At 44.4% G+C, this 109761-nt stretch carries 92 protein-coding genes and 2 pseudogenes; 45 read left to right on the top strand and 49 right to left on the bottom strand.

Translation table 11 applies throughout. The features are described 5' to 3' along the window. Nucleotides 1–157: 157 nt before the first annotated feature. Nucleotides 158–889, bottom strand: coding sequence for a Sir2 family NAD+-dependent deacetylase (cobB, locus tag R7Q47_RS15365; protein ID WP_154204587.1), 732 nt, complete (start codon nucleotides 887–889; stop codon nucleotides 158–160). A gap of 118 nt (nucleotides 890–1007) precedes the next feature. Between cobB and R7Q47_RS15360 the strand changes: the two genes are divergently transcribed. Further along, entirely contained in the window at nucleotides 1008–1181 is a 174-nt protein-coding gene (locus R7Q47_RS15360; RefSeq protein WP_165401620.1) for a hypothetical protein, read from the top strand. A 32-nt stretch (nucleotides 1182–1213) separates the two neighbouring features. Here the strand turns inward: R7Q47_RS15360 and R7Q47_RS26905 are convergent. The 12 genes and pseudogenes from R7Q47_RS26905 to R7Q47_RS15295 form a co-directional block, all read right to left on the bottom strand. Then, a pseudogene (locus R7Q47_RS26905) lies at nucleotides 1214–2334 on the bottom strand (ammonium transporter). A 441-nt stretch (nucleotides 2335–2775) separates the two neighbouring features. Beyond that, nucleotides 2776–3675 (bottom strand): immunity 49 family protein, encoded by a 900-nt coding sequence (locus R7Q47_RS15345; protein WP_154204588.1) that lies wholly within the window; start codon nucleotides 3673–3675, stop codon nucleotides 2776–2778. Further along, complete coding sequence (locus tag R7Q47_RS15340) at nucleotides 3665–8062, bottom strand: RHS repeat-associated core domain-containing protein (protein WP_318089235.1); 4398 nt, start codon at nucleotides 8060–8062, stop codon at nucleotides 3665–3667. Before R7Q47_RS15340 ends, R7Q47_RS15345 begins: the two co-directional genes overlap by 11 nt. Before the next feature lie 423 nt (nucleotides 8063–8485). Continuing rightward, on the bottom strand, nucleotides 8486–8902 hold the full coding sequence (locus R7Q47_RS15335; protein WP_005377532.1) for a membrane protein: 417 nt from the start codon (nucleotides 8900–8902) through the stop codon (nucleotides 8486–8488). After that, nucleotides 8886–9938, bottom strand: a complete 1053-nt coding sequence (locus R7Q47_RS15330; RefSeq protein ID WP_318089234.1) for a formate dehydrogenase subunit gamma — start codon at nucleotides 9936–9938, stop codon at nucleotides 8886–8888. Before R7Q47_RS15330 ends, R7Q47_RS15335 begins: the two co-directional genes overlap by 17 nt. A 14-nt stretch (nucleotides 9939–9952) precedes the next feature. Beyond that, the gene (fdh3B, locus tag R7Q47_RS15325; RefSeq protein ID WP_005377536.1) at nucleotides 9953–10561 is read right to left on the bottom strand and encodes a formate dehydrogenase FDH3 subunit beta; all 609 of its coding nucleotides are present in this window, start codon (nucleotides 10559–10561) and stop codon (nucleotides 9953–9955) included. Between the two features lie 11 nt (nucleotides 10562–10572). Further along, on the bottom strand, nucleotides 10573–13428 hold the full coding sequence (locus R7Q47_RS15320; protein ID WP_318089233.1) for a formate dehydrogenase subunit alpha: 2856 nt from the start codon (nucleotides 13426–13428) through the stop codon (nucleotides 10573–10575). Between the two features lie 10 nt (nucleotides 13429–13438). Next, entirely contained in the window at nucleotides 13439–13639 is a 201-nt protein-coding gene (locus R7Q47_RS15315; protein ID WP_005377542.1) for a twin-arginine translocation signal domain-containing protein, read from the bottom strand. A 73-nt stretch (nucleotides 13640–13712) separates the two neighbouring features. Continuing rightward, the gene (locus R7Q47_RS15310; protein WP_017820684.1) at nucleotides 13713–14339 is read right to left on the bottom strand and encodes a molecular chaperone; all 627 of its coding nucleotides are present in this window, start codon (nucleotides 14337–14339) and stop codon (nucleotides 13713–13715) included. A 9-nt stretch (nucleotides 14340–14348) separates the two neighbouring features. Further along, on the bottom strand, nucleotides 14349–16010 hold the full coding sequence (locus R7Q47_RS15305; RefSeq protein WP_258483767.1) for a 4Fe-4S dicluster domain-containing protein: 1662 nt from the start codon (nucleotides 16008–16010) through the stop codon (nucleotides 14349–14351). Nucleotides 16011–16318: 308 nt separating this feature from the next. Next, a complete protein-coding gene (locus R7Q47_RS15300; RefSeq protein ID WP_258483768.1) occupies nucleotides 16319–16948 on the bottom strand; it encodes a DUF3306 domain-containing protein in 630 nt (209 codons plus the stop codon). Further along, on the bottom strand, nucleotides 16938–17402 hold the full coding sequence (locus R7Q47_RS15295) for a DUF3305 domain-containing protein (protein ID WP_017634910.1): 465 nt from the start codon (nucleotides 17400–17402) through the stop codon (nucleotides 16938–16940). Before R7Q47_RS15295 ends, R7Q47_RS15300 begins: the two co-directional genes overlap by 11 nt. Nucleotides 17403–17725: 323 nt before the next feature. Here R7Q47_RS15295 and R7Q47_RS15290 point away from each other — a divergent pair, with 323 nt between their 5' ends. Further along, nucleotides 17726–18550, top strand: coding sequence for a formate dehydrogenase accessory sulfurtransferase FdhD (locus R7Q47_RS15290; protein WP_017820681.1), 825 nt, complete (start codon nucleotides 17726–17728; stop codon nucleotides 18548–18550). Between the two features lie 240 nt (nucleotides 18551–18790). Here the strand turns inward: R7Q47_RS15290 and R7Q47_RS15285 are convergent, their stop codons facing one another. The 3 genes from R7Q47_RS15285 to R7Q47_RS15275 form a co-directional block, all read right to left on the bottom strand. Beyond that, nucleotides 18791–20383: an ABC-F family ATPase gene (locus R7Q47_RS15285; RefSeq protein ID WP_025766654.1), complete on the bottom strand. Its 1593-nt coding sequence runs from the start codon at nucleotides 20381–20383 to the stop codon at nucleotides 18791–18793. Between the two features lie 217 nt (nucleotides 20384–20600). Continuing rightward, entirely contained in the window at nucleotides 20601–22640 is a 2040-nt protein-coding gene (locus R7Q47_RS15280; RefSeq protein WP_318089232.1) for a cache domain-containing protein, read from the bottom strand. Beyond that, nucleotides 22630–24081 carry a sigma-54-dependent transcriptional regulator gene (locus tag R7Q47_RS15275; protein WP_064353911.1) on the bottom strand — a complete coding sequence of 484 codons (1452 nt, stop codon included), beginning with the start codon at nucleotides 24079–24081 and terminating at the stop codon, nucleotides 22630–22632. Before R7Q47_RS15275 ends, R7Q47_RS15280 begins: the two co-directional genes overlap by 11 nt. Nucleotides 24082–24415: 334 nt before the next feature. Here R7Q47_RS15275 and R7Q47_RS15270 point away from each other — a divergent pair, with 334 nt between their 5' ends. The 6 genes from R7Q47_RS15270 to R7Q47_RS15245 all read left to right on the top strand — a co-directional run bounded on the left by R7Q47_RS15270 (nucleotide 24416) and on the right by R7Q47_RS15245 (nucleotide 29390). Then, entirely contained in the window at nucleotides 24416–25234 is an 819-nt protein-coding gene (locus R7Q47_RS15270) for a substrate-binding domain-containing protein (RefSeq protein ID WP_005389522.1), read from the top strand. A 6-nt stretch (nucleotides 25235–25240) separates the two neighbouring features. Further along, entirely contained in the window at nucleotides 25241–25939 is a 699-nt protein-coding gene (locus tag R7Q47_RS15265) for an ABC transporter permease (RefSeq protein WP_005389524.1), read from the top strand. A gap of 50 nt (nucleotides 25940–25989) precedes the next feature. Next, nucleotides 25990–26709 carry an energy-coupling factor ABC transporter ATP-binding protein gene (locus tag R7Q47_RS15260; RefSeq protein ID WP_318089231.1) on the top strand — a complete coding sequence of 240 codons (720 nt, stop codon included), beginning with the start codon at nucleotides 25990–25992 and terminating at the stop codon, nucleotides 26707–26709. Next, nucleotides 26687–27274, top strand: coding sequence for a molybdenum cofactor guanylyltransferase MobA (mobA, locus tag R7Q47_RS15255; protein WP_005377572.1), 588 nt, complete (start codon nucleotides 26687–26689; stop codon nucleotides 27272–27274). The genes R7Q47_RS15260 and mobA overlap by 23 nt, the downstream gene beginning before the upstream one ends. Then, nucleotides 27271–29049, top strand: a complete 1779-nt coding sequence (locus tag R7Q47_RS15250) for a bifunctional molybdopterin-guanine dinucleotide biosynthesis adaptor protein MobB/molybdopterin molybdotransferase MoeA (protein ID WP_318089230.1) — start codon at nucleotides 27271–27273, stop codon at nucleotides 29047–29049. The genes mobA and R7Q47_RS15250 overlap by 4 nt, the downstream gene beginning before the upstream one ends. 74 nt (nucleotides 29050–29123) lie before the next feature. Continuing rightward, a complete protein-coding gene (locus tag R7Q47_RS15245) occupies nucleotides 29124–29390 on the top strand; it encodes a DUF2960 domain-containing protein (protein ID WP_005377584.1) in 267 nt (88 codons plus the stop codon). Between the two features lie 219 nt (nucleotides 29391–29609). Here the strand turns inward: R7Q47_RS15245 and nagK are convergent, their stop codons facing one another. Together nagK and R7Q47_RS15235 are read right to left on the bottom strand one after the other, a co-directional pair. After that, nucleotides 29610–30518, bottom strand: coding sequence for an N-acetylglucosamine kinase (nagK, locus tag R7Q47_RS15240; RefSeq protein ID WP_318089236.1), 909 nt, complete (start codon nucleotides 30516–30518; stop codon nucleotides 29610–29612). Nucleotides 30519–30691: 173 nt separating this feature from the next. Beyond that, a complete protein-coding gene (locus R7Q47_RS15235) occupies nucleotides 30692–31441 on the bottom strand; it encodes a tRNA-uridine aminocarboxypropyltransferase (protein WP_053350551.1) in 750 nt (249 codons plus the stop codon). Nucleotides 31442–31581: 140 nt separating this feature from the next. Between R7Q47_RS15235 and R7Q47_RS15230 the strand changes: the two genes are divergently transcribed. Beyond that, a complete protein-coding gene (locus R7Q47_RS15230; protein ID WP_213970438.1) occupies nucleotides 31582–32397 on the top strand; it encodes a sterol desaturase family protein in 816 nt (271 codons plus the stop codon). Nucleotides 32398–32500: 103 nt separating this feature from the next. Here the strand turns inward: R7Q47_RS15230 and R7Q47_RS15225 are convergent, their stop codons facing one another. The 5 genes from R7Q47_RS15225 to R7Q47_RS15205 form a co-directional block, all read right to left on the bottom strand. Next, the gene (locus R7Q47_RS15225; protein ID WP_005389537.1) at nucleotides 32501–32719 is read right to left on the bottom strand and encodes a hypothetical protein; all 219 of its coding nucleotides are present in this window, start codon (nucleotides 32717–32719) and stop codon (nucleotides 32501–32503) included. Between the two features lie 48 nt (nucleotides 32720–32767). After that, a complete protein-coding gene (locus R7Q47_RS15220; RefSeq protein WP_005377611.1) occupies nucleotides 32768–33148 on the bottom strand; it encodes a hypothetical protein in 381 nt (126 codons plus the stop codon). Between the two features lie 211 nt (nucleotides 33149–33359). Further along, complete coding sequence (locus R7Q47_RS15215; RefSeq protein ID WP_053307087.1) at nucleotides 33360–33773, bottom strand: NUDIX hydrolase; 414 nt, start codon at nucleotides 33771–33773, stop codon at nucleotides 33360–33362. Continuing rightward, complete coding sequence (locus R7Q47_RS15210) at nucleotides 33763–34182, bottom strand: NUDIX domain-containing protein (protein ID WP_213970439.1); 420 nt, start codon at nucleotides 34180–34182, stop codon at nucleotides 33763–33765. The genes R7Q47_RS15215 and R7Q47_RS15210 overlap by 11 nt, the downstream gene beginning before the upstream one ends. Before the next feature lie 207 nt (nucleotides 34183–34389). After that, nucleotides 34390–36408: a methyl-accepting chemotaxis protein gene (locus R7Q47_RS15205; RefSeq protein WP_213970440.1), complete on the bottom strand. Its 2019-nt coding sequence runs from the start codon at nucleotides 36406–36408 to the stop codon at nucleotides 34390–34392. A gap of 134 nt (nucleotides 36409–36542) precedes the next feature. Here R7Q47_RS15205 and R7Q47_RS15200 point away from each other — a divergent pair, with 134 nt between their 5' ends. Beyond that, the gene (locus tag R7Q47_RS15200) at nucleotides 36543–37037 is read left to right on the top strand and encodes an NlpC/P60 family protein (protein WP_213868751.1); all 495 of its coding nucleotides are present in this window, start codon (nucleotides 36543–36545) and stop codon (nucleotides 37035–37037) included. A gap of 45 nt (nucleotides 37038–37082) precedes the next feature. Here R7Q47_RS15200 and R7Q47_RS15195 read toward each other — a convergent pair whose 3' ends face one another. From R7Q47_RS15195 to R7Q47_RS15185, 3 genes are all read right to left on the bottom strand, one after another. After that, a complete protein-coding gene (locus R7Q47_RS15195) occupies nucleotides 37083–37427 on the bottom strand; it encodes a DUF3802 family protein (protein WP_005377620.1) in 345 nt (114 codons plus the stop codon). Nucleotides 37428–37617: 190 nt separating this feature from the next. Continuing rightward, a complete protein-coding gene (locus tag R7Q47_RS15190; RefSeq protein WP_025766666.1) occupies nucleotides 37618–38580 on the bottom strand; it encodes a GGDEF domain-containing protein in 963 nt (320 codons plus the stop codon). After that, nucleotides 38580–39554, bottom strand: a complete 975-nt coding sequence (locus R7Q47_RS15185; RefSeq protein WP_151514771.1) for a response regulator — start codon at nucleotides 39552–39554, stop codon at nucleotides 38580–38582. Before R7Q47_RS15185 ends, R7Q47_RS15190 begins: the two co-directional genes overlap by 1 nt. Before the next feature lie 224 nt (nucleotides 39555–39778). On the opposite strand from R7Q47_RS15185, the gene R7Q47_RS15180 reads away from it, so the two are divergent. Both R7Q47_RS15180 and R7Q47_RS15175 read left to right on the top strand, forming a co-directional pair. After that, nucleotides 39779–40645, top strand: coding sequence for a fructosamine kinase family protein (locus tag R7Q47_RS15180; RefSeq protein ID WP_005377623.1), 867 nt, complete (start codon nucleotides 39779–39781; stop codon nucleotides 40643–40645). A 253-nt stretch (nucleotides 40646–40898) separates the two neighbouring features. Next, entirely contained in the window at nucleotides 40899–41093 is a 195-nt protein-coding gene (locus R7Q47_RS15175; RefSeq protein ID WP_017634925.1) for a CPXCG motif-containing cysteine-rich protein, read from the top strand. A gap of 75 nt (nucleotides 41094–41168) precedes the next feature. Here the strand turns inward: R7Q47_RS15175 and R7Q47_RS15170 are convergent, their stop codons facing one another. Continuing rightward, nucleotides 41169–41780: a riboflavin synthase subunit alpha gene (locus R7Q47_RS15170; protein ID WP_205460947.1), complete on the bottom strand. Its 612-nt coding sequence runs from the start codon at nucleotides 41778–41780 to the stop codon at nucleotides 41169–41171. A 392-nt stretch (nucleotides 41781–42172) separates the two neighbouring features. Here R7Q47_RS15170 and R7Q47_RS15165 point away from each other — a divergent pair, with 392 nt between their 5' ends. Both R7Q47_RS15165 and R7Q47_RS15160 read left to right on the top strand, forming a co-directional pair. Next, complete coding sequence (locus R7Q47_RS15165; RefSeq protein ID WP_005377626.1) at nucleotides 42173–43543, top strand: MATE family efflux transporter; 1371 nt, start codon at nucleotides 42173–42175, stop codon at nucleotides 43541–43543. Nucleotides 43544–43678: 135 nt separating this feature from the next. Continuing rightward, a complete protein-coding gene (locus tag R7Q47_RS15160) occupies nucleotides 43679–44677 on the top strand; it encodes a DUF3080 domain-containing protein (protein ID WP_047102254.1) in 999 nt (332 codons plus the stop codon). Nucleotides 44678–44692: 15 nt separating this feature from the next. Here the strand turns inward: R7Q47_RS15160 and R7Q47_RS15155 are convergent, their stop codons facing one another. After that, nucleotides 44693–45538, bottom strand: a complete 846-nt coding sequence (locus R7Q47_RS15155; RefSeq protein ID WP_086046755.1) for a DNA ligase — start codon at nucleotides 45536–45538, stop codon at nucleotides 44693–44695. Nucleotides 45539–45960: 422 nt separating this feature from the next. Between R7Q47_RS15155 and R7Q47_RS15150 the strand changes: the two genes are divergently transcribed. The 16 genes from R7Q47_RS15150 to R7Q47_RS15075 all read left to right on the top strand — a co-directional run bounded on the left by R7Q47_RS15150 (nucleotide 45961) and on the right by R7Q47_RS15075 (nucleotide 64370). Continuing rightward, complete coding sequence (locus tag R7Q47_RS15150) at nucleotides 45961–46281, top strand: STAS domain-containing protein (RefSeq protein ID WP_017634929.1); 321 nt, start codon at nucleotides 45961–45963, stop codon at nucleotides 46279–46281. Nucleotides 46282–46307: 26 nt separating this feature from the next. Next, the gene (locus tag R7Q47_RS15145) at nucleotides 46308–47174 is read left to right on the top strand and encodes an OmpA family protein (protein ID WP_017820663.1); all 867 of its coding nucleotides are present in this window, start codon (nucleotides 46308–46310) and stop codon (nucleotides 47172–47174) included. Continuing rightward, nucleotides 47171–49273 carry an SLBB domain-containing protein gene (locus tag R7Q47_RS15140; RefSeq protein WP_017820662.1) on the top strand — a complete coding sequence of 701 codons (2103 nt, stop codon included), beginning with the start codon at nucleotides 47171–47173 and terminating at the stop codon, nucleotides 49271–49273. The genes R7Q47_RS15145 and R7Q47_RS15140 overlap by 4 nt, the downstream gene beginning before the upstream one ends. Further along, the gene (locus tag R7Q47_RS15135; protein WP_005377635.1) at nucleotides 49273–49959 is read left to right on the top strand and encodes an AAA family ATPase; all 687 of its coding nucleotides are present in this window, start codon (nucleotides 49273–49275) and stop codon (nucleotides 49957–49959) included. The genes R7Q47_RS15140 and R7Q47_RS15135 overlap by 1 nt, the downstream gene beginning before the upstream one ends. A gap of 11 nt (nucleotides 49960–49970) precedes the next feature. Further along, nucleotides 49971–50351 (top strand): Hpt domain-containing protein, encoded by a 381-nt coding sequence (locus R7Q47_RS15130; protein ID WP_005377636.1) that lies wholly within the window; start codon nucleotides 49971–49973, stop codon nucleotides 50349–50351. 308 nt (nucleotides 50352–50659) lie between these two features. Continuing rightward, the gene (locus tag R7Q47_RS15125; protein ID WP_031777249.1) at nucleotides 50660–52186 is read left to right on the top strand and encodes a sigma-54-dependent transcriptional regulator; all 1527 of its coding nucleotides are present in this window, start codon (nucleotides 50660–50662) and stop codon (nucleotides 52184–52186) included. Then, nucleotides 52161–53231 carry a glycosyltransferase family 4 protein gene (locus R7Q47_RS15120; protein WP_262592498.1) on the top strand — a complete coding sequence of 357 codons (1071 nt, stop codon included), beginning with the start codon at nucleotides 52161–52163 and terminating at the stop codon, nucleotides 53229–53231. Before R7Q47_RS15125 ends, R7Q47_RS15120 begins: the two co-directional genes overlap by 26 nt. Before the next feature lie 144 nt (nucleotides 53232–53375). After that, entirely contained in the window at nucleotides 53376–54560 is a 1185-nt protein-coding gene (locus tag R7Q47_RS15115) for a glycosyltransferase (RefSeq protein ID WP_213912421.1), read from the top strand. A gap of 11 nt (nucleotides 54561–54571) precedes the next feature. Further along, nucleotides 54572–55744 carry a glycosyltransferase gene (locus R7Q47_RS15110; RefSeq protein WP_137281979.1) on the top strand — a complete coding sequence of 391 codons (1173 nt, stop codon included), beginning with the start codon at nucleotides 54572–54574 and terminating at the stop codon, nucleotides 55742–55744. Then, entirely contained in the window at nucleotides 55737–57167 is a 1431-nt protein-coding gene (locus tag R7Q47_RS15105; protein WP_262592499.1) for a lipopolysaccharide biosynthesis protein, read from the top strand. Before R7Q47_RS15110 ends, R7Q47_RS15105 begins: the two co-directional genes overlap by 8 nt. Then, the gene (locus tag R7Q47_RS15100) at nucleotides 57164–58528 is read left to right on the top strand and encodes an O-antigen ligase family protein (RefSeq protein WP_005377645.1); all 1365 of its coding nucleotides are present in this window, start codon (nucleotides 57164–57166) and stop codon (nucleotides 58526–58528) included. Before R7Q47_RS15105 ends, R7Q47_RS15100 begins: the two co-directional genes overlap by 4 nt. Nucleotides 58529–58643: 115 nt before the next feature. Next, nucleotides 58644–59768, top strand: coding sequence for a glycosyltransferase (locus R7Q47_RS15095; RefSeq protein ID WP_033905252.1), 1125 nt, complete (start codon nucleotides 58644–58646; stop codon nucleotides 59766–59768). Further along, nucleotides 59765–61198 carry a GumC family protein gene (locus tag R7Q47_RS15090; RefSeq protein WP_005377649.1) on the top strand — a complete coding sequence of 478 codons (1434 nt, stop codon included), beginning with the start codon at nucleotides 59765–59767 and terminating at the stop codon, nucleotides 61196–61198. The genes R7Q47_RS15095 and R7Q47_RS15090 overlap by 4 nt, the downstream gene beginning before the upstream one ends. 221 nt (nucleotides 61199–61419) lie before the next feature. Next, the gene (locus R7Q47_RS15085; protein WP_053350562.1) at nucleotides 61420–62538 is read left to right on the top strand and encodes a glycosyltransferase; all 1119 of its coding nucleotides are present in this window, start codon (nucleotides 61420–61422) and stop codon (nucleotides 62536–62538) included. Then, on the top strand, nucleotides 62531–63721 hold the full coding sequence (locus R7Q47_RS15080; RefSeq protein ID WP_042522924.1) for a glycosyltransferase family 2 protein: 1191 nt from the start codon (nucleotides 62531–62533) through the stop codon (nucleotides 63719–63721). The genes R7Q47_RS15085 and R7Q47_RS15080 overlap by 8 nt, the downstream gene beginning before the upstream one ends. Before the next feature lie 10 nt (nucleotides 63722–63731). Further along, on the top strand, nucleotides 63732–64370 hold the full coding sequence (locus tag R7Q47_RS15075; protein ID WP_005377654.1) for a sugar transferase: 639 nt from the start codon (nucleotides 63732–63734) through the stop codon (nucleotides 64368–64370). A 19-nt stretch (nucleotides 64371–64389) separates the two neighbouring features. Here R7Q47_RS15075 and R7Q47_RS15070 read toward each other — a convergent pair whose 3' ends face one another. The 5 genes and pseudogenes from R7Q47_RS15070 to hrpA form a co-directional block, all read right to left on the bottom strand. Continuing rightward, nucleotides 64390–64779 carry an ATP-binding protein gene (locus R7Q47_RS15070; RefSeq protein ID WP_005377656.1) on the bottom strand — a complete coding sequence of 130 codons (390 nt, stop codon included), beginning with the start codon at nucleotides 64777–64779 and terminating at the stop codon, nucleotides 64390–64392. A gap of 126 nt (nucleotides 64780–64905) precedes the next feature. Beyond that, the gene (locus tag R7Q47_RS15065) at nucleotides 64906–66486 is read right to left on the bottom strand and encodes a BCCT family transporter (protein WP_005377659.1); all 1581 of its coding nucleotides are present in this window, start codon (nucleotides 66484–66486) and stop codon (nucleotides 64906–64908) included. Between the two features lie 305 nt (nucleotides 66487–66791). Next, nucleotides 66792–67055 (bottom strand): annotated as a pseudogene (locus R7Q47_RS15060) (porin family protein); the annotation flags it as partial. A 199-nt stretch (nucleotides 67056–67254) separates the two neighbouring features. Next, on the bottom strand, nucleotides 67255–67734 hold the full coding sequence (locus R7Q47_RS15055) for an outer membrane beta-barrel protein (RefSeq protein ID WP_021033871.1): 480 nt from the start codon (nucleotides 67732–67734) through the stop codon (nucleotides 67255–67257). A 182-nt stretch (nucleotides 67735–67916) separates the two neighbouring features. Next, a complete protein-coding gene (gene hrpA / locus R7Q47_RS15050) occupies nucleotides 67917–71903 on the bottom strand; it encodes an ATP-dependent RNA helicase HrpA (RefSeq protein WP_196358480.1) in 3987 nt (1328 codons plus the stop codon). A gap of 185 nt (nucleotides 71904–72088) precedes the next feature. On the opposite strand from hrpA, the gene R7Q47_RS15045 reads away from it, so the two are divergent. Then, on the top strand, nucleotides 72089–72673 hold the full coding sequence (locus tag R7Q47_RS15045; RefSeq protein ID WP_025766683.1) for an FMN-dependent NADH-azoreductase: 585 nt from the start codon (nucleotides 72089–72091) through the stop codon (nucleotides 72671–72673). A gap of 94 nt (nucleotides 72674–72767) precedes the next feature. Here the strand turns inward: R7Q47_RS15045 and R7Q47_RS15040 are convergent, their stop codons facing one another. Both R7Q47_RS15040 and R7Q47_RS15035 read right to left on the bottom strand, forming a co-directional pair. After that, nucleotides 72768–73055, bottom strand: coding sequence for a hypothetical protein (locus tag R7Q47_RS15040; RefSeq protein ID WP_005389458.1), 288 nt, complete (start codon nucleotides 73053–73055; stop codon nucleotides 72768–72770). 164 nt (nucleotides 73056–73219) lie between these two features. After that, nucleotides 73220–74524, bottom strand: a complete 1305-nt coding sequence (locus R7Q47_RS15035) for a MipA/OmpV family protein (protein ID WP_005389460.1) — start codon at nucleotides 74522–74524, stop codon at nucleotides 73220–73222. 235 nt (nucleotides 74525–74759) lie between these two features. On the opposite strand from R7Q47_RS15035, the gene R7Q47_RS15030 reads away from it, so the two are divergent. The 3 genes from R7Q47_RS15030 to R7Q47_RS15020 all read left to right on the top strand — a co-directional run bounded on the left by R7Q47_RS15030 (nucleotide 74760) and on the right by R7Q47_RS15020 (nucleotide 77690). Next, entirely contained in the window at nucleotides 74760–75110 is a 351-nt protein-coding gene (locus tag R7Q47_RS15030) for a hypothetical protein (protein ID WP_318089229.1), read from the top strand. A 9-nt stretch (nucleotides 75111–75119) separates the two neighbouring features. Then, nucleotides 75120–77060, top strand: coding sequence for an alkaline phosphatase D family protein (locus tag R7Q47_RS15025; RefSeq protein WP_017634943.1), 1941 nt, complete (start codon nucleotides 75120–75122; stop codon nucleotides 77058–77060). A gap of 189 nt (nucleotides 77061–77249) precedes the next feature. Then, on the top strand, nucleotides 77250–77690 hold the full coding sequence (locus R7Q47_RS15020) for a TerB family tellurite resistance protein (protein WP_017820644.1): 441 nt from the start codon (nucleotides 77250–77252) through the stop codon (nucleotides 77688–77690). Between the two features lie 249 nt (nucleotides 77691–77939). Here the strand turns inward: R7Q47_RS15020 and R7Q47_RS15015 are convergent, their stop codons facing one another. Continuing rightward, nucleotides 77940–78470 carry a 3'-5' exonuclease gene (locus tag R7Q47_RS15015; protein ID WP_137281971.1) on the bottom strand — a complete coding sequence of 177 codons (531 nt, stop codon included), beginning with the start codon at nucleotides 78468–78470 and terminating at the stop codon, nucleotides 77940–77942. 83 nt (nucleotides 78471–78553) lie between these two features. Continuing rightward, nucleotides 78554–80095, bottom strand: coding sequence for a sensor domain-containing diguanylate cyclase (locus tag R7Q47_RS15010; RefSeq protein WP_213970442.1), 1542 nt, complete (start codon nucleotides 80093–80095; stop codon nucleotides 78554–78556). A gap of 291 nt (nucleotides 80096–80386) precedes the next feature. Between R7Q47_RS15010 and R7Q47_RS15005 the strand changes: the two genes are divergently transcribed. Genes R7Q47_RS15005 through R7Q47_RS14995 form a run of 3 tightly spaced genes read left to right on the top strand, consistent with a single transcriptional unit; the run spans nucleotide 80387 to nucleotide 85864 of the window. Continuing rightward, on the top strand, nucleotides 80387–81019 hold the full coding sequence (locus R7Q47_RS15005; RefSeq protein ID WP_318089228.1) for a DUF2760 domain-containing protein: 633 nt from the start codon (nucleotides 80387–80389) through the stop codon (nucleotides 81017–81019). Further along, nucleotides 81019–82983, top strand: a complete 1965-nt coding sequence (locus R7Q47_RS15000; protein ID WP_318089227.1) for an Hsp70 family protein — start codon at nucleotides 81019–81021, stop codon at nucleotides 82981–82983. The genes R7Q47_RS15005 and R7Q47_RS15000 overlap by 1 nt, the downstream gene beginning before the upstream one ends. 55 nt (nucleotides 82984–83038) lie before the next feature. Continuing rightward, nucleotides 83039–85864, top strand: coding sequence for an Hsp70 family protein (locus tag R7Q47_RS14995; protein ID WP_318089226.1), 2826 nt, complete (start codon nucleotides 83039–83041; stop codon nucleotides 85862–85864). A gap of 85 nt (nucleotides 85865–85949) precedes the next feature. On the opposite strand, the gene R7Q47_RS14990 is transcribed toward R7Q47_RS14995, so the two are convergent. Then, a complete protein-coding gene (locus tag R7Q47_RS14990; protein WP_005377692.1) occupies nucleotides 85950–86144 on the bottom strand; it encodes a hypothetical protein in 195 nt (64 codons plus the stop codon). 86 nt (nucleotides 86145–86230) lie between these two features. Here R7Q47_RS14990 and R7Q47_RS14985 point away from each other — a divergent pair, with 86 nt between their 5' ends. Further along, nucleotides 86231–86917, top strand: a complete 687-nt coding sequence (locus R7Q47_RS14985) for a DNA-3-methyladenine glycosylase I (protein ID WP_005377694.1) — start codon at nucleotides 86231–86233, stop codon at nucleotides 86915–86917. Nucleotides 86918–87010: 93 nt separating this feature from the next. Here R7Q47_RS14985 and R7Q47_RS14980 read toward each other — a convergent pair whose 3' ends face one another. Together R7Q47_RS14980 and R7Q47_RS14975 are read right to left on the bottom strand one after the other, a co-directional pair. Then, on the bottom strand, nucleotides 87011–87988 hold the full coding sequence (locus R7Q47_RS14980) for a Gfo/Idh/MocA family protein (protein ID WP_239945461.1): 978 nt from the start codon (nucleotides 87986–87988) through the stop codon (nucleotides 87011–87013). Nucleotides 87989–87999: 11 nt separating this feature from the next. Further along, on the bottom strand, nucleotides 88000–88287 hold the full coding sequence (locus R7Q47_RS14975; protein ID WP_039842932.1) for a putative quinol monooxygenase: 288 nt from the start codon (nucleotides 88285–88287) through the stop codon (nucleotides 88000–88002). A gap of 103 nt (nucleotides 88288–88390) precedes the next feature. Between R7Q47_RS14975 and R7Q47_RS14970 the strand changes: the two genes are divergently transcribed. The 6 genes from R7Q47_RS14970 to R7Q47_RS14945 all read left to right on the top strand — a co-directional run bounded on the left by R7Q47_RS14970 (nucleotide 88391) and on the right by R7Q47_RS14945 (nucleotide 96321). Further along, entirely contained in the window at nucleotides 88391–89269 is an 879-nt protein-coding gene (locus R7Q47_RS14970) for a LysR family transcriptional regulator (protein WP_213874457.1), read from the top strand. 423 nt (nucleotides 89270–89692) lie between these two features. Further along, nucleotides 89693–91036, top strand: a complete 1344-nt coding sequence (locus R7Q47_RS14965; RefSeq protein WP_318089225.1) for a sodium/glutamate symporter — start codon at nucleotides 89693–89695, stop codon at nucleotides 91034–91036. Between the two features lie 204 nt (nucleotides 91037–91240). Further along, nucleotides 91241–91732: a type II secretion system protein gene (locus R7Q47_RS14960; RefSeq protein ID WP_005377704.1), complete on the top strand. Its 492-nt coding sequence runs from the start codon at nucleotides 91241–91243 to the stop codon at nucleotides 91730–91732. Nucleotides 91733–92003: 271 nt separating this feature from the next. Then, nucleotides 92004–93743, top strand: coding sequence for an ABC transporter transmembrane domain-containing protein (locus R7Q47_RS14955; protein WP_318089224.1), 1740 nt, complete (start codon nucleotides 92004–92006; stop codon nucleotides 93741–93743). Nucleotides 93744–93746: 3 nt separating this feature from the next. Then, complete coding sequence (locus tag R7Q47_RS14950) at nucleotides 93747–95522, top strand: ABC transporter transmembrane domain-containing protein (RefSeq protein ID WP_158156347.1); 1776 nt, start codon at nucleotides 93747–93749, stop codon at nucleotides 95520–95522. 250 nt (nucleotides 95523–95772) lie between these two features. Further along, nucleotides 95773–96321 carry a hypothetical protein gene (locus tag R7Q47_RS14945; RefSeq protein WP_005377712.1) on the top strand — a complete coding sequence of 183 codons (549 nt, stop codon included), beginning with the start codon at nucleotides 95773–95775 and terminating at the stop codon, nucleotides 96319–96321. Between the two features lie 42 nt (nucleotides 96322–96363). Here the strand turns inward: R7Q47_RS14945 and R7Q47_RS14940 are convergent, their stop codons facing one another. The 8 genes from R7Q47_RS14940 to R7Q47_RS14905 form a co-directional block, all read right to left on the bottom strand. After that, the gene (locus tag R7Q47_RS14940; RefSeq protein ID WP_213969907.1) at nucleotides 96364–98586 is read right to left on the bottom strand and encodes a TonB-dependent siderophore receptor; all 2223 of its coding nucleotides are present in this window, start codon (nucleotides 98584–98586) and stop codon (nucleotides 96364–96366) included. A 200-nt stretch (nucleotides 98587–98786) separates the two neighbouring features. Continuing rightward, a complete protein-coding gene (gene fhuB, locus R7Q47_RS14935; protein ID WP_170893809.1) occupies nucleotides 98787–100763 on the bottom strand; it encodes a Fe(3+)-hydroxamate ABC transporter permease FhuB in 1977 nt (658 codons plus the stop codon). Then, a complete protein-coding gene (locus tag R7Q47_RS14930; RefSeq protein ID WP_158156339.1) occupies nucleotides 100760–101644 on the bottom strand; it encodes an iron-siderophore ABC transporter substrate-binding protein in 885 nt (294 codons plus the stop codon). Before R7Q47_RS14930 ends, fhuB begins: the two co-directional genes overlap by 4 nt. A gap of 11 nt (nucleotides 101645–101655) precedes the next feature. Beyond that, entirely contained in the window at nucleotides 101656–102420 is a 765-nt protein-coding gene (locus R7Q47_RS14925) for an ABC transporter ATP-binding protein (RefSeq protein ID WP_005377721.1), read from the bottom strand. A 324-nt stretch (nucleotides 102421–102744) separates the two neighbouring features. Further along, nucleotides 102745–102963: a hypothetical protein gene (locus tag R7Q47_RS14920; RefSeq protein ID WP_005377723.1), complete on the bottom strand. Its 219-nt coding sequence runs from the start codon at nucleotides 102961–102963 to the stop codon at nucleotides 102745–102747. An 87-nt stretch (nucleotides 102964–103050) separates the two neighbouring features. Further along, nucleotides 103051–104175, bottom strand: a complete 1125-nt coding sequence (locus R7Q47_RS14915) for an HD-GYP domain-containing protein (RefSeq protein ID WP_193837396.1) — start codon at nucleotides 104173–104175, stop codon at nucleotides 103051–103053. Between the two features lie 274 nt (nucleotides 104176–104449). After that, nucleotides 104450–105655, bottom strand: coding sequence for an aromatic amino acid transport family protein (locus R7Q47_RS14910; RefSeq protein WP_033905238.1), 1206 nt, complete (start codon nucleotides 105653–105655; stop codon nucleotides 104450–104452). A gap of 161 nt (nucleotides 105656–105816) precedes the next feature. Then, the gene (locus tag R7Q47_RS14905; protein ID WP_262627561.1) at nucleotides 105817–107010 is read right to left on the bottom strand and encodes an iron-containing alcohol dehydrogenase; all 1194 of its coding nucleotides are present in this window, start codon (nucleotides 107008–107010) and stop codon (nucleotides 105817–105819) included. Between the two features lie 628 nt (nucleotides 107011–107638). On the opposite strand from R7Q47_RS14905, the gene R7Q47_RS14900 reads away from it, so the two are divergent. Next, nucleotides 107639–108904: an HD domain-containing phosphohydrolase gene (locus R7Q47_RS14900; protein WP_213893821.1), complete on the top strand. Its 1266-nt coding sequence runs from the start codon at nucleotides 107639–107641 to the stop codon at nucleotides 108902–108904. A 54-nt stretch (nucleotides 108905–108958) separates the two neighbouring features. Here R7Q47_RS14900 and R7Q47_RS14895 read toward each other — a convergent pair whose 3' ends face one another. Next, entirely contained in the window at nucleotides 108959–109561 is a 603-nt protein-coding gene (locus R7Q47_RS14895; RefSeq protein ID WP_005377733.1) for a 2OG-Fe(II) oxygenase, read from the bottom strand. Nucleotides 109562–109761 lie beyond the last annotated feature (200 nt).

The raw sequence follows: 109761 nt of genomic DNA, 5'->3' as shown, positions 1-109761 counted from the left end.
AGTTCTTTTAGTTGTTGATTTCATAACACTCTCCAATTTTGGGGGTGGAAAGTGTCAACCTTATTTAGGACGGCACATTTTAAAGATATGAAAAAGCGGCTCATGAGCCGCTTTTTTGTTCTTAATGACAAGACAAAAACTCTTCCTGTTGAAGTTATTACGCTCTTTCTTTTCCTTCTAGAGCCAGTATCTCGTCAACTAATTTTGGAACCTCAACGCTTGCTTTTCCGTAGCGTTTTTCCTCAAATTCACTTTCTACCGCACTAGGTTCTAGGTTAATTTCAATGGTATGTGCGCCGTGCATTTTTGCATCATGAACAAAACCTGCTGCGGGATACACAACGCCAGAAGTCCCAATAGAAATAAACAAATCTGCTTCTTCTAATGACGCGTAGATATCACCCATTCGCAGTGGCATTTCACCAAACCAAACAATATGTGGTCGCATTTGTGAAGGGATCTGACAACAGTGACAAAGCTCGCCGGTCTTAATGTCCTCATTGTGCTCTACTACTTGGTTAGATTCACTACAGCGGGCCTTGAGCAACTCACCATGCATGTGAATCACATTCTGACTGCCGCCTCTTTCGTGAAGGTTGTCTATATTTTGAGTGATGACCGTCACTTTACCTTCTAACTTAGCCTCTAAACGACCCAATGCTTCATGCGCTGCATTAGGCTTTATCGCATTATCTTGAAGTTTCTTGCGGCGTTGGTTGTAAAAATCTTGAACAAGGTCCGGATCGCGAGCAAACCCTTCAGGCGTTGCTACATCTTCGATACGGTGATTCTCCCATAGGCCATCTTGCGCACGAAATGTTTGAATACCAGATTCGGCCGAGATACCTGCACCAGTAAGTACTACAATATTTCTATAAGGGAAATTCATAACTCATCCTTGCTGTTTTTTCATTAGCTTAACACTGAAAGAATAGCAACAGTAGTAATATGGATTAGACCATAGTCGTAATGGTCACTATTAGAATTACAATTTAAGAGGAACAGCAATGAGACAAGTATCTCTAGCGTTTATATTGCTTATGACTTTGGCAGGCTGTCAACTTACCAATGTTGAAGGCGAAGTCGATGATGTAAAGGTAAGAGTCAGCACCAATGATGATGACCATCGAGGTAATGGTAATTTCTGTCCTCCTGGCCAAGCCAAGAAAGGCAATTGCTAAAAGAGCGGCTTTATGCCGCTCCCATATTGGCCTCAATCCTCGTTGGTCGAAGATATTTTATGAATGGCTAGGTCAGCGCCATTGAATTCGTCTTCTTCTGAAAGCCTCAGTCCCATACTGGTATTAATCGCACCATAGACTACAAGTGCACCAAGCACTGCGATGGAAAGGCCCAAAAGCGTTCCTAGAAGCTGAACGATAATGCTCACGCCACCTAGCCCACCCAATGCGCTTTGACCAAAAATCCCAGCGGCAATACCACCCCAAGCGCCACATACACCGTGTAAAGGCCAGACACCTAGCACATCATCAATCTTGGTTTTGTTTTGTAGGTGGGTAAAAAGATAAACAAATAGCACGCCAGCAATCGCACCTGTCACTAAAGCACCGATAGGATGCATTAAGTCTGAGCCCGCACATACAGCAACCAAGCCAGCTAGTGGGCCGTTATGAATAAAGCCAGGGTCATTCTTACCAGCCAACAGTGACGCGACAATGCCCCCGACCATTGCCATCAATGAGTTCATAGCCACCAAGCCACTTATGCCTGACACAGTTTGAGCTGACATGCGTTGAAGCCAAACCACCCCACACATAAGACCCAAGCTCCCAAAGCCAAAAACGGAATATTCGAAGGTGCAAAGTTGGTGTGCTTTCCTGCTCGAACTCTGCCTTTTCTCATGCCCAAAAACACGACGGCAACAAGCGCTATCCAGCCGCCAACACCATGCACAACGACTGAACCTGCAAAATCGTGGAAGCCATAACCAAAGGTATTTTCAAACCAAGCTTGAACACCAAAGTTTCCGTTCCAGATCATTCCCTCAAATAACGGGTATACGATGCCGACAGTGAAAAATGTTGCGATTAGAATCGGATAAAAACGAGCTCGCTCTGCGATACCACCTGAAACAATAGCGGGAATCGCTGCAGCGAAGGTCAGCAAGAAAAAGAACTTCACTAACTCGTAACCATTGCCTTGAGATAATGTCTCAGCATCAGCAAAGAAGGTGCCGCCATAAGCGACCCAGTATCCAATGAAAAAATACGCAATGGCGGAAATACCGAAATCGGCCAATATCTTAACTAAAGCATTAACTTGGTTCTTTTGGCGCACGGTTCCTACTTCAAGGAAAGCGAAACCAGCATGCATCAAAAAAACCATGATTGCGCCAAGTAGTAAGAAAAGTGTGTCGGAACTTTGCGTGAGAGTTTGTACAGCGCCGTGTACCTGATAGGCAGTTACACTCATTATGATTGTCTCCGTTGATCTGTAGCGCACTTATCCTGTGCATCAAAGTTAGGCTCATCACCAATTTGGTGAACTTAATTTATAGAGCGTCTAAGAGAGCAATTCTCATTCCATAATTTACATTTCTAACACATATGCTTTAATTTATTGTTTTGTATGAACTTTAATAAAATTACGTATTCTTGAAATGGTGTTTAACATGCTAATAAATGCACCAATATGGTTTTAGTGCACCAACATAATGCGCACTATATGGTTCAACAAACAGCAAACTCTCTACCATAAACGTAAAAGCCACCCCATGAGAGGTGGCTTATGTACGGAATTGCTAACTAAAGGGGTTTATCGAGTGATCTTTCCTGCTTTTACATCTTCTAGCCAACGTCCTTCGACGAGGTAGGGAGGAAGCCAACCAGTTTCAACAGATAAACGGTTACCTTTGTCATACCACATACATGCCATACCAAGCAGAGGGAAATTAATGAACGTGCGGATCCCTACTCTATCTGGTCCCAATTCTCTAAGATGATATTTCTCTTGAAACTGTAGGTTTTTAACGAGCACTTCCTCAAAATCATAACCAATGTTAGTAGTGAGCGCTGCGAAGGTTTCTAGGATCCCCATCGCAATTTCCAACGCCCAGTTATCCCCTTGAGCTACCGCTGCGTCCATTGCTGCGACGAGCTTATCAGGGTAGTCCGATGTGCGGTTATGGAACGACTGAATTACGTCTACTAGCATATAAGACAGCTCACCCGCTTTGGTAGAGCTCTTCTTCATTAGAAAAATGGGAAAGCTTGCCAATGCGTCTAAACTAGGTCTATCACGTACAATTGTCGATATAAAATACATATCAATCCATCTATTAGGATTTATGCACCCCGTTTCCAAAATACCTTCCCCGTCCCACTTTACTTCAGGATAGTCGAGGATCTTGATAGATAATTCATCATTGGGATGCGTAGCAAGCATATGATAACCAGCACTCATCAGCGAAGTTTCGTAAAGACGTAATGTACAAATTTGCTCGTCTTCATGAGAGGCTTGAAACCATGTGTACCAGCGAACCTGCTCAATGGCGAAATCACCAAGACTGACTAGGTTTTCACGCCTGATTTTAAGGCCTTCTTTTCTGTTATCTAAGACCCGGTTTATAAATTTTTTCCGATTCACAATGGCTTGTGTGTCAAGTTCAGGATTTGCTTTTCGCTCTAAAAATTTGACCGATTCTTTACTTTGCATTTTGACTTAATCCTTTTGAATCAATTTTAAACTCTGCCACTTCTAGTTTTACATCTGAGGCCTTACCACTTTCAGGGATATTCGCTTGAGTATGTATATATCGAATAGTTCTGCCGGATAAAGCGGCGTATTGAATTTCGTCGGCAGCTAATTTTTCAGTCGTTCCTTCCTTTTTTTCAGACATTAGGTTGGTGATTTCGGCAGTGTATTCCGTTGTCCCTTGCTGATATGCCATATTTCCAATTTTTCTGCTACCCAGCGGGCTGCTCCCTCCTTTGGCCTCAACAATTATAATTTCACCTGGTGGCGGCTCTTCCACCTCGTAAACCATATCAAAATCGCCCGGCTTCGAAATTGAGGTTCCAATATCTTTGGGATGAAGCAGCTTAGCGTTAGGACGTTTACTCCGGACAAAGTCATCCGCGGCCAACTCACCTATTTTTGCAGACTGTTGGTTAATATTGCCAATTTGAGCATTATATCCCTCTTCGCCAGTTCGAGCGTCCATTGCCTCTTGACGCTCTTTCAAGCATTCATCAATTTTTGCTTTGTTTTTTTCTGTTAGCTCATAATCACTCATATTGAGTTCTGAGTTTTCTTTATACTCTGCTTTATTCAGCACAAGATCTTCAGTAAAGATCGTGCAACCTTCTTCCCCGCCAACTTTCTCTGAGTCAAAAACATGCGCATTGACAAACTCCTCAATCCCAACAACATACTGCACTTCGTGTCTGGTGCCATCTGAGTGATTGATATGGCGATAAAAAGTAATCTCGTTCTTCTCGCAATCAATATGGTCTAAATCGTACTCATATCGGATATGATTTTTACCTTTTGGTTTTCGGATTTTGACTTGCGAGCGAACGCCACCTTCTCCGACGGATGATTCTTTTGCAGCTTCTAAAATCTGATCGCAAACCTCTTGGGGGACATCGCTTTGCGCCTGATACTCTGCCAACATTTGACCCAAGCGTTTTAGCCCTTCTTCACAAAGGAAACCTGTTGGGTCAATCCACTGGATAGGGTTGACTGCATATTGGTAATGATTAATACCACCAGCAATAGATATCGGATCTTGTTGGATAAAACGTCCTAGTTTAGGATCGTAATACCGAGCGAGGTTGTAATGTAAGCTGGTTTCTTGATCGAAGTACTGTCCTTGAAAACGCAGTGGATTTGCTACATTTTCAATATGTACATGAGCAAAGCCGTGAGCATCGTAGCTGGCACTCCATACAACATTCCCCTCGTAATCGATCAGTCGCTCTGGTTTACCAACTTGATCGCACTGGTACCAATAAATAACGTCATTTTCTAGCAGTGCCACTGGCGTGTAGGTTTCTGGTTGATATAGGTACCAACGGAAAGCACCTGAAGAGCGTTCACCAATTAAACGTTCACCTTCCCACAAGAACTCTGTAACGCCTTTTTGTGTAATTTTTTTCGTTCTGCGCCCTAATGCATCATATTCATATTGACTGATACCATCGTCGGTGTGAACTTCAATGAGCTGATTTAGCGCATCAAATACGCGAGTCTGAACGTGTCCTTGCCCCTCACGTTTTGTCTGGTTTCCTTGCGCGTCATATTTGAACCGTACATCATCGTGTACTTCAATACGATCAGCGAATACCTCTGAAGATGGCAAAGTAGGATTGCCAAAACTATCGTATTCAAACTTAGTCACTTCTCCGGAAGCATTGACTCGTTTAAGTTGCCCTAAGGCATCGTACTGATAGTGTGTTGCTCCTGCCGTATTATCAATGATTGATGAAATACGGTTTTGCGCATTGTAAACGTACTTTTTCTCTCTATCAGGCCAATGTTGTTCGACCAAACGACCAACACCATCATAAATGATGCGCTCATTAAAATGTGCCGTTTCAATTTGGGAAATTCGTCCCATTTCATCGTAATGAAATTTGATTTGAGGTAAATCTAGGTTTCCAAATCGAATCGCTGAAAAACGCCCATATCGATCATAAGAGAAGCTCAGCTCCGTATTATCTGGCAGTACCTGAGATACGCGTTGGCCAACTCTGTTAAACTCCTGCGCTATCTCAAACTGACCTTGAATTCGCTTTGTTAAATGCCCGAATGAAGAGTATTGGTATTGCAATGTTTGATGGCGATTGGATGCGAAAGTAAGTCGCCCACCAAGCGTATAATTGAAGTGGTTCTCTACAATACTGCGACCATTTCCAGCTTTGACGTGCTTGAGATAACCCGCAGCGTCATAGCGGTACAGCACGGTCCTATCGGCGACTTGCTTACGATGGATGCGCCCCATATCGTCATAATCAAATTGGCTGTGTAGATTATCAAACCCAACAGTTCCTGATAGCTGGCCTTCATCGTCATACAGGAATTCGAACTCTAAGCCGTCACTCCGAACTAATTTAGTCAGATTACGTTGTTGATCGTATTCGTAAGAAATATGGCTGCCATCGGGAAAGATGACTGCTTCTTGTTGCGCGAGTGCTCCCCATTGATACGAGGTAATGCCTGCTGGCGTTCGAATCTGAGCAACACGGCTGTGCTCATCGTAAGAATATTCTTCGCTATAACCGACTTTGTCTTCGTCGTTAAAATAACGAACTGATGTACGCCTGCCAAATTGATCATAAGCGAGTTGAGCAATACACCCATCGGGATAAGCAACGCCATTCACTAAATCTTCTTCATTGTAGCTGTAACGAAGTAATGTACCGTCTATTTCATTCGCGATAAGTCTTTGTTGTTCATCCCACCACCATTGACTTTTCTTACCATCTTCAGACTCTTTTTTGACGACTTGACCGTGTTTATCGTAATCATATTCCGTGACACAGCCGAACTGATCGGTATCCCAAACTCTTTGACCGAGGCTATTGTAGTAAGCCTTCTCGATATCCCCATCAGGTGAAACCGTTTTAACTAACTTACCTAAGCCGTCATAACCATATTGAATTTCTTTTCCAGAGGAATGAAACTTAGAGACTAATTGACCATGCTGATTATATTGATAATTGACCGTTGACTGATCAGGATAGATAGCTTGTGCTTTTCGTCCTAGTTCATCATATTGCCATCGCCAAGTTTTACCTGTGGGGCTTATTTTCTCGAGTAAGTTACCCTGCTCGTCATGCAAGAAAGACCATTGATGATCTAACGAGTCAGAATAAGAAGAATGATTTCCCTGATAATGGAAGCGATAGTCATAAATTCCTGCGTCCCCAACGTTTCTGATGCACTTCGCTTTTGCACCTTCGCCATCCCATTCAAAATAATGAGTAAAGCCAGTTGGTCGTACACGCTTAATAATTAAATGGCCGAGGTATTGATACTGTTCCTTTAGGCCCAAATGATTAGTTGCACTGACCAAATCATCGTGCTCATCATAGGTATAAGTTGCCAGAACTTTTTGGGACTTTGCATTAAGCAGTTCTACAAGGCGTCCTTGCTTATCATATTGACATTCAAGAACCGGACGCTTGTTATATGCGATCTCGATCAATCGATGGTTTCGAGAATACTGCAATTGAAACGTTGAAAACGTGCCATTTCTAACTTGTTTAGCTAGCCAACGATCATCTTTTTGCTCAAACCGATATTGATGCCCACTAGCGAGCGTTACAATCCGAGTTGTTGAGCTCAGGAAATAACAGCTCGCACCAGCGTATATCTGGTAACTTGTTGCTCCAATATCTACTGGCTCAAATTCTGTGATATCTGCCTTATCGTCAACAAACTCCCAAGCGATAACGTTGTCTTTCTCGTCCGTCTTCTCGCGTAATTCAAACTGAAATGCATGTCGCCAACCAAAGCCCATTCCATGATTTACATCCGACTGCGAAGAGCGGTAAGTACGCTGCCAAGTAGTACCTTGTTGTAGCTCGATATCATAGAGTTCGAGAATTTCTTCACCCGTCACAAGTGATACAGGATCACCGGCTTTCTCATGTTTTTCGCTGCTTTGTTGCTGAGGCTTGGCGGATGCGGCACTTCTGCCACTCTTTTTATTCGACTTCCCCTTTCCCTTCGATGGTTTTGTATTGACGGTATTTTGAGTCGGTGGAGGCGTAACCGCTGACGAGAGTGCGTAGTTTTCGCCGGTAGGTACAATTCGAGCGACATGCAAGTCACCGTTCACCAAAGCATTGGCAAACGTTGAATTATAGTGTTGGGAAGTAAGCTCACCGTCAGGTATGTTTGGCTTGAATTGACCAATCGCATAGAACAAGTCCTCGACAGAGCGAAGGTCAAGCTCACCAAAGCTCTCAAGAAACTCTATTGCCTCTTGTTTGGTCACGAATGTTTTAGGTTCGCCGCTAGTAAGTAACTGACCAGAGAAGTGATAACTTTCGCCAAAGCGATTCGTGATAGAAATGACGAATTGAGGGATCATAGCCGTAACGTGTTTGTCCTTTTCTTACCTTGCCGCATCATTTAATGCTCGTTTCGCTCTTTTTATTTGTGAGAGCAAGATGCCTTAATCAAACATCCTCCGATAGAGATTCCTCTGTATGCGTAGACTGAATGTATTGATGGCAATTTTCACGTATGCAACTCTTTGAGTTTCTGAGCGCAGCGTACTTTAACGGGACGATGAATCCTGAGTAAATGAACAATAGCGTGAGTGAGACTAATGTCTCATCGTGACGCGATTTTTTTACATGTTTCTTACTTAACTATGATTTTCTGCCCAGTTACGTAAATTCACTCAATAAGTTGCATCAAGTATCACCCCTGCGACTAAGTGCTTCATATTTGAGACAAAACAGCAACAAAAAAACCGCCTATTACGGCGGTTTTGCTTAAAGAATACTGATTAAAGGTTTGGACCTGTCGATGGTCTGTGTGGTTGGTTATTGAGCAGTTGCTGCATCCCTTGAAACATTCGCATAAACCACACCAAGATGGCTAATGCAGCAAACACCATCCCTACCCAAGGAATAAAGTAAGCAATGGTTTCAAGCAAAGTACTATGCAACCAATAATCACTCACGCCAACGAGTACACCGTTAGAAGTCGCGACGGTGACGATCAACACAACAAAAAACGTCAGGTAGAGAAAGAAGGTGCGAATTAAACCGTAGTAATGAGAAATCACTACGTCGCTGTCTTCTCCCTTATCTAATCGGTAACCCGCATAGATAATTGCGATAACGCCTGAGATCAGAAACGTAAACGGGGTCAGACAGCTCAGGATGTACGCAACCCAAATCCCGTTATGAGGTTTGTTCATTCGCTTTCGCTCCTTTTACTTCCGTTTGTCCCGTATCTGTTTCACCCATCGCTTCTTTGGACTTCACTTCCTCATACCAAAGATCGTGATGCTCTTTCGCCCATGTTTCATCAACTTCACCTGTCACCATGCCTTCTAGCGCACCTTCCATACCGAATAGACCAATATAGATGTGGAAGATAAAGCCACAGATTAGAATCAGCGCCGAAATCGCATGAACTAAGTTAGAAAGCTCCATGTCACGGCGAGTTTGGCCAAAGATAGGAAAGTCCAGAACTAAGCCACTCACTGCCGCGATAGCACCAAAGAAGATTAACAACCAATAGATTGCCTTCTCACCACCGTTTGAGAAACCAGCTGACGGATGTGTGCCTTTGTGTTTACCAACCATGCCGCCCATTTTCATAAACCAACGAACATCTGTCATGTTTGGAATCGACTTGCGCCACCATTTAAAGAGCACGAGCATCAGTAAAATGAAGAACAATGGTCCCATGTAATTGTGGTACTGCTTCGCCAACATGACGATAAAGCCCCAGAACTCAGTAGGAACGTACGGTTTTAAGAAGTGCTTACCGTAAACCAGCATCAAACCACTGAATGCCAGCGTTAAGAATGTAAACGCCATACACCAGTGAAGCGCGCGGTCTAAACGAGACCAACGCTTCATTTTTTTACCAGTACGCGGCTTGCTAAGCATCAAAGGACCAACGAATACGTAAGCCATGATTACCATTGCAATACTGCCGAAAATCGCGACAGCACCCGCTGGAGACATCCATTTCTCTTTTAGAATGTACCAAGTCTCACCAGGTTTACTGATCAATACGCCATGTTCTGGCGATTGAGACGTGGTGTAGCCTTCTTGCCCCTCTCTGACTTCGCGCCAATAGTCTGCCCCGGCGAGTTGCGTGATCTCCTGTTGAATAACTTTAGAAGATTGTTCCTCTGCTGAAGCAGGCATTGCGAAAGTCAGCAGCAATGCCGTCATCATTGACAGCATTGCTAGAGATGCACGTTTAAGCGTGTTTAACATGTGCCTCTCCTTACTTAGCTTTTCGTCGCATCGTAAGAAAGATCGTTTCCGTCTGTCCAACCTGCGTTTTTCGCGCCGCGTTCTACCACACGTTGACGGAAAATGTCAGAGACTTTCTCTGCGTCACCCGCAAGCAGCGCTTTAGTTGAACAAAGCGATGCACACATCGGTAACTTGCCTTCTGCGATACGGTTCGCACCGTATTTTTGACGTTCTTCCTCAGAGCCAGGCTCTGTTTCTGGGCCGCCCGCGCAGAAAGTACATTTATCCATTTTGCCACGTTCACCAAACGCTTCTTGTTTAGGAAATTGAGGTGCGCCAAACGGACAAGCAAACAAACAGTAACCACAACCGATACACAGATCTTTATTGTGAAGAACGATGCCGTCTTCGGTATGTTCGAAACAGTCTGCTGGACAAACTGCCATACAAGGTGCATCGGTACAGTGCATACAAGCAACAGAGATAGAGTTTTCACCAGCTTCACCGTCGTTTAGTGTTACCACACGACGACGTTGAATGCCCCATTCAAGCGCATCGTCGTTTTCGTTCTTACATGCAGTAACACAGCCGTTACACTCGATACAGCGTTTCGTGTCACATAGAAATTTCATTCGTGCCATGGTCAGACTCCTTACGCTTTACGAATGTTACATAGGGTTACTTTGGTTTCCTGCATCAAGGTAACCGGGTCGTAACCGTAAGTGGTTGCCGTGTTAGCCGATTCGCCAACAACGTAAGGCTGTGTACCTTCTGGGTATTTAGGACGCAGGTCTTCACCTTCGAACTTACCACCAAAGTGGAACGGAATGAACGCCAAGCCAGGTTTCACACGACGTGTAACCATCGCTTTCACCTTGATTCGTCCCTTCTCTGCACCTTCAACCCAAACATCATCACCATCTCTAAAGCCAAGATCGTTCGCGTCTTTCGGGTTTACTTCAACAAACATTTCTTGTTGAAGCTCGGCAAGCCAAGGGTTTGAACGCGTCTCTTCACCACCACCTTCGTATTCGACCAGACGGCCAGAAGTCAGAACGATTGGGTACTCGCCCGATTTGTCTTGCTCTTGAATTGATTTATACAACGTAGGAACACGGAAGATTGCATCTTTGTCATCCCAAGTTGGGTAATCCATTACAAGGTCACGACGTGGTGTGTACAGTGGTTCACGATGCAGTGGCACACGGTCTGGGAACGTCCAAACAATCGCACGCGCTTTCGCGTTACCAAATGGAATACAACCGTGCTTGATCGCGACACGCTGAATACCGCCAGACAGATCTGTTTTCCAGTTTTTACCCTCTGCTGCCACTTTCTCTTCAGCAGTTAGGTCGTCCCACCAACCAAGTTGTTTCAATAACTTGTCAGTGAACTCTGGGTAACCGTCTTTGATCTCACAGCCTTTCGAATAACTGTCTTCTGCAAGAAGGCTTTTGCCTTCGAATTCCACACCAAAGCGCGTACGGAAGTTACCGCCACCTTCTGCAACCGTCTTAGACGTATCGTACAGAATGTGTGTACCTGGGTGTTTCATTTCCGGTGTACCCCAACATGGCCAAGGTAGACCGTAGGTTTCACCGTTGACAGGGCCACCTTCCGCTTCCAATGTGGTTTTGTGGAACGTATGCCAGTTTTGTTGGTGCGCTTTCAAACGCTCTGGGCTTTGGCCTGTGTAACCAATCGTCCACATGCCTTTGTTGAATTCACGCGTCAGGTCTTCAATCACCGGCTGGTTGTTTTCAACACGGATGTTTTTGAACAGAAGATCGGAATAGCCCAGTTTCTTCGAAAGCAGGTACATGATTTCGTGGTCTGGTTTTGATTCAAACAAAGGTTCAATCACCTGATCACGCCATTGTAGAGAGCGGTTAGATGCGGTAACGCTGCCGTGTGTTTCAAACTGTGTTGTTGCAGGAAGCAGGTAAACGCCGTCGGTACGGTCGTTCATTACCGCAGCAACCGTTGGGTATGGGTCCACAATCACCATCATGTCCAACTTCTGCATCGCTTTTTTCATCTCAACACCACGTGTTTGAGAGTTCACTGCGTGTCCCCAGTAGAACATTGCACGGATGTTTTCGCGTTGACGAATGTTGTCTTTGTTTTCCAGTACACCATCAACCCAACGAGATACAGGAATACCTGCACTGTGCATTGGTTTCTGACCGCTGTAAGCGTTGTCATCGAAACGACCTTTGATCCATTCGTAATCGATTTCCCACACTTTTGACCAATGACGCCAAGCGCCTTCAGAAAGGCCGTAGTAGCCAGGTAGCGTGTCAGAAAGTACGCCAAGGTCGGTTGCGCCTTGTACGTTATCGTGACCACGGAAGATGTTTGCACCGCCGCCTGATTTACCAATGTTACCAAGCGCTAGCTCAAGCACACAGTAAGCACGTGTGTTGTTGTTACCAGTAGTATGCTGAGTACCACCCATACACCAAACAATACAGCCTGGGCGATTTTCAGAAAGCAGTTTTGCTGTTTGGTAAACGTCTTCTTCGCTTACGCTTGTTACGCGCTCAACTTCTGCTGGCGTCCACTTCGCCACTTCAGCACGGATCTCATCCATACCGAATACACGTTGACGGATGAACTCTTTATCTTCCCATTGGTTTTCGAAGATGTGCCACAACACACCCCAAATGAATGCTACGTCAGAACCAGGACGAAGTGATACATAGTGATCCGATTTTGCTGCCGTACGTGTACGACGAGGATCCGCTACGACGATCTTACAGTTGTTCTTCTCTTTTGCGATCAGAATGTGCTGCATCGCTACTGGGTGTGCTTCAGCTGGGTTTGAACCAATGAATAGCATCGACTTACAGTTGTGCATGTCATTGAAAGAGTTGGTCATCGCACCGTAACCCCAAGTATTCGCTACACCAGCCACGGTTGTTGAGTGACAAATACGCGCTTGGTGGTCAACGTTGTTCGTACCCCAAAGTGATGCCATTTTGCGGAACAAGTACGCTTGTTCGTTGCTGTGCTTTGCGCTTCCCAAGAAGTAAACCGAATCAGGGCCGGACTCTTTACGGATGTACATCACCTTGTTACCGATTTCTTCGATCGCTTGATCCCAAGAAAGCTTTTTCCACTTACCGTTTTCAAGCTTCATTGGGTATTTAAGACGGCGCTCACCGTGACCATGTTCACGCAGTGCTGCGCCTTTTGCACAGTGACCACCGGCGTTAAATGGGTGGTCGAATGCAGGCTCTTGACCCGTCCAAACACCATTTTGAACTTCTGCGTAAATACCACAACCCACTGAACAGTGAGAACAGATAGTACGTTTTACTTCTGTTTTCGCTTCTGGATCGACTGATTTTGCTTGCGCTTTTTTCATCATTCCCGGTGCGAATAGACTAGCACCAACCACTGCGCCACCAGCGGCAAGCGAAGTGTTTTTCATGAATGCACGACGAGATACGCCAAGCTGGTTCGTTTCTTTGCTCACACTGTCGGAGCGTTTGACAAGTTTCATCCGTTATCTCCTAAAGTGTGTCGTAGTAATCGCGAATGTGTTGAGTTTCACGATACCCTTTCTTCTTCACGTCGTTTTCAGAAGGCTCAACCGTTTCTGAAGCAACGGCCACTTTCGTGGTTCCCGCAACAACAGCACCGGCAACGGCAGCGGTTGTGAAGCCTTTTAGGAGATCCCTACGGCTTGTGTTTATTTCTTTATTATCTTTCATCATTGCTTCCTTACCTTACGGTAGATCTTTGGAGACTCATGCCTCTCTATCGATATGACCAAGTACTGCTCGATTACTCGTAATCAGTGACGTTTTTCACATCAATTTTTAATTTGTTCTTACTGCTTTTGGTGTTCACGCTAAAGCGCACTTGCTCTAACGTTAAAAACGCATCGCAAAGCTGTGCAGCTGGCTTGTAGAAGTTCACGCTTTCTGCGCTCTCTAGTTGGCGCGTAAAAGATTGGAACCAAGGGGCGATGTGTTTGTTAAACACCGCTTGTTGAAGTTCTTCCTCTTCACCTGTCAGCATTGCCATCACTTCGCACAGTGCAGAAATATGGTCTTCAGGCTCTTTCACGTTCTCTTCTCGTTCGATGCCTAAAAGATCCAAATCGCGACGAATTTCCGCTAACGGTTTTTCCATCATCGAGCCAGTGCGATGCCAAGATCCGAATGGCACAACTTCACCACGTCCAATGCCAATAAACAGATCTTGATATTCTTCTTCTAACGCTTCTCGCTGCGCTTCGTTCGCGGCTTGTTGCAGTGCGAGCCAAGCTTTTTGCATCGCGCTCTCAGACGGTTCAATTTCTAGCGATTTCAGGAACGCCAGCATTTCATCACTAGGCGCACTACGAAAAAGTGCAGATAGAACGAGATAAATGTCTGTTCTCAGTGTTTGTTCTTGTTGTGTGTCCACTGCGAGCTCCTAGTATTTCAGTTGTTTCATTGGGTCTTCTGCCATCGACTCAAACATGTCGATCACACGGCAGTCTTCACACATCGCGATACGATTGATCGCCGCTTCATCAGAGAAATGAGAGTGACCGCGTAACTTGTTTTGTAGCATGTCGATCATCGATTGCGGAGCAAAGGGCTTGTGACAACGAATGCACTCGGCTGCCTTTTCTTCATGAATCACAACCGCTTTCTGGCGTTCTTCTTTCACCCAGTTCATACGAGGAGTAAGCGTCAGCACTTTCTCTGGACACGCTTTCTCGCACAGCCCACATTGAATGCAGTCTTGCTCGACGAATTTAAGCGACGGAGATCGACCGTCCGTATGCAATGCACGTGTTGGACACACCGCCACACAGCTCATACACAACGTACAACCTTTACTTTCACAAGAGACTGTGCCGTAAGGTGCGTTCGCTGGAAGTTCAACAATGTTCTCAACTGGAATACGTGATGCGGACAACGCATCCAACGCCGTAAATAGACGCTGACGTTTGTTGCCTTGCAAGTCTCCTAATGCCAAATCAAAAGACTCGGTACAAAGTGTCGGAGCACCTTCACGTAGTGACTCTAGATACAGAATGTCGATGGTTTCTTTGGCGATACCAAGCTGACCGAGCAGCTCTTGAGCGATACCTACTTCGCTATTAAGCACACGAATAATGGTTTGAGGCATAAAACGTGAAGCCGCAAACAGCACCTGAGTAGCACCATTCACAAGCGCGGCGAACCAAGTATCAATACCAACCGAAGGCAGTTCTTCCACCACAATTGGAATCACATTATCTGGCAGTGCTTTTAGTGCCATCACGTTGTAGCTCTCGTGGCGAGAACTGCAAATCAATACGATAGGATCTAAACCACCCGCTTGCTCATAGTTGGCGAGCGTACGTTCAATAAACTTTTGCGTATCTTCAGGGTTTGGCAGTGCGTAATGAATCGCTTCTGTCGGACACGCTGTAGCACAAGTACCCACGCCTTGACATAGGTATGGGTTGATCTCGATGCGATGGCCCGTTTTGTCGCTGCCTTCACTCGATAGTGCCCCTGCCGGACAAGCATCCACACACCGTTCGCAACCTTTTACGCCACGAGAGCTATGTGCACATAAATCGGTATCTAAACGGAAGAATTTCGGTTTATCGAACGTCCCCATTAAGGTTGGAATCTCTTCCAACGCTTCAGCCAGTTTCGGATAGCCACGACCTACTGGGTAGTAGCCCGGTACTGGGACTTCTTCCGACATGCAGCTGTTAAGGCAAAGATCGAGTACGATATCGAAACAATCGCTATTGATCGCGACCTTGGCAAGATTGTTGGTCGAACCATGATTTTCAATCAGAACTTCAAACGTACCTAAGAACCCTGAAACCTGAACCGAATTGGCGTAATAAAGCTCGGGATTTGTGCTCTTTTCGCCATCGGTAGAAAGCAGCGTTAGGCTGTTCATTTGCGACAATTGCGCTGCCGCACTTTCGATGATTGCTGTTGGGCCCACAATCAAAGTATTACCACCGCTTTCATAGCTTACGGTTGGTGGAATAAGATTGGTCAACTCTACGGTATATTCGAAAGCGTACAGCCTCGCTTTACCGTTATTGGAAGTTGCTTGTTCTAATAATTGTTTCAGCATTGCTCAATTCCATTTATGAACATGGATAGTCTTTTCCATCTCTTAGTGTAGTTAGCGCCGGAGATTCTGCTGATTAACTTATCAATGAGCATTCTTATTCCGCCATCTATAGGCGATGAATACTACGCAGTGCGTCCGTACTAACTTCAACCAGATTGGTATTGAGCAACAGATAGCAAGTGTCATGCCAATAAAATATCAACTAAAAATCAATAGGTTATTAATTTTACTGACAAATAGTAGGGATAAAAAAACCGGTTGAGACATTTTGTCTCAGCCGGCTCATTGAGTGTTTAGTCAAAATGTACCTATTCTTTGTGTGGTATATTTTGTCTCACCTCGTTAGGCTGTGATTCTTCAGCAAAAGTATCACTTTCGCCAGGAACTGTATTTATATACAGTTCATTTTCATATTGAGTAATTTGGCCACTTTTGTCGGTGTTTGACTCTGCGTCTTCAACTACCTCAGATGCGATATCGTTAACGTTAAGCTCAGACCCTTGCGCAGTTTCAGCGTCTGGTTCGTCTTCCACTTTGTCTTTAACCCAATCACGCAGCGTCTCAGCGACGTCTTGAGAAAGTGACTTTAAGTTACTGTAATCATCATCGTAATCGTCTAGGCCGTCACGCACGTTAAATTCTTCGGACAAGAACATTTTGCGCAGCGCAGCTTTCTTGACGCTTTCTGAGGCTTCAGAAACCAGCAGTTGCGCCACAGACATTTCTTCGGTTTTTTCAGTCTCTACACTCGCGGTAATGTCTGGAGCCTGACTATCCTCATTGACGTTCAAAGCATCTGAGCTTTCGTCAGCGTTTGAAAGCGCTGTGACACTATCTTCGGATTGCGCCGTCTCTGCTATCGGCGTGATCTCTTCATCATGTTGGGAAGATTCTTCTAACTTACGTTTCGACCAACGGCTTAAAAAACTAGTTGCCATTTGCTCTGCCCGCTCCTTTGCGTTTCTTACGTCTTACTTCTAACAACTCACCGTGGCGACCGATAAAGGCTTCCATCCAAGCCTGAACGGCTAACGGCATATCGTTAGATAGTACAAGGTTATCACCATCCATATATTGCGCCGCAACAGATTGTGAAGCCGTCAGTAACTGTATCGCTGGTTTTTCACCAGACTCGACGTTATCCATCACTAAAAAGAGTTTAGGTTGCAGAGAGCTTAAGTTAAAGCGGTAGTCTGTACGTTCATCTTTATGTAATTGCAACGGACAAACATCTGGAGTCTCTTCCGTCGGATTCAGCGCAAATCCTGTCAACTGCCATTGGGTTGTCACCCAAATCCCTGTACTGATCTCATGCTCAACAAGCTCTACGCCGATTGGCCATGTATCCTCAGTCTTTTCGTAATTTTTTTCGAAATCTTTCTTATCCGACATAACTCACCCAGTCTTTCTATTTTTGGTCTGAAAACACACAGGACATTTTGCCCCCGTTTTCGACCATTTTTATTGTCTTCGAAGCAATAAACGCGCCAAGCTGATATAACTTAGTCTATATACTCCCTCAGGCTATAAGTACCAAACTAGACGAAACTCAAATGTATTGATGTGTCATTACTGCGAACTCGCAGTTTTAATGCATTGTTGACATAAAACCTCGCAATTTCTGTGGGAACCGCTATTTTGGAATGAGATTTGCTAGCCACTTAAAAAGCTAAAATGCGTAGCAACCTAACGCTCTTAATCACTAGGACACGACTGTGCTGAAACCAAATATTATTAAAACCAGTGAAAATCCCCTGCAAACCATTGAAGTCGATGTGTACGACGAGTACGGCGAAAAGCTCACGAAGCAAATCGCTTGCGAGCGTCCTCTTACGGTCATGCTGAACTGGAAAGAAGTGGTCACGCTCATGACGCTGGGTTCGCGTCCAGAAGCACTAGTACTGGGTTATTTAAAAAACCAAAGCTTCCTGTCCGATCCAGCAGCGATTGAATCCGTTATTATTGACTGGGAAACGCATTCCGCAGCGGTGATTACTAAAGAAAACACTGAGCACTTAGAAGGCGCCCTGAAAAAGAAAACCGTCACCTCAGGTTGTGGCCAAGGCACTATGTATGGCAACGTGATGAAGCAGCTTGAAAATTATCAAGTGCCTCAAGTTCCTCTTAAGCAGTCAGAAATTTATTCTGCGCTGGAAGCGTTAACCCATTACAACGACACCTACAAAAAAGCGGGCGCAGTACACGGCTGTGCGGTTTGCAAAGGTAATGAGGTGTTATCATTTGTGGAAGATGTCGGCCGTCACAACGCAGTGGATACACTTGCAGGTGAGATGTGGCTCAAAGAAGAAACAGGTGAAGATAAAATTTTCTACACAACAGGTCGCCTTACATCAGAGATGGTGATTAAAGTGGCTCAAATGGGCATTCCTGTTCTGCTTTCTCGCTCTGGCGTTACTCAAATGGGGTTAGATCTAGCGAAGCAATTTGGTATTACAACCATTGCGCGTGCGAAAGGTTTGCGCTTCCAAGTGTTTACAGGAGCCGACAAGGTTGAATTTGATGTAAAAGGCAACCAATAACACCTTTTCAGTGTAAACTAAAACCAATAATGCGGATTCACAGAGGATGTGGACTATGAATAATGACCAATTGTGGAATTTTCTGCTTACGCCCAGCGGTATCATGCTTTCTATGATTATTACCTTTGGCGTAGTCGGGCTCTATGCGTATATAACAGGTCAGTTTAAGGATTAAGGCCAAATATCAAAAAAGCCTCGCTAAATAGCGAGGCTTTTGCTTTTTAAACGCTTTGCGAGTAATTACGCGTCAACACCACGAGATTTTAGGAACTCAGAGTAAGTGCCTTTAAAGTCTGTGATTTTACCATCGCGGATTTCGATAATACGCGTTGCTAGTGAGTCTACGAATACACGGTCGTGAGAGACGAAGAACAACGTGCCTTTGTATTGCTCAAGCGCCGTGTTCAAAGATTCGATCGATTCCATGTCCATGTGGTTGGTTGGTTCGTCCATTAGCAGCATGTTTGGCTTGTGCATCATTAGCTTACCAAGCAGCATACGACCTTGCTCACCACCAGACAGTACTTTTACTGACTTCTTAATGTCATCTTGACCAAATAGCATACGACCAAGGAAACCACGAACGACTTGCTCGTCATCACCTTCTTGACGCCATTGACCCATCCAATCCGTTAGGTTCATGTCTTCTGCAAAGTCATGCGCGTGGTCTTGCGCGTAGTAACCGATGTTTGCATTTTCAGACCATTTGAACTCACCAGCACGCGGTTCAAGTACACCAGCAAGCGTGTTTAGAAGTGTTGTTTTACCCACACCATTTTCACCGATGATCGCAACGCGCTCTCCCACTTCAAAAATTGCATTGAAGTCTGAGAACAAGTCCTCTTCAAAACCTTGGCTCAGGTTTTCTACAATCAGAGCGTTACGGAACAGCTCTTTAGACTGTTCAAAACGAATGAATGGGTTTTGACGGCTAGACGCTTTCACTTCGTCCAGTTTGATCTTGTCGATTTGCTTAGCACGAGATGTCGCTTGTTTTGCTTTCGATGCGTTTGCTGAGAAACGTGCAACGAACGTTTGTAGCTCTGCAATTTGTGCTTTCTTCTTCGCATTGTCGTTTAATAGACGTTCACGAGCTTGAGAAGCCGCCGTCATGTACTCGTCGTAGTTACCAGGGTAAACGCGTAGCTCACCGTAGTCCAAGTCAGCCATGTGTGTACATACTGAGTTTAGGAAGTGACGGTCGTGCGAAATGATGATCATTGTGCAGTTACGCGCGTTTAGCGTATCTTCCAACCAACGGATTGTGTCCATGTCCAAGTTGTTGGTAGGTTCGTCAAGAAGCATCACATCTGGGTCTGCGAATAGAACCTGCGCTAGAAGCACACGAAGTTTCCAGCCTGGTGCTACTTCACTCATTAGACCGAAGTGTTGCTCCATTGGGATACCTACAGCAAGAAGAAGCTCGCCCGCTTTGGCTTCTGCCATGTAGCCGTCCATTTCAGCAAACTGAACTTCTAAGTCAGCCACTTTCATGCCGTCTTCTTCGCTCATTTCAGCAAGTGAGTAGATGCGGTCACGCTCTTTCTTCACTTCCCATAGCTCTTTATGACCCATGATAACGGTATCGATTACAGTAAATTCTTCGTAAGCGAACTGGTCCTGGTTCAGTTTTGCAACGCGCTCGTTTGGATCGTAGCTTACGTTACCACTGGTTTGCTCAAGCTCGCCGCTGAGGATCTTCATAAAGGTTGATTTACCACAACCGTTAGCTCCAATTAAGCCATAGCGATTGCCTTCGCCGAACTTAACTGAAATGTTTTCGAATAGCGGCTTAGCGCCGAATTGTTGAGTAATATTCGCTGTGGAGATCAAAACCTTTACCTTAGCAATTGGGGTGTATTTAGAAAAACCGGGCAACGGTACTTGTTCATGCTACATACTGCAAGTGTTGTTTTTATTAATTCATCGCTAGTGAAACCATCGCAGTGCTTCTTCAAAGCAAAAAGCTCAAGCACAAATGCGTCATTGAATACAAAAAAGAGCCAGTATTATAACTGGCTCTTTCTTCCGTAATGCTTACAACAAGTGACTAAGCGATATTCGTCACCTCTAGGATCAGTTCGGCTTTTTTAGGTAAATAAATACTGAATTTACTGCCTTTTCCCCATTCAGACTCTGCTTTTAACTCACCACCCGTTTGGCTGAGAATACTTTGGGAGACCGATAGCCCTAACCCTGTGCCTTCTCGTTTCGTTGTGTAAAATGGCGAGAAGATTCGACTCAAGTTTTCTGGTTTAATACCGCAGCCCTCATCGATAACATGAATCGCGGCTCCTTTCACTTCGCCCTCTTCAATCCAGTCTTCACTGACTACTGTTAATGTTCCTTTACCGCTCATTGCGTGAATGGCGTTCATTTGCAGGTTAACTAAGATTTGTAGCAAATGATGGCGGTTTATCTCAACGGACGTATGCGCTTGTAGGTCAGTCACAAACTCGACGTCGCGTTTCTTGGTGCCAGTTTTAACCAAGGTGATGCTTTCATCAATGATAGGATTGACATGTTGCCAAGTGATTTCATCTTGAACACCACCTTGGCGACTGTATTGCAATAAACTGCGCGTGATATTGCGGATACGATCAATTTGCGCGTGAATCGCATCAATCTCCTCTTGTACTCGACTTGCATCGTCACCCAATTCAAAATGGATCAATTCTACGTTGCCAAGAATCACGGCGGTTGGGTTATTAATTTCGTGAGCAATCCCCGCGGTGAGTTCTCCCAATGCTGCCAGTTTTTCATGAACAACGAGTTTGTCGCGAGTTTGGTTAAGCAATTGAATATGCAGCTCAAGATCTTGGGTTTTTTCTCTCAGGCTTGCCGTACGCTCATGAACTTTGCATTCAAGTTGAGCTGCGGAGTTTTTCAATTCAATTTTGCGCTCTTCTAGCGCGTCTAACATATCATCAAACTGTCTGGCTAACTGCGCAAGTTCATGATCGGCATCTAATCCTAACGGGCCAATCCGTTTTTCTTTACCTTGTTGGACCTGCTTCACCACTTTATGAATGCGTTCGATCGGTCGAAACAGATCATAAGAACCGCGATATACCATCACGCCGGAAACCAGCAATAACATAACCGTAATCAAGCTGATTTCGGCAATGTTCGTCATGTAGGCTTTAACGAATGGCCACATGAGGTAACCCGTATAAAGCATACCAATAACATTGTCGTATTGGTCTTTGATTGGTTGATACGCCGTAATATACCAAGCGTCATACACATAAGCGCGATCAACCCACTGTTCACCCTTCGAAAGTACTTGGTTATACACTTCTGCACTCACGCGAGTGCCTATGGCGCGCCCTAGCCTATGATCGCTGTCTAAAGGAACGTTGGTGCTCACACGCAAATCATCGAGAAATACCGTCAACGTACCCACAGGGCGAAGGCGGTCATTATCACTTAAGTAAATGAGGTCGCGGATTTGATCCACCAACACTGTACTGTTGTTAAGGAGCAAACCACCATCCAGAAAGCCGATCAAATCGTTCGCTTGGCTGTATACCGGAATCACGGTCCGACTGACTAACCCACGCACCTCCCTGTCACCATCAGCAAGAATAGGCACTTCTGCTCGTTTGGCGAGTTCAGGATCGAGGCGTTCGAGTTCTTCTTTATTGAGCACATCAAAAAACGATTCGCGCTTGGTGAGATCCATAAAGCGGAATTTGTTTTCCATGGAATTAACGCGTTGGAAAGAGAGAAAATCTAAAGCATATCTTTTCTTCTGCTCTGTGACCCACTTTTGCAGGTCACCTTGTGGCGTTCCTTGATTAATACGAATACGGAAATCGTACGAATCGGCAAACGCCCGCACGTAATTGGCTTGCTTTTGCTGTAACAACGTTACACTGTTATTTGCAACACCAAGACGTTCCGAGACATCAAGCAACGCATTTTGCCACGTGTAATGAATAGACCAATAAATGGTAATGCCGATCAGAGCTAACAACGTGAGGAAAATCGGCGCAGAGGTTAAGAATAACAAGCGATAACGCACCATGGTTTTAAAACGGTGCGTCCATTTTGACAATCCTTTGTGCTGTGGGCCGTTAGTCGGCATATTCCTCACCCTCAGAATCCCATTCTTTGTACTTACGTTCTAAGGTCTTGCGAGCTACGCCCAAGTCACGAGCAGCAGCAGACTTATTGCCTTCATGCAAGTTAACGACTTGTTTAATATGTGCTTTCTCGACTTCTTTTAACGTCCAGCTGTTTGGATAGCCTTCGCCAGTAAATTCTTTGCCTTCTCTAAAGGTTGGTAACTCAGCAGAGTGAGAAACAGTAATCGATACATTAGGCAGTGAATGCCCGCCATTCAGCTCTCGCCAATAGTGTGCAGGTGGTTTGCCAAGCAAGATACAACGCTCAATCAAGTTTTTCAGCTCACGAATGTTTCCCGGCCAATCGTACTCACTCATGGCTTCCATGTCCTCGTGCGCCCATTTGGGCGCGGGCATACCTAGCTCGCGCGTCAGCATGTTGCTGAAAAATGGCACCAACTCAAATAAGTCGGTTTTGCGCTCTCGCAGCGGACACACTTCAATTTTCAGAACGTTTAAACGGTAATAGAGGTCACTGCGGAAATTACCTTGATTGACCTCTTCTTGCAGGTTTCGGTTGGTTGCCGCTACGATACGGACATCAATACTGATCTCTCTTTCTGAACCGACAGGGCGAATCGTACGCTGCTCTAACACACGTAATAATGATGCCTGCATTGCAAGTGGCATCTCCCCGATTTCGTCAAGAAATAAGGTGCCACCGTTCGCAACACGGAACAAACCTTCACGCGATTTTTTTGCACCGGTAAACGCGCCCGATGTATGACCAAACAACTCACTTTCTAAAAGCTCTGGTGCAATCGCGCCGCAGTTGATTGGCACAAACGGGCCCGTTCGCCCACTCGCCTGGTGGATACCTCGTGCAACTAGTTCTTTACCCGTACCCGACTCACCTTCCACCAAAACAGAAGCGCGTGATGGTGCAAATTGGTTAATAAGTTGCTTAAGCAGACGCGTTTTTTCTGAGCCGCCGATGATCTCTGAGGTATTGTGACGTTGGTAATCGCGTGTCATGGCGTACTGCATGCGTTCGTTCAAACGGCGATCCATACAGCGACTGACCGCTTTTAACATCTGCTCAAGGTTGAATGGTTTGAGGATAAAGTCGGAAGCACCGAGCTGTAGCGCTCGAATGGCAATTTCTAAATCCGCATAACCCGTCATAAAAATCACATCGGCACGTTTGTCATCATCTTCAAACGCTTCTTCCCACTCAATTCCAGAACGCCCTGGCAGATTAATATCCAGTAAGATCAGATCATAATGTCGAGAATTACGCAGTTGTTCTGCTTCTTCGATGCTACCAGCTGTATCGACATGTGAAAAAAGCTTACCCAATGCCTTTTTCAAGATGGCTTGCATGCCTAATTCATCATCGACGACCAGTACGGAAAAGGCGCTATATTGTTGGTTTGTACTAAGATGGGATTGAGTAGACATATTTACCCCAGATGGATTTCGATGGGACAGAGTGTACCAAGTTTAAACAGAGATACCCTACAAAAAGTGCGACATTTTGTACCAACGCAAACTTTTATGCAAATAACCCCATGATTTAGTGCATAAACCAAGCACTTTAAGCTTGTAAAAGGTTGGCATCTTGTTTGCTATAAGGTGGATACGGAGCGCATTTAAGTGATCTCAGGATGTTGATGTTTGCTTATTCCAACACCCTAAGACAACTTGCGTATTACGCTAATCGCTCTCGTCCAAAAAGGCTTCTCCCTAAAACCTGGAGAGATTCCAAAGAATCATTGGAAAGGAACACATAAAAATGAAAAAAATTGCGCTAACTCTGGCTGCAACGTCTATCACGCTTGTAAGTTACTCTGCGTTTTCTGCTCAAGACGGAGAACATGTTCGCCTTGCAACCACAACCAGTACTTACCATTCAGGTTTACTTGATTACCTGCTTCCACAATTTGAAAAAGACACGGGCTACAAAGTCGATGTTATTGCTGCAGGTACGGGTAAAGCCTTAAAAATGGGCGAAAACGGTGACGTAGATTTGGTGATGACACATGCACCAAAAGCTGAAGGCGCATTTGTTGAGAAAGGCTACGGCGTTTTACCTCGCAAGCTAATGTACAACGACTTTGTGATTGTAGGCCCGAAAGCTGACCCAGCAACAATCAAAAATGACGAAGGCGTGTTAGATGTATTCAAAGAGATCGCAAACAAAAACGCAACGTTCATCTCTCGCGGCGATGATTCTGGTACGCACAAAAAAGAAATGGGCTTCTGGGCTCAAACTAAAATCGAACCGAACTTTGGTGGCTACCGTAGCGTAGGTCAAGGTATGGGCCCAACTCTAAACATGGCGTCTGAAATGCAAGGCTACACCATGACGGACCGCGGCACATGGCTGGCTTACCAAAACAAATTGGATCTAGAAATTCTGTTCCAAGGCGATGAAAAACTGTTTAACCCGTACCAAGTTATTCTTGTTAACCCTGAGCGTTACCCAACGATCAACTATCAAGGTGCGAAGGCATTCAGTGATTGGTTGGTAAACCCTCGCGGACAGGAACTTATCAATGGTTTCCGCCTAAACGGTAAACAACTGTTTGTTGCGAATGCTGAGAGCAAATAACGCAATATGAATCTTGCTGATACAACACTGGAAGCGCTTCGCTTACTGGTGAATTTTGATGCAGACCTATGGGAGATCGTTGCGGTCTCCTTTAGTGTTTCTATCACGGCAATATCCCTAGTGGTATTGCCGGCTATTTTGATGTCCTTTGTACTGGCGTATACCGACTTTCGCGGTAAATGGTTTTTGTTGTCGATCGTAAATACGCTGCAAGCGGTCCCTACTGTGGTGATTGGCCTGTTGCTGTACATGTTGCTGTCGCGTGCTGGCCCTTGGGGAGACTGGCAAATGCTGTTCACTCAGAAGGCAATGATCTTCGGCCAAATGGTGATCTGCTTCCCTGTTTTGGTATCGATGATGCATGGTGCATTACAATCTAGCGACCGTCGTGCAGTGGAAACTGCCATCACGCTGGGCGTCTCCATTCCGCGCTTGGCAGCTACGATGATTTGGGAAACCCGCTTTCCTCTACTTGCGGCTATCATTGCAGGGTTTTCACGTATCGTGACCGAGGTGGGCTGCTCAATGATGGTTGGTGGGAACATTATGGGCGTGACGCGAAATATTCCCACGGCTATCGCAATGGAAAGCAGTAAAGGTGCTTTTGCGCAAGGAGTTGCATTAGGAATTGTATTACTATCTTTAGCGTTGGCTCTAAACTTCTTCTTATCAAGTATGAGAGGCAAAGGCTACCTCAGAACATAGAACATGAAGCAAACAAACGACTCACCATTAACCCCATGTCGAGGCGAATTATGACTATAAAAATCACCGCCGAACAGTTATCCATGCGCTTTAAAGAGCGTGTGCTTTTCCACATCCCTGAGTTAGCCATCGGCCCAAATGATGGCATTTATCTCAAGGGTGACAATGGTGTGGGCAAAACTACCCTACTCAAAATCCTTGCTGGCTTGCTCAAACCCTCTACTGGCGATGTTGTTGCGCCAAAAGATACGTGGCTGAAAAGACTGACGCGTCGCAATGGTCGTGTCGATGTGATTTATCTCCATCAATCCCCTTACCTTTTTGACGGCACTGTATATGAAAACGTAGTCTATGGAGTGAAATATCAACAAGATACGCAAAAAGATAAGCGAGCTCAAGTTATTCACGCGCTGCGCATGGTAGGTTTAGAAACCTTAGCGGACGAACATATTTCCGTGTTGTCCGGCGGTGAAAAACAGCGCGTTGCCATGGCAAGGGCTTGGATCTTAAAGCCGTCGATTTTATTGATGGATGAGCCAAGTGCGTCTTTAGACCAAGAATCCATTGAACGATTGGTAGTGATGGCGAAAGATCTTTTGGATCGTGGTTCCAGTATCGTGGTGACAAGCCATCAGGCCAACGCACTGACCGACTTATGTAAAAAACAGTGGTGGATTAAAGACAAGACTTTGATAGAGTCTCCTCTGTTGTATGTCATACCAAAAGAAACATCCCAAGAGAATGCATATGCTTCAACCAACACAAACTAGTTGGGTCATTTTGGCTGGTGGCCAAGCCAGCCGTATGGGTGGAAAAGATAAAGGTCTGATTGAGTTAAATCAGAAGCCACTCATCGAACACGTTATTGAACGTTTATCTCCACAAACTCCACGCATTTTAATTAATGCCAACCGAAACCAAGATGCGTACAGCAAATTTGGTTTCGTATTTAGTGATCAATTCAAAGATTTCCCTGGGCCTATGGGCGGTATTCACGCGGGTTTGATGCATGCTGAAACTGACTGGGTCGGATTTGTACCTTGCGATAGCCCACAAATCAACACCGACCTTGTCGAGCGTTTCTGCCAGTTCGTCAAAGAAGACAGCGATATTTTGGTCGCGCATGATGGTGACCATCAGCAACCTGTTTTTACGCTCTACCACAAGCGCGTACTGCCAAAACTCACCGCATTTTTAGAACGTGGCGACCGCAAAATCATTCTGCTCTACAAAGAGTGCAACACTAGTTACGTTGACTTTAGCGACTCACCAAACTGTTTCGTCAACTTGAACACTCCGGAAGAACTGGCGCAATTTGGACAATTAGAATCATGAAACACACGCTAAACATTCCTATTCTTGGTTTTGCGGCTTATTCAGGCACAGGCAAAACCACACTGCTTGAAGCCCTATTGCCAAAGCTAACTGAAGCGGGCCTGCGCATTGGCATGCTAAAACATGCTCATCACAACTTCGATGTCGATAAGCCGGGTAAAGACAGCTACCGTTTACGCAAAGCTGGCGCATCTCAAATGCTGATTGCTTCTCGCAACCGTTTTGCGTTAATGACAGAAACGCCAGAAGCCGAAGCGGAGTTTGAATACCTATTAACACGTTTTGATGAAGACATGCTTGATGTGGTTTTGGTCGAAGGCTGCAAAAACATCGCATTTCCTAAAATTGAATTGCACCGTGAAGAAGTAGGCAAGCCTTGGCTTTATCCAAACGATGAAAACATCATCGCTATCGCTTCAGACAGCGGCGAGTTGGACTCTGAACTGCCACAAATGAACATCAATGATCTTGAAGCGATTGCTCAGTTCGTTATTCAGTATGCTCAAGAAGCGAAAGCACCAAAAAACAAAGAGAAAGAAGCTGCATGTTGCGACACACTTTCTCCGGCTTTCCTTTCTGTGGTTCAAGGCCAAGAAAAAATCCTTTCTTTGGTGAACGCGGTTTCGGAAATAGAAGCATGCAGGATTGAAAACGCCTATGGCCGCGTTCTTGCGGAACATATCGTTTCACCAGTAAATGTGCCGCAATACACCAACTCCGCGATGGACGGTTATGCCATCCGCAGTGATGATGTTGACCGTGATAGCTACCAAGTGGTTGCTGAAGTGATGGCGGGCCATGCTTACGATCAGCCTCTGGAAGTTGGTCAAGCAGTTAAGATCATGACTGGCGCACCAACACCACGTAACGGCGATACAGTGGTCATGCGTGAGCAAGCCATTCAAGAAGGTGACAGGGTCACTTTTAACGGTGCGAATATCAAAGCAGGCCAAAACGTTCGTCAAGCAGGTGAAGATCTCGCTATCGGCAGTGACGTCTTTACCGCAGGCACTCGCCTCGCCTCTCCAGAAATGGGCATGATCGCTTCGCTTGGCTTTGGTGAAGCGAATGTATTCCGAAAATTGAAAGTTGCCGTGTTCTCCACCGGTGACGAAGTACAAGCGCCGGGAACAGAGCAAAAAGCGAATTCTATCTACGATTCCAACCGTTTTACCATCATGGGCATGCTTGAAAAGCTCGGCTGCGAGATCTTGGACTTCGGTATTCTGGAAGACAACGAACAGTTAATGATTGAAGCATTGGAAAACGCATCGGCGCAAGCGGACGTGGTTATGACTTCTGGTGGCGTATCCGTTGGTGATGCGGATTACATCAAACTTGCCTTGGATAAACTTGGTCAAATCGATTTTTGGCGAATCAACATGCGTCCGGGACGTCCATTAGCGTTTGGTCAAATCAACAACAAGCCGTTCTTTGGTCTGCCGGGCAACCCTGTGGCAGTGATGGTTTCATTCATCAACTTTGTTGAGCCTGCACTGCGTAAGATGCAAGGCGAACAAGGCTGGAAGCCTCTGAAAGTGAATGCCATCGCGACTGAAAACCTTCGCTCTCGACAAGGTCGTACCGAGTTTAGCCGTGGCGTCTATGAACTGGATAACACTGGCCGTTTAACCGTTCGTACAACAGGCAAGCAAGGTTCTGGTATTCTGCGCTCAATGAGTGAGGCGAACTGTTTGATCGAAATCTCCCCAGCTATTGATACAGTAAAAGCGGGAGAAAGCGTGACAATTATCCCACTTCAAGGCAGAATCTAGCCCAAACTAGAAATTCAAAGGTCAGCGAGTCTGGCCTTTTTGTTTAATACAGAAACCTTTTCAGAGAGACAGCTATGGCTCGCACCATTCTTTACACTTACAAAGACCAAGACAAAGAACTGACGTTCTCATACCAGCAACACCGCAACATTCAAGAAGCGGTTGCAGAAGCAGAAGGTATCGATATCACTGAGTTCCTAAAGATGGAGCAACAAATCGAAGCCGTGTCTGACACTAAAGCAGTGCGCAACTACCGCGACAACTACTTCAGAAAATTAGGCTTTAGTAAAATCACCCTAGCTCAAAAAGAAAACCTAGGCGTAGGCAAAAAGAACAAATAAGCTTAGCTGTAAACAGAAAACTCGCGATTCGTCGCGAGTTTTTTATGCATGCTACTTTTGTTCATGATCCATACCCGAGCATACCGAAATTACTTAGGTATATGAGTTACTTGGGTATATAAGTTACTTCGATATACAAGTAAAAGCCCCGTTTTACCTTGATGGTCTAAACGGGGCTTTAAATTTCTTCTTACTTTGTATCGAGTAAGGTTTCAGTCACTACTTGATGTTTAAGAACGCAGCGCCGCGTACACCACCTGAATCACCGTGTTTTGCTTTGATGATCTTAGGACAGTTAGCTACAGACAATAAGTGTTTAGGGATGCGTTTTGGCATCTCTTCGTAAATCAATTCGAAGTTAGATAAGCCTCCACCAAGTACAACGGTGTGTGGGTCTGTTGCAGTAAACAGGTTTGCAAAGCAGATTGCTAGCAGCTCCATAAAGCGCTCGACGTGCTCTACTGCTTTCTCTTCACCCTCTGCGTGCGCTTTAATAATGTCGATCGCTTTCTTCTCTTCGCCGTAGTAATGCGCGTAAAGAAGCTCGAAACCACGACCAGATAGGTAACTATCTAAACAGCCTTTGTTGCCACAGCCACAGCCAAGTAATGGTGCGTTTTCGCCCAGGTGGAACCATGCGTCGATAGGAAGACGTGTGTGACCCACCTCACCCGCTACGTGGTTGCTGCCAGAGAATACTTTACCTTCGTAGATAAAGCCACCGCCAAAACCAGTACCAAGGATCAAACCTAGTACAGATGGTTCATCTTGAAGATCTTCGTCCCACGCTTCAGAAAGCGCGAAACAGTTTGCATCGTTTTCAATTTTTACGCTGCGACCGATTTTAGCTTCCAGATCAGCACGAAGTGGTTTGCCTTTTGCCGCAGGAACGTTAACTGTTAGTACCGTTGCATCATCGGCGTCTTCCATACCTGGCAAGCCAAGACCAATCGTACCTTCGCAGCCAAACTCTGTATCGTATTTATTCACCAATTCCGCAATGGTATCAACCAGCAGCTCGTAGTTGTCTGTTGGTGTAGGTACACGTTCCGTCGCTACACGCTCAAGCTTCTCGTTAAATGCACCAAATTCAATTTTAGTGCCACCGACATCAAAGCCGTAATACATGTATTTCTCTCCTAAAAAATGCTTCAAACGACTCTCAAAATGGCTAGAGTCAAAAGTATAAACTATGGCATTATCCATATCTGTACGCCTGCAAACCGTGACCGAATGCAGATTTATCCCCTCACCGAAGCCAGTTGAACAACATACCATCAACAAAAGCTCATTCCTTAGAGTCAGCTCTCGGTTTTCATCCACTCTTTGAAACGTTTCAAGTGAGGCTGGTTAGGGTCGTTTTTGACTCGAGTCTTGCTCAGCATGTAAGTTTCTCTGAAGGCTTCAAACCACAATTGAAGGCATTCCGCAGCTTTCGGCTCACCAGCTTGTTTTAAAACTAATGTCGCGACTTCGGCGGTTGAAAGATGCTGATCATTCTCGGAGCGGCGCATGATGTATTCAGACAGAGATTCCGGCTCAATGGAAAGCACAGGCAAAGATTTAAGAAAATCAGAACGACGGAATATCTTTCGTGCCTCACGCCAGCTACCATCAATAAAGATCAGCAACCATTTTTTGTTCTCGACATCTTCTTTTACCAATCGCCCTGGCTCTAGATCTTCAATTAAACGAGAGGGATCATCCACATAGTCTGCAGGAAATACAATCACCGGTTGGTAACTGTCATCCTGTAGTAGCGCTAGCATCTCTTCAGACGGTTCTGTTCGGTTCCATTGATACACGTAAGTCTCTTGAATCGTATCAGCGATTAGACGACCGGTATTACTTGGCTTAAACACTTCGTTTTCAGAAACAATCAACATACATGCAATATTGGCCTTGATGTTTGGCTGAAGGTCGCACAAACAGTGTTGCTCAGAAACCTGGCAATATTGGCAACGAACCACTTTACATCCACGCGCGTTGAAAGGCTTGGTTGAGATAGATTGTCGGTACTGATATAAACGGTGGAAAGCGTGAATTCTCATGGTAAGTAATGCCAAGTAAAAAGTAGAGCGCGATTCTACTGATATTATGGCTTCGCCTCAAGATAAGCCCATCAACAGTGTGTTGAAATAATTTCACTCTTATCTCGGTCATAGATAAAGAAATAAATAAGGGAATGACAGTGACAGAAACGACATTTCAAGAACCCTCATGGCTCAGATTAGGCTTTTTCCTTGGCGTATTATTGCTTTGTGCCATTTGGGAAAACAAATTGCCTAGAAAAACACTGACCGCTTCGCGCAGGTTTCGCTGGGTCAATAACTTGTCATTGGTCGCTTTTAACAGCCTAGTTATTGCTTTAATCATGCCTATCGCCGCCTTTCAAGCTGCGGTCATAGCTCAGGAGCAACAATGGGGGCTGCTCAATATTCTGTCCCTCCCCGCTTGGTTAAATATTTTTCTAACCGTCATTTTGCTTGATTTCGTCATTTACGCTCAGCATGTTGTCTTTCATCATGTAAAGCCGCTGTGGAAGATTCACCGAATGCATCACGCCGATCTCGACATAGACGTCACTACAGGCGCACGCTTTCATCCCTTCGAAATAATCATTTCAATGGGAGTAAAAATTGCAGCCGTGTTTATCTTAGGTGTTTCACCTATCGGAATTGTGGTATTTGAAATTGTGCTTAATGCGAGCGCGATGTTTAATCACAGTAATGCAAAACTGGCTTTATCCATAGACCAAAAACTGCGAAACGTCATCGTTACACCAGACATGCATCGCGTGCACCATTCAGTGATAGTAAAAGAGACCCACTCAAACTTTGGTTTTTTCCTTTCAGTTTGGGACCGCTTTTTTGGGACATACCGAGCTCAGCCTAAGTTGGGTCATGAAGATGTTGTTATTGGTGTGCCGGAAATTAGAGACGAAGAAGAGCAAAGATTAGATAAGCTGTTAACGCAGCCCTTTCGCTACAATAAAGAGAAGAAGTAATGGTTGAAAAAATATTGTTGGATGAAGTATGTCAACAAAACGAATAGACCAAGCCTAAACCCCTGTTAAACACTACTTCATCCTCATGATGTGTAAGAACAGATTAGTTTTCTGCTAGCTGACGCTTTTTGTTTAACTGAGTAATACCAACAAATAAACCAACAACACCAAGCACTGCACATGCCAAAGCATTGGTGTTCATTACTTGCTGTGCCTCTATTGAGCTGTATAGAAAAGCAAGGCTGAAGAAAGTGGTGGCAAAGCTCAAACCTGTCAGTACGCTGAAACCAGCAAAACTGGCCAAGTCTTTAAAATCGTTCATAACGAGTCCCTGTTTACAATCCTTAATCGAGTGTTGTGAAAATAATAATTAACGAAATATTTGGCGCGATTGACTATGTTTTCGCGCATTCCATAACCAGATAGATACCCCAAATGAGAACCCTAAAAACAGTGTCTTCATTTGTAGGGCGACGTTGTTATCTAATATTTCTAATGTATAGTGAGCGTGGGAACTAAAGATAACATTGGTTATAAGAATCAATAACATAACGACTAGGCCAGAGCGGCGATGCTTGACCAATAGATACGCTGCTAATAAGTCCAATAGTCCCAAAGCGCTCCAATACATATTCAACCAGCGTGGCGCAAAATCGTAAGGTAAAAAGCCACCAACAATGTTGTCATAAAGATGAACCACTCCGCCAACTGTCATAAAAAGGCATAAGAGAAACACGACGAATTTATCCATTACCGTTTCCTTATCTGAATGAATGAGCAAAGCATATAGAAGTCACTTAAACATTTGTAATCTCATCGCCATTTTTGAGATCGACAGTGCCATTATCAACACGATGAGAACAGTAACGGCTGCTCTACCTTCTTTATTTGCTTCTAGTAGAAGCATAGTGTTTACTGTGGCGTTTCGCCCAAATCCGCCAATGCAATGACAGAATCCTCCTTTAAATCACGCCTTGGTTTATCAACTCTCGTACCTTTTCCAGCCCGCGCTGAAACACAGTATGTGCATTCGCGGGAAGGCCGCTCTCGACATCGTGCCAGAAGAACGCGAAATCATGTCCGCCATCGTCTTGCGTATGAAACAGCCATGAATTAGCGAGGTCAGCACACTCACACAAAACAAAATGCCATACTTGATTTTGAAAGCCACTATCCCATGAGCATAAATATCGTGCGGAACGAACATGTGTGATACCAGACTCCTCAGCGAGCTCCCGCTTGGCTGCTATGATGTAACTTTCATCAAACACTTCAACAGTGCCCTTGACGAGCTGAACACCCGCCAACGGATGTTTAAAAAGTAGGATCTCTTGATTTTGATTACGTAGAACGACGGGGCAAACTTTATCGATCACAAAACCACTCCTTATGCTTCAAGCAAAAGGCTTTAGCTTTCTCTGGATATAAAGAAATCGAGTGAAGTTGCTCTACACGCACCCACTTTAAATGATACTGATTAACATCTGATTTTCTGATTTGCTCTGGCCCACTCCCTAGTTTCACTTTTAAGTTCCCTACATAAGAAAGAAAATAGGTTTCTAAGCGACCTTGATTTTCGAGTTCCAAAACTTTCTTAACCGAGCCAAGTTCTATTGAGGTTTCTTCCAGCGCTTCTCTTTTAGCAGCTTCAACAGGCTTCTCACCTGCTTCAACACTGCCGCCAGGGAAAACCCAATACTGTCTGTCGTTTCGAGCGCGGTGGATAAGCAAAAGCTCTTGGTGATGATTAACTAGTATGAGGCTGGCTCTTTGTGATAACTGCATGATTCGTTCCTTTGAATTCTGGCGACATTCTAGTCAACGAGTCCCTCGAACAAAGCATTAACATCACGTTGTGATAACTAAACCCTTTAGAAATGAACGAGATGAGATGTAACTCACTTTTGCAATGCAAATAGGAGCCATTGAATGGGTAGCCGTAACAAAAAAGCAGAACCGAGGTTCTGCTTTTAGTCGGTGGAAACATCTCATTTACTTGGTCTGATGAAGCTCATACTTGTGCAGCATTGCTTGCTGGTGCCCAGCAATTTCCGCCACTTGCTCAGAACTCTCAACCATAGACTCAAGCTGCAGATTTGTGCGTTCGCCAAGATCAGAAATATGTGTGATGGATTGAGATACATCTGCCGTCGCTCGTTCTTGTTCTTCTGTAGCAACTGAGATTTGCTCAACACGTTCTTGAATGTACTTAACCGCGAGGTTGATATCAGAAAATGTCGATTTCACTTCATTGCTGGACTGTAGCGCGTGGGTCATTTCTTCTCTTGAATCATTAACTGCTTGACGAGAACGCTCTGCGGCAGTAATAAGCTCGCTCATCATTTCTCGGATGTTCGTCGTTTGTTGAGAGGTATCACTTGCAAGTTTGCGAACTTCATCAGCGACAACCGCAAATCCACGCCCTTGCTCACCAGCACGGGCAGCTTCTATTGCTGCGTTGAGAGCAAGTAAGTTGGTGTTGTCCGCGATCCCACTGATCATATCCACCATTTCACGAATCTGTTTAACACGCTGGTCTAGCTCTAACATTGACTGTTCATTTACATCCAAAGAGCTTTCTAATGACTCCAAACGTTCGCGGTTTTGTTCCACGACTTGAACCCCTTTTTCAGTGTGTTGGGTTGCAAGGAGCGAGTCCTGTGAAGATGCATTTGTCACCATTGCTATTTCACGAATAGAGGCTTCAAGCTGCGTTATGGTCGTGATCATACTCGACAACGCTTCATTTTGTGTTGCCAACCCATCACTTGTTTGTTCGGCTGCACTGTGACTTACTTCTGCCGTCTGATAAAGCGTTTCACAATTGCGCGTCACCGTTTGAATGGAGTCATGTGTGGAATCGATTACTTGATTCAACTTTCGTGCTACTTCTTTCAGCTCATAGGGGCCGACTTCTTCTGCCTTGTCACGAAAATCATGTTCGGTAAGTGCTGAAAGACGCGTTAGTACATTCCTTAACCCTCGGTTTGTCCATGACTTGAGACTAAACCAAGTAACCAGAATAATAAAAGAAATCACACACGCCGCAAACACGAGCACAACGCTCACCGATTCAATGGTCTCGTTGACCACCCGCTCTTTTTCATCGATCAACTGACCAGCGGTTTGGGAGATTTGATCAAGTAACCGCATGGTTTCATCCGCAAGCATCGAAGCCTGTTTAAACTCTGAACGTTGCAATTCCCCTTGTTCTAGTTTGGCGAGGATCAAACGCAGCACGCCCTTTTCACTAAAGCCTTGTTTCACCATCTCATATGGTGCGGTTAAGCTTGCATATTCACTTACTTCAGGATGGAAAGATTGGAAGTCTTCATAGGCGAGTTTAATACCTGCTATGCGATTTCGCATTTCTCGGTATTCTTTTTCGGCTTTGTTTAATTCTGAGTGCATCATCATGACTAAGAACGTACTTTCCATTGAGCTTGCAGAAGCAATGAAACGGTTAGCGGCATCGCTCGACTCAGGATTATCAGCACTAAGGAACGAACTGATTCGATTCATTTCCGGACCGATAGAGCTAAGCCCATAGCGAAAACCACCAACAGCGGCATCAATATCCATTTGAATTTGTATCACCGAAGATTGCTTCAACAAAATGGACTGCGTGATGTTATGTAAACGCGCTAGTTTGGTGTCTAACTCCTCCGAGAGTTGCTGAGCTACACCAGACGCTTCCACAACCAAAGTCGTGCTTTGAGTTGCAAGAGAGTCGATTTGCTCTTTTATGAGAGGCAACTCTTTCGGCTCAGTAATCTGCATACCATGGTTGAGTAGCTTAACCATCTCCAATACATTCCTGGTTAACTTTGCGTTTGCCATCGCGATTGGTAATGCTTTTTGCGACAAGTCTTCAAATTGTTCCCCTACCTGTTCCATTCCTTTGAAACTTGAGACAGAAAGGGCTATAACAAGAGCAATGATAGTTAAAAATGTTGCACTGACAGCCTGAATCAGTGAAAGTGATGTGCGTGAGCGTTTTCGCTTTGCCATAATCAATTTTTATTCTTTCTTAAGGTTGAATCGGTTCTGCAGTGATTCCGTCACATTTGTGAGACAAAACCGTGATTTGCAGCCCATACTATGGATTGGTTATGACACTAATATTTCAGTTGTGAGTCATAGAGATGACAGGTGGTGATTTGCGTCGAGTATATTTTCCTTTGATAATCAGTGTGCTACTAAGCGCCTGCTCTTCTGGGCCTGAGCCTAGTGAGCAAGCACAGGTGACAACACCTACAAATCAGCTATTGTCGGACAACCCTGATTTGTTCGAGTTTTACACAGAGTGGCACGGCACGCCTTATCGCTTAGGCGGGACACAGAAATCTGGAATTGATTGCTCAGCATTTGTACAAAAAGCGTTTGTTGAGGCTTATCAGCTCTCGTTACCAAGGACAACGAGGCAGCAATCAAAGCAAGGTGTGGAGTTAAGTTGGACGGATGCCAAGCAAGGGGATCTAGTGTTTTTTAAAACAAGACGTACAACTTATCATGTCGGAATTTACTTGGGTAACAAGCAGTTTATGCATGCATCGACGTCTAGAGGTGTGATTATTTCAAGAATCGACAACCCATACTGGGCATCTAAGTTTTGGCAAATAAGAAGAGTTACAATGTAACTCCTCTCACTCTTTAACCGGACATTGCTGTAAGTTAAAACAATATCAGTCGTAAGTCGCAACAGCATTATCGAACAGATTTTTGACCAGAGCGATGTATTCATCAAGGAACGTGATCTGTTCATTGGTCGCTTTTTTATGCCATACCCCAGCCAATATCTCACCAAGATCTTCAACAACTGCATCAGCCTCTTTCAACAATTTGAAGCGTACGCTCGAGTGAAGTTCTGGATTTTGCTCAAAAATCGCCATGATGTTTGAAGCCACCATATCGGTGACAACATCTTCGATGCTTTCGGATCCAGTGTCGCCAATTTCGGTCGTAAAAATATCTAGATTTAGAGACAAGTGCTCGATAAGAGCGAGATATCCATCGGTTTCTAAAACCACTGTTTTTCTCCGTTTATTGCAAGCCTTCGAAGCTGAAAGCAGAATAGTTTCAATAGTAAGACATGCCGAGAAAATTTCATTAACTTATTTCATATTAACAAACATTCACGAACCAACTGGATGATTTTCAAACAATTGAGCTTTGCTTCACTGAATTCGGATGCAGGGTTTCTTCAAACCTTTTTATATTTCAGTCATTTTCATGCAAACAGGTTTGGTTACGGCCATTTTCTTTTGCACGATACAGCGCAGCATCGGCACTCTTTAACCATTGAGTGTGAGTTTCAAAATAAGGCTTATACTCGCAAACACCAATACTTATTGTGTAATTAATCAAAAAATCTTCCACTTTCACGATCTCTTGCTCAATTCTTTTGCGCAAACGCTCTGCGAAATAGCAAGCTTGCTCCTGGTTTGTGTGAGGAAGTAGTACCGTAAACTCTTCACCACCAAAACGACCGCAGATGTCACTGCTCCTTGCTGTTTTTCTCAACAAGGCAGAGGTTCGACGAATGACTTCGTCCCCTGTCGGGTGACCATAAGTATCATTCACCTTCTTAAAGTGGTCGATATCGAATATTACTAATGAGCATGGTCCGTCGATAACTTTTAAGTGAGCAAACTCATCTTTCAATGATTGCTCCCAATAAGCGCGATTAAATAAACCTGTTAAACCATCTTTGCGACTGATTTCCGACAAATGTTGATTTGTTTCTTTCAAATGAATGCGATTTCTCGCAGTTTCAGAAACATCATTGACTTGAATCGCTATGTGGCTGACCTCTCCTGAAAGCCCAATTAACGGCGTGATCACGATATCTTGATACATAAAATCACTGCTGTTTGAAACCGGAGAAAAGTTGTTGAACTTAAAAAGGTACGGTCGGTTTTCCCAGCTAGAAAAAGAACGAGTTTCCAGATCGGCGGCAGCTTTTATCTTGGTTTCTAGCCAAGTTCTTGGCAGCTCTTCAAAATGCTCAAATAAACATTCACCAAGAATTTCTTGTGATAGAACGCCACTGTATGACTGCATAAAACTGTTCCACACACACACTTTATACTCTTGATCCAAAACAATAAGCCCTGAATCCATCGTATCGAGAATTTGTGTGACCCAATGAAAGTCTGCTATGTCCAGCGTGATATCGGACATTAGATTAGCTCCATGATTTCATAGATTATTTCTACGGATGGCTTATCAATTAAAAACAGTACCTCGCACTCGAAATCGAGCGCTTCTGCCATGTAGGTGTATTCGATAGTAAAGAGCTCACCCAACTCGCCTTGCTCTTCACAATAAGGTGTTAAGGTATCCACAATGCCTGGCTGACGAAGTGAGAATTGCTTGTCGAGTTGATCGCCCAACGATGTGAGAAATGACGAAACCAGTAGGTTAGAAATATTCAAGATGATTTCATTATGAGGCGTAAACTCAAGGAGATAACCTAATTTTTCCCCAATCTGATTGATATCCCTACCACGTAAACACACCAGTGCCTCTCCGTGAATACCACCACCGACAAACCTCTGCGCTACCGCAACGGAACTGTCACGCCCAACCACATCAACCAGTGTCATATGAAGCTCGCCGTAGGACAAAGGTCCAACATGAGGAACAGGAAGTTGGATGAACTCATGTAAATGGTCGGCCATAATCGCAGCCCCTTTACCAAGGGCAATGTTCGCAATTTCACGGAATTTGGCTAGTAAGGAAAGCTCTTCGCAACCCTGGCTTTTAGAATCAACCGAATGACTAGGTTTGAACGCATAATGCAGCCCTAATTGTTCGTATAGTGGGAGCACCTGCTCTTCTGTCAGAGGCTTAGCGATAAAAGCTTGAGCACCAAGATCGAGACAGCGCTGTTTTGCCTCTTGTTGAACATCTCCAGAAATAATGACGATTTTGGTCGCGTACTGACTAACAGGTAATGATTCGAGGACCTCAAAACCATCCATTATGGGCATCGTTAAATCGAGAAACAAAATATCGATATTTTGCTCAGCAAGAATATTAAGCGCCTCATAACCATCTTGCGCTTCAATAAGATGCAATGATGTATCTTGTACGATAGAACGCGCAATAAGCTTTCTTGCAACAGCTGAGTCATCACATATCAGTATTTTCATGCCACCAATGGAACTAACGTCAAAAAAATCATAATACCTGTTGTAAACGTTCATCTCCATATGCTAAGCCAACAAATCAGAGGCTTATAAGCGATTTGATTCACATTTATACAAATTGACTACACTAAGAGGAAGGTTTCTTTACTAAGTATGCTCAACATAACGCCAACTCCCTGCTATTTATCCTAAACTATTGGTGGTCAAATAGATTCGCGAGGTTTTGTATGTGGCAAGCAATATCGCAACAGCTTTCTGATACTTTATTGTTCGATTACCAGATCACGGAAAAAGTAAGGCTGTCTGGTGGTGATATCAGTGAAAGCTACATGATCAATGATGGTGAGCAACGTTATTTTGTGAAAATTAACGATCGCGAGTTTTTGTCTAAGTTTGAGGTAGAAGCTGAAAGCCTGCATCTTTTGCGTGAAACATCCACCCTATTTGTACCTGAGGTGGTATTGGTTGGTAAAACCAAAAATGCCTCATTCCTAATTCTTAACTACCTTCCAACGAAACCATTAGAAGATGGTCCCAACAGCTTTAAATTTGGGCAACAATTAGCTCACCTACACCAGTGGGGCGAGCAAAAAGAGTTTGGTTTTGATACCGACAACTATCTCGGTTCGACTCTACAGCCCAACAAATGGCACAAGAAATGGTGTGTATTCTTTGCTGAGCAACGCATAGGTTGGCAATTACAGCTCCTTAAAGAAAAAGGCGTCACCTTGGTTGATATCGATGACTTTATCGATGTCGTAAAACAGCGGCTAGCAAACCATGCTCCGGAACCTTCTTTGTTGCATGGCGATTTATGGAATGGAAATGCGGCACTCACTGCATTCGGTCCTATCTGTTACGATCCTGCGTGCTATTGGGGGGACAGGGAGTGTGATATTGCGATGACAGAGCTTTTTGGTGGATTTCAACCAGAATTTTATCAAGGCTACGAATCGGTTATGCCACTTTCTTCAAGCTATGAGGAACGTAAAGATATCTATAACCTTTACCATGTTCTCAACCATTGTAATTTGTTTGGCGGCCATTACTTGGAACAGGCTCAACTGGTTATTAATAAAATCATTTCTTATTAATTTGGAAGCCACTGCATATTTCAAGATGTAAAATCTCGAGGCACATCACTACAGAAAATCACCCTAAGCTCAAGGTTGAGTTTGGGGTCAAGTTTTGTACTTATTTCGACTCAATTAGCAACAACTCGACCTAATATCAAAGGAGACTTAACTTTGGATTGTGCCTATTTTCCTTGTAGGCAAAGTAAGTAAAGGGCTGTGCTTCCTTGATGAATAGTGTGTTTAAAAGCCCTGCGAGATTAGGAGTTGTTGTATGAAGAATTATACCGAAAGGTATGTAAAGTGCCCGCATTGCGGACACTCTATCGGCATTACATTGGATGCAAGTAATGGTGACCAAGAGTTTTATGATGATTGCCCAGCTTGTTGCCACGCTATCCACCTAAATATGCGAGTGGATGAGTTACAAGATAAGGTCGAACTATTTATCGATGACAATTACGAATAGCAGCTCGAGCATGTGAACATCAGAAATATAAAAACGCTTAAATGAAAAAGGAGCACTAGGCTCCTTTTTCTCATTCTAAAGCTGTTTTGCTGCAAGAACGCGCTCAACAGTATCAACAATTGCTTGAGTCTGAGGATCAAACTCAATATTAACGCGCTCCCCTACTTGTCTCACTCCGAAAAGCGTTCGCTGCAAGGTTTCTGGAATTAGATGTACTGAAAAACGACACGTTTCAACTTCACCAATAGTTAGCGAGCAACCATCTAAACCGATGTAACCTTTCGCTAATACATATTTCATTGATTCTTGCGGCAGTTGGAACCAAATCGTGCGGTTATTGGGCGTATCGATGATATCGACAATATCTGCCGTTAAACTAATATGACCAGACATGCTATGCCCGCCTATTTCGTCACCAAACTTAGCCGCGCGCTCAATGTTTACGCTATCCCCTTCCACCAGCCGACCTAAATTAGTAAGAGCCAATGTCGCTTGCATTAAATCAAAACTGATAAGGTTGCCTTCGATCTTAGTCACAGTTAGACAACATCCGTTGTGTGCAACGGATGCACCAATTTCTAACCCTTTACAAAGTTCATCGCTTAACTCGACAACGTGCGTTTGAAAGCGTTCTTTTTTATCAATTTTAACGACCTTCGCCGTACCCTGAACTATTCCTGTAAACATTTCTTTTTACCTATTGATTTAATACCAACTGTAGTCGAAGACTAAGCCCTAAACACTGCGCTACGGGCCGGAAATAAAGACCGCAGACGATAAAGCCATGGCTCAATGAACACTGGTTTGTTCTCATGCATGTTTCAACATTACCATGATTCGCTGCTGTTCTCAGTAAAAGCGTATCCTTAGCGTAGAGAGCGTCCAGTCAGTGTTATCGACTATTCACTACCTAGCTATGGAATATAAACATACAATTGTTTATCATTTGCGCGGAGTTTCTCCGAGGCATTTTTTCACCTTATCGTGACTAAAATCAACCATCAGATCCGTTCACCACATCTTTTGCCCTCGAGTACTCTCATTCTTTCAACTTATTGTTCCGCTCTGGAGTATTTTTCGTGCATCGCTATAAAGAAGAAGCATCAAGTCTTATCAAATTGGCGACCCCGGTATTGATCGCATCTGTCGCTCAAACTGGTATGGGGTTTGTTGATACCGTAATGGCTGGCGGCGTTAGCGCCACCGACATGGCTGCGGTTTCTGTCGCTTCAAGTATTTGGCTACCATCCATTTTGTTTGGGGTGGGTTTATTAATGGCATTGGTCCCTGTTGTCGCACAGTTAAATGGCTCTGGTCGTCGAGTGAAAATCCCGTTTGAAATTCAGCAAGGCGTCGTTTTGGCATTGCTGATCAGTGTGCCGATAATTGCAGTCCTGCTTCAAACCCAGTTTATTCTCGGGCTGATGGATGTTGAAGCACTGATGGCAGAAAAAACGGTGGGATACATTCATGCCGTTATATTAGCAGTACCCGCTTTTTTACTTTTCCAAACGCTTAGAAGCTTTACGGATGGTATGTCATTGACGAAGCCGGCAATGGTGATTGGCTTTATCGGTTTGCTGCTCAACATTCCTCTAAACTGGATTTTCGTGTACGGCAAGTTTGGTGCACCTGAATTAGGCGGTGTTGGCTGTGGTGTAGCAACCACGATTGTTTACTGGGTCATGTTTGCCATGCTATTGCTGTATGTGATGACATCAGAGCGATTGAAAAGCATCAACCTATTTGGAGAATGGCATCGCCCACAATGGAAAGCGCAAGTTCGTCTATTCAAGCTCGGCTTTCCTGTTGCAGCAGCGCTGTTTTTTGAAGTGACACTGTTTGCTGTCGTTGCACTGCTCGTTTCACCACTGGGTCCTATCATTGTGGCAGCGCATCAAGTCGCGATTAACTTCTCCTCGTTGGTATTTATGCTACCAATGAGTATTGGTGCAGCAGTAAGCATTCGTGTCGGCCATCGACTTGGTGAAGAAAACGTAGATGGCGCGCGCGTAGCGTCACGAGTCGGCATTATGGTTGGTCTAGCATTGTCCGTTCTCACAGCGATTTTAACCGTCTTGTCTCGTGAGTGGATCGCCGAGCTTTATACTAGCAACCCAGAGGTAATCACTCTAGCGATGCACCTGCTCGTGTTTGCCGCTGTTTATCAATGTACGGATGCGGTTCAAGTGATCGCAGCTGGTGCATTACGCGGCTATAAAGACATGCGAGCCATCTTCAACCGTACTTTTATTGCTTATTGGATTCTTGGGCTGCCAATTGGTTACGTCCTTGGCCGTACAGACTGGATTGTCGAGCCAATGGGAGCACAAGGCTTCTGGCTTGGTTTTATCATCGGCCTATCTTCTGCGGCCTTTATGTTAGGCGTCAGAATGCGTTGGATGCATCGACAAGAACCAGAAGTTCAATTGAACTTTTCAGTTCAATAAAAAGTAAGAAAAAGCCAGCATCCGCTGGCTTTTTTGATCGAATAATCACACGGTTGAGTATACTTATAACAAGATTACAAAGCGGTTGATTTTGCTCTCTAGACAACGGATACGAAGTTATAAAAAAGGATATTTGTGCGGTCTATTTTATTGTTCTTAATCTTGATTCTTAATGGTTGTGATAACTGGTTCAATCCAGAGAACGCCATGTTTGATAAGTATCATCAACGTGTAGCCAATGTATTGGACGTTCCTGCTATTCCAATAACACTACAGTCTACGGTAACGATTCCTGCGAAACGCGTTTTGTTCGAGCCATTGCCAAGGCTATCTATTGGTCTGCTAGAGAGCTATCAATTACGACAGTGCGGACTCTTTAATTTACTTGCCGAGAAAAACTCACAACTTGGAAAGGTGCAGGATGCCTTTCATGATTTTGATTATCAAACTGCCCTTTTAAGAGTCATGAATCGATGTTTATCCGAATTTCCACTTAGCGATGAAGAACGCGCGACATTGGCAGAGCTTTACGCAACCAAGTGGCAACATTTAGACATTCATCTCGACAACTTACTACTCGTAAGTGACGCCATGCAAAAGCAACTAACTGCCTCTGATTGGCTATCTCAAAATACGACGAATGATATTGCACGCATTAACGATGTCTATCGTATTTTCAGCGAAATGTATGATTTACCCCACCGCGCCGTCTCACGTCTACCCGATGTGGAAGTTACGCAATATCAAGAAGAGTTAGAGAAATCTCGTTTACTCGGACGACTTTACTATTCAATGGTAAATACATCCCTTTGGTTAAAAGCGACAACTCAACTACTTGAGCAGAACCAGAGCAATGTATTGTGCGGGCCGAACAGAGACACCACCCAGTTCCGCTACTTAAGAAATGTCTTTCAATCCATTTACGTTGAAGAAGTGCAACCTTATTTGGCTTATTTAGACAGTACCTATCAACAACTTAATGATGGTGCCACTTTGGTGGAGAACCGTATGCAACTCCATGGTCACCAGTATGGCATCATTGAGGCACATAGGACATTTAGGCAAGAAACCCTAAACCACGTTCAGTTTTGGCAGGGTCTCTTCAAACGATGTGGCGTAACCGTTGGCAACTAGTAAGTGCAGAGCGTTCTATTCCTTCAACCTTTCACGCAAGAATCGAGCAAAACGTGGTTTACCAGTATGTGTAAAACCGTTATATCTAAATGTAATGGTTGAACCAATTTTCGGAGGCTGGCGACGCACTTCATCGGTAAATCCGCTACCGATGTAAAACTCAATGCCATTTGGTAAGCGAACTAACATTGCTCCCATCATACCTAATAAGCGCCCTGTTCCTGGCTTATAACCCACAACTAACGCTTCATCATCTGCGTATCGTTTTAGTTTAAGCAAATCACTACCGCGTCCAGCCTGATAGCGGCTTGATACCTTCCGCAACATCACCCCTTCACCGTCGGATATTGAAATTTTATCCAACTGTGTAAACAGATGAGCTTCATTTTGAATCGCTCGGTGCTCGACATATTTGATATGAGGCTGGTCGACTTCAAGCACTAAATCTTTGATGTTGTAATAACGCTTCCGATAATCACCAGCGGAATATGGCATATCAAAGATCATAAAGTCGATATGTCGCCAAGCAGACTCTACAGGAGTTTTATCTAATACCGTTTGCTGAACAAGATGGAAGTTACCTCTCCCAGCCCAAAGTTCACCGTCCAACGGATAATCAGGCAAAGGTCCTGTAAACCAATCTGGGGCGTAGATTCGATTACCATTTCTCGTCACGAGATGTTGCCCAGTCCAATAAGCGCGAACACCATCAAGTTTTTCGCTATACCAATATTCAGACACATCAATGCCATCCTGATAGCTTTGTGCAAGAGAAACTGGTGGTGCGAGAGAAGTATCCGCTTGAAGCTGTGAAGACGCTGCCATAACAGCCAGCGCAATTAATGTCATTTTTAATGGCATAAGAAGACCTTGTACAAAAAATCGTCTTTATTGAAACGTAAGTCCTCTCGATGACCTATTTATTACTAGTTGTTCTTCGACTCATAACAATCAACATTAGTAATAATTTGCAAAGATAATCATAAACTTTAGACAGGTTTTGCATTTAGTCGTTACACGTTATTCACTTAAGGCGGATGGTTCGTCAATCGAGTTGGAATCTAATCATGACGAGATCCCCCGCTCTAATGACTTCTTTAGGTTCAACACCTCTTATAAGCAAACCATTTCTCTGTGCGTTTTTGATTCTCAATTTGAGAATCAGTCCTTTCTCAAATTGAACAATATCATCAACAGCGCTTAAACTTTTGATTTTTAAATAGTTTAAAATTGGCACGTTACCTGCTCTATATCCAATTAGAAAAACAAACGGAGACAGAGTCATGGAATTACGCAAACTAGAAATCAATCAAGACAAGTTAGCCATTGAGTTTTTTGGTGACTTAGACGCAAGCGGCTGTCGACAAGCACAACATCACATTGATGAAGTAATTCACAACAATCATCACAAAGAAGTCGAAATTAACCTACAGCACGTCCAATTTCTTGATTCTTCAGGGATTGGTGCCATTGTTTACTTATATAAGCGTCTAGTTGAACGTGAAAGAAGCATGAGTATTGAAAACGTATCAGGCCAACCTTTAGAAATCATGAGCTTGCTTCGTATCAACCATGCCATTCCCGTTAACTCAAAAGGACACTAAAAATACCGGTTTAAACGGAGGTTGGCATGGTAAATCTTTTACGACGATATGCAGTAAGCGGTCTTGTTGTCGGCATGTTTGGTTGTTCGTCGTTTGACTACCCAGAACACGGGAAAGGTGGCTTGGCGGAAAGCTATCAAGATATCTCGATCGAGAATTATCAGTTTTCCCCAGTAATGCCTGACGAGCCTTTAGGTCCAGAACATGGGTTAAGGTTTGATTGGCAACTGACCAAGTTACATCTAGACGCACTAATCCAAGAGGGAGCGCGCTGGTGTTTTCCTGCGGCAGTTGTTCAGGCCCTTGAAAAACAAAATAGAATTGCGCGCGAGTTGGAAGGTGGGCTTTTACTCGACGCTGCCAACGACCTTGTGATTCAGCGTCGACGCTTAAACCAGCTCGAACAACAACTCGACTACGTACTGAGCCAAACCACTTGCACACCGCCCGATGATATTGAAGCACTACGTAGCGACCTAAACATAGTGTCGGATATCTATGCACTACTTAATATCGACAACCAGTTTGCTGTCGATTCAGCAGAAATCAACCCGAAGTACATGGGACATTTGGCAGAAGCAGCCTACATTTTACGTGACCACCCCAACCTATCTCTTGTAGTAACGGGGCATGCGGATGCAACTGGAACACCCGATTACAACCAGAAACTTGCTCAAGCGCGTGCGGAACAAGTAAAGCGTTACCTAACCGTATTTGGTATCACTTCAGAGAGAGTCACTACCAAATCTGTCGGAGATAACCTGCCACTCTATGAAGGTGAAACATCCGCCGTGCGTTTAACTAATCGTCGAGTAAGCATCGAGGTTATTAGCCCTAATTCAGATAGCGATACCTCAATAAACCGCAACTCAACGGCAGGAGGCGCGCTATGAACACGATGAAACCATTTATCCTCTTAATGTTGTTGTGTCTGGTTGCGTGGGTACCTTCTTCCATAGCGGATGAGAGCAATACTGTTAAGGTCGGTGATTTAATACAGATTAACTTACCCGGAGAGGCGTCGTTAAACCAAGGGTTTCAGGTCGATCGTCGTGGACGAATTAATTTACCAGAAGTCGGCCCTGTATTAGTGGCCGGCTACAATGAACAACAACTCCAAGACGTGATTATCGACAGGCTAAAGACCGTGTATCGTGACGTTAACAACGCTCGAGTTTTTATTAAACAGCAACAGTTGTTAGTGTCCGTTCAAGGCTACGTGGTCAAACCCGGTGAATATACCTTACCTTCTGGGTCCAACATTCAAATGTTTGTGTACGAAGCTGGAGGCCTGCGCGCAGGGGCTCAGCTCGATAAAATGATCGTGAAACGTGGAAATAAAAACATTGAATTTGACTACAAACGCTTCCTTGATACGGGGGACAATAGCCAGCTGCCAAAACTAGAATCACTGGATGTCTTATTTGTCCCCGCCTCCCCACTCGTAGGGAATATTGAGCAAGAGTTTGATGCAGCAAAACTCGCGAATTCAGGTGACAGCGCAGATTCCGCTCGTGCAATCAAAGTCTTTGGTGAAGTCAACGCACCTGGCTCGTTCTCATACAAGCCAAACACCACGCTAGTTGATGTCGTAATGCGAGCTGGCGGCGTGACACGATATGCCAGTGTTGAGCAAATTCGCGTGATAACAAACAATAACCCAACCATGTTTAACCTGAAAAAGTACCTTGATACTGGAGACCAAAGCCTACTGCCGGAGATCCTGCCAGGTGCCACCATCTTTGTCCCAAAACAGGAAGAAGAAATCAAAGCAGGTGCAAATGTGGTTTACGTGATGGGTGAAGTCGCCCATCCTGGGGCATACGAAGGGAAGCAAGGCGCTAGCTTCATGGATATCCTCGCCAACGCTGGCGGGCCCACTCGCTACGCAGAATCTCGCCAAATTCGCGTTATAAAAGCCGATGGCAAAGTCATCAAATTCGATCTTACCGCGCACACAGAAGGACTATCTTCAGCCAGACCACCAAATGTTGGACCAGGAGACGCGATTTTCGTACCGGAGAAAACCGATTTCAATGAGAAGTCTTGGTTAAAAGTAGCACCTAGTCGAGCAGTCGCAGTGATGGGAGAAGTTGTTCGCCCTGGACGCATCGAGTGGTCAGACGAAATGGATTTGATTGATCTGCTTGCACACGTTGGTGGCCCAACTCGACGAGCTGATACCACCAAAATTGAAGTCGCCAATAACGGTCAAATGACACAATTTGACTTAGACCAATACATTCTGGATGGCTCACCAACATCAAGCCTACCTCAAGTTTCCGCTGGTACAGTCGTAAGGGTACATGCATTGCCTGACGACCCATCCGATAATAAATCGCAATGGGTAAGCCAAAGCTCTGACGCATCGATATACGTTTTCGGGCAAATCAATGCACCTGGGCGCTATCGTTTCACTGAAGATATGCATTTTCTGGATATTTTGTCTGCCGCCGATGGACCGACAATGGATGCAGATATTCACAACATCCGTGTCACACACCGAGGCCTAGGTTATGCCAAAGTGAGTAAATTGAATTTATCGATGTACTTTGAAACAGGTGATGAATCAATTCTGCCCCACGTTCGTCCTGGTGATACCATTTACATTCCAGAAAAAAACAAAAACTGGTTAGATCGTTCAAAAGAGTCCACGGTACGCGTATTAGGTGAAGTAAGAGACCCAGGGCGATACGTATTCAATGACAACATGACTGTGCTTGATCTGTTAGCGGAAGCAGGAGGACCAACTGACAATGCCTACCTTGAAAAGATCAGTGTGGTCAATATGTCTTGCTGCCAGGGCCAAGCCCGAACATTTGATTTGGTGAACTTTAGTAAAACAGCCAACATTTATGAGCTGCCAGTCATTCGCGCAGGCGACACGATTTACATTCCCCATAAAGACGAAAGCTTTGTTGAAAAAGCGAGGGCCGGATTAAGAGATATTTTACAAATCACCACAACCATCGTGTTAATAGGAGCGTTGTAATGACTATTCCTGCAACTCACGCTGAGATTGAGCAAATTTATCTTCAGAGTGAACAGAAAGGCCACAAAACGATTTGTGTTGTGGGTTGTAAATCTGAAGATGGTGTCACTTCCGTGGCGTCATCTCTTGCAGAGCGCTTGGTTTTAGCAGGCCACAATACTTTGTATGTAGACCTTAACTTATTCAAACCCGCTTATCACACTGTTCACGAATTTGATGATGACGAGAAGGTTGGCCATTTGATCACACGAGAGAATACACATCAAACTTTAGTCGGCCTCCCAGCTCCATCTCTCGCCAGTACTCAGTTAGCGTACCGAGACCCAACAACGCTGAAACAAAACATTGCACAATGGTTAACGCAGTACGAGCGCGTCGTGATAGATACATCACCACTTCTTAGTGTCAACCGAAGCAATATTGCGCCTCAAGTGATTGCTGGCGTATGTGATGCTACTTTGTTAGTAGCGCATTATGGCTCTACGACTGCAACCCAGCTCGAGCAAGCCAAAAAGCTACTCGATGCTAGCGATGCGAACTTGATTGGTTCTGTACTGAACATGAAGCACACTCCAAGCCTGAAAGATGAGTTAATCCGCCAAGTTTCCAAGCTGCGTTTCTTACCAAAAAAGTGGAAAGAAAAACTGTCTCAGCAAATTAAAAAAAGCGAACTGTTTATGTTATAGGGAGCGCTATTATGACGATAAATAATACATTGACTATCGAGCAAGAATTAGTGGATGAGCATATTCTTCAGCAAATGATCAAAGATACGTGCGCCGAAATCATCCCTACCTTGATTGATCACTATGTCGAAGAGTCACGCGATCGCATGGAGAAAATAGAGCAAGCATTAAGCACAAAAGACCTTCAAACATTAGAGTTCGAGGTTCACACACTGGGCAGTTCTGCTCTCGCTTTAGGCAATCGAACGCTTTCAAGACAAGCAAGAATGATTGAGAAGTACTGTGTCGAAGGAAAAATACCAAAAGCATTGGAGCTTTGTGAAACACTTCCTCAACTCGCCAATGAATCGTTTGATGCGTTAGAAAAGCGAAAAGCTCAAGGGTTTGAGTAGTATCAGTGTCTTACTCCCTAGCGAAGCATCGCGTTTGATAAAGCGCGATGCCGACATCATCTCAGAAATTTAGGCTCCAAATTCAGTCACCCTCGCCAAGCCACACACCTTGAAATTATTTGGGTATAACTTAATCAATTAAAAAGTATGGATTTTTCGCAAATTTCCTACCTTGTGCTAATACTTAAATAACGCTTTTCTCAAATTGAGAATTTTCAGCACTAGAGAGCTATAAACCACTCATAATGCCAAATAGTAGTGCTGACAAAAATCATAAAAAATGAAACAAACTACGTTGGGATGGGACTATGAGACCAAGGGTGTTACTGGTAGAGGACTCTACTTCACTAGCCATACTTTATAAGCAGTATGTGAAAGACGAACCTTATGACATTTTTCATGTCGAGACAGGTCGCGAAGCGATTCAATTTATTGAAAGAAGCAAACCTCAGCTCATCATTCTCGATTTGAAACTGCCCGACATGTCTGGCGAAGACGTGTTGGATTGGATCAACCAGAATGACATTCCTACGTCCGTTATTATTGCTACGGCACACGGCAGCGTCGACTTAGCCGTTAATCTAATTCAAAAAGGTGCGGAAGATTTCTTAGAAAAGCCCATAAACGCTGATCGCCTAAAAACATCAGTCGCATTGCACCTCAAACGCGCCAAATTGGAAGATTTGGTGGAAAATATTCAGTCCAAGTTTGATCGCCACAACTATCACGGATTCATCGGTTCAAGCCTCCCGATGCAGGCGGTATACAAGACCATTGATGCTGTTGCGCCAACTTCTGCCAGTGTGTTTATTGTGGGAGAAAGCGGCACAGGTAAAGAAGTTTGTGCTGAAGCCGTCCACCGCCAGAGCGACCGTAAAGACAAGCCTTTTATTGCAATTAACTGTGGGGCTATTCCACGAGATTTGATGGAAAGTGAGATTTTTGGTCACGTTAAAGGGGCCTTTACTGGAGCAACAACAGATCGAAAAGGTGCGGCGACGCTGGCACATGGTGGCACGCTTTTTCTTGATGAGCTGTGTGAAATGGAACTTGAGATGCAAAAGAAGTTGCTCCGCTTTCTACAAACGGGCACTTACACCCCTCTTGGTGGCACTCGAGAAATGAAAGTGGATGTGAGAATCATTTGTGCCACCAACCGAGATCCATTAACAGAGGTAGAAGAAGGTCGTTTTCGTGAAGACTTATACTACCGTGTGCACGTTATACCTATCGATATGCCCCCATTACGTGAACGAGGAAGTGACATCGTCACGCTTGCCAAGCACTTCTTGACCACTTACGCCAAACAGGACAAAAAGAAATTCTCAACAATCGACAGCGAAGCTCAACATATCATCAAGCATTACGAATGGCCGGGTAATGTAAGGCAACTACAAAACATCATACGTAACATTGTGGTGCTTAATAACGACGAAAAAGTCACGGTGAGCCACCTACCCGCTCAACTTACTAAAAAGTCTAAAGTGACGAAAACAACGACGCCTGCGCATGTTGCTCAAGAGTCAGCAAACATTGCACCAATCACACCACCACCTGTTTATACTGAGGAACTTTCACCTTCTGCGGTCGAACCGTCGATTACCGCAGCGGAGCTGCCTGGTACACCGTCCTCTGCTGCTACCTCACCGTACTTTAACTCTGATGGAACCATTCGCCCTATGTGGCAAGTAGAGCGTGAAGCAATTCAGAACGCAATTGCGTACTGTGATGGCAACGTCCTCAACGCCGCTGTCATGCTGGAGTTAAGCCCATCTACGGTTTACCGAAAAAAACAAGCGTGGGAAGCGGATGAAATTAATCTCGAACAATCTTGATAAACCTGCCATTGGTGAAATTTGGATCTTGCTTGATAGCCGTCTATTCGGCGGTATTGAAAGTCACGTTATCGAGCTAGCTCGGGGATTAATCGCCTTTGGAAACAAAGCTCGAGTTGTGCTAACCACTGAGTATTCGCCAGCCGCTCAGATTGTACAGAAGGCAAAAGAAGCCGCGATCCCTGTGAGTTACTTAAACTATTTGTCTGGCGAGCCCAATAAAGCTTTAAAAATTAAACACCTAACAAGCGCCGTCGCCAATCACCAACCCTCAGTGGTTCACTCCCATGGTTATAAAGCGTCGATTTTGTCGCGCTGCGCCAAACTGCTCACCCGTACGTTTCCTCGTTTGATTTCAACTTATCATGCTGGTGAATCGTCCTCAGGGAAGCTATGGCTATACGATTGGCTTGATAGAAGCTCAGGCAGCCTATCTGACTATTGCTTTGCTGTCAGTCCAAGTATTCAGCGCAAAGTTTTTTGTTCTTCAGAACTGCTGAATAACTTTGTTTCGATTCCCAACAGTCAACTCAACTATCAGGAGATCGCTTTTGTCGGCCGATTGAGTCAGGAAAAAGGCGCCGATCAATTTATTGAGGTAGCGAGGCTCTGTCCAACATTACAGTTTAGTGTGTACGGTGATGGCCCAGAAAAAGAGTCGCTTAATCAAACTGCCCCTCCAAACGTGACTTTCTTCGGCCATCAAACCGATATGGAAGGTGTTTGGGAAAATATCAGCGTACTTATCATCTCTTCTCGTTATGAGGGTCTTCCAATGGCGGCGCTGGAAGCCATGTCGAGAGGCATTGCCGTGATGAGCTTACGTGTAGGTCGTCTTCCAGATATTATCCAAACAGGTAAAAATGGTTTTATCGTCGAAGACATTCCCTCTCTTGCTAAATGTCTTCATGACTGGATGTCGATTGGTGAAGCGCAACAATCACTCATTCGCGAGAATGCTCGACAAACCATCATTGATGATTTCTCAACACAAAGTGTGATTCCCGTATTGCTACAAAAATATCAAATTGAAACGGATCACTAATCCATATTGGTTCTCAATATGAGAATGATGAGTTCCAAACATAAATATCATATAAGATTCAATCACATAAACTAATGGCATATTTTGGCATCTCTATTGCAGCTCAGCAGTTAACGCAGATTAATGATGAGACAGAGGTGACTTATGACTACGCCAAAACGCATTCTATATGTTCATTATGGTGATAATTGGATTCGCGGCAGTGAAGTGGTGCTTCTGGCTCTCATTTCAGGAATCGACCGCGATAAGTTTGAGCCATTCGTATGGTCCAACTGCCAACCATTAATCGATAAGTGCCAATCGCTCGGAATTGAAGCGGAACATTCAGCCTTCAATTTGGTGGGTGGTTGGAGCGCTCCGCGCTGGGATATTAGCGGGTGGAATAGCCTTATCAAACAAGGCTCAGCATTAATCGAAAAGCACAACATCGACTTGGTACACGTCAATAGCGGCGGCCCTTGTCAATGGATGTGTTTGGCTGCTCGCATGAATCATATACCACTTGTCACGCAACTTCATTGCCATTATACATTGCGCGATCGCTTCTCTCTCGGACTTCACCTCTCTCCAAAATTGATTTGCGTTAGCAAAGATGTTGGACGCGAAATTCTTCAGGACGGCTACCCACAAAACCAACTTCATGTCGTACACAACGGCGTGTCACTTCAAGGCGTGGATACACCCATAGACATTAAAGATCGCCTCGGAATCCCATCACAGGCCTTTACCTTTCTGTCGGTGGGTTCGCTGATTAAGCGCAAAGGGTTCGACCGCCTTATTCGCGCAATGCGCATGCACAACTACCACCACAACAACCCTCACCTTGTTATTGTTGGTGACGGCGAAGAAAGAGAAGCATTGCAACAGCTTGCATCGGATCTTGGTATCCAAGAACGAGTGCACTTTGTCGGAGAACAACACAATGCCGGAGCGTGGATGTGTGGTAATGCAGACGCTTTTATTAGCGGCGCCTATGAAGAGGCCTTTGGTCTCGTGCTCGGAGAAGCGGCTTTAGCTCAACTGCCTATCGTGGCTCCTAAAACGGGAGGCATTCCTGAGTTGTTCGAGCATAATCACTCTGCATTGCTGTACCAGAACAGTGGAATGGCGAGCCTGTTAAACGCGATTCAACAAGTCATGCAAGACGCGGCATTAAGAAACAAGCTGGCGGAAAACGCTTACCTACATGCTAGCCAGAACTTAACGACGACTGCATCTATCAACGCTATTGAACGTATTTACGAAGGTGAACTTAATAACAACGCCATTACACCAATGCCAATGACTCACTGCATGAAGCCTCTTTCACGCTGGTTGAGCATCAATTGAGGAGCCCGGTCATGAAACGTGTATTGATGTTCGACGCCATCCCAATGCAAGGTGGATCCAAAATCGCGAATGCAGAGCTCCTTAAGCAGTGCGATAAGCTGAACGTGATTGGTTATCTACTCACTACAAATCCAGAGCATTGGGCGTCACTGCTTAGTGATACACCGCGTGTGCAAGTTATAAAAATAAAACCATCACCATTTAACTCGACTCATGGACTGACCTACTGGTTGATGAACGCTTACTACTTTCTCCAACTTCTCTACGCGTGCATGAAGCTGCCAAAAATAGATAGCTTTTTGGGCCTATCTTGCCCAAGTAATGATATGCCTTTGTACTTACTACGATTAATTAGCAAAAAGCCTGTGGTACAGATGGTTCATGGCCCTATTGGACGATCGAGATCTGCTGGCTACTGCTTAGTAAAAGCATCGGCAATTTACTACTTGGCAAACACCCGCGAATCAATGGTAGAAGCATTACAGGCCTACCTCAAAACAGAGAAGCCAGCCACCGAACGCTATTGGTGTGGTTTGAATACATCTACATTTGTTAATGGATTATCGAAAGATCGCTGGCCAAAACAAGCGAATCCGATTTCAAGCCGCGTTTTCTGGGCAGCTAGCTTACTAAAATGGAAGAACATCGATCTTTTGCTTGATGCTTTAACACTTGATGAGTCGAAAAAGATCAAATCCACCGTGTGTTACATCAAACCTAACGTGGCAGGTGTGGAATATTCAACACCGGACTTCAACACACAAGGTGTTGAATGGCATGAGTGCCCAAACAACTTAGATGAATTGCGTTCACAGTGCGGTGTGTTTGTTTCCACCAGTCTCAACGAACCTTTTGGGTTATCTATTTTGGAAGCGCTCGCTGCAGGTATGTGTGTCGTCATTCCACATGATGATAGTTATTGGGACCGCGTGTTAACTCACGGCCGAAATTGTATTAAATACACGCCTAACAATGTGGCTTCGTTACACAACGCAATTCGCCTTTTGAATGAATCGCCGTGGATGAAAGTAACGATGGGTATCGAAGCACTCAATGTTTCTCAACTATACACAGCCGAACGTTGTTATTTGCCAATCGCCCAGCACCTTGCTGGCGAAATTGCTACCAACAATGATTGCACACTCAAGACACCGCGAGACATCAAAGGATATGACCATGTCTAAAGCAATGACCAACATGACGCTATTTGCTATCGCCTTAGTGATCAATAAAAGCATCAGCCTAATCATGCTGCCTGTATTGCCCCACTTTCTCTCACCAGAACAAATGGGCAAGCTTGAGCTTCTAACAACCTTTGGTGTTGTTACGACCTTGTTTGTCAGTTTCGCTTTGCATGAAGCGCTTTATCGATTCGTCGGCGTTGAAAAGGATAAAAATACGCGCACAAGCCTACTAAACCAGCTGTACTCACTTGCTTTACTCATCGCTGGCGTCGTTGCTCTTAGCTTGCTCACTATCATTTTAATCGCCCCCATTCCCGCGCCTTTTACGCGAGTCGAATTTGCTATTGTTATGTTTGCCATCGTTCTAGAAGGCAGTATTGCAATCGGCACTGCCTGGTTAAGAACACAAGACGACAAAGCAAGAACACTGCTTAACGTCATGGTCACTACCACCATTTTTCAGGTCATTTTTATCGTCGCGGCGCTGTCTGTTCATCCCCATGTTATTTCTGTTTTGTGGGGGGGCTTGTTGGCTGCTATTACTCAATTTGTTTGGCTGCACATCGTTAACCGTTACAATGTCACCCTTCCTAAGCTGACATTGGCAAAACAATACCTAAACTACTGCCTACCAATGATGATGGCCGGTTTAGTAGCATTTTGTCTCAATGGCGCTGAACGCTGGTTCATTGGTGCCAACACTTCTCTTGCGACGTTAGGGATTTACGCGATAGCGGTAAAATTTGCAGTGGGCATGTGTATTTTAGTGCAGCCATTTGGCATGTGGTGGATGCCACGTCGATTTAACTACTTAGAAGGGCGCAAGAACACTGAAGCAGTGCGCATCACACACTTAGGTATGATTTACATTACAGGTTTGAGTGTAGTGGTTGGCACATTAGCAATGGTGATGATCACCTACTTACTGCCAGAAACCTATCATGAGGCGGTACTATTCAGCTTATTCTTGCTACCTATCGCCATGTTAAAAGAATGGAGTGAGTTGATTAACATCTCCATTTTGTACAAGCGTCGTACTCGCTGGCTACTGGGTATAAATGTCGTCTCTGCGTGCGTTGCGATTGCTTTGCTGTTTGGCTTATCTTCTCTGGGTATTTATGGGGTGTTCATTGCGCTTTATTACGCACAACTGTGTAAGCTGGGCCTGACTTATGTAGTAGGCCAACAATGTATGGCGTTGCCTTTCCACCTAAGTCTGATGGTTTTATTACAGATTATATCCGGTGTGGCACTGTTCCTGCTTCACTCTTCACAATCAATAGGCATCGCCATCGCAATTTGCATTTTGACATGCAGTTTGCTGGCAGGGATAGCCACTCGCTACATGAGTAAAGAGACGCTAAATGCTCTCACTCGATACATAGTGAAAAGGCGTGGACAGGTGAAGAGATACTCGTTATGAATGAAACCAAGGTGAGAACAAAACAGTCCATCGCAGCACTGACGATTACAGTCTGTATCGGCCTGCTTTGGATTGTTATGCCTCATCCCATTTTGATTGTTGCGTTGTGTTTCGCACCACTCGCGTTACTGTTTGTTCTCAATCAAACGTTTTGGCTTGTCACACTGTTCGTTATTTTTTCATTCTTTCGTATTCACGAAGCCTTTCCTGTTATCTATAACTTCAAGATCCCATTACTGTTATCACTGGGGGCACTCGCCGCACTCGCCTTTCACCTTCTTATAAGCCGCCAGATTACAGCTTTTTGGCACCCTTCATTAAAGTGGCTGTGTATATTTTGGGGTCTGGTGATCATCGGAATCATATTCGCTTCCAGTCGTGATATCGCAATAACGGTGTTCAAAAACACCTATTGGAAAATCATCATTATGACGTTGGCCATCACCTGGCTTATTACTAAACCTTCACAGCTCGCTCAGATGTCAAAAGCAATTATTTTCGCCGGATTATTGATTGGTCTAGTGGCATTACAAAACGCAGCGAATGGCATTGATTTAGTCGAAGGGACGCGCGTGTCAATAGGACGCTCCATAGGTTCAGTACTTGGCGATCCTAACGATTTGGCACTAGTGCTGATGTTTCCCCTTGCCTTTACCGTTAGTCAATTGATGGAGAAGCATTCCCCCAAGCATCTCAGGCTCTTTGCCCTTATCACCTGTTTGGTTTTGTTCTTTGCGATCATTGAGACGCAGAGCCGCGGTGGGTTACTAGGTTCACTGTCTGTATTTGCCTACTTTGCTTTTAAACACATCAAAAGCAAAACATTAGTCTTGGTACTAGGCGCCATCGCAGCGATCGTACTCTACGCATTCGCTGGTATTTCAGGACGAGAATCGGGGGGAGCCGCTGAGGATGGTATAGATGCCTCTGCGATGGGGCGACTTTATGCGTGGGAAGCGGCATTTAAAATGGCGCTGCATCATCCGTTGACTGGCGTAGGTCTAGATAACTTCTATTTTAATTACTATTTCTACAGCCCACACTGGGATGGTATCAACCACGCCGTCCATAGTACTTGGTTTGGCGTGTTAGCAGAAACGGGTTTTGTCGGGCTCGCGGTGTTCATTACTTTAATTGTGTCATTGATCCGCACCTCTTTGCATTCCATCTCATTGCTGACACCAAAATCAGATTACACCCTCTCTGTAGGAGCAAACGCCGTGTTAAGTGGGCTTATCGGGACCATCGTATCAGGCACGTTTCTGACTCAAGGTTTCACTTGGCCAATTTACATTCTAGCGGCGTTAACAGTTGTCGTTAGCCGAATTGTTCAAAGTGACTGTCAAAATGAGAAATCCTAGTTTCAAACATAAACAAAACCCATAACTCACTGTTTTAAAATGGCTAATTCCTTGGCACGCATTGTGATTACTCACTTAATTAGTAATCAAATAACCAAGACTCAAGGAGAGCCACATGACAGACATCGTAGTATTTGGAGAAGATTTTGGTGGGTTACCCTCTTCCACTCAGCATATTGTCAAGCGACTAGCAGCGAACCATCGCATCCTTTGGGTTAACTCCATTGGCCTTCGTCAACCTAAGCTGGATTCTAAAGACATACAGCGTGCGTTAAACAAACTCACTCGTGTATTTCATAACGTAGGCTCACACAAGCCAACATTGGACTCTGAAACAAGCCCAAACATTCACATCATCAACTTGCTCACCATTCCTGCCCCTAGCTCTGCATTAGCAAGAAAAGTGGCCGCTAAGATGATGAAACACCAACTCAATAAACAATTACAAGCTCTTGGTTTTGATAAGCCTGTATTTTGGACGTCGCTCCCGACTGCTGCCGATCTTTGTGCAGAAATGAACCCACGTGGACTGATTTACTATTGTGGCGATGACTTTAGCGCTTTAGCTGGTGTTGACCACGACACGGTGGCCAAGCACGAACGTACTCTTGTTAATGCGGCCAGCGTTATCTTTACGGCAAGCGAAACACTCTCCACCAAATTTCCATCTGGTAAAACCGTCACTTTGCCTCACGGTGTCGACTTTAGTCTGTTTTCTGAGCCAGCACCTAAGGCTGAAGATTTTCCTAATAATGGTCGCAAAGTGCTGGGCTTTTATGGCAGTTTGTCTGAATGGTTAGACTACGACTTAATTGCCCAAGTCGCAGACCAAGCGCCTGACTGGGATCTCGTGTTCATCGGCCCTAACGAGTTCAGTGATAATCCACTTCCACAAAGATGCAACGTATACTACCTGGGCCCGAGAGCGCATCACACTCTGCCACGTTACTCCCAACACTGGGATGCCAGTTGGTTGCCCTTTGTTGATAACGCTCAAATCAAGGCATGTAATCCGCTTAAACTTCTTGAGTACTTGGCAACAGGAACCCCTGTTATCAGCACACCGTTTCCTGCATTAATGCCCTACAAACATATGCTTCATGTGGTTCAAGATGTCGAAGACGTGCGTGCCAGTCTCGATCACCTCCTACCGCCACCGACAGATTCAAAGTCATTTGTTCAACAGCAAAGCTGGGAAGCAAGAGCCAACCAAGTTGATAAATTAGTGAGGGCGCTATGAACGATTTAAGAGAAAACCTCAGCGTACTGTTACATGGAGCTTGGAGACGTCGCTACATGATCGTTATTCCTATGCTTGTATTGCCTGTGCTGGGTTTCATCGTAAGTAAACTGGTTCCGACGACTTATGTTGCTCATACCAGCATGCTTATTCAAGAGACAGCGAAAATGAACCCGTTCCTTCAAGACCTTGCCGTCTCAACAATGCTTAAAGACCGATTGAGCGCACTCAGTACTCTGCTAAAAAGCCGACACGTTTTGTATTCTGTCGCAAAAGAACAATCGCTGATCAATGACGAGATGAGTGCAAAAGAGCAAGAGTTCATCATAAAAGATCTTGCGTCGCGCCTGTCTGTTCAGCCACTCGGTAAAGACTTCATTCAAATTCAATTGCAAAGTGGTAAATCAGAAGGAATGGAGTCGATGCTCCTCTCTGTCAGAGAGCATTTTGTCGAACAGCTTTTGGCTCCTGAGCGTTCTTCGATTAAAGATTCGAGTCATTTTTTGACTATCCATATCAACAAACGCAGGGAAGAACTAGACAAGGCAGAGCAAGCCTTTGCAGAGTATAAAAATACTTACTCAGACGCGACGCCCGAAATGCAAGCTCAAAGCCTTACTCGCCTTGCTAGCCTCAAACAAACGCTAGCCGAAAAGGAGGCGGAGCTTGCTGGTGTTTCACGAAGTCTAGGCAGTTTGGATCAACAACTATCCAAAACGAACCCGGTTATCGGTAAACTGGAAGAGCAAATCATCGACATTCGTAGTGAACTTACCCTGCTTCGCGCTAAATACACAGAGGCGCATAGTTTAGTGCAAGGTAAGTTGCGAGAATTAAACCGGTTGGAGCAGGAACGCTCGGTACTCTTGAACTCTAAACAACCAGAACTAAACAGTGCTCAACTATGGGATATCGCGAGCAATACCACAGTAAACAGTCTTGGCGAAGCACAGCCTCTACTTGTCTCCCAACTACATCAATTACAAATGATGCGCGGACGTTTTGAAGCACTTACGGAAGAAACCAACAGCTTGCGAGACATGATCCAAGAATTAGAGCGAAATGCGCACCAATTTGGGAGCACGGCAACAGAAATCAACCGCTTAGCTCGTGACGTCGCAGTGAAGAGAGAAATGTATGACGAACTCGTCGAACGCTATGAGATGGCCCAACTAACAGGCTCTTTGGGAGAGTTTGAAGAGAATAAGCGCGTAAAAATCATTGATGAACCGTTCACGCCAACGATTCCAACTAACTTACCTAGTTTTGTATTTGTCATTTTAGGATTTATTGGTGGCGCTGGTTTAGGCATTGGATTAGCGACGATACTTGAGTTAGCCGATAACTCTATCCGCTCTAAAAGAGCATTAGAAAAACACCTTGGTGTTCCTGTCATCACCACTTTACCTAACGTAGTGTACGGAAACTAACCGCCATAAGAACTCATTTACAAGCACTCGGTCTGCGAGTGCTTTTCTTTTACTACTGCCTTATACAGCCTCATAGCATGTCCACTAATATGAATCTCAAATTGAGAATAAACATAAAGTCTCACAAGCATCAATATTAACTTATTGTTTTTAAATGATTAATTTTTTGGCACGCAGTCTGCAACTCCTAAATAAACAAAGAACTCAACGAGGGTTTGAAAATGGAATTCAGACAAAAACACAATAACACTAAGCACAGCAAAAAAGTGATATTACACGTCGTGCAACACTTAGCTCCTGGTGGTTTAGAAACGCTCGTACTAGAAATGCTTCGTTTTGCGCAGCCAAACCATTCCGTTTTTGTCGTGAGCTTAGAAGGAAGCAAAGAACATGCACTACAAGGCTGGCAAAAACTATTGCCCTACCAAGGCCAACTGCACTTTCTTAATAAGAAACCTGGATTCAGCGGAAAAACAATCAGTACGCTGACTTCCATGCTCAAAGGACTTAAGCCTGACGTGGTCCACACCCATCATATCGGCCCACTTCTGTATGGTGGTATTGCTGCACGTTTAGCGCACGTACCTGTAGTGATTCATACCGAGCACGACGCATGGCACCTTAATAACAAAAAATCAGCTCGACTGCAGTCCCTACTGCTAAAAATGATTCGCCCGCAAGTAGTTGCCGATGCTAACTTTGTCGCCCATCAAATACAGACTAAGTTAAAGTATCGCAAAGTTTGTACTATCCATAACGGGATTGACTGTCAGAAGTTTAAAAGCGGTGACCAAACGGCAACAAGACACTTGTTTGAACTTCCAACCGACAAAATCGTGATTGGCGTTGCCGGGCGTCTAGAAGCAGTTAAAGGCCATAAAGTGCTTATCGAAGCATTCTCTCATCTTACGCCAAACACACACCTAGCCATTGCTGGAGATGGTTCTCAGCGAGCTCAATTGGAAGCACAAGTTAGAACGTTAAAACTTGAAGATCGAGTAACCTTTTTAGGCTTGGTCGACGATATGCCCAGCTTTTACCAAAGCCTAGACTTGTTTTGCTTACCATCACTTCAAGAGGGATTTCCTCTCTCAACCCTCGAGGCTCAAGCATGTGACATTCCTTGCGTCGCGACGGATGTTGGCGGCGTGAAAGAGACGCTCTGTCCGAACAACAGCACACTGGTTGAAGCAAATCGCGTGTTTTCGTTGGCCGAAGCGTTATCACAGCAACTGGAATCATCACACCGCTCTCCTCGAACTTTTATTCTCAAACACTTTGATATCAGAGACATGGTGAGTCGCTACTCACGTTTGGCCAAGGAGGCTAGCTATGAATGATTTACTTTGGATTATAGGGTTTGGTTTATCCGCGTTTTTGATTGTCTATCATCACGTTGGGTACCCACTGCTCCTTAAGTGGCTTCCTTTAAAACAGCAAGACGAAACCAAAGCACCATTTGTAGAGCGAGCTTACAAAGCCTCCAAAACAGACAGCCAGCTACCCTCTATTACTGTCATCGTGCCCGCCTACAATGAAGAACAATGGATAGCAGAGAAGATCCGTAACCTTGCGAGCCTAGACTACCCGAGGGATAAATTAAGAGTAGTGATCGCATGTGATGGCTGCACAGATAACACAGCCGAGATTGCTCAAGCGACAATTCAAGAAGCAATCTGCTCTGATACTCTGTTCATTATTAATGATCACCAAGTCAATCGCGGTAAAGTTGCCCTACTCAACGAAGAAATGCGTCATGTTAGCTCGGACATTACCGCACTGAGTGACACGTCGGCATTGATTTCTTGCGATTCTCTATTGCTAGCTAGTCAGCATTATCAAAATGAGAACGTTGGAGTGGTTAACGCAACATATCAAATAATGAGCACTGATAACCAAGGTGAAGCGGCGTATTGGCAATACCAGTCTCGAGTAAAGCACCAAGAATCTTTGTTAGGTTCAACGATTGGTTCCCACGGTGCGTTTTACACTTTCAGAACTCACTTATTTGAACCACTGGAAGTTAGCACCATTAATGACGACTTTATTCTCCCTATGAGAATCGTTTTGCGAGGCTATAGCGCTATTTACGAGCCAAACATGCTGGCTCTTGAACTAGAACAGAGCTCAGACAACGCAGATTTCAAGCGGCGCCTAAGAATTTCAGCGGGTAACATGCAGCAGCTCATGCAATTAAAGAAATTACTACTACCTCGTTATCGTGGCACTGCCTTTGCATTTCTATCGGGAAAGGTTCTGCGCTTAGCAACACCCTATTTGATGATTGTTTGCTTTATTTGCTCACTACTACTGGCACACAATCCGCTGTTTCAAGTAATGCTGTCCGCACAAGTTGGTATTTATAGCATCGCGCTTATCACTTACTTGATGCCAGCACTTAACACAATTAAACCTTTTAAGCTGATTAGCTACATCGTCATTGGTCATCTCGCCAACTTTATCGGCGGTATGAAGTATTTACTCGGAATGGAAAATGGACGTTGGAAACGCGTCAACCAATAAGGAAAGCATCATGAAAAACTCACGCTACGATTCAAATGTATGCCACGCGAAAAGAACGTTTGATGTACTGGTTGCAATGCTTATTTTGGTCGTCACTGCACCACTATTCCCATTTATCGCGCTAGCGATCAAAACCACATCGAAAGGCCCTGTGATTTATCGCCAATTGCGAGTAGGACGCTGCACACCAGAAAAAATGGATCTTTTTCAAATCATGAAGTTTCGCACCATGTATATTGATGCAGAGCAACGCTCTGGCGCAGTATGGGCAACTGAAAATGATCCCCGCATCACGCCAGTAGGACGCTTTTTACGCAAAACGCGTTTAGATGAACTACCTCAACTGTTTAATGTGTTGAGAGGTGAAATGTCGATGATTGGGCCGCGCCCAGAACGCCCAGCTTTCTACCAGAAATTGGAAGATGAAATCCCCTATTTTGTAGAGCGCACATATGGCGTGTTACCAGGTATCACAGGCTTAGCTCAGGTTAACCAAGGCTATGATGCATGCATTGAAGATGTAAGACGCAAAGTTGGGTTTGACCACAGTTACGCACTAAGCTTAGGTTCGTTTTACTCTTGGATTTCAATGGACCTTTCAATCATGAGCAAAACATTCGTTGTGATGATTGACGGACGAGGTCAATAACTTCCGGTTCTGGTAACGGTCATTCTTGCCACTGGCGTCGCATCTTTTCTATCGTCGCTGGTGGTACATCATGAATGCTTTGATACGCTCCGTGGCACACTTTAATTTCCACCTCGATGCGCTTCTTCATGCAGTAGTCCATGTAACGCTTCATCTCCCAATGTCGAACAAACGTATTGCTCACAATCACGACTCTCCCTTTGTTCAACCACTTTCTAGTTTGCTGAAAACACCACTCATGCGCTTGAGGTAATTGAACTGGTTCAAAGTGATAATCACCTTCATCATTTTCAAAATACATGTCAGCTTCAAAATGCTTAGCACCAAGCTCTATCGCTAGTTGTTTTGCTAAGGTTGTTTTACCTGAACCCGGAAGTCCACGAATAAGAATGAGTTTAGCCAGTGACATAATGCAGTTTAATGAGGTGGGAATAAGCCTAAACTGTAACGAAATTATTGGAAAAGAAAAGTAGAAATAAAAAATGCCGAGCACATTAGGCTCGGCATTTAAACTCAATCATGGATCGTGTTGTATTTATTTGTAAGCTGGCAGTTCTGTTCTTAACCCTTTCACCAAACTTACGCACATCAACAGCAGAACAAAAGTAAACGGTAATCCTGTTGCAACAACACCTGATTGCAATGCTTGCAGGGCTTCTTTACCACCAACCCAAAGCATTACGGCTGCAATTGCACCTTCAATACACGCCCAGAAAATGCGTTGCGGTACTGGTGCATCAATCTTACCACCGGCGGTAATACTATCGATAACCAGTGAGCCAGAGTCTGACGATGTAATAAAGAATACCAGAATCAGCACGATAGAAAGCATTGAAATCACTGAACTATACGGAAGCGCATCGTAAACATGGAACAGAGTCAATGAAATATCAGTTAGGCCATTTGCACCTAGCTCACCAACTTTATTCACCACTTGGTCAAGCGCGATACCACCAAACACAGACATCCAAATCAAAGTAACAACTGTAGGAATAACGATGACTGCGAATAAGAATTCTCGAACCGTACGACCTTTAGACACACGCGCGATAAACATACCAACAAACGGTGACCAAGATACCCACCAAGCCCAGTAGAATACCGTCCAGCCGTGCATCCAAGTTTCATCTTCACGACCGTGAGGGTTACTCAATGGAATAATATTTTCAATGTAAGCCATTGTTGTGTCGCGTAGCGAGCTCCACGCAGTATCAAACGTGATGAAGGTAATGAAAATAAGCAGCGCAAACGCAACCACCATATTAACGTTACTCAGTAGCTTAACACCACCATCAATACCACGAATCACTGATAGCACCGCGATAAAGGTAACGAAGGTGATCACAATCATTTGTGTACCAATGCCGCCTTCTAGACCAAAGACATGGTTAATACCACTGGTCGCCTGCTGAGCACCTAGACCTAGCGACGTTGCAAGACCAAATAGCGTCGACAAAACGGCAAGGATATCAATAACGTGACCTAACCAACCCCATGCACGGTCACCAAAAATTGGATAGAACGCCGCGCGCAATGAAAGTGGTAAACCTTTGTTAAAGGCAAAAAACGCTAATGCTAGTGCAACGAGTGCGTAAATACTCCAACCATGTACACCCCAGTGGAACATAGTGGCACCCATCGCGAGGGATTTTGCTTCTTCGGTGTATGGTACTGCGTTAAGTGGCATTCCCCACCAATCAGTGAAATACGCGGTCGGCTCAGCCACACTCCAGAACAGAAGACCAATACCCATACCCGCGGCGAAAAGCATCGACAACCAAGAAACGGTTGAGTGATCCGGCGTTGCTTCTTTGCCTCCTAAGCGGATTTTACCTAGCGGAGAAAAAAGAAGAGCAACGGCGAACAATAAGAAGAAGTTTGTCGACCACATAAAGAACGCATCAAACTGTTCGATAATTCCGTTTTTTAGACCGTTTAATACGTCACGAGCAGTGGTTGGCTCAACAAGAAGAAGTGAAATCAGACAGAAAACAACGAGCCCCGCACTAATGCCAAAAACCGGGTTATGTATATCGAATCCCCACTTTTGAACGTTATCCTGTCCAACCTGATAATCGGTTGTATCAATACTATATTTTTTAAATGCATTATCCATAAATACAAATTTAACGTGAATTTGAAACGCCCCTCAGGTGAGAAGAACTCCAATACCGCCCTCCATTAATTTGAACTCTAAAGTTTTAAAGCGGGACGAATTTTAGCAGCAATCACATATTTTTGCAAAAAGTCGTGGTTTATTGCATTTTAGGCTCAATTCGAGACAGATGAAGGGGAAATAATATCAACACAAAAATTATGAGGTCTAACGATTGATTTTGTCGTAGGTTGTAGACTAGAAAAGACACAAGAAATACTTAAGTTCATAGCCAGTCACTGCGCAAATAGAGAAGACCTGCGCTGATTTGGTTTCACAATTAACGACGAAACCAAATCAGCACTACCCCTGCTGCCACTCAAAGATAAATCCACTTTGCCGTGATTAAAGTAGCCTGCTTCAATGCCAATGAACGGCAAAATACCAGTACCGACATGAATACCATAAGTTGTATCATTTTCGCTGTCGATATCGGACTGACCAATTTGGCCACCAGCGTAAATCCAAGAGTCAGCCATTGCTGACGTTGAGCACAACGTTAGAGCGAATAACGAGAGTGTTTTTTTCATACTATCCCTTCCTGATCGATTCCTAAGCGAAACATTACGCAAATATGCGCATTTAATCGCCACTATATATTGGAAAGCATAGGCATTTTAAGACTCTAAAAGTGAATAATTTATGTTCAACTTTTGTTTTGTGACTTCCAGACAAAAAAACACCGACATAAAGCCGGTGTGTTTCATATGGTGTTAGAAAGCTTGACGCTTATAGGAAATGTAGTGTTGCGTTAACAGAGAACGTGCTGATATCGTCTTTACCAGCAGTGTAGTTCATGTAGCTAGCACCAACAGACATTGGGCCAAAAATGAAGTACTCAGCACCCACACCGTACATTAGGTCCAAATCGTCATCGTCTTTGCCGCCTTTCACTTTTTTGTCCCACTGATGGAAACCACCTTTTGCGTACACGTGTAGCGGACCGAAGTCGATGCTTGGCTTAAGTGCTGCGTAGTAAGAAGTTAGCTTAGTGTCTTGACCATTTACGTTGAACTCACCGTGTTGTGTTACACCAGCTTCAACACCAATGATAGGTAGAATGCCTGTACCAACGTGAACAGAGTATGATGTGTCTGTCTCACCTTTGTAGTCAGACTGACCTACTGTTGCACCACCGTAAATCCAAGAATCCGCCATTGCCGCAGAAGATGCGCCAAGTAGCGCCACTGCTAATAGAGTTTTTTTCATCATCTACCTTTACTCTTTATTATTCCCACGTCTGCATAACTCAGTCGTTGGTACTACAAATAAAGGGAGGCGAACTATTGCCTCCCAGAACTAAAAAATAATGCTTATTGAGTTACTAGCAATTAGTGTACCAGCAACTTCTTAAGCGATAATTACAAATCTGACACTATTTTACTGGTTGATTAGCAAGCATCAATCGCGTTTTTGACTCGTTTATCAGAAACAGGATAAGGAGTGCCTAATTGTTGAGCAAAGTAACTCACGCGAAGTTCTTCAATCATCCAACGCACTTCTTTTACATTTTCAGGAATGGCCACACCTTTCGGGATCTTGTTCAGCAACTCTTTATAGTCTTGAGTCACAGATTCAATCTTCAGCATATGTAAACGATCTTTGTTTGGATCGATTGGCAACTTCTCCATACGACGCTCTATCGCGCGCATGTAGCGAAGAATATCCGGCAAGCGTTTCCAGCCACATTCCGTTGCAAAGCCTTTGAAGATCAAGCCTTCAATTTGTGCTTTGATATCGGACAGAGCAAACGCCATTGTGAAGTCGATCTTGCCTTTTAGCTTCTTATTGATGCTAAACGCCGTGGTCAGAATAGTCTCAACCTGTTGAGCGATCTCTACAACGGTGTCACCCAATTCAGCACGAACGTGTTCTTTCAATGCTTCGAACTTCTCTGGCTCCCAAACTAAGCCACCCTGCTCTTCAATAAGCTTATCGACACCACAGGCGATACAGTCATCAATCAGATCAAGCACTTTGCCGTAAGGGTTAAAATACAAACCCAACTTCGATTTGTTCGGTAAGTTGGCGTGCAAATATTTAATTGGCGACGGTACGTTCAATAAAATTAGGCGACGCTGACCAGCACGCATTGCCGTTATCTGCTCGTACTCCGTTTCGTAGAGTTTGATTTCAACGCTGTCTTTGGTATCAACAAGCGCCGGATACGCTTTTACATCGTAGCCGCCACGTTTTTGTTGATACACTTTCGGCAATTCTCCAAAACTCCACGTATGCAGACCTTGCTGTTCGATATCGTCATCCGCAACTTTGGAAAGCGTTTCTTGAACTTTGTCTTTCAAACTTTCTTTCAGTTCATGAAGGTCTTTGTTTTCCTTCAATTTACGATTTCGGTGATCAACCGCACGAAACGTGACTTTCAAGTGCTCAGGTACTTGTTCCAAGTTCCAGTCTTCACGCAGCACTTCTACGCCCGTCATGCGTCGCAACTCTTTCTCCAATGAATCTAACAGCGGCGCTTCCATTGGCGTAACGCGCGCTAAGAATGCATCGGCATAGTTCGGCGCAGGCACAAAGTTCTTACGAATTGTCTTTGGCAACGATTTAATCAAGCTAACCACAAGCTCATGGCGTAAACCTGGGATCTGCCAGTCAAAGCCCGCTGGTTCAACTTGGTTTAAAATCGGCAACGGCAAATGCACTGTGACACCGTCACTATCATCGCCTGGTTCAAATTGGTAACTCAATTTGAGCTTCAAACCATTTTGATGCCAGAAGTTCGGGTAATCCAAATCGGTCACATGGCTAGCATCACCCTTGAACAGCATCTCTTTTTCAAAGTTCAGCAGTTCCGGATTTTCTTTAGATGCCTTTTTCCACCACGTATCGAAATGCTTACCAGACACCACTTCGGTGCCAACGCGTTGGTCATAGAAATCAAACAGCTCATCATCATCCACTAAGATGTCTCGACGACGAGATTTATGCTCAAGCTCTTCCACTTCTTGTAAAAGCTTACGGTTTTGCTTAAAGAACGCGTGTTTGGTTTCCCATTCACCCTCAACCAATGCACTACGAATGAAGATTTCGCGACTTACGGTCGAATCGATACTGCCGTAGTTGACCAAGCGTTTCGGTACGATTGGTACGCCGTAAAGCATCACTTTTTCGTGCGCCATCACCGCAGCGCGTTTCTTCGACCAATGTGGTTCGCTGTAACTACGTTTAATAAGGTGTTTAGCTAACGGCTCAATCCATTCTGGCTGAATCTTTGCGATGATACGACCCCAAAGTTTTGAGGTTTCCACCAACTCAGCAGACATGATCCACTTAGGCTGTTTCTTGAATAGACCTGATGCAGGGAAGATATGGAAACGAGCATTACGCGCGCCTTGATATTCATTCTTTTCTTGGTCTTTCATGCCGATGTGCGACAGCAAACCAACCAAAATGGCACTGTGTACGCCATGGTAAGAAGCGGGCTCATCGTTAAGCTTGAACTCCATCTCACGCATCGACTGATGAATTTGGAAGTACACGTCTTGCCACTCGCGAACGCGCAAGTAGTTCAAATAGTCTTGCTTACACTGTTTGCGGAACTGATTGCTAGACAAGGCTTTTTGCTGCTTTTGGATGTATTCCCACAAATTCACAAATGTCAGGAAGTCCGACTCTTCATGGAAGAAGCGACGATGTTTATCGTCTGAAGATTGTTGTTTGTCGGAAGGACGCTCGCGTGGATCTTGAATCGACAAGGCAGCTGCGATGATCATCACTTCTTTAAGCGCACCATATTTTGGCGCTTCCAATACCATACGCGCCAAGCGCGGATCGATTGGCAAACGCGCTAATTGGCGACCAATGGAAGTCAGGCGTTTTTTCGGATCTTTTACCTCAGAGTTAATCGCACCAAGCTCTTCCAGCAAACGCACGCCGTCTTGGATGTTACGTTTATCCGGTGCTTCCACAAACGGAAACGCTTGAATATCACCCAAACCAAGTGCCGTCATTTGCAAGATAACCGACGCTAGATTGGTACGTAGGATTTCAGGGTCAGTAAACTCTGGGCGTGACTCAAAATCTTCCTCTGAGTACAGACGAATACAGATACCCTCTTCCACACGACCACAACGACCTTTACGCTGGTTCGCACTCGCCTGAGAAACTGGCTCGATTGGAAGACGCTGAACCTTAGTACGGTAACTGTATCGACTGATACGCGCCGTACCCGGGTCGATAACGTATTTAATGCCCGGAACAGTTAGCGAGGTTTCTGCCACGTTGGTTGCCAGTACAATTCGGCGACCAGTGTGAGGTTGGAAAATCTTATTCTGCTCACCTGCCGACAAACGCGCGTAAAGCGGCACAATTTCCGTGCTCTTCAGATTACGTTTGGACAATGCATCTGCGGTATCACGGATTTCACGTTCACCGTTCATGAAAATCAGGATGTCACCTAAACCTTCATCGCACAGTTCATCTACCGCTTCGAAGATGCCTTCAAGCTGGTCACGATCATTGTCGTCATCACCGCTTAGTGGGCGGTAACGTGTTTCTACTGGGTAAGTACGACCCGATACTTCAATGATTGGTGCATTGTTGAAGTGTTTTGAGAAGCGTTCTGGGTCGATGGTTGCTGACGTGATGATCACTTTCAAATCAGGACGACGTGGCAGCAACTCTTTCAAGTAACCCAAGATGAAATCGATGTTGAGGCTACGCTCGTGCGCTTCATCGATAATGATGGTGTCGTATTGATTCAAGAAACGGTCATGCTGAATTTCAGCCAACAAGATACCGTCCGTCATCAATTTGATTTGGGTATTTTCAGAGATCTGATCGTTGAATCGAACCTTGTAACCAACAAACTCACCAAGCTTGGTTTCCATCTCTTCGGCAATACGGTTAGCAACCGAACGCGCTGCAAGACGACGAGGCTGAGTATGACCAATCAGACCAAATTTACCGCGACCAAGCTCAGCACAGATTTTTGGTAGCTGAGTGGTTTTACCAGAACCGGTTTCACCCGCGACGATAACCACTTGGTTTTCTTCGATCGCTTTCGCAATATCGTCGCGTTTTTGGCTTACAGGCAGGATTTCTGGGTATTCAATCGTTGGTTTGTAGTTGCTGCGCTGCTCTGCAACCATCATGGATTTTGCGATGTCTAATGCGATTTCGTCGAACACAGCATTACGCGCTGCGTCCTTCTTAATTTTGCTTGCACCAGAAATACGTTTACTCAAGCGGAAACGGTCGCGCATCATGCACTGATTCAGCGCTTTACGCAGAGATGCCGCGCTATTCACTTGAGCCTGAGGTGTTTGAGCTTGTTTCGCTGTCGCTTTTTGCGCACCATTTGACGGTGTCACTTGCTCTTCAGCTAGATTCTTTTTTGGGGGCTGTGACGAAGTCAAAGCGTTTCCTATTCTTTTCATTACAAAAACTGCGCGGATTGTATCACACAAGATCTGTAACAAGATAACCGAAAGCTCATTCAATTTTTTCGAACATGTTCAGCGAATCGCTAGGCTTTTGAACTCACTTACGTTGCTTATAATGGCTCCCATAGTCGAAAGCACTTATTTAAGGAATAACCATTATGTCTCGTGTACTAGCTCTAAAATCAAGCATCCTTGGCGATTACTCTCAATCAAACAAATTGGTTGAAGACTTCATCAAAAATGTAGACCAAGACAAGCTTACTGTTCGTGATTTGGCTGCAAACCCGCTACCTGTTTTGGACTTCGCCGTTGCGACTGCACTGCGCGCTACGGAAGATCTTTCACAAGAACAGCAAGCGGTGGTCGACTTGTCTGACACCCTTATTGAAGAAGTAAAGGCCGCAGACACTTTGGTTATTGCCGCTCCAATGTACAACTTCACCATCCCGACTCAGCTTAAAAACTGGATTGATTTGATTGCTCGTGCAGGCGTGACATTCAAATACACAGAAAACGGCGTTCAAGGTTTGATTGAAGGTAAAAAGGCGATTGTAATAACGACTCGTGGTGGTATTCATAAAGATTCACCAACTGACAACGTTACGCCATACCTACGCACTGTGCTGGGTTTTGTAGGAATCACTGATGTGGAATTTGTTTACGCAGAAGCGCTAAACATGGGTGAAGATGCGGCTGCAAAAGGCATTTCAGAAGCGCAAAGCCAACTTGCAACAATGGCGTAAGTTAGAATAAACCAGAATACAAAAGGGATTGGTTCGCGCCAATCCCTTTTTGGATCCTGATGCCTTGATCGTATTTATAGGGTCTCTAACATCGTCAAAAACGATTCACTTTCTCCAAGTTGCGTATTGCATCGAGGTAGACTTTTTCTAAAGACCGCTCAGCTTCGCTTATCATATTCTCGATCATCGCATTAAACGCGACATCGCTACGGATTTCTATATTGTCTCCCGCCTTAACGTCAAGAGAGTTGACGTACAACACCAACCATTCATCGCCCTCCAAGTGCCCTTCTCCGTGAATGGCAAAAAAGCGTTTGGCAAATTCAGCGTTGGTACAATTTATCGCTTCAATTTGAAGATTGAATGAGGAGTCGATACTCATGGTGCTTATGCCATCCGATTCATCAGATGCATCACAAACAGCCTTAACTCTGGCACGATATACGAAATTTCTCGTTGAAAGCAGCATAGTATTATTCATCATTACTCATAATGGGCGATAAATAAGTCAGTTGCAAATCCGACCTATATGCATCTCGTGATGCGCTAAAACTCGAACTGGAAATAAATAGTATTGTAGTTGCTCCCACCTTTAATTCGCCCAAACTGCGAAGCGCTTTCAAAAATCGCCGAGCGGTGATGCAATGAATAGCCCACCCACATATTGTTCCAGCTCTTTTGGTTGAAGAGATCGCCTACATTGACATCAAACGAGAAATCTAGGTAGTTGAGCAACTTGCTTGGTGTATAACCCTTGTCTTCCATTTCTGTGCCTTCAATATAGGTAATGCTATCAATGTATGACACACCTTCCGCTACACCAAATCGCCAAGTCGTAGGCCAATTAACCGTATAATAAGCCTTAATCGCCATGACGTATTCTGTGCTCGCAGACTGAACACTGGACGACCAGTGATGAACCAACCCTGGCGTTAAATAAATATCAAGAGGAAAACCAAACAGCTCATCCGTTAATGGATGCCCATAAAACAATGAAGTAAGTTGATTGTCGTATGGGTCTTTTTCTCTCTCAAAGCTAAATATTTCACCGATGTTCGAAGGCGTCGCCCAACCATGCGCAATACGTAGATATGCTTTATTGCTCAGTGTCGGTTTCGGAGCTTTGCTTTTATCGTTGAAAAAGCCAAAACCGACAAACACTTCTCCCTGATATCGATCTTCTACAAGCTGACTGTTGTAGGCGTTATCATCTAAGCGAGTAACACTCGTCTCACCCAGTAAATACAAATTTGAAGTTACATGGTAACGCGCTTTAATACCAAGATTGGTGTCAAGTCCAGCTCCAATTCTCTCGCCAGTAATATCCTTAAAGGAGTAATATTCACTATTGAAATCAGCGTCTTTGTATCGAATCGTAATCGATGGCTCTAATTCCCAATCCCCAAATACATAATTGGCAGCAAGGCGGTAATTAGAGTGAAACTGGAGTTCGTCGTCCGTCATCAACTCTACTTCTGCGCGCCAATTGTCGTTAATGCTATAACGCACTTGCCCACCGAAATCGACTCTGTCCCCTTCATTAGCATTTTGTAGCGACATGGGAATATCGACAAATCTCAATCGCATGAGTGCGCTCGCACGCCAGTCGGAATCACTCTCATTATACAAAAAAGCGCCACCTTCAATGCCATTGATATACACATGTTCGTTTTCAAAGAACATCATTGGTACAAATGTACTCACCGTAGAGTCATTATCGGCGGTATAAAACGGAATCGATGCTGTGCGATACATCGCAGCAATCCCCCACGTTTGTTCTTCTGCACCATGCGCAGAAGAAACTACCGCAGCTAAAGGTAAAGCGAGTGTTGTTAGAATTAATCTCTTCATGAGTTCGAAAAATGTTGGTTGAGAAGCAGGCAAACATCAATGATTTGCCATTAAAAGCTTATGTTCTGCTGATGATAGCCGTTACAATGGCAAATGTTGTCATCCTCGTGACAGTTTGAGTCCCAAGATCATATTAATATTGCACGACTAGGTGAGCTTGTTTGCGAATATTTTACCATTACAACAAGCGCTTAAACTCTAGCTTAGTTCTAAATCAAACATAATGAAGTAAAAAGTGAAAGCATCAGAACTCATCTCTACCTTGAATCATTTACCCGCAGACACAGACCCAGACATTGTGATGGGAGAAGCATGGCTGCCAGAGAGGTTGATAGGGACTCAACTCGATGGTGACATGTTGTTTTTGCACTTTGATAATGCACCAGAAGATGGTCAAGGTGACGAAGAAGGGCGTGGCTTCGTCGAACACGAAATCGACCTAATTAGAACTCGGCTTCAGCAAATTTTGGATGAATACAGTGATAACGCGTCAAAAGCCGATGCGATGCTTGGTTTGTTCCTTATGGGACATGAACTTAGTAGCTCGCAAGTTATCGAAATATTAGAAGAAGAAGCTGACACATAAGGAGCCGTTTTGCCAGCATTGATGAACACGACTGAAATTTCTTCACTTCCTCTTGTCGTTGCAGGTCCGATCCTACGTAAAGTGACCGCAACTGAAATCAATATTTGGCTAGTCACCACCCAACGCTTGGAGGGTATGGTGCAAATTACGGATGAAAATGCCTCCATCCTTTATCAAGCCCCTTTAAGTGAACAAAAAGAACAGCTTCAAATCGGCCTCAATGCGTGGTGTTGCTTACTTAAATTAGAAGGCGAGTTTCCAACCCATCAAGCGTTACGCTATCAAATAAAAACGCAATATGGCTTAGTGACGGAACTTCTCCCTCACCTGACTTATGAGCGAGATAATACGCCAAACTTGGGTATTGAGTTCCTCGTTAGTGAAAAAGCGGATTATCTCTTACATGGCTCTTGCCGTAATCCCCATCACTTCAGTGATGATACATTGGTCGCTGCGGATCATAAAATCGCGTCTCAATCCATTGAAGAAAGACCAGATATGCTCATCATGAGTGGTGATCAAATCTATGCAGACCATGTTGCAGGCCCCACTCTCGATGCCATTGAGCAAGTCATAGCTTTATTGGGTTTGCCAGGCGAAGAATTCGATCAAGCTCCGATAAAAAATACCAATGACCTCTACCAACACCCTGCTTGCTATTATGGTCGAGATAAATTGTTGCCTCATTATGTGAGTGATGACAGTTTACTAAGTAAGTTTTTTCCACACCGAGGGACACCAATATTCAGCGCCAAAGAGTGTGAGAATCACCTAATAAGCTTTGCTGAGTGCTTTGCAATGTACTTATTGGTTTGGTCTCCGACCTTGTGGAAGCTTGTTCGAACGGATCGTTTATTAGAAAACGAATTTACTGTCGGCGGAGAAGTTCTTGAACCCAAATGGCAGCAGCAATGGCGCGAAGAAAAAAAACAAATTGATAAATTCGTCGCAGGTCTGGACAAGGTTCAACGCTTACTCGCTCACATTCCAACCTATATGATTTTTGATGATCACGATGTCACCGACGATTGGAATCTCACCATAGGCTGGGAACAAGCCGCATACAGCAACACGTTTGCAAAACGCATTATCGGTAATAGCTTGATTGCTTACTGGCTTTGCCAAGGTTGGGGAAATGCGCCAGAAAAATTCAATGATGAATTTATGAGCCTCGCTCAACGCTTTATCGATGAGCGAACCTCGCAAACCCAAGATGCATTTATTCAATATTTGTATCGCTTTGAGAATTGGCACTACACCATTCCTACGACACCAAAAGTTGTCGTGCTAGATACACGAACCAGACGCTGGCGTTCTGAGTCTAAAATGAACAAACCTTCTGGCTTAATGGACTGGGAAGCGATGATTGAGTTCCACCAAGAACTCGTGCACCAAGACAAAGTTGTTATTGTTTCTGCCGCGCCAATGTTTGGTGTGAAATTTATCGAAGCACTACAACGTGTGGTGACCATGCTTGGTAAACCATTGATGGTTGATGCTGAAAACTGGATGGCTCACCCCGGAAGTGCGAATACTCTTATTAGTATTTTCACACACACAAAGACACCAACTAACTTTGTTATTCTCTCTGGCGACGTACACTACTCTTTTGCATACGATATTAAGCTCCGCTATCGAAAAAACAGTCCGAATATCTATCAAATCACCTGTAGTGGAATTAAAAATCAGTTCCCTACACAACTGCTCAATATTTGTGATGGCCTAGATAGACTGCTATACAGCCCTCGCTCACCTTTAAACTGGTTCACAAAACGTAAACGACTCAAGATTTACAAACGCGCACCAAGTACGCACAACTTTTATCGCTTGGTTAACCATAGTGCCATTGGTGAGCTACGTCTTGATGATGAAGGCAAACCAAGTCAAATTAGTATTCTGACGAGTGATGGTGACGAAGTTCATTTTCCACCGACACGTGCTGAAAGCTGAGTATCAATCCCAAAATGACTTGCCCTTTGTAAGTGGCAAGTCACCTTGAACTAACTCAGGAGTTTAGGTTTTTTGGGGAGAAAGTGGCCGTTCTTAAATGTCAACGGCGTGCTAAATTTGGTATCGCACCTTGAGATCTTCCGTATTTATTACCATGTTAACCAAATAAACAATAGCTCGGTGTTCACTATGTTTAATTCTCTCACATCATTATTTAAACAACTCATTGATGGCTCTGATTTAAGCCAAACCAACACACTTTCCCCTAACATGGCTATCGCGTGTTTGCTTTGTGAAGTTTCTGGCGCAGACCATAGTGTCGATGATAGAGAACAAGAAACAAAGCGCTCTTTATTGATGAAACTGCTTTCGTTAAATGAAGAAGAATCAAATACTTTGTTAGAGCAAGCGCAACAGAAAATAAAAGATTCCGCTTCGCTGTACGACTTTACCTCTCAACTAAGAGAACTGACTCAAGAAACTCGTTACAACTTAATCAAAAGCATGTGGGAAGTCGCTTACGCAGACGGCGAAATTGACCCGCTAGAAGACGCGGTGATCCGTAAAACAGCAGAGCTACTCTATGTTGATCACAGCGAGTTCATTCGAGCGAAGTTACAGTCTCAGTAAAGTGACGAGATGAGTATATAAGTCGCTGGCTAACTCTAAGCTACCCCTAGAATGACAACAGATATCGCTTCTGTAGCCATAAAAAAACGCGCACTCTGCGCGTTTTTCAATAAGCCAACGACATTGTTATTAAAATACTGGTCAAGATATGAATGTGTTTAACGAGCTCTACACTAAACAGATTCCATGACAAAACAACAATGGTTGAATGACGATTTGATTACAAGTTTGCCTATCTATAGCGGACCATTAAAGCATAGTCAGAGCAAGCTTCGCTAAATTGTACGCATCCACATAACCAGAATGTTGGCGCCCTTCCCAATCAATGCCTTTTGCTTCTTGAGCTGCTCGGTGACCAATACGCTTATCCTTAAGACGATTTTGAATACGGTAGAGTGTCGCTAAGTTGATGAACTCTGTGAATGGTGCTTCAATACCTTTTTGCTTACACTCTTCTAGAAGAATGAGGTCATCTCGCCCCCAAGATGCAAAGATTTTGTTGCGACCACCGAAGTTCTTAACCATAGATTTAAGCACTTCTTCTAGTGGGCGTCCTTGTTTTTCAATCTTACGTGGTGTGATGCCCGTTAACTCAGCGCAGAACAGAGACACTTCATCGTGTTCTGGTTTCACGTAGTATTGAGCACGCTTGACTATCTCACCTTTAGACAAATCTATTTCAGCTAACCCCACTTCGATAATTTCACCCGTGCTGCCGACGCCATTTTCGTTCCAGCAACACATTTCTAAATCGAAGCATACAATACGGTTATGGTTCATAGTTTGCCTTGGTTCCTAACATAAAAATTTAAAGCGTGCGATTCTATCGTAACACGGCGTAAAACTCGAATTTGTGCGCCCATTTAATCGCCGATCGACACATTATTACGGCCGTTTTTTTTACTCAAATAGAGTTGACTATCCATTTTGTGATACAAGCTCTCAGGATCTTCTTCTTTATGGATAACCGCACCGATACTCAACGTACAGATGATTGACGCATCACCATAATCAAAAGCCGTACTTGCCACAACACTCCGTAACTTTTCTAGGTAAGCTTCTAGCACTGCTCTATCAATGACTTTAGAAATAATACAAAACTCGTCACCACCAGCTCGGTAAAACTTATCTCCCGGTTTTAAATTAGCACTGACCAGCTTAGTGACATGTTGTAACGCTTCATCTCCACCTAAATGGCCGTGTTTGTCATTAATCACTTTGAAGTGGTCGATATCAAAACCAACCAAGGCGAAGTTAACACCTTTGTTTATCTGATTGAGCAAATAATCGTTGAATGCTCGGCGATTAAGTAGTTGAGTTAGAGGGTCTCGCTCTGCCATTCTTTTTAATTCAACGGTTTTGAGCTCCAACATGACCGCTAAGCGCTCTTTTTCTCGAGACTGTAAATTCACAATCCAACTGATCAAAAAGGCGATTACCAATCCGGCTAGCGTCGTGCCCGCTAAAATAGAACGCTCCCAAGCTGAGACTGCGTCAGAAAGCTTAAAGTCAATACGCCATTCACGGTTAGGCAGTTGAATGGTTCGGCTTATAACGGTTCCTCGAATGTTATCCCAGCTAGCACTTTGGAAGAGAACAGGGTCATCTGCTGCGTCGAATCCCAAGTCTTCTACGCGCACCGACATATCGAGCTCCGTCGCGGTTTTCGTAATCAAATCCTCAAAGTAAACCGTACTTCGGATAACGCCGGTCACTACTCCTAATAAATATTTGTTCTCGAAGTCGAACACTGGATGGAACACCAGCAACCCAGTCTTAGGTATGGACTTGTCATAACCATCTTGCAGTAAGCGAACTTTATCCGAGACATTCGCTCGCCCATTTTCGGAAATATCATCCAAGATTAAATCGAAGCGTTTGCGCGAAAAATAGAAACCCAATAGAGAAAGGTTTTCCGGTGTTCTTGGGTAGATATCCGACGCGATAAAAATTGGCTCATTGTGTTCAAAAATGTACCCGTAGGTTTTGGGACCATCTTTAGGAACGGTAAACGGTTGGAAGTTTGGAAATTTTTGACGGGTCTTTAAAATATGTTCATCAAGATCTTCGAATTCGACCTTTTGCATCCATTGAAGTCCAATGAGACTTCGCGAGCTATTAATCACTTGTTCCGCATACATGGGAAACGATGGCCAATAGCTTCGCTCAATCGAATGGAAAAAGTTTGCGCCCGCACCAATGAACTTTAGATCATTCTCGACGTTTGCTTTAAGTGATTCTGCTTGTCGGTCGGCTAAAGTATCAAACGTAGTCTGTGTATACCGTTGCTGCATTGTATAAGCAGCACCGACTACACCAGCAGTGACACATAAAGTCGCCAAAAAAGCTAAAATAGAGTCTGAATGTCGTTTTATAAAGCTCTTATGAGCGGTGCTTTGTGTCATATCGTAATTTTTGATACTTCCGTAAGTTAAACTTCGGGATCTATTGAAATACTGCGTTAGCAATGCACAAACATCAAGCAACAACCTATATTGGGGAGTCTGATCGTCGATTTTTCACTCTGTTCGTACGGTATAGTCACGAATTATTACAGCCTTAAGCCTTGAATATGCTACCATCCGTCATCATTTTAATGTCTAAACTTGGTGCAAGATCGCAAAGACGATCGTTTTAGTGAACAAATATGAGCCAATACTGAGCACCAATAAATCAATAGAAAGAGAAAAAACGTCATGAACATTGATTTGAACCTAATTCCTCAAACGTTCGATATGCTTCACGCTGGCCTAACCGCATCGAGCGTTTTGCTTCTTCTAGTTGCAGTGTCGCGCAAATCAAAAGTGGTCGAGAAAGTGGTAGAAAAACCAGTCGAGAAAATCGTCGAGGTTGAGAAACCAGTTGAGAAGATCGTTGAAGTAGAAAAAGTAGTGGAAGTAGAGAAAGTCGTAGAGCGTGTTGTAGAAGTTGAATCAAAACTTGCAACCGTATCAACAGACTCTGCAATGCAGCTGCTTTCTATCATGCAACAAGAAGCTCGTCTGATTGACTTCTTAAAAGAAGACCTAACGTCATTCTCTGATGAAGAAGTAGGCGCAGCCGCTCGCGTAATCCACACTGGTGGTCAGAAAGTACTGAACGACTACGTGACGCTAGCGCACGTTCGTAACGAAGACGAAGAAACTCGCATTACGGTTGAAGAAGGCTTCAACCCACAAGAAATCCGCCTAACTGGCAACGTAACAGGCAGCGCGCCATTTAACGGCACGCTAGTTCACAAAGGTTGGAAGGCAACATCAATGACGTTGCCTAAACTGGCTGAGAACTACGACGCATCTGTGATCGCTCCAGCTGAGGTTGAGCTGTAATGGAACACATGAACCAAGAAAACCATTCTCAAGAAGCGTCTGTTGAAACTCAACAGACGCCTAAATTCAGTGTTGGTATCGACTTAGGTACAACACACTGTGTGATGTCTTTTGTTGATACTCACGACGAAGACGCTCGCGTTGAAGTGATGCCTATCCCGCAGTTGACTGCGCCGGGTACGGTAGAGACTCGCAGCCAATTAGGCTCTTTCCTTTACCAGCCGCACGAACACGAAATGAACCCGCAATCACGCGTTCTTCCGTGGTCGAGCGAGCCAAAAGCTCTAGTTGGTGCAATTGCACGTAACCTAGGTTCAAAAACACCAATTCGTCTTGTTGCAAGTGCGAAATCTTGGCTTTGCCACGCAGGTGTGAACCGTCGTGATGCTTTCCTGCCAGCAGGTAGCCCAGAAGAAGTGGAAAAAGTCTCCCCTCTTCGTGCGACAGAGCTTTACCTAGAGCATCTAAAAGACGCTTGGAATCACGCGACCCCAAATCACAACCTTGCCGATCAAGACGTGACTATTACGGTTCCTGCTTCTTTTGATCCTGCTGCTCGCGATCTAACTGCAGAAGCAGCACGCAACGTTGGTTTTGTGCACCTAACACTTCTAGAAGAGCCACAAGCTGCGCTTTACAACTGGATCGATAACAGCAACGACAAATGGCGCGACGAAGTTGAAGTTGGCGACATCGTACTTGTGGTCGATATCGGTGGTGGTACAACCGACCTTTCTTTGGTTGAAGTAACTGAAGACGACGGCAACCTAACTCTGAACCGTATCGCGGTAGGTGAACACATCCTACTTGGCGGTGACAACATGGACCTTGCACTTGCGTACCGCTTGAAGATGAAGCTGGCGCAAGAAGGCAAAGAGCTACAGCCATGGCAAGTTCAGGCAATGACACACGCATGTCGTGACGCGAAAGAAGCGCTATTGAACGACAGCGAGCTTCAGTCAGTGCCAATTGTAGTACCAAGCCGTGGTTCTAAACTGCTTGGCGCAACGCTGAAAACAGAACTGACTCAAGAAGAAGTACAACAAACACTGGTTGACGGCTTCTTCCCTCAAGTTGCGATTACGGACCACCCTGTTCAACGTAACCGTGGTGCACTAACGCAAATGGGTCTGCCTTACGCACAAGATGCAGGCATCACTCGTCACATTGCTGCATTCTTGTCTAAGCAAGCTAATGCCCTTTCTGCTTCAGGAAATGGCGCAGAAGCAGCAGCTCAAGATTTCAACCCATTCGCTAACATGCCTGGTATGCCAGGTGCGGATGCAGCGCAATCAGCTGACTTCATCAAGCCAACCGCAATCCTATTCAACGGTGGTGTTCTGAAATCGAAACTTCTAGCAACTCGTCTAGAAGACACGATCAACGAATGGCTAATTGAAGCAGATGCAGAAATGGCGAAACGCCTAACAGGTGTGGATCTAGACCTTGCAGTTGCTAGCGGTGCGGCTTACTACGGCTCTGTGCGTCGTGGTCAAGGTGTTCGTATCCGTGGTGGTATTGCTTCGGCTTACTACGTCGGTATCGAAAGTGCAATGCCAGCGATTCCAGGCATGGCGCCTCCAATGGAAGCACTTTGTGTTGCGCCATTTGGTATGGAAGAAGGCTCAAGCGTTGACGTACCAAGCCAAGAGTTTGGTTTGATCATCGGTCAGCCAGTTAACTTCCAATTCTTCGGCTCAACGGTTCGTCGTGATGACCTAGCAGGTACTCACCTAGACTACTGGGCACCAGAAGAGCTTGAAGAGCTTCCAGAAATCCAAGTAACGCTGCCTGTATCTGAAGGTCGTCGTGAAGGTGAAGTGGTTCCGGTAACCCTAGCCTCTCGTGTCACAGAGCTTGGTACGCTTTACTTAGAAGCCATTGCCGCTGATAACGGTCAAAAATGGCATGTTGAGTTCGATGTGCGCGAAGACGCGAAAAGCAACTCAAACGAAGAAGAATAAATAGAAATCAAACGGCATCCAATCGGGTGCCGTTTTTAAATACACGAAGGTTTGTATGGCATCTCCTCGTTTTCTTGTTGGTATTGACCTTGGCACCACAAACACTGTGGTGGCGTATTGTGAAATCACCGACAACCTTGAACAATCCGAAGTATCCCTATTCGACATCGACCAATTGATTGGTCCGGGTGAAGTGGTTCGTAAACCATTGCTGCCCTCTTTCCGCTATCACCCTGCGGTTGGTCAAATCTCCCCTTCTGACCTAACACTCCCTTGGGAAAACGAACCTGTCTCTGGCGACATTAGTAATGTGATCGTGGGTGAATGGGCTCGTGAATTAGGCGCTAAGGTGGAAGGACGTCAAGTATCCAGTGCTAAAAGCTGGCTATCGCACCAAGCAGTGGATCGTAGTTCAGACATTCTTCCTTGGGCTGGTGCGCAAGACGTAGATAAAGTCTCTCCCGTCATTGCCAGCGCAAGCTACCTCAACCACATTCGCCAAGCATGGAACTACCGTCATCCTAGCAATAAGTTAGAAGACCAAGATGTGGTTGTGACCGTTCCAGCGTCGTTCGATGAAACCGCTCGTAAACTCACGCTTGAAGCGGCACAGCTAGCTGGTTTAAAGAAAATCGTCCTGCTCGAAGAACCACAAGCCGTATGTTACGACTGGTACGCACGCCACCAGCAAACCGCAGCGGATGAACTCAAAGAGTTACCGCTGATTCTGGTGTGTGATGTGGGCGGTGGTACTACCGACTTGAGCTTGATTGAAGCCAGTTTCTCTTCTCAAGATGAGCTAGCCCTTGACCGTATTGGCGTTGGCGAACACTTGATGCTTGGTGGTGATAACCTCGATTTAGCATTAGCGCACCTTGCGGAGAGCCGCCTTTCTCAAAATAAAGGGGAACAAAGTAAGAAGCTCACTGCCGCAAGCCTGACTAAGTTGATTCAGCAAACTCGCAAGGCGAAAGAAAACCTACTTTCATCGAGCGCACCTGAAGAAGTAAAAATCACCATGCTAGGCAGCGGCTCGAAACTTCTTGGCGGAACAAAGAGTATTGGGCTGAGCAAACAAGAAGTGCACCAAATCGCTTTAGATGGCTTCTTCCCGCTTTCTGATTTCAGTGAAGTGCCGGACAAACGCCGCAGCGCGGTTGTCGAGTTTGGTCTTCCATACGTTGCCGACCCAGCAGTGAGCAAACACGTTGCCGAGTTCTTAACTCAGCACCAACAAGTTGCTCGTGCCGCTCTTGGCATTGAAGACGACAAACAAAATGCCGTTCCAGTCGGTTTGCTACTCAACGGTGGTGTGTTCAATAGTGAGCTTGTGACTGAGCGAGTCACTACCCTACTGTCCGATTGGCGTGGTGCTCCGGTTACGGTATTAGACAACCCACATCCAGATTGGTCTGTTGCACTGGGTGCTGTTGCGTTTGGTAAAGCACGTCGTGGTGCACAGCTAAAAATTGGTGGTGGTGCAGCACGTTCTTACTTCTTGCATCTTCAAGAGAAGAACAAGATGGGCAAAGCGCTCTGTTTGCTTGCAAAAGGCACAGAAGAAGGTCACGAGATCCGCTTAAGTGGTCGTCGTTTCTCGCTTACCCTAGGTGAACCCGTTCGCTTTAACCTGCTGACTTCTACCCACGACACCTTAACCAATAACACCGCTATTCAAAACGGTGTGATGGTTGACGTTGATCCGGACTTGTTTGCTCCTCTTCCGCCTTATATCACCACCCTTGAAGGTGAAGGCGCCGAGCTACAAGCCAACCAGAAAGAGCGTGTAGAAGTGCAACTGGCGTGTCAGTTGACTGAAGTCGGCACACTTAAGATGGAATGTGTCAGCGCAGAAGACGATAGCAAACGTTGGGAGCTAGAATTCGAAGTTCGTAATAAGCAAACCGATGACAGCGAGCAAGTTAAGCTTCACCCTAAACTGAACGAATGTAAGGAGCTGATCGCTCGCCTTTACAGCGGTAATAAGAAAAGCGCGGAAAGTAAAGAGATCAAAACCTTAGCCAAAGATCTTGAGAAGAAACTGGGCAAACGTGATGAATGGGATTTCACTACCCTACGTCAACTGTTCGATACCTTTGCACAAGGTCGTAAGCGTCGCCGTCGTTCTGAACAACACGAGAAAAACTGGCTTCGTTTGGCAGGTTTTGCACTGCGTCCGGGCTTTGGCGATCCAACCGACTCATGGCGCATTGAGCAAGTTTGGGGTCTCTACCAGCAAAACATTCAGTTTAAGAACCATCAAGGTTGGACTGACTGGTGGGTATTCTGGCGTCGCATTGCCGGTGGTTTAAGCCAAGAGCAGCAAGAAACTATCTTGGCGGACATCGCGAAATACCTACACCCTGGCGCGATGAAAAACCCACAATCCGCCAAAGCAGCGCAAGACATGGGTTACGAGTCGATGGTTCGCTTGTCTGCCTCTCTAGAGCATCTAGAAGTCGAAGACAAAGTTCTATTGGCAACGTGGTTCTTGAGCAAAGCCATCAACCATAACCAGTTCGAACAAGCGCACTGGTGGGCAATGGGTCGCTTGGCATCGCGTACGCCTTTATATGGCAGTCAGCATAACGTCGTTCCTCGTGAACAAGCGGAACAGTGGTTGCCTAAGCTGCTAGAGCAGAACTGGCAGAAAGAGCCAATGATCGCTTTCGCAGCCGTAATGATTTGTCGTAAAACGGGCGACCGCCTATTCGATATCTCTGACGACTACCGTGAGCAGGTACTGGCTAAGTTGAAGCAAAGCAAGGTACCTGAATCTTGGGTATCACTGGTTGAAGAAGTCAAAGAGCTATCTGAGAGCGAATCGAAGCGTATCTTCGGTGATGCACTACCAAGCGGTCTGACACTGTTAAATAACTAGGCTCTCACGCTTATAAACGCAACAAAGCCCTTCTCGTGAAGGGCTTTGTTTTATCTGATTCTAATAGCTGACGAAAGACGACTCGTTAGTTCATTTCCGTATTGATCACCACATCACGCGTTTCATTATCCATATCACTGATGCCAACAACTGAGATTTCACGGTCAGATAAATTCTCAATCATGCTGTCTTCTAACCCACCGTCCGTCATCCACGCATAGAATTTTTCCGCAATACGATCCGAACCTTCCCCGACAAACGTTAATGTGACCTTCTTCATTTGTGACACTCCATCAATTTACGATTCAGCCACTTAAGCGTAGTATGTTTCCCAAATATCGACATAAACTAGGACTAACTTCTTTTATGAGTATCGAAAAATTTGACGCGATTTATCAGCGCGCTGCCGAGCGTAAAGGTGGTGAAGATCAACTTGAAGCGCTTTTATCTCATCCACTAAGCAAAGAAGAGCTGGCAGCGATTCCCGACGACCGTTGGCTGGCCGCTTTTTCAATGAAGGTATTCCAAAGTGGGATTTCGTGGAGCGTGGTTCGCAACAAGTGGCCGAACTTCGAAGAAGTGTTCTTCGGATTTAAGATTGAGCCGCTGTTGATGCTGTCAGACGAGCAATGGGAAACCAAAGCAACCGACAAACGCATCATTCGCCACCTCACTAAAGTCATGTCGATTCCTGCTAATGCTCGTATGATCCACGAAGCAAAAATCGAATACGGCTCGTTTGGCAAAATGGTTGCCGATTGGCCGCAAGAGAAAATCACCGACCTATGGGCGTATTTGAAGAAACGCGGTAATCGCCTAGGTGGCAATACAGGTCCTTACACACTTCGTCAAATGGGCGTTGATACCTTTATCTTGTCTAGCGACGTTGAAGCTTACCTGCGTAATTGCAAGATCATTGAAGGTGGCAAAGATACGAAGAAATCGCTCGATGCCACCAACAAAGCGTTTGTTCAATGGCAGCAAGAAAGTGGTAGAAGCCTGTCTGAGATCAGCCAAATCATTGCGTTCAGCACCGGCGACAACCGTATTTAATCCAGACTGGACACAAAATAATAACGGCGCACTAATCATTGTATTTAGTGCGCCGTTTCTATTTTCATTAGTCTATTTCACTTAAGTGCAGACTTACTTTGAAGCCAGTGATTCCCACTCAGTCAGTAGCTGCATAATACGGTGAGAGTCTTCCCATGTTGCACAAGGGTTCTCTAACGATGTACGCCCTGCTTCAACCGCTTGGCGAACATTGCGCACTTGATAGAAGAAAGCGTCCCCGGCTGCCGATACAGACACTTCACGCTTAGACGTCTCGTAAATTTCCACACTAAACTGGTTATCTTGCGTTGGTAGCCATGGATTCGAGTCTAACGTAATACAGCCTTTGCTACCCAGGATGGTGAACTGGTGTTTCAATCCATGATCTTCGGCAGTGTGTACGCTCACCGTTTGTTGCTCACCAAATTGCATCATCAAGCTCGATTCACAGATATTACCGTCATGGCCTCTTCGGCCAATCGCTGTCATTGAACGGTTCTCAAAGGTTTGTTCACCCAACATGGTTTTCACCACCAAATGCACCAATGACATTGGATAACAACCTAAGTTATACAAAGCACCTTTACTATCTGGATTAACAAACTGCGCAATCGACGCAATATAAGACGTGTGGATGGAGCGAAGTTCACCAATCTCTCCCGATTTAAGCACCGAAACCAACTCACTGTTCAACGGGTGATGCAAGTACATTAAGCCTTCAGCAAAGAATACCTTGTGCGTTTCGACTGCTTTTAGTGCCAACTCGGTTTTTTCCATATCTACCGACAGTGACTTTTCACACAGAATCGCTTTCCCCTGCTCTGCCGCCTTAACGATAAAGTCATGATGAAGGTGATTTGGCAATGCGATGTAAATAATGTCGACTTGCTCATCGGCAATCAACGCATCGTAATCGTTGAACGTATTCTCGATGCCATATTGCTCAGCGAATGTCTTTAAGTTCTGCTCCGAGCGCCCAGCAACCGCGTACAGTTCACTCTTGTCATCGCCTTGGATTGCCTCAGCCATGACACCTGAGATAAAGCTTGTGCCTAAAATGCCCCATTTCATGTTCACGTCTCCTATTGAGCTTGGGTTTCGAATGCTTGGACTAACTCTGCCATTTCAGCTGCAATGAACGCTTGTGTATGCGGCATAGCAAAATGCGCTTCAATCGCGGTGCGGTTTTCATATCGCTCCCAAAGAATCACACGTTGTGGATCTTTAGAATCGTAGGTCGCATTCGCTTGCAAGCACCCCGCTTCGCTTTGCATATCAAGGCAAAATTGTTCAATGGCTTCAACTACTTGTTGTCTTGGCTTATCGGCATTCATTTTCAGTTCGGCGGTAACAAAAATCGTCTCACTCATGATGGATCTCTTTCTCCATTCTTAATCATACGCCCACTGTAATTAACCTCATTTGATTGATAAACTCTGCTTTAGTTATTTCTTTATTAACTCTGGGTGTGCAATGGATAAATTAACAAGCATGAAAGTTTTCGCTTACGTGGTCGAACACGGCAGCTTTCGTAATGCTGCACACCACTTTGATATTTCACCGACCATGGTTGGCAAGCACGTGAGCTTTCTTGAGCAAAGCTTAGGTACACAGCTGATTCATCGGACCACGCGCAAACAGTCCTTGACCGAAGCCGGTAAACTCTACTACCAAGAGTGCCACCGCATTATTGAAGACATCACCAACGCAGAGAACCTAATCCAGACGCTGATCAACCGTCCAACTGGAACGGTAAAAGTTAACTGCTCTGTCACGTATGGCAAAAAGGTCATCGCCCCCATCGTAGCTGACTTCTTAGCTGAATTTCCCGATTTGAACGTTGAGCTGATGTTGGACAACAATTTGATTGACCCATATCGAAGCGAAGCTGACGTGATTATTCGAATCGGTGAGTTGGTCGATTCGTCGTTAGTCGCGAGAAAATTGGGTGAATACCACATGACTTACTGCGCCTCACCCTCTTACCTTGAGCAACATGCCCCTATCCAATCGCTTGATGACCTTGAACATCATCATTGTTTGGGGTTTCAGTATCACCAAGGAGAAAGCCAACAAGTGGTGAACATGCCATCTAATACCTTTGGAAACAGCAACACCCGATTAACGTCTAACAATGGCGATGTACTTAAGTTCGCCGCGTTAAAAGGCTCTGGTGTTCTTCTGCAACCAAAGATCTTAGTTGAGCAGGAAATCCAATCTGGTGCCTTGGTAGAAATTCTCCAGCAACATGCTCCCAAGCCAAAACCGATCCACCTGCTTTACCGTTCAAAACAGCTTTCCCTTAAAAACCGTACCTTGGTCGATTTTATTCTTTCGCATGTGAATCCGTAACGCCCCACATAAAGCGGCGACAATTTAACCATTGAATTAACTTTTATTGTCGATATGACAAATATTATTGCTTGTTAATTGTCTTTATTTTTCATGTAGTTAGTCAGAAACACCCATAACTAGGCATAATTTATTGATTCACACCAATTGCATTGCTCTGACAAAGTGACTAGGATTGCCGCCTTTCCTGAGTGAACTATCAAAAAATATCGAGAAATTTAATCTGATTTCTCTTCCTGTTCGTGTGCAATCACAACATTTACACTCATTTCAAATTGCATAAGCACATTCCTTTGCTTATGAAAACGACATTGATTTCTCAACGCTTTTAGTCACGTATGTGGCTTTTTGGCTTGAGAGAGATTTTTATTCAAGGTAGGTCACAAGGACGCTACCCCTTGACTGCATTTACTGGAGGATAAAATGCCTAAAGGTCTAATGCTGACTGACTTAGCCATTGCTGGCTTACTATTGATTTTGGCAAAAGTCATTCGCGTTCACACGCCATTACTGCAACGTATGTACATTCCATCGGCGGTTCTCGCAGGATTATTCGGTCTAATTTTTGGACCAGCCCTGCTAGACTTACTGCCTTGGACCGATACCTTTACCGCTAACGCAAGCCTGTTAACTGCTGCACTTTTTTCTGCGTTAGGTCTGGCAACGGATGTTCCATCACCTAAAACCGTCGCACAGCGCGCTGGCTCATTGTGGGCGTTTAACCAAATCGCTTCTGTTTCTCAGTGGTTGTTTGCGGCAATGTTTGGTCTAGTTCTCACAACCTTCTTCTGGCCAGAGATTAATCCTGGCTTTGGTGTGACAATGTCTGCGGGTTTTATGGGCGGACATGGCTCTGCATCTGTTGTTGGTGAAATCTTCACGGGGCTTGGCTGGGAAGATGGCTTCACACTTGGCTTAACGTTCGCAACCGTGGGTATTTTCATCTCGATTTCTGTCGGCATGCTCATGCTGCAATTCGCATTGAAGATGGGTTGGATTCGTAGCTTTACGACCTTCGACAGCATGGACGAACACGAACGCAAAGGCCTTGTTAAGCCTAATGATCAAGAACCGGTAATGAAAGACACCATGTCTTCCCTGTCGGTTGATTCTTTTGCGATTCACGCGGCGTTGGTTGTAGTGGTAACAGCTTTCTCGTATGTAGCGGCTAACTACTTATCTTCTTTCCACGATAAGGTGCAGATCCCGACGTTTGTAACTGGCTTCCTTGGCGGCATGCTCGTGCGAATCGTCGCGAAACAAACGAAAGCTTCACGCTATCTTTGTGACGGTGCATTCAAACATGCTGCGGGCATCAGTACCGATTATTTGATTATCTTTGGTATCTCAGCCATCAAGATTACCGTCTTAGCCCAGTATTTAATGCCGATGGTAGTGCTTGCAATCGGCGGTATCGCCTTCACACTATGGCTAATCTTCTGGGTTGCCCCACGTATCATGGGAGAAGATTGGTTCGAGAAAGGCATTTTCTCTTGGGGTTGGTTAACCGGTACGGTTGCCATGGGTATTGCGTTGCTTCGTATTGTTGATCCAAAAATGCGTAGCAAGGTGCTTGATGATTACGCCATCGCTTATGTCCCTGGCTCAATCACTGACATCTTCATCATCTCTTTGATGCCAATCGCGATGTATAACGGCATGCACTGGCAAGCGCTTGGTGTAGGATTAGGTTACATCGCAATTGTCTTATTTATTTGGCGATTCATTTTTAAACGTAACAGCAGTGCTCTGACACACGAATCTTAGTCGCTTTACTCGGGAGGATTTTATCCTCTCGAGTTCATTCCTTGGTTTTTATCAAAATCACTCCTCATCTCGAAAATAAGCAACTTGTTTTATATTTGAGATTTGCAATCCCGATCTCTTATTATCATTCTTTTTTAATACTTGACCTGAACGTTTCTATATCAGAATAGCCGCCTATTCGTTTCTAAAACATGGAGAAAGGCTGTGCGTCGCTCTCAAGGATTTACTCTTATTGAACTCATTGTGTGCATCATCATTCTTGGTATTGTAAGCGTCGTTGCATTTCCTAAATTTCTTGGCTTACAAAAAGATGCCAGAGTGGCGGTTCTATATGGAGCCAGAGAAGCACTCATGACCGCCAACAACTTTGTCTACACCAAAGCAGTGATTCAATCTCAAGAGACAGTAGATGGCGGCATACAATATAACATTGATCTAGATAATGACGGCCATAACGACCTAATTGGTTACTTTGGATTTATCAAAAATGTTATTCCAGCAAAAGAGCTAGCAGGCTTTGATCCGCAACTCACTATTAACACTTGGTATGGGGTAGACAGCCCAGACGAGCCCTACTTCCTTATTGGTTTTGCAAACAAGCCTGTTGGTCCAGAACATATGTGTTATGTCGAAGTTTACTACCCAGAAACTCCTGGTGGCCAAGTGAAATACAAAATACAAACTGACGATTGCTAATTCCCATAGAGAGTGGCAGTAACACTTTTACTTTTGGTGTTTTCATCGTTATTGCAAGGTAATGGCTCCAAAACCACCATTAACAACTATTTCACATAATGTCGTCGCACAGTTAGCTCATAGAGATAAAACCAGTAATTTGCGCCGACACATGGCTATAATTGAAACAATCTATCGTTTTTAAACCCGCCTATAACTTGTGCTTGTAAACTCATCATTTCGCTCAATAATAGTTCTATAACAAATTCAATAATTTAAAGCGGGAGGCGTAATGAGAATATTCTGGCAGCTACGTTGGTATTTCCAACAAAAGTGGAGGCACTATGTCGGATCCATTCTGCTTTTCGCTGTGATATCAGCACTACAGCTTGTTCCGCCCAAAGCAGTTGGCATCATCGTTGATGGCGTCGTAGACAACACTTTAGATACAAATACGCTGATTCTATGGCTCTCAGGGTTAACTGTACTGATCTTTACTATTTATAGGTGTCGCATCTTATGGCGAATTTGGCTTTTCGGCGCAAGCTGGGAACTCGGGACCATTCTACGTAACCGTCTATATAGGCATTTATCGACACAGCCACCTCGTTTTTTTGAACGTTACAAGACGGGGGATCTGATGGCTCGTGGCACTAATGATGTGCGTAATATCGTTATGACAGCCGGCGAAGGGGTTTTAACCGCCGCAGACTCTTTGATCACTGGTATTGCGGTTTTAATCATTATGGTAACGCAAGTAAGCTGGAAGCTCACCGTAATGGCGCTTCTTCCAATGCCATTTCTTGCCATCATCATCTTCTTTATTGTGCGTATCCTACATCAACGCTTTCGTGTCGCTCAGGAAGCCTTTTCTACCATGTCAGACATGACACAAGAGTCACTTAATGGCGTGCGAATGCTGCGTGCTTTCGGATTAGAAAACCAAGAGCAGCAACGTTTTGAAGAGGTTGTGGATGATACTGGCGAAAAGAACATCGCTGTCGCAAGAGTCGATGCTAGATTTGACCCGGTAATTCAGTTAACCATCGGTCTTTCTTTCCTTCTTAGTGTCGCTGCTGGTGCTTACCTTGTTGATAAAGGTGAGATCACGCTTGGTGATCTGACCGCATTTACGATGTATCTAGGGTTGATGATATGGCCGATGCTGGCATTCGCATTCCTATTTAACATTTTAGAAAGAGGCTCTGCCGCATGGAACCGACTACAAGAGATCTTTGATGAAAAGCCAGAAATTATCAGTGGTAATAAGCCAATAGAAAATAAACCACTTCCGTTAAAAATTGATATCGACGATTTCCACTGGTCTAGTGATTTACCGCCCGCTTTGACGGAAGTAAACATCGAACTTGAACCCGGAAAAATGTTGGGAGTTGCAGGGCCTGTAGGAAGCGGAAAATCGACCCTGTTAACACTACTTTTGCGTCAACATGATTTAGAAAACGGCTCAATTAAATTCGGTGATGTCGAGATCAAGGATGCCCTACTTCCACAGTGGCGAAACCGCTTTGCTGTAGTTAACCAAAGTCCGTTTCTATTCTCCAAATCTATCTTCGACAATATTGCCTTAGGCAACCCTAATGCAGAGAAAGAAGAAGTCTATAGAGCAGCAAAGTTAGCCTGTATACATGACGATATTGAGAAGTTTCCTGAAGGCTACCAAACAGAAGTTGGTGAAAAAGGCATTACACTCTCCGGCGGGCAAAAACAACGTATTGCGATAGCACGCGCTATGCTGCTGAATGCCCAAGTGTTGGTTTTGGACGATGCACTTTCCGCTGTTGATGGACGGACCGAACATCAAATCCTTAAGAATTTGGAAACACACTACCGTGATCAAGCCCTAATCGTTATTGCACACCGCCTCACCGCATTGGAAGCAGCAGACGAGATCATTGTCTTGAATCACGGCCACATTACTGAACGTGGGCAACATAGCGCTTTATTAGCGCATCAGGGATGGTACGCCGAAATGTTCGAGTACCAAAAACTAGAACAGGCGATGGAGGAATAATGAATGAACCAGACCAGCACGTTTAAACGGTTAATGTCTTACCCATTATCTCAACCAAAGCCAATGATTAAAGGACTCGCCTTGCTGTTTATTGCAGCGTTAGCTAGCGCCGGCGGCCCTTGGTTGATTCAATATTTCATTGATGAGCACATCGCTAAAGGTGACTATTCACAAAATGTTCTGATTTCGCTAGCAGTAGGTTATATCGCTCTTCAGATCGTATCGGCAACATTCCAGTATTTTCAGTCATTGCAATTTAGCATTGTCGCGGCTAACACGATCAAAGCGATTCGTAAGCAAGTATTTTCTGGCGTGATTAAGCAGCCGTTATCTGCGTTTGATTACACTCCTGCTGGAAAATTGGTGTCGCGAATCACCAACGATACGGAATCTTTACAGCAATTTTATGAGCTTTTGATCGCGACCGTGGTGAAAAACGTGGTCATGATTGTCGTAATGCTTGGCGTTATGTTTTTCATGAGCTGGAAGCTCACACTCGTTGTGCTTGTATTGCTGCCGATCGTCATCGGCTTTATGTACTTGTTTAAGCAGCTAAGTACAGAAAGCTACCGAAAGATGCGTGACCTATTGACCGATATAAATGCGAATCTGAGTGAATCCATTCAAGGGATGAGTGTCATTCAATTAATGCAACAAGAAGAGCGTTTTAATAAACAGTTCAACGAGCTAACCGCAGAGCATCTGGTGGCATCTAAACGAGTGATTCGGCTAAACGGCTATCTGCTAAGACCATTAATGGACTTACTCGCTGGTCTTGCGTTGCTTTGCTTGGTTGCGATCTTTGGTTTTAATGGTATTGAGTTGATTGGTGTGGGGGTACTGTATGCATTTATCAGTTATCTTGCGCGAGTTACTGAACCACTAATTGAGATGACTCAGCAACTTGCTCTACTTCAGCAAGCGTTAGTATCAAGCGAACGTGTTTTTGAATTAATTGACGCGAAAGAACAAACTTACGGGGACAATCATCAACCATTAAGGTCAGGTGCTATCGAACTTAGAGACCTCACATTTAGCTACGATGGTAAACAGGACGTCCTAAAAGACATTTCGTTGAAGGCCAACCACCAAGACTTTATCGCGCTTGTCGGGCATACAGGAAGCGGTAAAAGCACCTTAGCGTCACTGTTAATGGGCTTTTATCCAACTCAATGTGGTGAACTGCTCATAGATGGTCGTCCACTTAAAACATTAGGGAAAGACGTACTTCGCAAAGATGTGGCAATGGTTCAACAAGATCCACATATTCTCCCTGCTTCAGTCAGAGAAAACATCTCTCTCAGTCGGGCGGTTGATGACAATCAAATATGGGATGCGTTAGACAAGGTAGGTTTGGCAGAACAAATTCATCGTTACCCTAACGGGCTAGACACGCAGTTAGGTCAAGGCGAAACTAATTTATCTGCAGGTCAGAAACAGCTTTTGGCGTTAGCACGTGTGCTTGTGGTAAAACCTAAGGTATTGATATTAGATGAAGCAACCGCAAATATTGACTCAGGAACAGAGGCTTTAATCCAAAAGAGCTTGGCGGTACTCAGACAAGACATGACGCTCGTTGTTATTGCTCATCGGCTGTCAACTATCCTAGATGCAGACCAAATCATTGTTCTTCATCATGGGGAGTTAGTCGAGAAAGGCACACACAAAGCACTCTTAACGCAAAATGGTCGTTATGCTCAAATGTATCAGTTACAGCAAGCAAACCGACACCTACAACAGATTGAAGAAGACACCAAGCAACTCGAAGAAGCGGTGTGATTTTATGCCCGTGCCTTCTTTTATTTAGTCGGCATGGGCATAATTGGTGTAACTTCAAAATTTAGCCTTGTAAGCTTCCAATTTCTTCATAATGTGAACTAATTTTCTATTTCTTACCTATTATTGACATAACCCCTCGCTATATCACGCAAGGTCGTTGTAAAATCGTACGGTACTTAAGTCTACTGCCTGTGGCATTGGGCTGAATTCCGCTTTCTAATTATGCACATTAATCTCATGACACAAGTCCATGGACAAAGATAAGTTTACTAACATCTATCGCTTGCCTGGTTCGATTCAAATTCGTATCGGTAAATGGCAAAAGACGTTCCGCGGCACCTCTGATTTAGTTTTACATCAGGCGCTAATGGAGCGTAATAAGCAATTTAAGAAGCCAGACTTTTTACCTAAAGGCTGGTGTGTCACTCCTATTGATGAAAACGACATTACCATTACGCATCACGGTAAATATATCCAAACCGTTATGCGCACAATGCTGGACAGAAAGGTCTCATACAAGCGACTGTTCCTATCTCGAATGAGTCTCGAAGATGGTGAAAAAGTGCTCCACAATTACAAGCTGGAGTGGGTAAGAAAACATAACCAGATCGCCAAAAAGTACAATCAAATTAAAAAGAAACAATATATGAACTTTGCAAGAGAAGAAGAGGAAACCCTCTACCCTTCGATTCCAAAGGGTGAGTTTGACAAAACATTATGGAACAAACTTGTCGTATCATCGTTTGGTCCGCAGAAAAAGTACAAAAACCCGCACTTTGTCCGTAAAGCCGATTTCTAAATAAACACCCCTAAAGTTAGGGGTGTTTATTTATGCGTTAACTCACCAGTCGTAAGTTAAACTTGCAATAACATTTTGTCGGTCGCCATACCAACAAAAGCCATCACATGTCGCTATGTACTTTTTATCCGCGATGTTTTTAGCTGCGACTTGTAACTTGTAATCGCCGATTCGATAACTGACCGTCGCATCCATTAAGAAATAACTTGGTACTTTTAGTCTCTCTTCATTGTCTCCGTATGACTCACCTGTATAGCGCGCGCCTAAGCCAACAGCAAAGCCATCAAGAGGTCCATCAAAGAAACGATAATGTGCCCAAGCTGATGATACAGTATTCGCCACTTGGGAAGGTGTTTTGCCAACCCATGCCTTATTGATGTCTTCTTTTATCTCTGCATCAACGTACGCAATGTTCCCGATCAATGTTAAGGATGGTGTCACATTAGCGACAGCTTCAAACTCAACGCCGTTATTTTCTATTTTTCCTATTTGCGTTAATTCACTCAAGTAGATACGAGCCAAGTTTTCTTTTGTTGCCCGATACGTTGCAATATTGAAATAACCATCAAATGAATCCGGTTGGTATTTCATACCGATTTCAAATTGATCACCGCTTTCAGGCTTCGCTGGCTTACCATTGCTGTCTTCTTGAATAATTGGATCAAAGTACTGAGAGTAACTAAAGTATGGCGTGAAGCCAGAATTAGAAATATAAGCCGTTCCCACGCTAAACGTCCACTCTCCATTATCGACTTTCGTGCGAGCACCCGTGGTAACATTATGTACTTCATTACTTGTATCGTCGTAACGTGCGCCCAATAACATCGCCCATTTATCGTTGATCAGCATATGATCTTGAAAGTAGACGCCGAGCTGCTGATTATCGATTTTCGTTCTTTGTTTATCGGTTTCGCTCAATGGTTGTAGCGTATTCGGATCGAGTAACATTATGTTATCCGAATAAGTAGGATTAAATACATTAAACCTAGGATCGGGCAAAGCTCCCATTGGTGTGTTTAATAATGCATTACCATTAGCAACGATAGGGTCATTGGCAAAATCTTTACCATCGATACTGATCATTTGAAAATCTATGCCCAACATCAAGTTATGCTCAACACTTCGCCAATTTACTTGGTGCATCAAACGATTATCGATATTAAAAGCATCAGATGACCCATCTTCTGTTGAAGCACCCCGAAGTATGGTTTTGCGTTCATTTGATGGGTCCAAAACCGGCCCCAACGCAGGCACATCAGCCGAGTAAACGTACGAATACATTTGTCTTAGCTTAACATCCATTTCGCTGTAACGAGCTGCTTGAACAAATGAAGTGGTATCATTAAATGCATGAGAAAACTCATAGCCTAAAGACACCTGCTCACGCTCAAACGTCTCCCAGTTAGGATTGCCTATCGCTAAACTATCACTGATCTTTCCATTTTTGTTTGGCGTTAACGTTCCTTCAACTGGCAAAAATTGCAGATAAGGATCTGAGTCGTCTTTTTGATAGCTCGTTAGAAAGGTAATTTCAGACGTCTCATTAAATTTGTACGTCATCGATGGAGAGAGAAGAATGCGCTCTGCTTCTACCCCACTAATTCTCGTCCCATTTTTTCTCGCTAACCCTTGAAAGCGGAAAGCTAGCTGCTCACTCACCTCAGAGTTTACGTCAAGAGAAAGTTGTTTACGGTCTTCAGAACCGTACTCCAAAGATACAAGTCCTGACCCCCCATCAAATTGAGGTCGCTTACTGACAACATTGATAACCCCACCTGGAGGGTTTTGCCCATAAAGAACAGACGCTGCACCACGTAAAACTTCAACCCTCTCTAACGCAAACGGATCTATTTGCCAACTATAGAAGCCAGAAGAATATAAACGGGTACCATCTTGATACAACCCGCTGTTCGCTTGTTTAAAACCACGAATAATAAACCAATCTTGCTTGTTATCTTCGCCGAAATAATTAGTTTGAATGCTTGGTGTGTACTGTAATGCGTCAGAAATGCTAATAGAGGCACGATCATCCATTTGCTCTCGCGTAACAACAGACACCGCTCTTGGAGTCTCATTGATAGCAATGTCAGTTTTCGTCGCTGCCCGACTCTTCGCTCCGAGATAACTAAAATCTGGACCAACTGCACTGTCTTGCTGCTGTCCAATCACAACTATATTTTCATCTTCCTGAGCCAAGACATTTGGCGTTGATAAAGCTAATACAACCGCCATCGACGTTGGTGTCAGCATAAACTGCCGAGTCATATTCTTCTCCTTTTTGTCGGCAGCCAAACCAACCCTTCATGACTTCAGCGACCGCTGAAAGAAAAGCGAGTTACGGCATCGCCAGTTGTTTCCGTAAAAGACAAACCAGAGGTTTTGCATAAAGCACTCGCATAGGTTACGAATGCCACTACGAGTGCTTATTTGTATAAGTACTTTCTTGGTTGAGGCTTAACTCATCTCTATAAACGGCGTAAACCCCACATTAAATACAAACCGCCAATGAGAGACGCCATAAGTCCTGTTGGTATTTCTTGCGGGTAAAGGACCTGTCGTCCCAACCAATCAGCCAACAACATCACCCCTGCCCCCAGTATCGCGGCGCATAACATGTGTTGTGACGCTTTGTTAAAACCAAATAAGCGAGCTAAATGCGGAGCCAACAACCCAACAAAGCTAATCGGGCCAACAACCAATGTCGCACTGACCGTGAGACAAGCAACTAAAAGAAGCAGTATTGCGCGTGAACGATCAACTCGAATTCCAAGTGCTTTAGAGGAAGCGGCACCGACAGGAAGAATATCTAGCCATCTTACGCAGAGAAAACTCAACCCTATAAAGACAAGCGCAGATAAAGACAATGGGAGTAACGTTTCAACCGAGACATAGTAGGTAGACCCAGACAACCAAGCCAATGCTTGATAACTTCTTGGGTCACCAGTGGCTAGAATAAAGCTCTGTATTGCATTCATCAGTGCGGTTATCGCAATACCAGTCAACAAAATACGCTCCGGCTGAAAGCCTGACTTACGGTTTAGCAGCACAATGACTAATACCGTCGCTAATGCGCCTACGAGCCCGCCTAGAGAAAGAGTGAAAATTGACGAACCAAACCCAGTAAACATCGCGATGATCAATCCCATCGCTGTCCCTGAACTGATACCGATCACTTCAGGACTTGCCATTGGGTTTCCACTTAGGCGTTGAATCATGGTTCCAGCAATCGCTAACATTGCCCCCGCAATTGCTGCTGCAAATAATCTAGGTGCGCGCCATTCCAAAAAAATCCAATTTTGGCTAGCAAATAAGTTTGTCCACCCTTCATTTTGCACAGCAACCGTGGCAAAAAGAACAACAGAAATTAACGTGCCGATCAACGCCAATGAGATCGCTTTAGGGTTTAGCTTGTAAACATGTTGACGGTGTCGAGTTAACACTGTTTGAGTATGGCCCTGCGTCTTTTGTGATAAACGAGGTAACAGCCATAACAGTAACGGAGCGCCCAATGCAGCCGTTGCTGCTCCCGTTGGTATAAAACTCGCCATTAGCCCTGGCAGTTGCTGAATAACCAAATCGGTTAAAGTCAATAACATGGCACCAATAAGCATTGATACCCAAAGCTTATGCTGGACTTTATTGATACCTATCAATCGAGTAATTGCTGGCGCCGCTAACCCGATGAAACCGATGATTCCTACGGCAGAAACCACCCAAGAAGTGATTAACACCGCAAGCCCAAGACAGACAAAACGCAACTTAGCTAGCGAGACACCTAAACTCTTGGCACCTTGCTCGGAGAGTTCCAACAGACTTAACGGCTTTGCAATCACAAATGCAACGACCGTAGCAAGTGCGATTCGAGGGGCAAGATACGAGAAATCTCCCCATCCACTCTGAACAAGCGAACCGGCTCCCCATATCATTAACCCATTCAGCTTTTCGGTATTCATCATCAGAATAACCGTACTTAATGATGCAAAGTACAGGTTTATCACTAACCCAGAAACGACGACAACCGTTGGAGATAACGCTCGTCGCCATGACAACAGCATCACCAACCCCATCGATATCACACCGCCGATGAGAGCAACCAAATTAGGCGCAATATCCAACATCCAAGGAGCGAATAGCGTAGCTAACATCAAAGCAAAACTTGAACCGCTCGCCACACCAAGTGTCGTGGGTGAAGCGAGAGGGTTACGCAGCACTTGCTGCATCAATACCCCAGCAACCGCTAATCCAGCACCAGATATAATCGTGGTGAAGACTCGAGGCCACCAGCTAAAGTGAAGCAAAACAGAATCGATAGATTGAAAGTTAGGCTCCCATAAACTGCTTAGAGCCAACGAAAATGAGCTTACTTGGTACAATTGGAAAGCACCAATAGAAAAGGTAAATGCCGAAAGTAACACCACAAAGCTTAAAGGCATCGTTTTCATTGTGTTAACTCCTCGACCTTACTCGCCGTAACTAACTCTGCGAAACGGAGAGCTGAAGGCATAGAACCAAAACTCCAAACGGGCGCGACTTGCATGACCTTTTCACCAGATTGTTGAACAACATATTGCCAAAATGGGTCTTGAGAGAGCTGCTCCGCTCCACCATAAGGTAATGGCTCTACGATAACGATTTGAGCTTTTATGCCAGCTAACTTGTCGATGCCAACTAGGCTGAAGCCCCAGCTATTCGTCTTTTCATTCCATGCATTACTCAGCCCAATCTTTTCGATAGCCTGGGAGTAAAGACTATTTTGACCAAAAACACGTACGTGCTTTGTATCCATAAACTGAATCATTAGAAGTGGCGGCTGGCCTTTATTTATAAGCTGTTTTAATAAAGACAAACGTTTTTCATATTGTTGGATAAGCGCCTCTGCTTCCGCCTCTCTTCCCAGCTCTTCACCAAACCTCCGAGTGAAACTGGTAAGTACCGACCAATCCGTAATCCCGCTTTCATATAAGTCAATGGTGGTAACCGGGGCGATATCAACTAAGCGATGCTTCATTGAGGAGAAGTACGGGGCAATAAAAATACGATCAGGTCTGAGCTCGTAAATGCGCTCTATATTGGGTTGAGTTCTTAACCCTACATCCTTCGTTTGAGGTGGTAACGGTGGCGATTTTACCCAAGCATCGTAATCTTGCCCTTGAGCAACGCCTACAGGTACGACCCCTAAAGCCAACATCGTTTCAGTTTGTGTCCAATCAACCGACATCACCCGAGGTGATGCGTCAGCTAGTGCTTGAAAAGAACTGACCAAAAGCGCACTAAGTGAGAGAGCGAAAGAGAAATGTTTAAGTCGAGTGTTTGTACTGCTCATTATTCCAACCTTTAGCTTGGCATCGCCACCGGGTAACCCGCAGGGTGGTCAGAGATCATCATCTCTATCCCATATATGTCCCTCAACTTAGGTTCAGTAAACACCTGTTCAACATTGCCTTGTGCAATCAAATCACCTTGATGTAATGCAACGATGTAGTCGCAAAATCGTGCAGCCAAGTTGATGTCGTGTAATACGATAATAACGCCCAAGCCCAGTTCTTGACTGAGTTTAGAGATAAGCTTCAACATATCGACTTGATGGCTGATATCTAGCGCAGACAAAGGCTCATCAAGAAGCAAATACTCGGTTTTTTGGGCTAACAGCATAGCTAGCCACACACGTTGACGCTCTCCTCCAGATAACGTGTCCACTAAGCGATCTGCGTATTTTAGTGTGCCTGTCATCGCCATTGCTTCTTCAACAATGTCGTGATCTTTCTTACTCAAACGTCCAAGTAAACCATGCCATGGATAACGACCAAAACCGACTAAATCTCGACCTAAAATACTGTCGGTCACCGGAAGATGCTGAGGCAAGTAGGCAATGTGTTGGGCGAATTTTTTCGCTGAGAGATCGTTAATGCTCGTTCCATGCAGAACCACGTCACCAGCGGTGTATGGCTGTTGCTGTGCCAGCAACTTTAACAATGTGGATTTTCCTGAACCATTGTGTCCAACAAGGGCGTATGTTTTTCCGGGTTCAAATGTCACATCAAACGCTTTTAGCAATGACTTGCCTTCAATCTCAAACTGGAGTGCTTTAGCTTCCAACATCCCTACTTCACCTAATAGCCATTTACGAATAACAGTTATTCAAAGCTCTCATTCGTTGATCACGTTTGCCGTTCTTATTCAACAGAACGATTAATAAGGGAGGTTTTATATAACAACAAAGATACAAATGCAAACCGTTGTCATTATCATTACATCAACAAGATCATTGAGAGAATTGCTAAGTGTTAGTGATAATTTGCTCTGCTGAACTTCATTAGTAAATTATAGGCAGGTCAACGAGAGCAGCGGTCTCCCACTGCTCTCGCATAAATTTGAACGAATACTGCAGCGTATGAAGAAATGAAAAATGCCGCAGTGAATACATTAATGACGAGCGTCAGCGCCAAACTCTACTTCTTTATAGATATCGGCCAGCGACTTTTTACCTTGTTTGTCTTTGGCTGAACGCTTTTTCTTAGTTTGATAATGGTATTCTTGCTCCTGAAGTGCTTGTTCGTGCTCTTTTGCTGACTCAACAAACTCAGGATTTGCAAGTGCTTGTTGGCGTAAGCGGTTTACTCTTTCAAGGGTTTCCCACAACATACTTCACCTCCAAACGTGTTACTGTATATAAAAACAGTATTGTTTAAATATTCCTCCTCGTCAACATTTCAACTTTGTTACTGCTCTTCACATTAACCCCAAGCCTGTATAGTGCTCGGGATATTTGTGGATGATTTGCTTTATATAACCTTGATGCTCTCGCAGAGCATCAACACATTCTCGAGATAACCATCCCTGATATACCCATTTTTCAAGTTCTAACAATGCGTATGGGATGGACCACGCTTGTCTGTACGGATGGTGCGTCGTCATAAAATCAAAGGCATTCGCGACAGCCGTAATTTGGGCGGCTATTGGTATATCATCACTGGTTAAACCATACGGATAACCAGTGCCATTTAAATTTTCGTACTGATAAATAATCATCTGCAAAAACAAAGTCACACTCGGGTGAACCGGATTTCCGATACGGGCAACTATGTCATCCGCTGAATCGATACAACGCTCAATATGTTGAATCAATATCGCCTCTTGTTCTTGAGAGTAATTTGTTCGGCGGCTAGCAATTTCAACTGGCAGCTGACTATCACCGAGCGCATGGAACTGAGCAAAAATACCAATATCTTCGACCATTTCGTCATTCAGGTGATAACGATCCGCTAACTGCGTTGCGATAATTTGACTGTAGTACTTCATGCGTTTGGTATGCGCGTAATACTCAGGTGAATAGCCTGGCATCATACACTGCATTCGGTTAGCTAGCGTTTCTATCGCATTGACTACTTGAGTTTCTGATTCAACCGCAAATCGAATCATTTCGAAATAAGGTTTAAGACCATTCAGCGCTTCTAAACTAAACGCATCACGTTGAGTGGAGTTCAAAAATACAAAACCAGTAAAAGCTTTATTGTCATAACAAGGAATAGCAGCCGACGACTGATATCCGTGTTTGAGTAAAATTTGAACCCGAGGACAGTGCTTAATATCATGAAGGTCTTCGACGATACGAGGAACCGCGTTTTTAGAGGCAATATTGAGGTGGTGGAGTTTACGGAATGCTGATTCGTGATGGGCTAAACACCAAGTGTCGAACTCACTTTCTGCAAATGATTTGAGCACATCTTGGTCTGGGTGATATTTTGCAAATGACACCCTATCAATACATGGCAAGTGCGCCTGCATCCTGCCTTTTAGCGTTTGCAGTTGCTCGTTAAGCGGTTTTGCAAACGGGTAAAAACTCCGGTGCGCCATGCTTCACCTCCACACCAAAGCAGAGAAACAAGAAAAGCTCATTGTGTTGCAAATTCAATGGTATTTTGAGCGGTTTTCTCCACTTAAATTATCGATATACCACAACTTAAGTGTACGAAATAAAAGCACATTTCTACCAATTTTTTCACCGGATATCTTACGGTAATTTGATCCAGATTAAAAAAGCCAACGAGCGAAACTCGTTGGCCTAACAATACTGATTGATTACGATGGATTCAGTAACTAGAAGTTATTCAAAGAACGTTCTAAACAACTAGCCTAGAGCAGGAAGCACACCCAGCGTAATTAACACCTGAGCGAATACGATGCCAGTGCCAGCGATGCCCGTTATCACTAACGCACCTTGACCACCTGCGACGCGGTACTCCCCAGTAAAATCATCCGATTTACGAACCTTGATCACCATAACCAAAGGCAAAAAGATGGCTAAAATCGCTAAGGCAATCGCTGCATAGCCCAAAGCCATAATAAAGCCTTGAGGATAGAAAAGTGCGAAGCCTAGCGGTGGAGTAAACGTCACTAGTGCCGCAATCAAACGATTAGGCTTATCGTTACTTCCTTTGATGGTATCACCCAAAAATTCGAATAGACCCAAACTCACGCCAAGGAACGATGTCAACAATGCCAAGTCAGCAAACACACCAACAATGCTACCCAAATTTGATTGGTGTACTGTCTGAGATAGTTGACCAATCAGTGCGCTCAACCCTCCGTTCTCAACAAGCGTACTTTGGCTAACCACACCCAACGTCACGATTTGCCAAAAGATATAAATAACGAGTGGAATCGTCGAACCAATAATAACGGCTTTGCGTAAAGAAGAAGTGTCACCGTCTAAGTAATTCACAATTGCAGGTATACTTCCGTGGAAACCAAACGAAGTAAAGATAACCGGAATCGCCGCTACAACAAGGCCTTGTTCGATTGGCATACTTAACAAGTAAGATTCCGTAACGTTTGGAGCAAGAAAAGAAAGCACTGCAACCATCGCAATAAGCTTCATCGCGAACAGTACTCGGTTTACTTTATCGACCGTACCGGTACCCACTGTCACAACTAAAGTCACAATCAAGGTAAAGATTATCGTTGATGTAGGCCCTGAAATATCGAGGTCAAACCATTGTGCAAGGCGGTCTCCGAACTGAGCACCACCGCCAGCGATATACGCTGCACATAATGAGTAGAAAAGAAACAACATCGCAAAACTTGCCACCCACTTGCCTTTTTGACCTAGGATCTGTTTCGCCAAAGTATGAAGTGTAGCACTACTCTCCGCATGTTGATGAAGCTCAAGCATAAGTAAGGCAGTGAAAGCCATCAGAGCCCATAAACCTAGCATGATGATAATTGAAGTTGAAAAACCAATGCCGGCAGAGGCAAGTGGAAGCGCTAGCATACCAGCGCCTATTGTAGTGCCCGCAATAATTAGCGTACTACCGAATACTTTAGAACGACTCATTGTATATTAATCTTTACACTTTATTAGAAATTATCAGTATTAGATCGGGCAACGGCGGACCGAAACCAACACCATATTTGTATTGCCGTCGATATTGTAGGATCTTTAGCAGAATATCAAGCAAAGTGTAAGGATAAAAAACCACACATGTAAACTATAATTTACACCTTGCTGATATTTAACAATAACTGTGTGCATTCTTCCCTGTTCATGAACTTGGGAACAGGGTAATTCCAGTGCGCCTCTTTCAGAATTAAATCAACAAGCGCATCAGCATCTTCACGTTGAATGAGCGCACTGGTTTTCTCAATATCAATAGTTGAAAACAAGGACTCCAGATTCGCCAAAAAATGCTGAGCACTTGCGTTACCTAACTGCCCCTCGGCCGTCAACTCATCGAGCTTTCTTAGTTGAGGCTCAATCTCTGATAATGAAAAGCGCAGCACAGGCAACAAGGCTAATCCGTTTGCCATACCATGAGGTATTCCATATCTCGCACCGAATGTGTGAGCAAAGGCATGAACATAACCCAAACTCGCTTTGGTAAATGCTAAACCCGCGTAATAGGATGCCATAGCCATTTTATGACGAGCTTCGACATCATCCCCTTGCATCACAGCCCTAGGAAGATATTTAAAAATGAGTTTAATAGCGGCAACCGAATAAGCCATCGTTTCTTGAGTAGCGTTTTTCGATACATAGGCCTCAATAGCGTGGGTTAATGCATCAACGCCAGTATCAGCCGTGATCTTAGGAGGTAAACCAATCATTAAATTCGCATCTAAAGCTGCCATTAGTGGCACCAACTTTGGATCCATTAAAGGGGTTTTAATGTGTGAGGAGGGATCTGACACGACCGCAGCGATAGTAACTTCACTTCCGGTTCCAGCCGTTGTTGGAATAGCAAAAAGCGGCGCTGGCATTCGCCATACCTTCAATAGTCCAGCTAATTTTTTTATTGGCCGTTTATTGGTAACTTTCGCAGCGATAACTTTTGCACAATCCATTGCAGAGCCGCCACCCAAAGCTAATATGCCCTCACAATGAAAACGATGATAAGCCTCTAGACCGCTCTCTACCTGATCATAGGTAGGATCGGGCTTAACTTGCGAGAAAACATCTAACTGTAAATCGAGTTGTGCTGCTGCCTCAAGCACCTTATCAACAATACCGACTTGGACTAACCCTTCGTCGGTAACTAACAAAACGCGTTTAAATCCCAGCTCGGCCATCGATTCTAATAGCTCATTCATCGAACCAGGGCCGGAAAACAAGGTTGGTCTCGGCATAGGAAGGATAAGGGCTGCTATTTTTAACCCTGCGGTGTAAGTCCGATATAAACGATGCTTCAACATACGAAATCCTTTTCATTTAGAGCTATCATTCTAGCTACTTTTACCACCTATGCTTACTTTGCAATCACACATTTTCAATAAACTTATCTCACCAAAAAGGCTAACATCGCTGGGAAGCCGTACCATTTTATTATCTTTCCTCAACAACATGAGCTACAGAGAAAATATTTTCAACGACGCTCTATTGTCATGTTGTTAACAAGCTGCTTTACCTAATACTCTGTTAGTTACAGAGCAAGCCTCGAAGAAGTCTTCTTATTTTTTGCCCTCAAGAACAACAATATAAATTCTGTTAATCACACATTAATACCGTGTGTCTCTGGTTGAGCCCGAACACGATTTGCAAAAATAAAAATAAGAATGCGTTACATCATGATTTATTGTCGTTTTCAAATAAGTCAACAAGAGCAACAATAATCTTTCAAAACTTATACTTAGTTCAAATATCTGACTCTTAACCATGAGCTTCAGGTGATATTATTATGCAACTAGGATTATTATCCGCCCATAATCAAAACTATGTCTAAACGCCCACCTTTTTGGGGTCTATTCGCTGTCGTACCCAATTTTTCCTATCACCTTCTGATTTGGGTTTAGCGTGGGCTAATTAGCAATGTCGGTATAAACCATGAATCATTCTTGCCATTCCCATACGGACATGGGCTTTGAAGTCGATCTGAAACAAGCACTTATCTGGGTTGCGCGAGCACTCGACTATGTAGGTGTTGATGATACGCACCATAGCCACCGTGTCGCTTACATCGCTTACCAATGTGCTCGGGTCATGAACTGGGAACCAGAAAAAGCGGAGTTTTGCTACTTCGCAGGGATGATCCACGATTGTGGGGTCTCCGAAACACAAGAACATAAAATGTTACTTGAGGAGTTGGTGCCACAAGATGTAAAAACACATTGCTTAAGAGGATACCGAAGCCTCAAGCAGTGTCGTTTGTTGCGTCAGTTTGCTACACCTGTTCTTTACCACCATACACATTGGAGTGAACTAAAATATCTTGATTTACCGCCTTTTGAAAAAGAGGTCGCTGCCCTACTCTATTTAGCCGACCGTCTCGATTTTATGCGTTCCAAATACGTCATGAACTGCCACTGTGACATTGTCACACTTCATGAAGAACTAATTGCAGAGTGCATCATGGCAAACGCTGGAACTTTGTTTAATCCAGACATGGCTAAGGCAATGGTTAAGCTCGTTATGACCGACGCATTTTGGTTCGCGATGGAGTCTGAAAATATAGAAACCATCGGATTAAACTTTAAAAGCATTGATTGGCTTCAAAAACAGCTCACCATCCAAGATATGAATAGTTTGGGCATGTTTATCGCTCGAATTGTTGACGCAAAAAGCCCATTTACTTATCAACATTCGCAAAAAGTGGCGGAGTTATCTCGGTATCTAGCCATCAAGCTTGGGCTCTGTGAGCACGACCAAGAGATGTTATTTATTGCTGGGTTGGTGCATGATATCGGAAAGTTAAAAACACCAGATGAGATTCTTCATAAAGAAGGCTCTCTTAATAAACAAGAGTATACGCGTATTAAACGCCATACAATTGATACTCAGCTCGCATTACACAAAGTGTTTCCCAACGCTAAAATAGCGGAGTGGGCCTCTAATCATCACGAGCGTTTGGACGGTTCTGGCTATCCTTATCATAAAACAGGAGATGAACTCGATGTACCATCGCGTATTGTCGCGGTTGCCGATGTTTTTCAAGCTCTGTCTCAGGACCGTCCCTACCGAGGACGAATGGCTCAAGCACAAATCGCCGCGATTATGGGCGAGCAAGTCGCTAAACAAGAACTTTGTTCTGACGTCTATGCAGTGCTAGAGCGAAACATGACCGAGTGTTACGAGCTATCAACTAATGTTTAATCGATAAAGGGCGTATCTACGCCCTTTGCTGATTTTGTGCAGGTTGCAAACCAATCATTTTGCAATATCAAGTACATTGTCTCGCACACCATTGATTCTGAACCAACCTGCAATACTGAAACGCTCAGCATTGGTCGGTAAAACCTCATGCGGGAATTGCTCAGATAAGAATAAAAGTAAGCGTCCCGATTGAGGAGGGATGGTTGCTATCTTATTATCATTTAGATCGTAAACCACCAATTCACCTGCATCCTTTTCCGTCCAAGATTCGTTCATGTAAAAAACGGTTGTCAATCGACGGTTTTCATTGCCCTTAAAACAATCTAGATGCTTTTGGTAGAAATCCCCTTCCTCGTACTTGGCAAAGTGAGCTTCATACTCAAAAAGCCCCAGAAACAAGTGACGGTTCACTTCTTGGCGTATTTCTTCCATCTTATCTAAGTAAGAAGTAACCGCGTGCCCCATATTGGGCGATAACCATTGAATTTTGTCACTTCGAATTGACTCAATACGTGTCACATCGTCATTACGACCAATACGCGCTTTTTTCCAGTTACTTGGAATGCAGTCTCGTAATTGAGCCACTTCTTGTTCAGAAAGAAAATCATCCCAGATGTAGTAGCCATGGGTTGCTAACGCATCGATCATTTTATCCATTATTGTCGTTCACTCATATTAGTTGGGCGGTCTATATAAAAAATCTTCAACCCCACAACAAATGCGATTTTTTGTCGAAACGACAACAAAATAAAAAGAGAGTAAAAATAGGTGATGACGAATGTAAATTACCACCTTCTAAAGAAGGTGGCTTTGTGTGAGCCCCCTAAAAGGGGGCCTTTGTTTAGTCCAGCGCCAAT

It is taken from the genome of Vibrio sp. Vb0349 (assembly GCF_033338975.1).
This window is presented reverse-complemented; position numbering and strand designations above follow the sequence as displayed.

Excerpts from the sequence above, each read along its gene's own strand:
- cobB (WP_154204587.1), bottom strand. The coding sequence starts at position 889 with ATGAATTTCCCTTATAGAAATATTGTAGTACTTACTGGTGCAGGTATC.
- R7Q47_RS15360 (WP_165401620.1), top strand. The coding sequence starts at position 1,008 with ATGAGACAAGTATCTCTAGCGTTTATATTGCTTATGACTTTGGCAGGC.
- R7Q47_RS15345 (WP_154204588.1), bottom strand. The coding sequence starts at position 3,675 with ATGCAAAGTAAAGAATCGGTCAAATTTTTAGAGCGAAAAGCAAATCCT.
- R7Q47_RS15340 (WP_318089235.1), bottom strand. The coding sequence starts at position 8,062 with ATGATCCCTCAATTCGTCATTTCTATCACGAATCGCTTTGGCGAAAGT.
- R7Q47_RS15335 (WP_005377532.1), bottom strand. The coding sequence starts at position 8,902 with ATGAACAAACCTCATAACGGGATTTGGGTTGCGTACATCCTGAGCTGT.
- R7Q47_RS15330 (WP_318089234.1), bottom strand. The coding sequence starts at position 9,938 with ATGTTAAACACGCTTAAACGTGCATCTCTAGCAATGCTGTCAATGATG.
- fdh3B (WP_005377536.1), bottom strand. The coding sequence starts at position 10,561 with ATGGCACGAATGAAATTTCTATGTGACACGAAACGCTGTATCGAGTGT.
- R7Q47_RS15320 (WP_318089233.1), bottom strand. The coding sequence starts at position 13,428 with ATGAAACTTGTCAAACGCTCCGACAGTGTGAGCAAAGAAACGAACCAG.
- R7Q47_RS15315 (WP_005377542.1), bottom strand. The coding sequence starts at position 13,639 with ATGAAAGATAATAAAGAAATAAACACAAGCCGTAGGGATCTCCTAAAA.
- R7Q47_RS15305 (WP_258483767.1), bottom strand. The coding sequence starts at position 16,010 with ATGCTGAAACAATTATTAGAACAAGCAACTTCCAATAACGGTAAAGCG.
- R7Q47_RS15300 (WP_258483768.1), bottom strand. The coding sequence starts at position 16,948 with ATGGCAACTAGTTTTTTAAGCCGTTGGTCGAAACGTAAGTTAGAAGAA.
- R7Q47_RS15295 (WP_017634910.1), bottom strand. The coding sequence starts at position 17,402 with ATGTCGGATAAGAAAGATTTCGAAAAAAATTACGAAAAGACTGAGGAT.
- R7Q47_RS15280 (WP_318089232.1), bottom strand. The coding sequence starts at position 22,640 with ATGCCGACTAACGGCCCACAGCACAAAGGATTGTCAAAATGGACGCAC.
- R7Q47_RS15275 (WP_064353911.1), bottom strand. The coding sequence starts at position 24,081 with ATGTCTACTCAATCCCATCTTAGTACAAACCAACAATATAGCGCCTTT.
- R7Q47_RS15270 (WP_005389522.1), top strand. The coding sequence starts at position 24,416 with ATGAAAAAAATTGCGCTAACTCTGGCTGCAACGTCTATCACGCTTGTA.
- R7Q47_RS15265 (WP_005389524.1), top strand. The coding sequence starts at position 25,241 with ATGAATCTTGCTGATACAACACTGGAAGCGCTTCGCTTACTGGTGAAT.
- R7Q47_RS15260 (WP_318089231.1), top strand. The coding sequence starts at position 25,990 with ATGACTATAAAAATCACCGCCGAACAGTTATCCATGCGCTTTAAAGAG.
- mobA (WP_005377572.1), top strand. The coding sequence starts at position 26,687 with ATGCTTCAACCAACACAAACTAGTTGGGTCATTTTGGCTGGTGGCCAA.
- R7Q47_RS15250 (WP_318089230.1), top strand. The coding sequence starts at position 27,271 with ATGAAACACACGCTAAACATTCCTATTCTTGGTTTTGCGGCTTATTCA.
- R7Q47_RS15245 (WP_005377584.1), top strand. The coding sequence starts at position 29,124 with ATGGCTCGCACCATTCTTTACACTTACAAAGACCAAGACAAAGAACTG.
- nagK (WP_318089236.1), bottom strand. The coding sequence starts at position 30,518 with ATGTATTACGGCTTTGATGTCGGTGGCACTAAAATTGAATTTGGTGCA.
- R7Q47_RS15235 (WP_053350551.1), bottom strand. The coding sequence starts at position 31,441 with ATGAGAATTCACGCTTTCCACCGTTTATATCAGTACCGACAATCTATC.
- R7Q47_RS15225 (WP_005389537.1), bottom strand. The coding sequence starts at position 32,719 with ATGAACGATTTTAAAGACTTGGCCAGTTTTGCTGGTTTCAGCGTACTG.
- R7Q47_RS15220 (WP_005377611.1), bottom strand. The coding sequence starts at position 33,148 with ATGGATAAATTCGTCGTGTTTCTCTTATGCCTTTTTATGACAGTTGGC.
- R7Q47_RS15210 (WP_213970439.1), bottom strand. The coding sequence starts at position 34,182 with ATGCAGTTATCACAAAGAGCCAGCCTCATACTAGTTAATCATCACCAA.
- R7Q47_RS15205 (WP_213970440.1), bottom strand. The coding sequence starts at position 36,408 with ATGGCAAAGCGAAAACGCTCACGCACATCACTTTCACTGATTCAGGCT.
- R7Q47_RS15200 (WP_213868751.1), top strand. The coding sequence starts at position 36,543 with ATGACAGGTGGTGATTTGCGTCGAGTATATTTTCCTTTGATAATCAGT.
- R7Q47_RS15190 (WP_025766666.1), bottom strand. The coding sequence starts at position 38,580 with ATGTCCGATATCACGCTGGACATAGCAGACTTTCATTGGGTCACACAA.
- R7Q47_RS15185 (WP_151514771.1), bottom strand. The coding sequence starts at position 39,554 with ATGAAAATACTGATATGTGATGACTCAGCTGTTGCAAGAAAGCTTATT.
- R7Q47_RS15180 (WP_005377623.1), top strand. The coding sequence starts at position 39,779 with ATGTGGCAAGCAATATCGCAACAGCTTTCTGATACTTTATTGTTCGAT.
- R7Q47_RS15175 (WP_017634925.1), top strand. The coding sequence starts at position 40,899 with ATGAAGAATTATACCGAAAGGTATGTAAAGTGCCCGCATTGCGGACAC.
- R7Q47_RS15170 (WP_205460947.1), bottom strand. The coding sequence starts at position 41,780 with ATGTTTACAGGAATAGTTCAGGGTACGGCGAAGGTCGTTAAAATTGAT.
- R7Q47_RS15155 (WP_086046755.1), bottom strand. The coding sequence starts at position 45,538 with ATGCCATTAAAAATGACATTAATTGCGCTGGCTGTTATGGCAGCGTCT.
- R7Q47_RS15150 (WP_017634929.1), top strand. The coding sequence starts at position 45,961 with ATGGAATTACGCAAACTAGAAATCAATCAAGACAAGTTAGCCATTGAG.
- R7Q47_RS15145 (WP_017820663.1), top strand. The coding sequence starts at position 46,308 with ATGGTAAATCTTTTACGACGATATGCAGTAAGCGGTCTTGTTGTCGGC.
- R7Q47_RS15140 (WP_017820662.1), top strand. The coding sequence starts at position 47,171 with ATGAACACGATGAAACCATTTATCCTCTTAATGTTGTTGTGTCTGGTT.
- R7Q47_RS15135 (WP_005377635.1), top strand. The coding sequence starts at position 49,273 with ATGACTATTCCTGCAACTCACGCTGAGATTGAGCAAATTTATCTTCAG.
- R7Q47_RS15130 (WP_005377636.1), top strand. The coding sequence starts at position 49,971 with ATGACGATAAATAATACATTGACTATCGAGCAAGAATTAGTGGATGAG.
- R7Q47_RS15125 (WP_031777249.1), top strand. The coding sequence starts at position 50,660 with ATGAGACCAAGGGTGTTACTGGTAGAGGACTCTACTTCACTAGCCATA.
- R7Q47_RS15120 (WP_262592498.1), top strand. The coding sequence starts at position 52,161 with ATGAAATTAATCTCGAACAATCTTGATAAACCTGCCATTGGTGAAATT.
- R7Q47_RS15115 (WP_213912421.1), top strand. The coding sequence starts at position 53,376 with ATGACTACGCCAAAACGCATTCTATATGTTCATTATGGTGATAATTGG.
- R7Q47_RS15110 (WP_137281979.1), top strand. The coding sequence starts at position 54,572 with ATGAAACGTGTATTGATGTTCGACGCCATCCCAATGCAAGGTGGATCC.
- R7Q47_RS15105 (WP_262592499.1), top strand. The coding sequence starts at position 55,737 with ATGTCTAAAGCAATGACCAACATGACGCTATTTGCTATCGCCTTAGTG.
- R7Q47_RS15100 (WP_005377645.1), top strand. The coding sequence starts at position 57,164 with ATGAATGAAACCAAGGTGAGAACAAAACAGTCCATCGCAGCACTGACG.
- R7Q47_RS15095 (WP_033905252.1), top strand. The coding sequence starts at position 58,644 with ATGACAGACATCGTAGTATTTGGAGAAGATTTTGGTGGGTTACCCTCT.
- R7Q47_RS15090 (WP_005377649.1), top strand. The coding sequence starts at position 59,765 with ATGAACGATTTAAGAGAAAACCTCAGCGTACTGTTACATGGAGCTTGG.
- R7Q47_RS15085 (WP_053350562.1), top strand. The coding sequence starts at position 61,420 with ATGGAATTCAGACAAAAACACAATAACACTAAGCACAGCAAAAAAGTG.
- R7Q47_RS15080 (WP_042522924.1), top strand. The coding sequence starts at position 62,531 with ATGAATGATTTACTTTGGATTATAGGGTTTGGTTTATCCGCGTTTTTG.
- R7Q47_RS15075 (WP_005377654.1), top strand. The coding sequence starts at position 63,732 with ATGAAAAACTCACGCTACGATTCAAATGTATGCCACGCGAAAAGAACG.
- R7Q47_RS15070 (WP_005377656.1), bottom strand. The coding sequence starts at position 64,779 with ATGTCACTGGCTAAACTCATTCTTATTCGTGGACTTCCGGGTTCAGGT.
- R7Q47_RS15065 (WP_005377659.1), bottom strand. The coding sequence starts at position 66,486 with ATGGATAATGCATTTAAAAAATATAGTATTGATACAACCGATTATCAG.
- R7Q47_RS15055 (WP_021033871.1), bottom strand. The coding sequence starts at position 67,734 with ATGAAAAAAACTCTATTAGCAGTGGCGCTACTTGGCGCATCTTCTGCG.
- R7Q47_RS15045 (WP_025766683.1), top strand. The coding sequence starts at position 72,089 with ATGTCTCGTGTACTAGCTCTAAAATCAAGCATCCTTGGCGATTACTCT.
- R7Q47_RS15040 (WP_005389458.1), bottom strand. The coding sequence starts at position 73,055 with ATGAGTATCGACTCCTCATTCAATCTTCAAATTGAAGCGATAAATTGT.
- R7Q47_RS15035 (WP_005389460.1), bottom strand. The coding sequence starts at position 74,524 with ATGAAGAGATTAATTCTAACAACACTCGCTTTACCTTTAGCTGCGGTA.
- R7Q47_RS15020 (WP_017820644.1), top strand. The coding sequence starts at position 77,250 with ATGTTTAATTCTCTCACATCATTATTTAAACAACTCATTGATGGCTCT.
- R7Q47_RS15015 (WP_137281971.1), bottom strand. The coding sequence starts at position 78,470 with ATGAACCATAACCGTATTGTATGCTTCGATTTAGAAATGTGTTGCTGG.
- R7Q47_RS15010 (WP_213970442.1), bottom strand. The coding sequence starts at position 80,095 with ATGACACAAAGCACCGCTCATAAGAGCTTTATAAAACGACATTCAGAC.
- R7Q47_RS15005 (WP_318089228.1), top strand. The coding sequence starts at position 80,387 with ATGAACATTGATTTGAACCTAATTCCTCAAACGTTCGATATGCTTCAC.
- R7Q47_RS15000 (WP_318089227.1), top strand. The coding sequence starts at position 81,019 with ATGGAACACATGAACCAAGAAAACCATTCTCAAGAAGCGTCTGTTGAA.
- R7Q47_RS14995 (WP_318089226.1), top strand. The coding sequence starts at position 83,039 with ATGGCATCTCCTCGTTTTCTTGTTGGTATTGACCTTGGCACCACAAAC.
- R7Q47_RS14990 (WP_005377692.1), bottom strand. The coding sequence starts at position 86,144 with ATGAAGAAGGTCACATTAACGTTTGTCGGGGAAGGTTCGGATCGTATT.
- R7Q47_RS14985 (WP_005377694.1), top strand. The coding sequence starts at position 86,231 with ATGAGTATCGAAAAATTTGACGCGATTTATCAGCGCGCTGCCGAGCGT.
- R7Q47_RS14980 (WP_239945461.1), bottom strand. The coding sequence starts at position 87,988 with ATGAAATGGGGCATTTTAGGCACAAGCTTTATCTCAGGTGTCATGGCT.
- R7Q47_RS14975 (WP_039842932.1), bottom strand. The coding sequence starts at position 88,287 with ATGAGTGAGACGATTTTTGTTACCGCCGAACTGAAAATGAATGCCGAT.
- R7Q47_RS14970 (WP_213874457.1), top strand. The coding sequence starts at position 88,391 with ATGGATAAATTAACAAGCATGAAAGTTTTCGCTTACGTGGTCGAACAC.
- R7Q47_RS14965 (WP_318089225.1), top strand. The coding sequence starts at position 89,693 with ATGCCTAAAGGTCTAATGCTGACTGACTTAGCCATTGCTGGCTTACTA.
- R7Q47_RS14955 (WP_318089224.1), top strand. The coding sequence starts at position 92,004 with ATGAGAATATTCTGGCAGCTACGTTGGTATTTCCAACAAAAGTGGAGG.
- R7Q47_RS14950 (WP_158156347.1), top strand. The coding sequence starts at position 93,747 with ATGAACCAGACCAGCACGTTTAAACGGTTAATGTCTTACCCATTATCT.
- R7Q47_RS14945 (WP_005377712.1), top strand. The coding sequence starts at position 95,773 with ATGGACAAAGATAAGTTTACTAACATCTATCGCTTGCCTGGTTCGATT.
- R7Q47_RS14940 (WP_213969907.1), bottom strand. The coding sequence starts at position 98,586 with ATGACTCGGCAGTTTATGCTGACACCAACGTCGATGGCGGTTGTATTA.
- fhuB (WP_170893809.1), bottom strand. The coding sequence starts at position 100,763 with ATGAAAACGATGCCTTTAAGCTTTGTGGTGTTACTTTCGGCATTTACC.
- R7Q47_RS14930 (WP_158156339.1), bottom strand. The coding sequence starts at position 101,644 with ATGAGCAGTACAAACACTCGACTTAAACATTTCTCTTTCGCTCTCTCA.
- R7Q47_RS14925 (WP_005377721.1), bottom strand. The coding sequence starts at position 102,420 with ATGTTGGAAGCTAAAGCACTCCAGTTTGAGATTGAAGGCAAGTCATTG.
- R7Q47_RS14920 (WP_005377723.1), bottom strand. The coding sequence starts at position 102,963 with ATGTTGTGGGAAACCCTTGAAAGAGTAAACCGCTTACGCCAACAAGCA.
- R7Q47_RS14915 (WP_193837396.1), bottom strand. The coding sequence starts at position 104,175 with ATGGCGCACCGGAGTTTTTACCCGTTTGCAAAACCGCTTAACGAGCAA.
- R7Q47_RS14910 (WP_033905238.1), bottom strand. The coding sequence starts at position 105,655 with ATGAGTCGTTCTAAAGTATTCGGTAGTACGCTAATTATTGCGGGCACT.
- R7Q47_RS14905 (WP_262627561.1), bottom strand. The coding sequence starts at position 107,010 with ATGTTGAAGCATCGTTTATATCGGACTTACACCGCAGGGTTAAAAATA.
- R7Q47_RS14900 (WP_213893821.1), top strand. The coding sequence starts at position 107,639 with ATGAATCATTCTTGCCATTCCCATACGGACATGGGCTTTGAAGTCGAT.
- R7Q47_RS14895 (WP_005377733.1), bottom strand. The coding sequence starts at position 109,561 with ATGGATAAAATGATCGATGCGTTAGCAACCCATGGCTACTACATCTGG.